Below are 115033 nucleotides of genomic sequence, written 5' to 3' on the forward strand. Positions count from 1 at the left end.
AACTTCCTCGCAGCCGTTCTGCTCGCCGCCACCCGTCTATGGGCTAGGTTTGAGTCCACTACCTAGCGCGGTCGAGCCGCCCTTCAGCCGAGATAGCGCACGTCACGGTCCCGACTTGCCAAACCACACCGGGACCGATCTCATCCAAGACCTGGTCAGGCGGCGGATCGCGTCGTCGTGATCCAGCCCGCCTCACCCAGCACCGGCGCCACCTCCCCGATCGTCGTCCTGGCCGCGGGCGCGACAGTGCCATACCCGTCCAGTTCACGGGCCAACACCTCACGGTCACAGGCATCCTCCCACAGCGAAACGGTGATGGCTGCGACACAGTTGCTGATCATGCTCGTCAGCGCCCGCGCCTCCGACATGAAGCGATCGATGCCGACGAGCAGCGCGACGCCGGTTACCGGCAGATCCGGCATGACGGAGAGGGTCGCAACGAGCGCGACGAAGCCGCTGCCGGTGACGCCGGCCGCTCCCTTGGACGTCAGCAGCATCAGGCCGAGCATCGCCGCGATCTGTCCCCATGACAGATGAATGTCGCAAGCCTGTGCAATGAAGATGGAAGCCAGGGTGAGATAGATGGCGCTGCCGTCGAGATTGAATGAGTAGCCCATCGGCAGCACGAGCCCCGACACGCCCTTCCGGCATCCGAGTTGCTCCAGCTTGCGTAGCGCGCCGGGCAGCGCGGGCTCCGACGACGACGTGCCGAGCACGATCAGCAATTCTTCCCTGAAGTAGCGGATGGTCTTCCACAGGCTGAAGCCGTTCAGCCGTGCCAGCGTACCAAGCACGACGACCACGAAGACGGAGCAGGCGATATAGAATGTCAGGATCAGCAGGCCGAGCGAGCCGATCGAACGGACGCCGTATCGGCCCACCGTGAACGCCATGGCGCCGAAGGCTCCGAGCGGCGCGAGCTTCATGATGAAACCGAACGACACAAACAGCACGTGCGAGAACGAGGCGACGGCCTTTGTCACCGCCGCACCGCCATCGCCGGCGCGGCTCAAGCCGAAGGCGATCAGGATCGAGATCAGCAGGACGGGCAACACCTCGCCGTCGGCGAACGCTCCAAAGAACGAATGCGGGATGATGTGCAGCATGAAGTCCGCAAATCCGGTCGCTGCGGCCTGCTTGCCGAATTTCGCGGCCACGGACGGATCCAGCGTATTGACGGACACATGCATGCCGGCGCCGGGCTGGATCAACGACACGGCGGTCAACCCCGCCAGGAGTGCGAGCACGGTGAGCAGATAGAACAGCGCCATGGATTTCACCAGGGTGCGACCGACCTCGCGGGAATCGCTGATGCTGTTGATGCCGCTCACGATGGTGCAGAACACGATCGGAGCGATCATCATCTTGACGAGCTTGACGAAGCCGTCTCCGAAGGGCTTCAGCGCGGCACCGAACTCGGGCCAGAAATGGCCCGTGACGACGCCCAGGATGAGCCCGATCAGCACTTGAACGTAGAGAATCCGGTAGAACGGCTTGCGTGGCTCACCGTTCGCGGACCTGGCCGGCGCGTGCATCTGCATTCTCGTTTCTCCCTTGGGTGTCATTTTCTTGGAGTTCAGGAGCGGTCCGGCTTCAGGCCGCCAGCACCGCCTGAGGAACGTGCGATCGACGGGCAAAGACGTGGCCCTCGAAGATGCGCCGGGCGGTGCGCTGCACGCGGGCGACCGGGCCGGGCTCCAGCCGAACCACGAGCTGGCCGGAGGGATGGGCGAGCGTGATCGGCACCGGCGGCGCCAGCGGTCCGACCATCCTTGCAGCGATCGTCCCAGGCGTGAGGCAGGCCGTCGCGATCGCGACGGCGCCAGTCACCGCCAATGCGCTGTGGCAGTCGTGCGGCATGAAGTATCGGGTGTTCAGCGCCGCCGCGCCCGCAGGCGCAATCAGAACCGGCTTCGGGATCACCATTGTCGCCGCATTTGGAAACCCCATCAGGCGCCCGGCCTCGATACGCAACCCTTCGAGACGCGCCCGGAAGCCGGCGTCGGCGAAATCCGACGGAGCCTCGCGGCCGGTGCATCCCAGGTCGGCCGCGTGGACCAGCATGACCGGCATCGCCGCGTCGATGCAGGTGACGTCGATCCCATCAATGCAATCGACCGCGCGTCCCGTCGGCAGCAGGCGACCGGTCCGCGCGCCGGCCGCGTTGGGGAAGGACAATTCGATCGGTGCGGCCGTTCCCGGCACGCCGTCGATCCGCGCTTCGCCCTCGTAAGTCACCCGTCCTCCCGGCGTGGCGACGGTGGCGTCGATCAGCTTGCCGGTGTTGACATTGTGGATACGGATATCGGTCCGATCGCAGCTCGCAGCGACCAGGCCGGCTTCGATTGCAAACGGCCCCACCGCCGCCAGCATGTTGCCGCAGTTCGGCGAGGTATCGACGATCCCTTCGCGAACACGCACCTGGGCAAACAGGTAATCGACATCGGCGCCGGGCACCGTGGCCGGTCCGACGATCGCGACCTTGTTGATGACGGCATTGCCGCCGCCGATGCCGTCGATGCCAAGATCGTGCCCGCCTCCCATCACCGACAACAGCACCGCGTCGCGTGACCTCGGGTCGGCCGGGAGATCGCGGGCCAGGAAGAACGGTCCGCGCGAGGTCCCTCCGCGCATGACTACACAGGGAATGGCAATCTGATCGTTCATGGGCTCTTCCGTTCGGCGGCGTGTTGGCCTGAACAGAGCATCCGCCTTCCCAACTCTTTTGTGAAATGCAAATATCTGAGGTATTATTTCATTTATCGAAATAAAGGAGCACGCCATGAACGCAGAATTGCTCGACCTCAAGGCGTTCATCACCGTTGCCGAGACCGGCAGCTTCGTCCGGACCGCCAAGGCGCTGAACCTGTCTCAACCCGCGCTCAGCCGACGCATTCAGAAGCTGGAGGAAAGCCTCGGGGCGCCCTTGCTCGAGCGGTCGACGCGCCACGTCAATCTCACCATGACCGGCCGCGACTTCCTGCCGAAGGTGCGCCGCCTCATCGACGAGTTCGAGACCTCGGTGCTCGCCATCCAGGACATCGGTGCGCGAAGCTCGGGCCTAGTCTCCGTGGCTGCAGTGCCGACGGCGGTGTTCTACTTCCTGCCGCGTGCGATCGGACGGTTTGCCGAGGCTTATCCGCGCATTCGCATCCGCATTCTGGACATTGGCGCCAACGAGGGATTGGAAGCGGTCGCGCGCGGAGAGGTCGATTTCGGCATCAACTTCATTGGCGCCTCCCATGCCGAGATCGAATTCGAGAGGCTCGTCGAGGATCCTTTCGTCCTGGCCTGCCGCCACGACCATCCGCTGGCGTCGCGCAAGCAGGTCAGCTGGCCGGAGATCGCGTCGCACCGGGTCATCACCGTCGGTCGCAACAGCGGCAATCGCGCGCTGATCGACAATGCTCTGGCGCGACACGGCCTGCAGCTGAACTGGTCCTATGAGGTCGCTCACCTCTCCGGCTCGCTGGGTCTGGTCGAAGCGGGCCTCGGCATCGCCGTGCTGCCGAAGCTGGCGACGCCCGCCGCCGGCCATCCGATCATTCACACCATTCGTCTGGTCGAACCGGAAGTGTCGCGGACGATCGGCATCGTGCGCAGGCGCGGGGCGACACTATCTCCTCATGCCAGCCAGTTTCTGAAAATGCTCCTCGAGGCCTGGCGCTCTCCTGCTCAGACCGGCGTGCATGGCAAGCCGCGGTCCCGAACGGCTGAGGCAAGCTCGAACACGCCATCGTCGCCTCCGAAGCGGAAACGCTGACGGCTCGCTCGGGCGGGGCGAGACCGCTCCCGCCAAGCCGGAGTTCCTCGGACATCGCGAATTGATTGCCGCAAATTGATGCGGCGATTGGATCGATGCCTGCATGATGCATCTCCTCGGACCCAGCGCCCTACGACCTGGGTCCGACAAGATGCGTTGATTGCGCTACCATCCTGCGCTAGTGTTTTATACGACCGGTTAAAAACACCGGCCGTTTGAGGGAGAAAAACGTGAAATCCAAGGTTATTGGCGCAGTATCACTGGCGGTCGCTGCGGCCGGGCTGTTTGCAGCCGCTGCACCCGCATTTGCGCAGCAGAAGACGATCACGGTCTGGTGGGGCAAGGGCTTCTATCGCTCCGAAGACGACGCACTGATCGAGACGATCAAGAAATTCGAGGCCAAGACCGGCATCAAGGTCGAATTGTCGCAATACGCGATCCAGGACATGATTCCGAAGACGGTAGCCGCGCTCGATGCCGGCACCGTGCCCGATGTCGCCTATTCCGATTCGTATGACGTGCAGGCGCAGGGCAAGTGGGCCTATGAGGGCAAGCTCGAGGATCTCTCCGACGTCATGGAGCCGATCAAGGGCCGCTTCGTGCAGAACACGCTCGATGCGTCGATCCTCTACAACGACGTTGCCAAGAAGAAGGCCTATTACGGCTTCCCGCTGAAGCAGCAGAGCATGCACGTCCAGATCTGGAACGACATGCTGGAGAAGGCCGGCTTCAAGCAGAGCGACATCCCGAACGACTGGACCGGCTACTGGACGTTCTGGTGCGACAAGGTGCAGCCGGGCATCCGCAAGGCGACCGGCCAGCGCATTTACGCCGTCGGCCAGCCGATGGGCGTGGAATCCACCGACGCCTTCCAGTCGTTCTACACCTTCATGGACGCCTACCACGTCAAGCTGGTCGACGATGACGGCAAGCTCACGGTCGACGATCCCACGGTTCGCGAGAACCTGATCAAGGCGATGAAGGACTACACCGACACCTACATCAAGGGTTGCACGCCGCCGTCCTCCACGACCTGGAAGGATCCCGACAACAACGTCGCCTTCCACAACAAGACCATCGTGATGACCCACAACTTCACGATCTCGATCGCGGCGAAGTGGTACGAAGACTCGCAGAACCAGGCTCTCACGCCCGAGCAGCGCGAAGCCGGCAAGAAGGCCTATGAGCAGGACATCATCACGGCGTCCTTCCCGAAGGCGCCGGACGGTTCGACCATCAAGTACCGCTCGGACGTCAAGACCGGGCTGATCTTCACCGCGGCCAAGAACAAGGCCGAGGCCAAGCAGTTCATCAGCTTCCTGCTCCAGGAAGAGAACGTCCGTCCCTATATCGAGGGCGCACTCGGCCGCTGGTTCCCGGTGACGAAGGAAAGCCAGGAAAGCCCGTTCTGGCAGGCTGACAAGCACCGCAAGGCCGTCTACACGCAGTTCAAGGGCGGCACCGCGGCGTTCGACTTCACCAAGAACTGGAAGTTCACGATCCTCAACAACGAGAACGTGTGGGCGAAGGCGATGAACCGCGTCGTCAGCGAGAAGGTTCCGGTCGACAAGGCCGTCGACGAGCTGATCGCGCGCATCAAGCAGGTCGCGGGTTAAGTCACCCTCACCTCTCCCCGCCCGTCGGGGAGAGGTGCTAAGAACAACACCGGCCGCGTTTCGCGGCCGGCTTCTCTTTGAAGAGTTCAAAAAGAATGGCGATCACGCTCTCTGGCGATCAGGCACTCCCCGGCCCGCCCCTGTCGTCGCGGTTCACGCCGGCACAGGTCTGGGGCATCGTGCTGCTCGCACCCTATCTGCTCGTTTTCCTGGCCTTCGTGGTCTATCCCGTCTGCTACGGACTGTGGCTGGCGCGGGCGCCGTCGAATTACGTCGCGCTCTACAACGACCCGATCTTCGCGCGCGCCGCGGTCAACACGCTGATCTTCCTGGTCATCGGCATCAACATCAAGATGCTGATCGCGCTGTTCCTGTCCGGCTTCTTCGCCGTGCAACGCCCCTGGATCAAATGGCTCTCGGTGATCTTCATCCTGCCCTGGGCGGTGCCGTCGATCCCGACCATCCTGTCGGTGCGCTTCATGCTCAATCCCGAATGGGGCATGATCAACCACTACATCTTCTCCTTGACCGGCGATGACGGCCCGAACTGGCTGAACGACCCCACCGTGGCGCTCAGCATGGCGATCGCCGTGCACATCTGGAAGTCGCTGCCGTTCTGGACGCTGATCCTGATCACCGGCCGCCTCGCAATCTCGCACGATCTGTTCGAGGCCGCCGAGGTCGATGGCGCGAGCTGGTGGCAGAAATTCCGCTACATCACCTGGCCGTCGATGCAGACGCTCTACGTCACCTGCACGCTGCTCTCGATGATCTGGACGCTCGGCGATTTCAACAGCGTCTATCTGCTCACCGGCGGCGGCCCGGCCGACCTCACGCACGTGCTGTCGACCCTCGGCATCCGCTATCTCCGGCTCGACCAGCTTTCGCTGGCAATGGCATCCATCGTCTGCGCGATGCCGTTCGTCCTGCCGCTCGTGTACTTCATGATGAAACGGTTGTCGCGATGAAGCTCCCCTCCTTGCGCGAAGTCGCGACCGAAGCGCGGCTGCTGCTGATCGGCATTCCCGTCTTCCTGTGGACGATGATCCCGATCTATCACATGTTCCTGTTCGCGATCTCCCCGAAGGAGGACGCGTTCTCGGGCAAGCTGTGGCCGGACCATCCGACGCTGCACAATTTCGAGATCGTGTTCAAGCAGCAGCACTACTTCCTGCGCGACTTCTACATCCAGTTCTGGAATTCGGTGGTGATCGCGGCATCCGTCGGCGTGCTGACGCTGTTCATCGCGACGGCAGCTGCGTTTTCGATCTCGCGGCTGAAGGTGCCGGGCGGGCGCCTGGTGCTCAACCTCGCGCTGTTCACCTACTTCATCCCCGCAGCGTTCCTCGCCGTGCCGATGTATCGGACCATGGGCAATTACGGCCTGCTCAACAATCACTGGTCGCTGATCCTCGCGATGGTGACGATCGCCTCGCCTTACGCGATCTGGGTGCTCAAACAGGCCTCCGACAAGCTGCCGGTCGAGCTCGATGAGGCCGCGGTCATGGACGGCGCCACGACGCTGCAGATCTTCCGCCTGGTCTATTTGCCGCTGATGATGCCCTCCCTGGTCGCGATCGGCACCTATGCGGTGCTGCTGGCCTGGAACGAATATCTCTACGCGTTCCTGCTGCTCTCGAACGACCGCGAGATCACCCTCCCCGTCGCGCTCGGCAACTTCCTCGCCGCCGACGACTCGCCATGGGAGCTGCTGATGACCACCGGCTTCATCTATGCGCTGCCGCCGGCCGCGGTCTACTACGCCTTCCGCCGCTACATGGTGGGCGGGCTCACGGCAGGCGCGGTGAAGTCCTGACGCGACAGGACGCATCGCGGCGCTGCAAGCAAAGCGCTTGAGCGGCGGCGTGGACAATTGAAGATTGTCCGCGCCTGCTCTAACGTCCGGGACCCAAGGCGGGGCCCGGCATCATGCGCAGCAACGACGCGATCCATCTCGGCCTGATGCTGCTGGCGCTCGCGGCGGCCTATCTGGTGCCGTTCGAGCTGTTGCTGCTGGCCTATGTCGTGCTCGGTCCGGCGCATTACTTCACCGAGATCTCGTGGCTGCATGATCGCAGCTACTATCTGCCCCATCGCGGGATCGCGGCGGCCCTCGCCGTCGTGGCCGTGGTCGCGGCGCTGATCGACAATGCCTCGTGGTTCGGCTTTGCTATGTGGGGCGCGCTGGTCGTCTGCGCGATGCTGGCGGCCACCGTCTCCGCGATCGAGAGCATGCTGCTGTTCATGGTCGCGATCGCCCTGTCGGCGATCATGTATTCGAGCGGATCCTCGCTCGCCGTCATCGGCATCCTGATTCCGACCCTGATCCACGTCTCTGTGTTCACGCTGATCTTCATGATATTGGGCGCGCACAGGTCCGGCAGCCGCGTGCAGGGCGCGCTGGTGGTGGCCTACATCGTCGCAATCGCCACGATCCTGCTGCTGCCGCCAGCTGCCGAAATCCGGATCGCGAGCTTTGCCCGGGTCGGCCAGGATTATTTCGGCAATGTCGGCCCGGCCCTGGGCCGGCTGTTCGGCGTTCCGGGCCTCGTGCTCGACACCAGGCTGACCAGCCTGCTCGCCTTCGTCTACACCTATCACTACCTCAACTGGTTCATCAAAGCCGACGTGATCCGCTGGACCGCAGTCCCAAGGGCCCGGCTGGCGGCGATGGCGGCCGCCAGCGCAGCTGCCACCGCGCTCTATTTCTATGACTATGCGTTCGGCTTCACCTTCCTGTTGGCGCTGAGCCTGATCCATATCCTGCTGGAGTTTCCGCTCAATGCGCTGGCGCTGCGCCAGCTTGGTGCAGCGGTGCGTGGCGCGGTGCAGGCGCGATATGCCAGCCCCGTCGCAGCTTCCGTCGCGCGGTCACGCTCTGCGAGCGCCAAGAGCTCGAAACGTCCGCCCCGGCCGCGCTGATCATCCGCGGGCCCGCTTGCGTCGATAGGCGATCAGCAGCGCAACGGTTGAGCCGATGAAGTAGCCAGCGGTCGCGCCCGAGATGGCGCGCCCGGCAATGATGGCCAGTGCGCGGTCGCCCGCATCGATCGCCGAGATCACGCCGACCGCATATTGCAGCGAGAAAACGACGAGGTTGCGGATCAGGGCGAACGCGCTGCCCGGACGGATGATCTCACCCGTCGCGTGATCGACATCGAAAGGACGTGGCGTCAGCACACCCAGCGGGAGCAGTGCCAGCGCGGCTGCGATCCACGCGATCAGCGGCCACGCACTGTTCTGGGGCCCGAAGCCGATCCGGGACATCCCCCAGACGATGAACACGACCGGCAGAATCAGCGCACGCCAGATCGGCGTCGTGCGCGGCTGCATCGCTTGAATGCCCTGCCAGACGAGGTAAGCGAGCAGCACGAAGACCCAAGGCGGCGTGTGGATCAGGATCTGGTAGGCCATCGCCATGATCTGCCCGCTCACAAGGGCGCCACGCTCTCGCCTTGCGAGCTCGACAGCTTCGAGGCGAGCGAGGCGATGACGATAACGACCGCGATCAGGGCGATCACCAGCGTGCAGATCGCGTTGATCTCGGGCTTCACTCCGAGCCGCACCTCGGAATAGATCCGGATCGGCAGGGTGGCCGAGCCGGGGCCGGTGGTGAAGCTCGCGATCACGAGGTCGTCGAGCGACAGCGTGAAAGCCAGCATCCAGCCGGCGACGATCGCGGGGGCAATCAGCGGCAGCGTCACCGAAAGAAAGGCGCGCACGGGGTCGCAGCCGAGATCCATCGCCGCCTCCTCCAGCGAACGGTCGAGCGAGCCGAGGCGGGATTGCACCACCACCGCGACGAAGCACATCGTCAGCGTCGTATGGGCGATCGTCACGGTCCAGAAGCCCCGTTCGGCGTTCAGCGCGACGAACAGCAGCAGCAGCGACAATCCAGTGATCACCTCCGGCATCACCAGCGGCGCATAGAGCATGCCTGAGAACAGCGTGCGGCCGCGGAAGCGTTCACCGCGCGACAGCGCGACGGCGGCAAGCGTGCCGAGCAGCGTGGCGATGGTCGCCGAGGAGACCGCGACCCGCAGGCTCATCCAGGCCGCCTCGATCATGGCGCGGTCGTTGAAGAACTCGTGATACCAGCGCAGCGACCAGCCGCCCCACACCGTCACAAGGCGCGAGGCGTTGAAAGAATAGATGACCAGGATCAGGATCGGCAGGTAAAGGAACGCCAAGCCCAGCGCGAGCGAGGCGACGTTAAAGCGGGACAGGCGGGCAATCTTGCGCATGGCCTACCTTCCCTGCTCCAGCTGCCGCTTCTGAAGCCGCTCGTACAGCAACAACGGCAGCAGCAGCACGACGAGCAGCACGATGGCTGCGGCGGAGGCGACCGGCCAATCCTTGTTGGTGAAGAATTCGAGCCACAAGGTCTGGCCGATCATCAGCGAATTGGAACCGGCCAGAAGATCTGGAATGACAAACTCGCCGACGATGGGGATGAAGCACAGCAGCACGCCGGCGCCGACGCCGGGCAGCGACAGCGGGAAGGTGACGAGCCAGAACACCTGCCAGGGCGGCGCGCCGAGATCGGAGGCCGCCTCCTCCAGTGCCGGCTCCATCTTGGCGAGCGTGGCGTAGAGCGGCAGGATCATGAACGGCAAATAGGAATAGACGATGCCGATATACATCGCGGTATCGGTGGAGAGCCACACCACGGGTTGGCCGACCAGGTGCAGCGCCAACAGGATCTGGTTGAGCAGGCCGTCGTGCTGGAGAATGTTGATCCAGGCATAGATCCGGATCAGGAACGAGGTCCAGAACGGCACGATCACCAGCACCATCGCCACCGCCTGCCAATTCTTCGGCAGCCGCGCCATGCCATAGGCGATCGGGTAGCCGATCAGGAGCAACAGGGCGGTGGCCGCGCTGGCGACGGTCAGGCTGCGTACATAGGCAAACACGTAGATGTCGTCGGAGCCGATCAGCCTGAAATTGTCGACCGACAGCGCGGCAAAGGCCGCTTTCAACGCGCCCCATCCCGCCGCCAGGTCGAATACCGGCTCGTAGGGCGGCTGCGCGATCGCCGTCTGCGACAGGCTGATCTTCAGCACGAAGGCGAACGGCACCAGGAAAAACAGCACCATCCAGACATAGGGCGCGATCGCGGCAAAGCGCGCCGGCCTCGCGAAGATGCGGCGGGCGCTCATGATTGCAGCACCATGCAATCGTCAGGCGTGAACCAGGCGACGACGTGCTGGTTCAGGCTGTAGGCGTCGACGTCGAGGCGGGCGCTGTTGGCGACGGACGCCTGCAGCGTTCCGCCGGTGTCGAGCTTCACCTTGTAGGTGGTGGTGCCGCCGAGATAGCAGATGTCGGCAATGACGCCGTCGAGCCGGTTGATCGCCGTCTCATGACCGGCCTCGCTCACCGGGCCGCGCCGCGACAGCTTGACCTTCTCGGGACGGATCGCGACCGCCAATTTCCCCGCACCGATCGGCTCACGCGGCTCGGCCACCACCAGCGCACCCGCATCGCGCGTGCCGATGACCAGACGATGACCGTCGCGCAATTTGGACTCGCCGTCGAACAGATTGACGTCGCCGACGAACTCCGCGATCCAACGCGAGCGCGGCGCCTCGTAGAGCTCGCGGGGGCTCGCGACCTGAGCGAGCTTGCCTGATTTCATCACGCCGATTCGATCAGCCATCGTCATCGCCTCCTCCTGGTCGTGGGTGACGACGATGAAGGTCATGCCGAGCCGGCGCTGCAGCTCCATGAGCTCGCCTTGCGTGCTCTCGCGCAGCTTCTTGTCGAGCGCAGCGAGCGGCTCGTCGAGCAGCAGGAGCTGCGGCCGCCGCGCCAGCGCGCGAGCGAGCGCCACGCGCTGGCGCTGGCCGCCGGACAATTGGTCGGGCTTGCGCTTTTCCAGTCCCTCGAGCTTCACCAGCGCGACCATCTCCGAAACGCGCGTGGCGATGTCCACGCGCGCCATGCCGGCGCGCTTCAGGCCGAAGGCGATGTTGTCGCGCACCGACAGATGCGGGAACAGCGCATAGTTCTGGAACATCATGTTGATCGGCCGCTCGTGCGGCAGCGCCTGCGCGATGTCCTTGTCCCCGAGCAAAATGCGTCCCTCGTCCGGCGCCTCGAACCCGGCGAGCATGCGCAGCAGCGTGGTCTTGCCGCAGCCGCTGGGTCCAAGCAGCGCAAAGAACTCGCCGGCCTTGATGTCGAGCGAGACGCCATCGACGGCCCGGAACGTCCCAAAGGTCTTGACCACGCTCTCGATGCGCAGCAGCGGCCGGCCGGCGGCGACAGCGTCTCCATCGGCCGCCTTTGTCGCGACGTGCGTGTTGGGCAATTCGTCCGCCATGGTCCCTGCCATCCCGATTCCGCCGCACGCTAGCGACCGATCGTCCCTAGCTCAACTGGTTCGGGATGAATCGTTCACACCCGCCATGAACGCCGCCAGCGCGTCACGGTCCGCAGCTGGCATGGTCAGGCCGAGTTTGGAGCGGCGCCACAGGATGTCCTCGGGGAATCTCGCCCATTCTTGGGCCATGAGATAGCGCACCTCGGCGCCGGTCAGCTCGGGACCGAAGGCGGGACCGAGCTCATCGCGGGTCTTCGCCTCGCCCAGCACCGCCGGCAGGCGCGAGCCATAGGCCGCGACCAGGCGCTGGGCCTCGGGCTCGCCGAGAAAACGCCAGCGGTCGCGGGCGAGATCGACCTCGGTGTCGAAACGGTCCCAGGCGAAATCGCCGCCGGGCAGCGCCGCCCCGGCCGTCCAGGGTCGCGACATCGGATAGAATGGCGTCAGCTTCGTCACCGCACGTTCCGCGCGCAGGCGCGAAGTGGTGACATCGCCGCCGAACATCGTGAGCAGCGGCGCCTTGCGCCGGCGCGCGTGGAACAGGGTCGTGCCGTCCCTTCGTGCGGACACCGGCGTCAAGTTGACGCCGGAGACCGCGCGCACCACGTCGGTCGGGGCGACGCGCTCGCGGAAATAGCGGCTGGCGGCGTCGCAGAGATAGCTGACGTCGGCGCCTCGCATCGCGACGATCGCGGGATCGCCGGTGAAGTCGTGCGTGACCGTGCCGATCAGCGTGAACTCCCGCTCGAAAGGGGATGCGAAAATCAGGCGCCCATCGCTGTTCTGGAAAACGTAGACGTTATCCGAATCGAACAGGCGCGGCACGATGATCTGACTCATCTGCATCGCCGCCATCGCGGATTGCGGCTGTCGCAGCACGGTGTCCGCGACCATCGAAGTCCAGCCGCCGGTGGCATTGGCCAGCGCGCGGGTGGTGACGGTGCGGCGATGGCCGCGATCGACCACCGCAAGGCGCCAGGTGTCGGTGCGATCGGCGCGCACGCATCGCGCACCGGTCCGGATCGCAGCACCATGTTCGGCCGCATCCAGCGCCGTGAGCACCACCAGGCGGGAATCGTCGACGACGCAGTCCGAATAATCGAACGCCGTACCGAACGGACGCTTCAGCGCGTTGCCGACCGGATGATGCGTGATGTCGAGGGTCGCCGATGGCGGCAGGCCGCCCCGGCCCGTGAGGCCGTCATAGACATACAGGCCGGCACGCAGCAGCCATGGCGGACGTTCGTCCGAATGCGCGGGGATCACGAAGCGCATCGGCCGGACCAGATGCGGTGCGATCCGGAGCCAGATCCGGCGCTCGGCCAGCGCCCGGCGCACCCGCCAGAACCCGCGGCGCTCCAGTATCGACAGATCGCCGTGGATCAGCCGCGGTGTTGCCGAGGAGGCCGCGCCGCCGAGATCGCCCTGCTCCAAAAGGATGACCCGCAGACCTCGCCCGGCCGCATCGCGCGCAAGGCTGACACCGTTCAGGCCGCCGCCGATGATCGCAAGGTCGTAATCCGCCATGAAGCCGTCGAGAAGGAGCGAAGCGCCCCGTCATCATTAGCCGGTCTTGAGCGCAAGCTCCATGACCTCGGCGCGGCCGACGAGGCCGGCATATTTCCCGATCGGCAGCGGCTTGCCGAGCAGATAGCCCTGTACGCCGTCGCAGCCCTCCTTGGCCAGGAAGGCAAGCTGCTCGACCGTCTCGACGCCCTCGGCGATGATCGACATTTCGAGGCCGTGGCCGAGATCGATCACCGCGCGGACGATCGCAGCCGATTGCGGGTTGCGGCCGAGATTGATGATGAAGGCGCGGTCGATCTTGATCTTGTCGAACGGGAACGCCTGCAGATAGCTCAGCGAGGAGTATCCGCTGCCGAAATCGTCCATGGAGATGCGCACGCCGAGCGCCTTCAGGCGGCGCAGCAGCGCAAGGCCGCGATCGAAATCCTCGATCAGCACGCCTTCGGTGATTTCGAGCTCGAGCCGGCCGGGTGCAAGGCCGGTCTCGATCAGGATCGAATGGACGAGGCCGACCACGTCGCCGTGCATGAACTGCGCGGGCGACAGATTGACCGCGACCTGGAGCGGTTTCGGCCAGGACGCCGCCTCGCGGCAGGTCTCGCGCAGGATCCACTCGCCCATCTCGACGATCAGGCCGCTTTCCTCGGCGATCGGGATGAACTCGGCCGGCGAAACCTGGCCGCGCACCGGATGCTGCCAGCGCGCCAAAGCCTCGAAGCCGATGATCTCGCTCTCGGCAACGCTGTGGCCGGCGACGCCTTGCGGCTGGAAGGCGAGCGAGAGCTCGCCGTTCTTGATCGCCATCGACAGATCCTGGTGCAGCACGCGGCGATCGCGGATCTGCTGGTCCATCTCCGGCTGGTAGAGGCTGATCGTGCCGCGGGACTTCTGCTTGGCGCGGAACAGCGCTGCACCGGCATTGGCGAGCAGCGAGGCGCCGTCGGTGCCGTTGTGCGGGAAGATCGCCATGCCGGTGGTGGCGCCGGCGCGGACGGCCCGGCCGTCGATCTGGAATTCCTGTGCGACGGCCTCGCCGAGGTGCTGCGCCAGCGCAAGGCCCGCGTCCGGCTGCTTGCCGTCGATGATGAGGCCGAATTCGTCACCGGACAGACGCGCGACCACGCCGCCGCGGGCGGAATCCTGAAGCCGCTGGGCCACTTCGATCAGCAGCTTGTCGCCGAGCGCATGGCCGAAGACGTCGTTGACCTCCTTGAGGCCGTCGAGGTCGACGCAGAGGACGGCGAACTCCTCACCGGTGCCTTCGCAGGCCTCGATCATCTGGGTCAGCGCCTGAAGGAAGGCGGCGCGGTTCGGCAGATCGGTGAGGCCGTCGTGATAGGCCATGTGCGCCATGCGCGACTCGGTCTGCCGGCGGTCGGTAACGTCCTCGTGGGTCTTGATCAGATATTGCGGCTCGCCGGTCTCCCCGAGCACGGTGGCGCGGCGGGTCAGGAACAGCCGCAAGCCGTCCTTGGTGGAGATCGGATGCTCCTCGGTGATCATCCCGCGTTTCTTGATCGCGGCCTCGTCGCGCGCGATGATCAGCTTGGCTTCCTTGGGATTGAAAATGTCGGACGCGGTCAGGCCGGTGGCTTCCTCGCGGCGGCGGTTGAGGATCGTCTCCGCGCTGCGATTGGCGAGCAGGTAGCGGCCGTCCTTGACCTGTTCGACGATCAGCGCCACCGGGATGTTGTCGACCACCAGCTCGAGGAACTTCTTGGCGCTTTCCAGCTCCTTCGACAGCGAGCGGCGGTCGGTGACGTCCTCGAACACCAGCATCAGGAATTCAGGCTTGTTGCTCTCGTTGCGGACCACGATCCGGATCGAGGCGACCATGCGCCGCTCGCCGCCACGGTCGACCTCGAATTCGTTGCGGAACTGGCCGTCCGGCGAATCGAGCGCCGCCCGGTCGGTCGCCTCGATGCTATCGGCCGAGGCAGATGCAAACAGCTCGCGCGCGTTCTTGCCGACGACATGATCGCGCGAGAACCCCCAGAACCGCTCATAGGCGCTGTTGGCGAAGATATAGCGGCCGTCCTCGATGTTCTTGGCGGCCACGCAGGCCGGGACATTGTCCAGCACCGTTTCCAGGAACTGCTTGGTCGAAGCGAGCTGTCGCGACAGCCGGCGCTGCTCGCTGACGTCGAGATGCGTCGCCACCGAGCCGCCGTTCGGCAGCACGAAATATTTCACCAGGATGGCCCGCCCGTCCGGCAGTTCCGTGATCAGGCCGTTGGTGCTGGCCGCCTTGTCGTAGAACTCGTCGTCGGAAACGCCGAGCACCCCGCGCTTGCGCCTGAGCTCGAGGAGCTCATAACCGTTCATGTTGGCCCAGACGTCCGCGCGCGTCAGGCCGTAGATCTCGAGATAGCGGTCGTTGCAGAAGATGATGCGGCGCTGCGCATCCGTCATCACCACGCCCTGATTGAGATTGTTCATGGCGGAGGAGACGAAGGCGTTGCGCCGCAGCTGCAAACGCCGGGTCCGACGCAGCGAGGAATGGATCCACAACGCGATCGCGGCCAGGAAGGCGCAGACGACGATGCCCCCGATCAGGACTTCCCAGACCACGTTGGGGTCGAGCTGGCCGAGATAGCTCGGCGCGGCGAAGCTGTCCGACAGCGCAAAGGCGCGCGCGGGCGCAACCGTGCCGGCCAGGCACACAACGGCCTGCACAGCAATCGGAAGCGTGCTGCCCTCGTGCCAGTTCTTCTCAGCCATCAGCCACCCGCGATTTCAACGTCGGATTGTCTGGCTTCACGGGTTTGGATCGGGTAAACGCCTGTACGCGCAACAGAAAAATGTGACGTGAAATACGGCAATTGCCCTGACATGATAAATTCTTCCTTAACGGAAACCGGCCCCGCACCGTTCTTTCCGGGACTGATGCCACCAAGGCTTCCAGCGGATACCCTGTACAACCATGGATAAGGTCGATTGCGTCGTCATCGGCGCGGGCGTGGTCGGGCTCGCGGTGGCCCGAAAGCTGGCACAGAGCGGGCGCGAGGTGATCGTGCTCGAGGAGGCCGAGGCGATCGGCACCATCACCTCCTCGCGCAACAGCGAGGTGATCCATGCCGGCATCTACTACCGCGCCGGGAGCTGGATGGCGCGCATGTGCGTCGACGGCAAGCACGCGCTCTACCGCTACTGCCGCGAGCGCGGCATCCCGCACAAGAATTGCGGCAAGCTGATCGTCGCGACCAATCCGAAAGAGACCGAGAAGCTGCAATCGATCAAGGCGCATGCCGAGGCCAATGGCGTGCTCGACATGCAGCTGCTCTCGGGCGAGGCGGCACACGCGCTGGAGCCGGCGCTCGCCTGCGACGCCGCGCTGCTGTCGCCGTCGACGGGCATCATCGACAGCCACGCCTACATGCTCTCGCTGCGCGGCGAAGCCGAGGACGCCGGCGCGGCCTTCGCATTTCACACCCCGCTGATCCGCGCCAAGGCGGCCGGCGGTGTCATCGAGATCGAGGCCGGCGGCGAAGCGCCCATGGCGCTGCAATGCGACCTTCTCGTCAACGCCGCGGGGCTCTCGGCAACGACGGTTGCGCGCAATATCGACGGCATGCCGCTGGACCGAATTCCACCGGCCTACCTCGCCAAGGGAAATTACTTCAGCTGCAACGCCAAGGCGCCGTTCTCGCGCCTGATCTACCCGGTGCCCGAACCCGGCGGCCTCGGGGTGCATCTGACGCTGGACATGGCGGGTCAGGCGCGCTTCGGGCCCGACGTCGAATGGATCGAGACGATCGACTACGAAGTCGATCCGTCACGCGCCGAGCGCTTCTATCCGGCGATCCGCAAATACTGGCCGACGCTGCCTGACGGCGCGTTGATGCCGAGCTATTCGGGGATCCGGCCGAAGATCGTGCCGCCCGCGGTGGCCACGCAGGACTTCCTGATGCAGGGTCCGCGCGATCACGGCGTCGCGGGGCTGGTCAATCTGTTCGGCATCGAATCGCCGGGATTGACGTCATCGCTCGCGATCGCCGATCACGTCGCCGAGCTCGCAGACATCTGACGCGTTTTCGAGCGAAGCGGATACCGGTTCGCGGCAAGACAACGCGTTCAGACGCAAGCTAAATGCCGCGCAAACTTCTTTGCACGGTGCGCAGCTTGCTGCAGGGATGAGCGCAAAGCTCTCATCCCTGCGGGACAAGGTACGATCAACTCTACACTGTTACGGGGGATACTAGTGGAGCGTGTCGCCGTGCCTCAAACGCTCGATCTGGTCCTTGACCATCAACTTCCGGCGCTTCAACTCAACAATTTGCAGGTCGTCTGTTGAAAGGTGCACGAGAGCTTCGTGCAATTCGTTTTCGAGAAGCTTGTGCTTCCGTTCCAATTCAACGAGATGTGCCTGAATTGTCATTCGAAACCTCCTCGGTAGGGTTGAACCTCAGGATTCGATCCGGACAAGGAAGTCTACATCACCGATTCGTTCTGTCGATGGGTATCCGTCGTCGCAGCGTCATTTTTGAAAGTTCATATGTAACGAAGCGTGAGTAAAGGAACCACGCGGGAAAAATCCATGATATCAATGCGCTTGCGCGACACCTCGGCGCCCCGCAGAAATATGTTGCGGGAGATCGGCGAGCGGGGCCTGCAGATCGCTTGCGATCACGCCGCGCAAGGACGATAATTTCCACAGGGCATCCACAGCCTCAAGTCTCACGCCTATCGGTTTTCGGCCACCGCAGACATGACCAATGAAGACGAGCGTGAGCTCGAAGCCGAGCTCACCCGGTTGCAGCAGGAACACCGAGATCTCGATGCGGCGATCGATGCATTGCATCAATCGCCCGCCCCCGACCTGTTGCGGCTGCAGCGGTTGAAGAAGCGCAAGCTGTTGTTGCGCGACCGCATTGCGTTCATCGAAGACCAGATCACGCCCGACATCATCGCCTGATCCACAGACCGCTCTCGGCGAGACCGTGCTTGATCGAATCCGCTTGACTCAAAAAGAACAAAATAGGAACATTCGATCACCCCAGGAACCGCCCGAGGACACGCAGATGTCGACGCCCGCCCTTCTCGACAACAGTCACTATGAACAGGCCTGCGACCAGGCCATCGCGATGTGCGACGGCAATCTGCGCAGCACCATCAAGGCGCTGATCATGGCCAACGAATATCTGGAAGCCGAACTCGAGGAATTGCAGGCGGCGATTTCCGCCGGCTGCATTCCGGACATCTCGCGCAGCAAGATGCGGAGCAAGAGCAGCGCAGCCTGATTTTCATTCCCGGAGCAACGCCATGTCGGATGTGACCTACTACGTTGCAATGCCCTTCTTGATCGATGCCGACGGCTCGCCTGTCGCCGGTGCCGCGGAAGAATGCCAGAGTTCCACGGCCGCGTTACGGCGCGCCGAAATCCTGGCGCATGGTGCCGGCCACATCGGCGCGGTCGCGTTCAGCCGCAGTGGCGATCCCATGACCGGCGAGTTCGGCGACGCCACCCTGCTGCGCAAGTTCGGTAACGTGCCGGACGATCTGGCTACGCTGTAGGAATTATTGTTTGAGCATGATTTCCGCACAAACGCGTTCCGCGTTTGTCGCGCTTGAAGTCCGTTGCACACCTCGCACCAGCGCGGCGCTTCAGATCCTGCTCAATTGCTGACCAGCCTGATGCGCGGCTCGTGCCGCCGGTGTGCCTTGCGCACATACATGGCGGCATCCGCCTCCTCCAGCACGCGGCCTGCGTCGGATTGCGCTCCCAGCAGCGCGACACCGGCAGAGGCGCCCGCAGTCACACGCTGGCCGCGAAAGGTGAAAGACAATTCGTCGATCACCTGCTCGAAGATGGCCGCCTTCGCCTTGGCGTCGGTCTCGCTGAGATTCCACAGCAGCAGCGCGAACTCGTCGCCGCCAAGACGCCCGACGACGTCGGAGGCACGGACCTGCCGCGTCAGCGTGGCCGCAATCGCCTTGAGCACCTCGTCGCCGGCGCCATGACCGAATGAATCATTGATCGGCTTCAGCCGATCGACGTCGAGCACGATCAGCGCTCCGCTGGCGCGGTAGCGCTTCATGTAGGCGATGGCGCGCGCGAGCTCACGCTCGAAGCCGCGCCGGTTGGGAATCTCCAGCAGGAAATCGGTGTCGGCCGCAGCTTCCAGTTCCGCGACCCGGCGCTGCACCTCCTTGAGCTTGGCCCGCAAGTCACGGATCGTCGCCCTGCCGGCTTCCCTGGCGCCATCAGCGCCCGATGCAGCCCGCCGCGACGCCTTCGCCGGACGCCCGGAGACGGCTTTGGATGGGCCGGCACTGGTCTTCCGGCCCTTTTTGGCCTTCGCAGCGCTCGCCCTTTTTGGTTTCTTCATGGGCATCCTGCTCAATGAAGGCTTGCGGGGATTCACCAAGACAGGATAGTGGATTCCCTTCTCCTTGCCACCGCCTTGCGAGCCGCCGGCCGGAACCGTTAATCTGGCCTATCTTTCTGTTTTTCGGGCACAATTAACGTCATGACCGCGCCGATCGCCATCATCATGGGAAGCCAGTCGGACTGGGACACGATGCGGCATGCCGCCGACACCCTCGCCGCGCTCGGCGTTGCCGCCGACACCCGCATCGTTTCGGCTCATCGCACCCCCGACCGCTTGTTTGCTTTCGCCAAGGGCGCCAAGGCCGCGGGCTACAAGGTCATCATCGCCGGCGCTGGAGGCGCTGCACATCTGCCCGGCATGGCCGCGGCGCTGACCGAACTCCCGGTGTTCGGCGTTCCCGTCGAATCCAAGACGCTCAAGGGCCTCGATTCGCTCTATTCGATCGTCCAGATGCCCGCCGGCATCCCGGTCGGCACCCTCGCCATCGGCAAGGCCGGCGCGACCAACGCCGCTCTGCTGGCGGCGTCCGTCCTGGCATTGTCCGATCCGGCCTTGTCCGATCGCCTCGCCGCCTGGCGCAAAGCGCAGACCGAGGCCGTTGCCGAGCGTCCGGAGGACAAGGCGTGAGTGATGCAAAGCAGGTGAAGCTGAAGCCCGGCGACACCATCGGAATCCTCGGCGGCGGACAATTGGGGCGGATGCTGGCGATGGCGGCGGCGCGGCTCGGCCTGCGCTGCCAGATCTTCTCGCCCGATCCGGACTCGCCGGCCTTCGACGTCGTCTTGAACGCGACCTGCGCCGAATATGCCGACGTCGAAGCGCTCGAACTGTTCGCGGGCGACGTCGACGTCATCACCTACGAATTCGAGAACGTCCCATCGGCCGCCGCGATGGTGCTGGACGCCCGACGCCCGGTGCTGCCCAATCGCAAGATCCTCGAGACCACCCAAGACCGCCTCGCCGAGAAGGATTTCGTCACGCGCCTCGGCATCGGCACCGCCGCCTATGCCGACGTCACCTCGGTGGCTTCGCTGCGCGAGGCGATCGTCAGGATCGGGCTGCCGGCCGTGCTGAAGACCCGGCGCTTCGGCTATGACGGCAAGGGCCAGGCCATCATCCGCGAGGGCGACGACATCGCCAAGGTGTGGACCAGCCTCGCCACCAAATCGGCGATCCTGGAAGCCTTCATCCCCTACGAGCGCGAGATCTCCGTGATTGCCGCGCGCTCGGCCACGGGCCAGGTCGAGTGTTTCGACGTCACCGAGAACGAGCACCGCGACCACATTCTGAAGACATCCCGCGCGCCCGCCCCGATCCCGGATGCGCTCGCCGAGGAGGCGCGCAGCATCGCCGGCAAGATCGCAAGCGCACTCGACTATGTCGGCGTGCTCGCCGTCGAGATGTTCGTGCTCGCAAACGGCACCGGTCCGAAGGTGCTGGTCAACGAGATCGCCCCGCGCGTGCACAATTCCGGGCACTGGACGCTCGACGGCGCGTCCGTCTCGCAATTCGAGCAGCACATCCGCGCCATCGCCGGCTGGCCGCTCGCCAAGCCCGTCCGCCACGGCGAAGTCGTCACCATGACCAATTTGATCGGCGACGAGATCAACGATTACGAGAAGTGGCTGAGCGTGCCGGGCGCGACCGTGCACATCTACGGCAAGGGCGCGCCGCGCCCGGGCCGCAAGATGGGCCACGTCACCGAAGTCAGGCCGCCCAAAGGCAAGTGAACCAAGGGCAAGTGAACCTGCGGCAAATGAGGGACCGCGGCAGAAGCCGCGATCCCTCACTTTGGATTACGCCGTCTTCACGCCCGCGACGACGCCGGCAGGCTCTTCGCTGAGCCAGCGATAGATCACCCCGCCCAGCGCGCCGCCGATCAGCGGTGCGACCCAGAACAGCCAGAGCTGCGCCGTCGCCCAGCCGCCGACGAACAGCGCGGGGCCCGTGCTGCGCGCCGGGTTCACCGACGTGTTGGTGACGGGGATGCTGACGAGATGGATCATCACCAGCGCAAGTCCGATCGCGAGCGGCGCGAAGCCCGCGGGCGCGCGGCCATGCGTGGAGCCCATGATGATGAACAGGAACATCATGGTCATCACCACTTCGGTCAGGAAGCACACGATCATGCTGTACTGGCCGGGCGAATGCGCATCGTAGCCGTTGGATGCGAAGCCCTTGCTGACGTCGAATCCGGGAGCCCCGCTCGCGATGACGTAGAGGAGCCACGCAGCCACGATCGCACCGGCCACCTGGGCGATCACATAGGGCAGGATCTGCCCGGCGGGAAAACGGCCGCCGGCGGCAAGACCGACGGTCACCGCCGGGTTGAGATGGCAACCCGAGATATGGCCGATCGCGTAGGCCATGGTGACCACGCTGAGCCCGAACGCGAGGGAAACACCGACCAGGCCGATCCCGACCTGAGGAAAGCCCGCGGCGATCACCGCGCTGCCGCAGCCTGCGAATGTGAGCCAAAAGGTGCCGATGGCTTCAGCGGCGTATTTCTTGATATCCATGTGAGGTCCCCTACTTTCCAAGTTTCCGGAACAAGGCTCCGGAAACGGCCCCACCTTTGGCGTCAAATCTCCCAAATCAGGGCCGTACGGAAGTATTTTGCCCCATTTAATGGCTGAACTTGGCCCGAATCTCCGCTTGGCCGGTGGACATCCCTGGTTTTGTCTGATACATCCGCGCCCTCAAGGTTAAGGGCTTGCGCGTTTCGCCATCCCCTTCGTCTTACCAGAATTCAAATCCGATCCACTGAAGAGGATGCCGCGTGCAGGTTCTCGTTCGCGATAACAATGTCGATCAAGCCCTCAAGGCGCTGAAGAAGAAGATGCAGCGCGAGGGTATTTTCCGCGAGATGAAGCTCCGCGGTCATTACGAGAAGCCCTCCGAGAAGAAGGCCCGCGAAAAGGCCGAAGCCGTGCGCCGCGCGCGCAAGCTGGCCCGCAAGAAGCTGCAGCGCGAAGGCCTGCTGCCGATGAAGCCGAAGCCGGTGTTCGGCGCCGGCCCCGGCGGTGACCGTGGCGGCCGCAGCGGCCCGGGCGCAGGTCCGCGCGGACCGCGCTGATCTATCGGATCTTGCAAGACTTCAGTTTACGATGACGCGGGCCCCTGGCCCGCGTTATTGTTTGTGAGCGGTGCCTTTCTGGGACGGGGCACTGCCGATGCGGCACCAGCGCGAGCGAACCGTAGATGGCCTCCCCTTTCCCCGAGCGCGGCTTGGCGCGGCAACGCCGGATCTGGCAACAGCCGTTCGCGCTGGCTTTGATGGGAATGGCGCTGTGCGGCTGCTCGTTCGATCTGGGATCGCTGACGCCGGAGAAGGACAAGCCGCAGGAGGCCCCCAAGGAAGCCGCGCCCGCTGAGAGCGCGGTGAGCGCCGCCAACGTCACTGAAGCGCAGGCCCACACTGCAAAGGCCCAGTCCCTGGCAAAATCAGGCGAGACCGCCGCCGCGCTGGACGAGTTCAATCGCGCCGTCGGGCTCGATCCCTACAACGCCCAGGCGCTCTATGGCCGCGCGCTGATCTATCAGAGCAAGAACCAGCACGACTTCGCGATCGCCGATTTCAGCACCGCAAACGGGCTCACCCCCCAGAAGGTCGAGCCGCTGCTCGGCCGTGCCACCAGCTATCTCGCGCTCGGCAAGGTCAAGGAAGCGGCAGCCGATCTGGATGAGGCCTCCGAGGCCGATCCGCACAACGCGCAGGTCTGGACCATCCGCGGACAGGCCTATGAGCGGCTGGGGGACAAGGCCAAGGCGGCGGCGTCCTACACCAGGGCCGTCTCGCTGCGTCCACGCGACGACACCGCGCGCAGCGGCCTCGCCCGCGTCGGCGGCTGACGGTCCGGGCCAGCGCAGGCGCTGGCTTAATCGGGGGTGGCGCCCTTCGGCAGAACCGAGTGGAACATCGACTTCATGCCCGACAGCACGTCGTCGGCGACATTGGTCTTCTTCGGCCGCGGCATGGAGGCGCCGGCGTCGGCGCGCAGGTCGAGCGGCGGCGCGATCACCGGCACGGGAATGTCAGCCGGGGGCGTCATCCGATTCGGGTCGTCGTTGCCGACCGAGGACGTGTAAGACGGCGACGAGCCACCATTGCCATAGCTCTCGGGCGAAGGCGTGGACACCGTGATCGGCGGCGGCAGCGGGCGGATCGCCGCGGGCTCCGTCGAGATGACGCGCGGGGCCTCAGGGACGCGGGCGGCTTCGCGCAATGCGGGGTCCGGGGTCCGCTCGGCCGGCTTGATCTCGGCAGCCTTGGTCTCAGCAGCCTTGGTCTCAGCAGCCTTGGCCTCAGCAGACTTGGCCTCGGCAGCCTTCTCAGCAGCTTTGCCTTCAGGCGACTTGCGAAGACGCTCGATGGCGGCACGTGCCAAATCGTTGGCGTCGGGGGTCACAGCCGGGGACGTTCCGGCCGGCGCGGAATTGGCCTCCACCACCGGAGCACTGGCTGCCGGGGTCGACTTCGCCGCGGCCTTCTCGCGCGCCGGGGAGCGGCCATGCGAGGCGTTCTCGGCGGGCGTTACGTCCGCAGCCTTGGTCTCGGGCTTGTCGGCAGCGGCCTTGTCCGTCCCGCCCTTGTCGGAAACGCTCTTCTCCGAGATACCCTTGGCCTTGACGCCGGGGGTGGGAAGGTTGGCGGTGTCCGTCGGCTTGGCGTCCTTGCCGGCCTCGGCGGGCGCAACGACGGCCGCGGGGGTGTCCGGCGCCGGCTTGGCGTTGATGTAGTGGTTAACGATGTAGGCCCCGATGATCGTCGCGAGCACCGAGGGGAAAATATCCATCGAGATTTTAGCGAGGTATTTCAGCATTTCTCGGCCACTCCCCGCGCGATCAGATGCGGGAACTTTGGGGCATTGTAAGGGATCAACTGCGACGGATCGATGGCAAAGGTAACCGCGGATTTACGGCTTCAGCTCGATCTCAAGGAACACGATCTCGGTTGAGGTTTCGTTAAGTACGTCGTGCTGGACGCCGGCCTTGCGGAAGTAAGATTTGCCGGCCGAAAGCTGCGCCTTGGACCGCTCGCCATTGGGCGCAACGATGGTCATTTCGCCGGCGACGACGGGAACAATCACGTAGTCCATGCCGTGGGTGTGGTGGCCGGTGGCGCTACCCGGACCGAGCCGCCATTCGGTCACCCGGACCTGCTCGTTATCGACCTGAACCTCGGACTTGGCGGCAAGCATCGGAAACTCTCCTGGAACGCGATCGGGCCCGAAGGGGCGCGTGAGGCGCAAATTGGGTTCAGGGCACGAAAACCATGAACACGTAGACGGCAAATACCACCATATGGACCAGCCCGAACAGGACGTTTGTTCTGCCCGTGCCGAAGGTCAGCATGCTCAGGAGGAAAGTCAGGAGCAAAAGCACGCTGCCCTGGGCATTGAGGCCGAGCTTGAGCTCCTTGTCGAGCGCGTAGGTGGCGACGCCGACGGCCGGAATGGTCAAGCCGATGGTCGCCAGGGACGAGCCAAGCGCGAGGTTGATGCTCTTCTGGAGATCGTTCCTGCGGGCCGCCGCGACCGCCGCGACGCCTTCCGGCATCAGAATCAGGAGCGCGACCAGGAGGCCGGCAAAGGCCGGCGGCGCACCGATTCGGACCGCGACGGCATCGACCACCAGCGAGAACTTCTTGGCGAGCAGCACGACCGCCAGCAGCGCAATCAGCAGCAGCACGACGCTGAGCGTGAGCATCCGGCCCGACAGGTGCGCCTCGCCGCCGCTCCCCCCGGGGCGCTCGTGGACGAAGTAATCCTTGTGCAGGACGGTCTGGGTGTACAGGAACACCCCGTACAGCGCGAGCGTGACCACGTCGACGAAGCCGAGCTGGACCGACGAATAGACCGGCCCCGGCGTCGTGGTGGTATAGTTCGGCATGATCAGCGTGATGGTCGCGAGCGCGAACAGGACGCTGAGATAGACGTTGGCGCCGGAGAGTTGGAAACCCTGCTCGCGATAGCGCAGGCCGCCGATGAAGATGCAGAGCCCGACGAGGCCGTTGCAGACGATCATGACCACGGCGAACACGGTGTCGCGCGCGAGTTCCGGAGCCGGCTTGTCGCCCAGCATGATCGTGGTGATCAGCGCCACCTCGATGATCGTCACCGAGAGCGTCAGCACCAGCGTGCCGTAGGGCTCACCGACCCGTTCGGCGATCACTTCGGCATGATGAACCGCAGCGAACACCGTGCCGAACAGGACGACCAGCAGCACCGTCGCGAAGACGAGCCCGCTCAGCGACAGCGTGAACGCGTAGTCCGTCGCACTGACGGCCGCGAACAGCAGCACCGCCAGCCCCGGAAAGAGCCAGGCCGACCGGGGCATCGGATTATGCGTGCTCATTCACCGCTTCCATTTGCTTGAATGAGCAGTAGCAAATCGGCAGGCAGATTCAATGCCAACGCAGGATCGGGGCGACCGGCAGGAACGTCAGCAGCAGGAACAGCGGGATCAGCACGGCACCGGCGCGCAAGAGATAGCCGAAGAAGCTCGGCATCTCGATGCCGTTCTCGCTGGCGATGCTGCTCACCATGAAGTTCGGCGCATTGCCGATATAGGTGAGCGCCCCCATGTAGACCGCGCCCATGGAGATGGAGGCGAGCGTGCCCGACATCTCGTGCATCAGCGTCTGCGGATCGCCGCCGGCGAGCTGGAAAAACAACAGATAAGTCGGCGCATTGTCGAGGAATGCCGACATCAGGCCGGTGAACCAGAAATAGGCGACCTCGCGCGGGGCTCCGTCCGGCCCCGTCACGGCCGACAACAGCCAGGCGAATGCGCCCTGATGGCCGGCATTGAGCATGGCGATGACCGGAATGATGGCGACGAAGACGCCCGCGAACAGCTTTGCGACCTCGCGGATCGGCTCCCAGGTGAAGCCGTTGGCCTGCCTGTGCTCCTCCGGCGTCAGCCAGACCGACAGCGCCGCAATCGCCAGCAGCACCACATTGCGGACGACGTCCTCCAGTTCCAGCTTGGTGCCGAGAATGTCGAACGCAATGCCGGGTTTCCACATCGCCGACGCCAGCAGGCTCGCGACGATGGCCGCGATCAGCACCAGATTGACGAGGCCGCGGATCCGTACCGGCTCCAAAGAGCCGGCCCCGCTCGGCGACGGCTCGCCGCGGAAGCGCCAGGTATCGACGGCGACGAAGATGGCGAGCAGCAGGCCGGCAACGATGGCGGTCTGCAGCCAGATGGTCCGCGTGGTCCAGAAGAAATCGACCCCATGCAGGAAGCCGACGAACAAGGGAGGATCGCCGAGCGGGCTCAACGCGCCGCCGACATTGGCGACCAGGATGATGAAGAAGACGACGACATGGGCGTTGTGGCGCCGCGGCCGGTTGGCGCGGATCAAGGGACGAATCAGGATCATCGCGGCACCCGTGGTGCCGACGAGGCTCGCCCCCAGCGTGCCGAGGGCGAGGATGCCGGCATTGGTCGCCGGCGTGGCCTTGATGTCGCCGGTGATGAGAATGCCGCCGGCCACGACATAGAGCGAGAACAGCAGCACGATGAAGCCGAGATATTCGGTGAGCATGGCATGGACGAGCGCCGCCAGCGTCGCCGCGCCGCCGGCAAAGACGACGAGCGAGGCAAGGGCCAGCAGCGACCAGGCTGCGGCGATCTTGCCGTAGTGATGATGCCAGAATTTTGCAAACAGCAGCGGTCCAAGGGCGATCGAGAGCAACAGACCGGTAAAGGGCAGCGCGTAGGGCCAGCGCATCGCCGCGCCGTCAAGCCCGGTCGCGGCGAACGCACTCTGCGGTAGAAGCACTAAGCAGCAGACCGCGAGCGCCGAACCGTAACGTGCGAACAGACTGTCAATCGCCAATGAAATCTCTCGCTGTTTCGATCGCACCATATCGATCGAGATCGTCGTGACCGCCGCCTGCCATGGGGACGAACCGCTTGGGATCATGGGCGAGCGCGAACAGACGCTCACCGAACGCGATCGGAATGGCAAGATCATCGGTGCCATGCATGACGAGGAGCGGCACAGTGACGCGCGCGATCCGCTGGTCGGAATGAAACGGATCGCGCATCAGAAGGCGGACCGGAACGAACCAGAACGATGAAGCCGCAATGTCGGCCGTCGACGTATAGGGAGCCTCCAGGATCAGCCTGCCAACGCGATGCTCCGAGGCGACGGCAACCGCCACACCCGTCCCGAGCGAAAAGCCCCAGGCAACGATCCGTTCCGCCGCATAGCGGGCGGTGGTGAAGGCGTAGGCGGCTGCGGCATCGCGCAACAGGCCCTGTTCGCTCGGCGCCCCGCTGGAGCCGGCATAGCCGCGATAGGACAGCGCAACGAGGCCGGTACCGTCAGCCGTCATCGCCTTGAAGCGGCTGACACGCCCGGCGAGAAAATCGCCATTGCCGGGAAAGTAGAGGATCACGGGGCGCCCCGGCCTCGCCGGCACGTGCCAGACGATCACCTTCTCGCCATCGGAACTGGTCAGAACATGCTCTTCCGCCTCGGGGAGGCCTGCGGCATCCGGAGCGGTGCGGTTGACCGTCGGAATCGGAAACAGCATCTCGCGCTGCCGGACGTAGAGCACGACGAGACCGGCGCAATAGACGGTCACCAGCAGAATGGTGATCCACTTGACGATGGTCATGATCACGCAGCCGGCCTCCGCTTCAGGGCTTGCGACGGCTCCGCAGCAATTTCATGACGTCGGGCCGGAGGCTCGCAGGGACGTCGCGACAGCCGCACGCCACCTTATGGGCGGCGTGCCATGCGACGCGCTGCTCGCGCGTCGCCCCTAGTGGCATGCGATGGGACCGGTGCCATTCCTTGTTGACGGCCACGGTCCGCTTCCTTCGCGCGCTACATCGCCTTGACGATGCTCTCGGTGACCTTCTTGGCGTCGCCGAGCAGCATCATGGTGTTGTCGCGGTAGAACAGCGGATTGTCGATGCCGGCATAGCCCGAGGCCAGCGAGCGCTTGATGAACATCACTGTGCCGGCCTTCCAGACCTGGAGCACGGGCATGCCGTAGATCGGCGAGGTCTTGTCCTCTTCCGCCGCCGGGTTGGTGACGTCGTTGGCGCCGATCACGAAGGCGATGTCGGCCTGCGCGAATTCGGAGTTGATGTCCTCGAGCTCGAACACTTCGTCATACGGCACGTTGGCTTCAGCCAGCAGCACGTTCATGTGGCCGGGCATGCGGCCGGCGACCGGGTGAATGGCGTATTTCACCTCGACGCCTTCCTTCTTCAGGATGTCGCCCATCTCGCGCAGGGCGTGCTGGGCCTGTGCCACCGCCATGCCGTAGCCGGGCACGATGATGACCTTCTGCGCGTTCTTCATGATGAAGGCGGCGTCATCGGCCGAGCCGAGCTTGGCCGGCTTCTGCTCACCGCCGCCGCCGCCCGCCGCGGCGGTCTCGCCGCCAAAGCCGCCGAGGATGACCGAGATGAAGGACCGGTTCATCGCGTGGCACATGATGTACGACAGGATCGCGCCCGACGAGCCGACCAGCGCGCCGGTGATGATCAGCGCGGAATTGCCGAGCGTGAAACCGATGCCGGCCGCGGCCCAGCCGGAATAGGAGTTCAGCATCGAGATCACGACCGGCATGTCGGCGCCGCCGATCGGGATGATCATGAGCACGCCGAGCGCCAGCGCCAGGATGACGATCAGCCAGAAGTCGAACGCGCCGCCGGTCAGGACCAGGCGGACGATGAAGAACACCAGCGCCACCGCAATCGCGATGTTGATGATGTGACGGGCGGGCAGGATGATCGGCGCACCGCTCATCCGTGCGGACAGCTTCAGGAACGCGATCACCGAGCCGGTGAAGGTCAGCGCGCCGATGGCGACGCCGAGCGACATCTCGACCAGGCTCTGCGGGTGGATGTTACCGGGGGTGCCGATGTCGAAGGCTTCGGGCGCGTAGAACGCGCCGGCGGCGACCAGCACCGCGGCCATGCCGACCAGCGAGTGGAAGGCGGCGACCAGCTCCGGCATCGAGGTCATCGGCACGCGGCGGGCGATCACCGCGCCGATGCCGCCGCCGATCGCGACCGCGAGGATGACCAGCACCCACGCCACGCCGTCAGCCGGCGGATGGCTTGCGAGCGTGGTGGCGACCGCGATCGCCATGCCGATCATGCCGAACAGATTGCCCTGACGCGACGAAGCCGGGCTCGACAGCCCGCGCAGCGACAGGATGAACAGCACTCCCGCCACGAGATACAAAAATGCAGAGAGGTTAGCGCTCATCTCAGGTCCCCATTAATCCTTCAGCCCGAGGTGGCCGCTTACTTCGACTTCTTCTTGTACATCGCCAGCATGCGCTGGGTGACAAGGAAGCCGCCAAAGATGTTGACGCAGGCAAAGATGAGCGCGACGAAGCCGAAGCCGCGTGCCCAGCCCGAGCCGCTCGAAACCATGCCGACGCCGACCGCGAGCAGCGCGCCGACCACGATCACCGAGGAGATCGCGTTGGTCACGCTCATCAGCGGCGTGTGAAGCGCGGGGGTCACCGACCATACCACGAAATAGCCGACGAAGACGGCGAGGACGAAGATCGACAGCCGGAAGATGAAGGGATCGACGACCTGTGCAGCATGCTCCATGGCGGGTCTCCTTAAACCTTCGGCTGGAAGTTCGGGTGGATGACGGCGCCGTCTTTCGTGAGCGCGGTGGCCTTGACCAGTTCGTCGTCCCAGTTGACGGCGAGCTTCTTCTCTTTCTTGTCGACCATGGTCTCGATGAAGGAGAACAGGTTGCGCGCGTAGAGGCTGGAAGCCGAGGCCGCGACGCGGCCGGCGACATTGGTGTAGCCGACGATCTTGATGCCATCGAGGTCGACGACCTCGCCGGCCTTGGCGCCCTCGACATTGCCGCCCCGCTCGACGGCGAGATCGACCAGCACCGAGCCCGGCTTCATCGACTTGACCATGTCGGCACTGACCAGCTTGGGCGCCGGACGGCCCGGAATCAGGGCGGTCGTGATCACGATGTCCTGCTTCTTGATGTGCTCGGCGGTGAGCGCAGCCTGCTTGGCCTGGTATTCCTTGGACATTTCCTTGGCATAGCCGCCGGCGGTCTGCGCGTTCTTGAACTCCTCGTCCTCGACGGCGAGGAATTTTGCGCCGAGCGATTCGACCTGCTCCTTGGTGGCGGGACGCACGTCGGTCGCGGTCACGACGGCGCCGAGACGGCGCGCGGTCGCGATCGCCTGGAGTCCGGCAACGCCGACGCCCATCACGAACACTTTTGCCGCGGGCACGGTGCCGGCCGCCGTCATCATCATCGGGAAGGCGCGGCCGAAGGCCTCGGCGCCCTCGATCACGGCGCGGTAGCCGGCAAGGTTCGCCTGCGAGGACAGCACGTCCATCACCTGCGCGCGCGTGATGCGCGGCATCAGCTCCATTGCGAAGGCGGAAACGCCGGCATCCGCGATCGTCTTCAGCGCGGCCTCGTTGCCATAGGGATCCATGATGGCGATGACGAGCGCGCCGCGCTTGTACTGCGACAGCTCCGACGCCTCGGGACGCTTCACCTTGATGATGATGTCGGCATCCTTCAGTGCATCTGCACTGACGGTGGCACCCACGGCAGTAAATTCGGAATCCGGCAGGCCCGATTTGAGGCCGGCGCCCGGCTCGACGGCGATCTCGGCGCCTAACGCCTTGAACTTCTTCACCGTATCAGGCGAAGCGGCGACACGCGGCTCCGACGGATCGATTTCCTTGGCAACGGCGATCTTCATAGGTCCTCCGGCGGCGCGGGACGGCGCGCGCACAAACTTGGGCGTAACTCCCGCGGCGTTCGATACCGGTTTTGGCACCGGCTTGAATGCAAATATTCTAGGCAGCAGCTGCCGCTGGCGTGTGCAGCTGCCGACAGATCAGGTCAGGAAGATCGCCATCAGGATCACGATGAGCGCGACCGACACCGTGCCGTACTTCACCAGCTTGATGAAGCCCTCGTAGGTCTGCTCGTGGGCAACGTAGTCGTTGCCGTCGGCGGTGCTGTACGCCACTTCGCTATGATCAGCCATGGTATGTCCCCAGTCGAAAGTTCAATTCTTAGGCTGGGATACCGCAAACTTTCGGGCAGGGCAACGGCAGGCGGGCGCGGTTTTCCCGCAAATCAGGCCATTTGGAATTCCAATGGTCGCGAATCGGGCTCTCGCACTGCTCAGCGCCGATCGATCATCGTGCCGGCTCGCGGTCTATCGCTGGAGTGCCGGCAGGCCGAGCGCCTCGCGCACCTCGTCGACAGCCTTCTCCCCGGCCCCGGTGAACCGCGCCATCCGCGGGGTCGTGCCGGGACCGACCGCCACGGAGTGCTCGCCGGCGAGGAAGCCATGGGCCATGTGAAACCCCAGCGCGCGATAGACCTCGAACTGCTCCTCCGAGAAGAACTGATCCCCGGTGGTCTCATGGGGAAAGGTGTCGTTCCGGCGCGCATAGTCGCGGATGTAGTCGTTCTCGTCGCTGGAGAGCGAGGACTTGATATAGACGAGATAGCCCCTGTCATCGCCGCCATAGTCGATGACGCCGATCGCGACGTGAACGTGGTCCTTCGCCGCTTCGTCCGAGGCGTCGGCGGTCTGCCCGGACTTGCTGTCGGCATTCTCCGCCATGATGGCGCGCGTGCGGTCGCGGATCGGCGTCCAGGGTAAATCGATGCGGACGCCGAGATCGATGCGGGCGTAGCGCTGGAGCTTCATCAGCGAGGCGAAATTCATCGTTGCGTCGGCTTCGGCGTCGACCGCAATGATCACCTTGCAGCGCCGGCGCAGCAGCTCGTAGACGCCGAGATTCTCGATGTGGCCGCCGTCGGTGAGATAGACGCCGTCGCTGTTCTCGTAGAGACGGCCCGAGATCTCGGACCACAGGAACAGCGGCGTGGAGCGGCGCTGCGGCCGGGCCGTGGCCTCCACATAGCGCGGATTGCTCAGCCAGTAGCCCAGCCGCACGTTGAGCAGCGCGAGCGTCGGGGTCAGCGCCTTGATCGAGTTCGAGCCCATGTTCGACGACGCCGCCGCCCCCGAGATCGCCATGGCGGTGGCGAGGTCGAGACTTTGCTCCAGGCGCTCGACCGCCGGCGTTTTGGCGTAGCGCGTCGCCTCGCTGCCGACATAGAGCGGCGAGAAGACGAAGAAGTCCGCGTTGCGACCGCGCCGGTTGGCGAAGTCGGAGCCCTGGATGTTCAGCGCCGTGTTGATGAGATGATACGGCGCCGCCAGCTTCGGCGCGGCAGGCCGGTCCTTCGTCGCCGTGCCGTCGTTGGTGGCCGCATAGAGCTCGCTCAGCTTCATGCGATCGAGCGGCTTGAAATCACGCCCCTGGTCGAGGCTCGCCTCGGCGCGCGCGATGTTGCCGTCCGCCGAACGACCGGGGTCGAACAGAAACGCCTTGCTCAACCGATCGCGATACAGGCGGTGCAGCGAATTCGCGTTGGGCGTCAACGACCAGGACATCGCAAACAGCAGCAGGCCGACGAGCGAATAGAGAATGACCAGCGGCAGGCTGTGCGAATAGCCGGAGCCCGCATCCATCCAGTGGAATTGTCGCGCGACGTTGCTCGCGGCGAATCTGAGCCAGACAGGCACGTGCGAGACCGGCGTCAGCCACTCCATCGTCGCCGTCGGCGCGGCAGGCTGTGGCGTGATCTCGGCCGAGAAGGTGCCCGCGCCCGCGTCGAACGCGATCTTGCCCGCCAGATTGCCTGATACCGCCGCGGTCGACTTGCTGGCGGCAAGGCAACTCCTCTGCCCGACGGCGACCAGAGGCGCCTGGCATTTCTCGATCGGGTCGTTGGCGATGCCCCAATAGGACAAATAGAGATAGGCGACCCAGATGATCAGCGGCAGCGCGAGGCCCGCGATCCACAGCGCGACCTTGGCGGCGATTGCGAGCACCAGCGAGCCCCATTGCGAGGAGACGCTGTTGCCCTTGAGGAATTCGGCGAATTGCTGCCTGAAGGCCGTGACGACCACGCCAATCGGGGCGGCAATCGCGGCGAGCGCCTTGATCCAGGTGACGGCGACGCCGCCGACAGGGCCGCCGATCGCGTTGCTGTCGACGACGTCGAACATCTCCGACAGCATGAATGGCTGGAACTCGAAGAACGCGATCAGCGCAAGCAGCACCAGGAAGGTCGCGCCGGCGGTCGGCCAATGCGAACGAAACTCCTGACGCTTTTCGGGACTCGCCAATGATTGCTTGAGCGCCCAGACGAAGAACAGGGCGACGCCGATGATCCCGGTCGCCAGCGTCAGCGCAAAATGCTTGATCTGCAGGATACGGGCGAAGTCGCAGGCAATGCCGAGCAGGAACGCGATGGCCGCTGCATAAGTGAAGAAGACGGTCAGACCGATGCCGCGCTCGGCGCGCGCGAACAGATAGGCGAATCCGGCGCAGGCGAGCAGCACCAGCGCGAAGATGGTGCCGATGGCCGCAAAGCCGAAGCGATCCGCGATCCAGCCGAAATGGTGCAGCTCGCATTGCGGCAACGCGCCGTCGGCGAGATCGACGCCGAAGAAGTTTGCGACCGTCAGGCAGCTCCGCAACGGGGTCGACCAGATCGTGACGGCAGCGAGCAGCAGCACGACCGGCAGCGTCAGCCCGATATTGGCGATCAGGCCCCGCGCCACGATCGCGATCCCGGTCAGGAGGTCGCGGAAGCCGGCCGGGACCAGATAGTTGGAGTAATTCCTGATGTGGCCGACCGACGGCGTATCGCTGATCTCGCTGGCGGTCACAGCTTCACCGGCCGGCCGCTGGCCGAACACGAAACGTCCCGTCACCGTCATGGTGGTGCTGAGCGAGGTGCCGATGTAACCGCCGCCCGATACGGTGGAGAGATAGTCGATCCGCCCGATCAGATCGTGGTGGTTCAAGGCCTGCAGCACGCCGAGACACATGGCCGAGGAACGGATGCCGCCGCCGGACAGAGCGAGCCCGACGACGTCGAGCATCTGGCAGGCCTCCATGCCGTCGGGATCAATCCGCCGCGCCGGCTCGCGGCGTGTGTTGATGGCTTCGATCTCGTCGCGCACGATCTGCTGGTGCTTCTCGCACCAGGGCGTTTCCTCATCGAAGGCTGCAGCGTTTCGTGCTCCGGGTTCCGGCGCTTGTCCCTGATCGGGCATCATGACCTCCCGGACGGCAATGGGCGATCAGCAATCGAGAGTTGAAGAAATAGATCAAGTATCTAAGGGGTTAGTCTTGCCGCGGGCCCGAACGTTCAATGCCGGCGAGCAGGATCTCGAGACCGGTCTCGAAGGTCGCGTCAAAATGAGCAGGCTGAAAATATGGAGCGGCCGCCGCGAGATGCTTGAAGTTCGCGGTGATCGTTTCGTTCGACACCGGTTCCGCCGATGAGGGACCGCGGGCGTAGCCTGCCGTTTCATCCAGCGCGGCACCTGTCAGGTAATAGCCGAGCTCGCGAAAATAGATCGCGGCCTCGCGATCGGAAAAGCCGGCCTCGCGCAGGATGCCGATGATGCCGTCGATATAGGCAACGCCGGCGGGCGTGTTGAGCCGGTGCACGGCGAAGAACGGAAAGAAAGCGGGATGCTCGAGCGCCATGGCACGGAAGCCGTGGGCGGCCCGGCGCAGGCGCTCGCGCCAGTCCCATTGCGGCTCCATTGCCACCCGCGCATTCGCGAGCATCAGGTCGACGAGCGCATCCATCAGATGCGCCTTGCTCGGGAAGTGATGATAGATGCTCATCGCCTCGCAGCCGAGCTCCTCGCCGAGCCGGCGGGTCGAAAGTTTGGCCAGTCCGTCGCGGTCGACCAGCGCCATCGCGGCGGCCGCAATCCGCTCGCGCGACAGCCCCCTGCCCCCGTCACGCATTGCCCGACTCTTGCGCGGGGCGGTCGGGGCTTTCCGGCCGGCTTTGGCTTTTCTGGTCATGACATCCGAATCGAAACCGCTTGCAACCTTACACCGCAAGGCGATATCGTGGAATAAACTTACACCGTAAGGCTGGAGGTGCGGCGATGTCGGCGATTGATCTGTTTGGCCTGCTGGTGCCCATAACCTATCTCGTGATGCTCGCCATCGAGCGCCTGATCCCGGCGCGCCAGTTTCCGGACATTCCCTATTGGCGGCTCAGGGGGTTTTGCTTCCTGACGGTGCAGGGCCTGCTGGCCACGCTGACCCCGCTGCTGATCCCGGAAGCCTGGCTGGAGCGGCACAGGCTGATGGACCTCACCGGCCTCGGCGTCGCCGCGGGTGCGGTGCTCGGTTATGTGGTGCTGTCCCTCGTCAATTACGGCTGGCACCGCAGCGCGCACACGTTTCCCCTGATGTGGCGGCTGTTTCACCAGATCCATCACAGCCCGCAACGCATGGACATGTCGGGCGCGGCGCTGTTCCATCCGCTGGAGACGGTCGCATTCTTTGCGATCGCGTCGGTGGTGACGACGCTGGTGCTCGGGCTCGATCCGGTCGCGGCGGCTGCGACCGGCTACATCGCGGCCTTCTACGGCTATTTCCAGCACATGAACGTGCGCACGCCGCAATGGCTCGGCTTCATCATCCAGCGGCCGGAGGCGCATTGCATCCATCATCAGCGTGACGTGCACGCCTACAATTACGGCGACCTGCCGATCTGGGACATGCTGCTCGGCACCTTCCGCAATCCGGCGAGCTTCGCGGGCGCGGTCGGCTTCGACAAACCGGCGACCGACCGGCTTGGTGCGATGCTCGGCTTCGCCGACGTGAACCAGCCCGCGGCCGGGCAGAACAACCTCGGCCGCAGACCCAACGCGATCGGCTAAATCGCGCAGTCCTTGCGGCTCAGCCCATCGCCTCGAGCTCGTCGATCATCCCGGCGATGACCGAAAGGCCGCCGTCCCAGAATTTGGGATCCTTGGCATCGAGCCCGAAGGGGCGCAGCAGCTCGGAATAATGCTTGGTGCCGCCGGCGGCGAGCATGTCGAGATAGCGCTCGGCAAAGCCCTCGGCCGCGTTCTCGTAGACCGCATAGAGCGAGTTCACGAGGCAATCGCCGAAGGCATAGGCGTAGACGTAGAACGGCGAATGGATGAAGTGCGGGATGTACATCCAGTAGTTCTCGTAGCCCGCCTTGATCTCGATCGCGGGCCCGAGACTCTCGCCCTGCACCGAAAGCCAGATCTCGCCAAGCCGCGTCGCGGTGAGCTCGCCGTTCTTGCGTTCGGTGTGGACCGCGCGCTCGAAGGAGTAGAACGCGATCTGCCGCACCACGGTGTTGATCATGTCCTCGACCTTGCCCGCCAGCAGCGCCTGGCGCTGCTTGGCGCTCTTGGTCTGCGCCAACAGCCGGCGGAAGGTCAGCATCTCGCCGAACACGCTTGCGGTCTCCGCCAGCGTCAGCGGCGTCGGCGCCATCAGCGCGCCGTTGCTCGCCGCCAGCACCTGGTGCACGCCATGGCCGAGCTCGTGCGCGAGCGTCATCACGTCGCGCGGCTTGCCCTGGTAGTTCATGAGCACGTAAGGGTGCGCCGACGGCGTCGTCGGATGCGAGAATGCGCCGGGCGCCTTGCCCGGCCGCACCGGCGCGTCGATCCAGCGATCGGTGAAGAAACGCTCGGCGATATCAGCCATCTTGGGCGAGAAGCCACGATAGGCCGTCAGCACCATGTTGCGCGCGTCCGGCCAGCCGATGGTGTCGGTCGCCGCAAAGGGCAGCGGCGCGTTGCGATCCCAATAGGCCAGCCGCTTCTTGCCGAACCACTTCGCCTTCAGCGCGTAATAGCGATGCGACAGCTTTGGATAGGCCGCGCGGACCGAGGCGACCAGCGCATCCACCACCTCGCGCTCGACGCGGTTGTTGAGGTGGCGGGAATCCGCGACGTCCTGAAACCCGCGCCAGCGGTCGGAGATGTCCTTGTCCTTGGCGAGCGTGTTGGTGATCAGCGCAAAGGTGCGCTCATTGGCCTTGAAGGTCTTTGCCAGGGCTTCCGCCGCGCTCTTGCGCTTTGAGCCGTCGCGGTCCTGCAACAGATTGAGCGTCGGCTCGATTGCGAGCTCCTTGGACCCGACCTTGAAACGCAGGCCGGAGATGGTCTGGTCGAACAGCCGGTTGAAGGCGGAATAGCCGGTCTGTGCCTTTTCCAGGAAAAGCTGCTCCAGCTTGTCGTCGAGCTGATACGGCTTCTCCTTGCGCAAATCCTCGATCCACGGGCGGTAGTGCGCGAGCTCGGCGGCTTGCATCGCACGGTTCAAAATATCGTCATCGACGCGATTGAGCTCGAGCGCGAAAAACAACAGATGCGTGGACGCGGCCGTCAACCGCTCGGAAACATCGCCGTAAAACTTTGAAATCGCAGGGTCCACGCTGTCACCGGCATGGACGAGGCCGGCATAGGAGCCGAGGCGGCCGGCGAGATCGTCGATCGCCTCATAGCGTCGCACGGCCTCCGCGAGCCATTTTCCGCCATCTTCGTTTGCTGTCCCTGTCGCGAGCTTGCCCTTGTAGTCGGTCTCGAACGCGACGCAGTCGGCATCCATCCTTTCGAGATCGCGTGCCACTTCCGGCGCATCGATCCCGGAATAGAGATCGGCGAGGTTCCACTCGGGAAGCTTGCCGGTCTTGCTCGCGGGCTTTGCGAGTGACGTTTTGGAGGACTTTGCCTTGGCTGCAGATTTCTTGGCGGCGGATTTCTTGACAGCGGACGTCTTGGCGGCAGGCTTGCGGAGAGCAGGCTTTTTCAGGGCGTTCTTGAAGCGCGAATTCATTGTGTGGGAAACCTGTGTTCAACAATCGCGACGGCGGGCGGGGGCATCAAGGTTTAAGAGTGCGTTAATCGGCTTCGGCCAGAGTGACCCGATTCGAGACAGATAGTAGTAGCGTGCGGGGAGCACCATGGCTGCCAGTATTTTGATCGCCGACGACGACGCCGTAGCCCGCCGGCTGGTCGAGAACATGGTGCAGAAATGCGGCTATGAGACGGTCGTCGTGGACTCCGGCGACGCTGCGATCGCCGCCCTCACCGCCCCGGACGCGCCGGCCATCGACGCCGTGATCCTCGATCTCGTGATGCCCGGCCTCGACGGTATGGGCGTGCTGGCGAAAATCCGCGAAGCGGGCCTCAGCGTACCCGTCATCGTGCAGACCGCCCATGGCGGCATCGACAATGTGATCTCGGCGATGCGCGCAGGCGCAGCCGATTTCGTGGTCAAGCCGGTCGGGGTGGAGCGGCTCCAGGTCTCGCTTCGCAATGCTCTCAACGCCTCCGCGCTCAAGGGCGAATTGCAGCGCATCCGCCACAGCCGCGAGGGGCGCCTCACCTTCTCCGATATCATCACCCGCGCCGAGGCCATGGCGGGCGTCATGCGCGCCGCACAGAAGGCCGCGAACTCCGCCATTCCCGTGCTGATCGAAGGCGATTCAGGCGTCGGCAAGGAGATGTTCGCGCGCGCCATCCATGGCAGCGGCGAGCGCAAGACCAAGCCCTTCGTCGCGGTCAATTGCGGCGCGATCCCCGACAACCTCGTCGAGTCCATTCTGTTCGGCCATGAAAAGGGTGCCTTCACCGGCGCCACCGAGCGGCACATGGGCAAGTTCGTCGAGGCCCATGGCGGCACGCTGTTTCTGGACGAGGTCAGCGAGCTGCCGCTGACCGCGCAGGTCAAGCTGCTGCGCGCGCTCCAGGAAGGCGCAGTGGAAGCCGTCGGCGGCCGTAAGCCCGTCAAGGTCGACGTCCGCATCGTCTCGGCAACCAACCGCAAGCTGCTGGAGCGGGTGAAACAGGGACACTTCCGCGAAGACCTGTTCTATCGCCTGCACGTGCTGCCGTTGACGATCCCCTCGCTCCGGGCCCGGCGCGAGGACATCCCGCATCTGCTCCGGCATTTCCTGGCGCGCTTTGCCGCCGAGGAGAACCGCCAGATTACCGGCATCAGTGGCGAGGCCATGGCGCATCTCGCTCAGCTCGACTGGCCCGGCAACATCCGCCAGCTCGAGAACGCGGTCTACCGCGCCGTGGTGATGAGCGACGGCGACCAGCTCGGCCTCAATGATTTCCCCCTGCTCGCCTCGCAGCCACACCCCATCAACGAGATTCCGACCGCACCCCTGATGCTCGAGCCGGCAGCGACCCCTTCGGTGGTGTCGGGTAATGACATACCGATCGCTCCGCTCCCCGCCGCGGGAACTCTGGCGATGCTGACCCCGACCGGCGATGTCCGTCCTCTCGACGACATGGAGAACGAGATCATCCGCTTTGCGATCTCGCATTATCGCGGCCAGATGTCCGAGGTGGCCCGCCGCCTCAAAATCGGCCGGTCCACCCTCTACCGCAAACTCGACGAGGCCGGGGTTCCCGGACATGGCGGGAAAAGCGGCGAAGAGACGCACTGAGCCTGATGCGAACGAAGGTTCGCGGGGCGATGCGAGAGTGGCTGTAAGCCGTTCGCATGACGACAGAATTCGACCGCGACTTGAACCGTGACTTGGAAGTGACAGACACAGGGAAAAGCGCGCAGGCCAAGCGCACAATCCGTTGCCAAGAGGCTTCCTTGAAGTCAGTTTGGCGTGAGTTGTCCCGGTTAGCGCTGGCTGCAAAATCGGGGCCTGTATATCGTCTGCGTCAGAATCGTTGCGTGCAGGCGTGCAACTTTCGAGAGGCCGGCGCGATTTAGCCGAAGCTCAATAGGCGATAACGAAGCTGTTCCATGAGGGACAGTTCACCCGAGGGGTGCGACACAATGCGGAACTGTTTGAACCACCGTGCAGGCTTCGACCGTGTCTTGATGACGGTCGCGGCAACCTTCCTCACGGTGTCGGCCAGCTCAGCCCTGGCGCAGGATCAGGCGCGCAGCAGCGCCGCCGAGCTCGCGATCGAAGCCGCGATCCCGCGTCCCGAGCCGGCCAACGTCCCGCCGCCGACCGCGTCCGACATCAAGCTCGACACCACCGCCACCGTTCAGGACGTCGCCAAGGAGCCGGCCAAGGAGCCCGTGAGGGCTGACGTCGCACCTGCCCCGGACAAGGTCGAGAGCAAGCCGTCCGACGTCGCCACGACGCCCGCCCCCGAGGCGCCGAAGAGCGAGACCGCCAAAACCGAACCTTCGAAGACTGAGCCCGCCAAGACTGAGACCGCCAAGACCGAGCCCGTAAAGGCCGACACCGCGACGGCTACGCCGGCCGCGCCTGCGGCACCCGCCAGCGCTGCGGCTCCGGCCGCCGAGCCGGTGAAGGCCGCGAGCAATGTCCCCGCCGCCGACCAGCCGGTCGCCGACAAGCTCAAGGACATCATCGGCAGCAAGACTTCGCGTCATTTCGACCGCAAGAACGAGCGCGCGGCGGTCGAGAAATTTTACGGCGCACGCGACTTCGCGCCGGTCTGGACCCAGGGCGGCAGCCTGACCCAAGCAGCCAAGGGCGTCATCGCCCGGCTGAAGGACGCGGCCTCCGACGGCCTCAATCCCGCCGACTATCCGCTGCCGGATTTCGCCAGCGCGACCACGCCCGATGCGCTCGCCGATGCCGAGCTCAAGCTCACCGCCAGCATGTTCGACTACGCGCGCCAGGCGCAGAGCGGCCGCATGCATTGGTCGCAGGTCTCTGGCGACATCCTCTATCCCGAGCATCCGGTCGACCCGAACGAGGTGCTCGCCAAAATCACCACCGCGACCGACGCATCGGCCGCGCTTGACAGCTACAACCCGCCGCACAAGCTCTACAAGGAGCTGAAGGCCAAGCTCGCGGAGCTGCGCGGTCAGGGCAATGGCCCGGTGATCGAGATCGCCGATGGTCCGGCGCTGAAATACATCCCGGCCACCAAGAAGCAGGCTGAGGTGGTCGTGGAAGATCCGCGCGTGCCGCAGCTCCGCGCCAAGCTCGGCCTCGCCGACAACGCGAACGACACCCGCTACGACGCGGCCGTCGCCGAAGCCGTGCGCAAATTCCAGAGCGGCGCCGAGATGAAGGCGACCGGCATCCTCGACGACAAGACGGTCAAGGCGCTCAACACCCCGAAGCGCGACAAGCAGATCGACGTCGTGCTGGTCAACATGGAGCGCTGGCGCTGGCTGCCGCGCGACCTCGGCGCGCCCGCGCTGGGCGATGCCTATGTGATCCTCAACATTCCCGACTACACGCTGAAGGTGATGCAGCGCGGCCAGCAGGTCTGGACCACCCGCGTCGTCACCGGCAAGCCGGGCACGCATGCGACCCCGCTGCTGACCGAGACGATGAAGTACATCACGGTCAACCCGACCTGGAACGTGCCGCCGTCGATCGTCTACAACGAGTACCTGCCGGCGCTTCAGCAGGACCCGACGGTGCTGCAGCGCATGGGCCTCAAGCTCGAACAGAACCGCGACGGCTCGGTGCACATCTCGCAGCCCCCCGGTGAAGCCAATGCGCTCGGCCGCATCCGCTTCAACTTCCCGAACAAGTTCCTGGTCTATCAGCACGACACGCCGGACAAGAACCTGTTCGCCCGGGACGATCGCGCCTTCAGCCATGGCTGCATGCGCGTGCAATATCCGGATCAATATGCGTCCGTGCTGCTCAACATCGCCATGCCGAACGAGAAGTACACGCCCGAGCGCGTGCGCAGCATGTACGGCAAGAGCGAGATCGACCTGAAATTCCCGACGCCGGTCCCGGTCAACATCACCTATCAGACCGCCTTCGTCGACGACGCCGGCAAGCTGCAATTCCGCAAGGACGTCTATGGCCGCGACGCGACCATGATCAACATCTTGAAGAACAACCGCGGCAAGGATCTCGAGGCTGTCGTTGCGCACTCGCAGCCGAGCTATTCGCGCCCGGCGACGACCCTGCCCTCCGGCGTGGCGGTGGCCAACAATGGCGGCGGCTTCGGCTCGTCCGGCCCGAACTTCTTCGAACGGCTGTTCGGGGCGCCGACCCCGCCGCCGGCGCCGGTCGGCCGCCGGCCGCAGCAGCAGCGGGTGTTCACCCGTTAAGCCTCAGCAGCCCCCATTTCTCGAATTCTACAACGAAATCAACGGCCTCGTCCCATGGATGGGGCCGTTTAACGTTAACCATTGTCCACCTGTCCCCGGGCAGAGGGCGTTTTTTTGCCACAGTGAACCGGTTAGGATTGTATTCTGACTTGGTTTGGGGGCGGGAAGGTCAACCTCGAATTAACCTTCTCGCTTTAAGAAAGCGTTCATCCTCTTTCGCGCGCTAACGGGGTTGGCGGGAGAGTCCATTTTGAACGCTCGTCGACTGGGTGGGCTCATACGTGCTGACTTGTCTCGCACGCCAATTCGCTGTGCTGTCGTTGTCCCATGCGGGAGTGAAGGTCGGATCCAGGATCGGCCTTGCTGCCGCATTGCTGCTGGCTGCCGCCGGCTCGGTTCATAACGCCGCCGCGCTGAACGAGACCAAGACGCTCTCCTTCCACCACACCCATTCCGGCGAAGACCTCACCGTCACCTTCAAGCGCGATGGCCGCTACGACGAGGGCGCGCTGAAGCAGCTGAACCACTTCCTGCGCGACTGGCGCACCCAGGACGAGACGGTCATGGACCGCCGCCTGTTCGACATCCTCTGGGAAGTCTACCGCGACGTCGACGGCAAGCAGCCGATCCAGATCATCTCCTCCTACCGCTCCCCCGCCACCAACGCCATGCTTCGCCGCCGCTCCTCCGGGGTGGCGCGCTTCAGCCAGCACATGCTGGGCCATGCGATGGACTTCTACATTCCGGGCGTGCCGCTGGAGCAGATCCGCTTCGCCGGCCTGCGCCTGCAGCGCGGCGGCGTCGGGTTCTATCCGACCTCCGGCTCGCCCTTCGTGCATCTGGACACCGGCAGCATCCGGCACTGGCCGCGCATGACGCATGACCAGCTCGCCCGCGTCTTCCCGGACGGCAAGACGGTGCATCTGCCGACCGACGGCACGCCGCTGAAGGGCTATGAGCTCGCCAAGGCCGAGATCGAGCGCCGCGGCAACGGCGACGACGCCGGCAGCAGCAAGCCCAACTTCTTCGCCGCGCTGTTCAAGGGCAAGTCGGCCGCGCCGGCGGCCAGCAGCGACGAGGATGACGAGGGCGCGCCTGCACCTGCCGCGAAGCCGGCGGCACCGACCGTCGTCGCAGCCGCCGCCAAGCCCGCCGAACCGGTGCCGACGCCGCGTGCCAAGCCGCAGATCGCCAATGCGATCCAGCTCGCCTCGGCCGATGCGCAGCTCGTTGCGCCGCCCAAGCCGAAGCCCGCGCCGGTGGCCGACAAGGCCGCTTCCGGCAAGCCGGAGACCCCCGCCGACATCATCAATGCCCGCGGCTTCTGGGATGACGTCCCGACCGCGCCGCAACAGGCAACGCCGGCGCAGGTCGCCGCGCTGAAGGCCCGCCAGGCCCTTGCCGCCGCCACCGATCCGCAACCGACCGCAAGCGTGTCCAACTCGGCCCTCCAGGCGCTGGCTTTCGCGCCGGCCGCCTCCCCGGTCGACCGCGCCAACGTCGTCGCGGCCTCGGCGCCGATCCCGCGTTCCGCCCGCCCCCGCAACGTCGCCCAGGCGACCGAGATCAATACGGTGGTCGGCAAGAGCAAAGACGGCATGGTGGCCACCGCAACCCGCCTCTCCGCCGCCAAGGGCGAGAGCGTCTGGCTCAAGATCGTGATGCTGTCGCCGAGCGCCAGCCGCGCGATGTCGGTGACGCTGATGGGCGAGCTCGATACGGCAGCGCTGCGCGGCTATTTCGTCAAGCCGCAAGCCGTGGTCGCGATGGGTTTTGCCGACGATCCGATGCAGGGCCTGTCCTGCGACAGTTTCTCGGGCAGCGCGACCGCAAAACTCCAGACGACGTCGTTCGTCATGCGGACTGCGGCGCTGCACTGACGCCTCCACAAACTCAGTCAGGTAACCCGGATGGAGCGCAAGCGTGATCCGGGATTCCGTCCGTGCGCTGAGTTCATCCCGGATTTCGCTTCGCTCCATCCGGGCTACGAGTGACCTACCGCGCCTTCCTGCCCCGCCGGTCGAGATGGTAGGTCAGCGCCAGCGACAGGCAGACCGATAGCGCCTGCTTCGGCAGCCTGCCCGTCACAGGCACCAGCAAAGCCCGCGTCTGCCGATATTCGAACTGGTCGGGAAAGCGGTCGCGAAAATTGTCGACCAGCGTCGTCTTGCAGTTGAACAGAACGGCGGCCCGGTCGGAATCCCCGAGGCGTCCGAGCCGGATCGTCGAGCCGCTACCGGACTCATCGGTCAGATAGGCCGGCTCGCCCCATTTCAGCGTCTCGGTCAGCTTGCCGACACCGTCATGCGCCGCGGCGGCCGCAAAAATCAGCTCGCGCACCTGAAGCAGCCGCTTGCCGATCGGCGCCGGAAGGGCATTGAAGGCACGGCTCACCTCGCGCGGCAGCGGTGGCGCGTTCATTGGCGTCTCCGTTCACGAGCGAAACACGCGCAATTTGTAGCCCGGATGGAGCGCAAGCGTAACCCGGGGACATGCCCCCACAGCAAGAACCCGGACTTCGCTTGCGCTCCATCCGGCTCGCGGCTGTCATGCTCGAGGCGAGACGCCTCAGAGCATCCCCAGCGCCTGCATGTAGGTCTCGAGAATCGTCTCGGCCTCGGCGCGCTCGTTGGGGTCCTGCTTGCGCAGGCGCACGATGGTGCGCAGCGCCTTGACGTCATAGCCGTTGCCCTTGCTCTCGGCATAGACGTCGCGAATGTCGTCGGAGATCGCCTTCTTCTCTTCCTCCAGCCGCTCGATGCGCTCGATGATGGACTTGAGCTGGTCCTTGGCAAATTTCGTCGCGGGCTCGTCGTCGCGGACGGCGGCGGTGGTGGCCATCTTGGTACTCCAAATGGAACTGGCAAAACGAGGTGACGCCGGCATCCTCACCGCGCGTGCTGGCTAGAACCCTTAGGGTTGGCGCCCCCCACGTTCAAGCAAGCATCACGCTCGTCCACAGCGCGCCCACACCTTCCTGAGGCGAGGCGAAAAAAGCTGTTGTGTGATGCGACTCAAGGGCTGGCGCGAGCTCAGTGCCCGTGGCCGTGGGGATGAACCTTCTTCATCGTGTCGATCTGCTCGGGCGTCGCCGTGCCCTGGTATTTCGATTTCCAGGTCTCATAGGGCATGCCGTAGACCGCCTCCCGGCTCTCGTCCTTGCTCAGCGGGGCGCCTTGCGCGTCGGCGGCTTCCTTGAGCCAGTTGGACAGGCAGTTGCGGCAGAAACCGGCCAGATTCATCAGATCGATGTTCTGGACGTCGGTCCGCGTCTTCAGATGTTCGACCAGACGCCGAAAAGCGGCCGCCTCGAGCTCGGTTCTGGTCTTGTCGTCGATTGCCATGGCTGTATCCCTTGAAGTCCCCTTGAAGTCCCCTTGAAGTCCCCTTGAAGTCTCCTTGGGCCTGCCCCGTCGGGGTCACCCTTACGGGATCAGGTGGGCTCTGTCACAGATTTTGCCATATCCCGGCGCAAACCGGCCCAAGCCGGCGTTGCCCCCTCCGGGGTGGTTCCCGGGCCTACGCCAAATCGTCAATGATCTGGTATAGCTACCGCGACAATGATTGCCGAATCTCCCCGCCCCCCGCTTCGCCTGCTCGCCCGGTTGGTCCCGGTGCTGGTGATCGCCTTGCTGTGCCTTTTCAGCAGCCCGGCCTCCGCCGATTTCCGGCTCTGCAACAACACCTCGAGCCGGGTCGGCATTGCGCTCGGCTACAAGGACGCCGAGGGCTGGACCACCGAAGGCTGGTGGAACATCTCCTCGCGGTCCTGCGAGACCCTGCTGCGGGGAACGCTGGTCGCGCGATATTATTACATCTACGCGATCGACTACGATCGCGGCGGCGAATGGTCGGGGCAGGCCTTCATGTGCTCGCGCGACAAGGAATTCACCATCCGCGGCACCGAGGATTGCCTCGCACGCGGCTACGACCGGACCGGCTATTTCGAGGTCGACACCGGCGAGCAGCGGGCGTGGACGGTGCAGCTGACCGACGCCAATGAGCAGCCGGCGCAGCAGCGCGTACCCGGCCTGCCCGGTCCGGTCGGTCCGGGCGGAGTTCCGGGTTTGCCCAATGGCCCGCCCGGTGGTACGCCCCCCGCCGCGCCTGGCCTCCCGCCAGCCGCCGCCCCGCCCCCGTCTGGAAATAAGCCATGAGGCGTCTTCGCCGTATCAAGATTCTCGCGACCCTGGGACCCGCCTCTTCAGATCTCGCGATGATCCGCCGCCTGTTCGAGGCCGGCGCCGACCTGTTTCGCATCAACATGAGCCACACCCCGCATGACAAGATGCGGGAGCTGGTGGCGACGATCCGCAATGTCGAGAGCAGCTACGGCCGGCCGATCGGCATCCTGGTCGACCTGCAGGGCCCCAAGCTCCGGCTCGGCGCCTTCGCCGAAGGCTCGGTCCAGCTCCAGAACGGCCAGACCTTCACGCTCGATTCCGACAAGACGCCCGGCGATGCCACGCGGGTCCAGCTTCCGCATCCGGAGATCCTGGCCGCGCTCAGGCCCGGCCACGCGCTGCTGCTCGACGACGGCAAGGTGCGCCTGATCGCCGAGGAGACCTCGAAGGAGCACGCGGTGACGCGTGTCGTGGTCGGCGGCAAGATGAGCGACCGCAAGGGCGTCAGCCTGCCCGACACCGACCTGCCGGTCTCCGCCATGACGCCGAAGGATCGGGCCGACCTCGAAGCCGCTCTCGTCACCGGCGTCGACTGGATCGCGCTGTCCTTCGTACAGCGCGCCGACGACGTGATCGAGGCCAAGAAGATGATCCGCGGCCGCGCCGCCGTGATGGCCAAGATCGAGAAGCCGCAGGCGATCGACCGCCTCGCCGACATCATCGAGGCCTCCGACGCGCTGATGGTGGCGCGCGGCGACCTCGGCGTCGAATTGCCGCTGGAGCGCGTGCCGAGCCTGCAGAAGCAGATGACGCGGATGGCGCGCCGTGCGGGCAAGCCGGTCGTGATCGCGACGCAGATGCTGGAATCGATGATCCAGTCGCCGGTGCCGACCCGCGCCGAAGTCTCCGACGTCGCCACCGCCGTCTACGAGGGCGCCGACGCCATCATGCTGTCGGCGGAATCGGCGGCCGGCAAATTCCCGGTCGAGGCGGTCTCGACCATGAATCGCATCGGCGAGGAGGTCGAGCGCGACCCGACCTACCGGTCGGTGATCACGGCCCAGCGGCCGGCGCCGGAAGCCACCGCGGGCGATGCCATCGCGGACGCCGCGCGGCAGATCGCCGAGACCCTGGACCTGCCCGCCTTGATCTGCTGGACGTCGTCAGGCTCGACCGCCGTGCGCGTGGCGCGCGAGCGGCCGAAGCCACCGATCGTGGCGATCACGCCCAACATCACGGCAGGGCGGCGGCTTGCCGTCGTCTGGGGCGTGCATTGCGTGGTGGCTGAAGATGCCCGCGACCAGGACGACATGGTGAGCCGGGCGGGCCAGATTGCGTTCCGCGACGGCTTCGTCCGCGCCGGCCAGCGCGTGCTCATCGTTGCCGGCGTTCCGCTCGGCATTCCCGGCACCACCAACATGGTGCGCATTGCGTCCGTCGGCCCCGAGGGCGACGCGAACATGTAGGCCCGCGGCCGCTGTGAAAATCAGAATCTCGAAAACAACCCCATGCACAGTAGCCGGCATGTTCGGCGAACGTGCGCGGCTTTTGTGAAAAGGCGTGCTCAGGCAACGCCCTGAGCGCGGGCAGGTCGCGACCGCGGTCGCGCGGCGATCTTACGCCCCCACCAGCGCCTTCGTCGTCGGCAGCAGCGTCTGCTGCACCACCAGACCACGGGCGCGGGCGTCCATGACGCCGACGGCGCGCAGCGCCAGCAGCGTCACGGTCTGCACCGCATCGCGCATCTTGACGGGATCATCGAGATTGTCGGGCGCGAGCGGCCCGACCAGGGCCTCGTGCAGCGCACCGAGCAGAGCCGTGGCGGCGAGCGCGGTGTCCTGCGCCGGCAGGTGGCCGGCACGCACCGCCGCATCTATTCGGCCAGCGATCTCACCCGCGATCTCGCGACGGCTGGCGAGGCGTGAGGCACTGACATCGACGTCGACCGGCTCGGCCAGGATGCCCCAGGCCAGCCGGCGCTGCGACAGGGTATGGACCGCCACGGTGGTGACGGCGGCCGCCAGCGCCGAGGACGGCCCCGGCGCGGCATCCGCCGCCCGCCGGATCGCCGCGAGCTCGTCGCGGGACACCTCGGCGATGAGTTCGGAGATCAGCTCGGCCTTGGAGGGGAAGTAGCGGTAGACCGTGCCGGCCGCGACATTGGCCCGGACCGCGACCGGGGCGATCTGCACCGCCGCCATCCCGCCTTCCGCCGCAGCCTCCCGCGCCGCCGCGAGAATCGCGCTGCGCCGCGCCGCAAGGCGCTTAACCACTTGATGCGTCCGCCGATAAACCATGGCGCGCTTCCTGTCCCACACGCCTGCCGCACGCCCCGCGGCCGAACGCGTCGTCACGTCAAAAGATACAAATCGTCCCGCAAGGACTGAACAACTATTCAGGGTAGATGACAAGACAGGAAATGCGTGGCGCGCCACGCGCCCGGACTGGAGCGTCGACCCTGATCGTGAAGGCCTCGTCCCGGAAGCCGCCCAAGCGGACCGAGCGGGAGACGGATGGCTATTGCGCGATATCCAGCTCGAAGGACCGCCGCGCGATCTCGGCGCCTTGCCGGCGCAGAACGAAAGTTGCCCGATAGCTGCCGGCCGGCCAAGTGGAGCCTGCGCGCTTTCGCCCAGCCGAGATGAAATACTGGGCGTGGTCCCGTGGCAGCTTCGGCGCGCGATACTGCGCGACGACCTGCCCCTCAGGTGACCTCAACTCGAGCGCTTGCTCGTCGTCCGCCTGAAGTCCGATCGCGCGAACATACGCAACGATGGCGGCCGATTGAGAGCTGGGCAAGGATCGCTTGACCTCGCCTGTCTCGATCTCGTCCATGGTCACCGCGCGATCGGCAAAACCGGCATTGATGATCTCGGTGGACGGAGGGTTCGAAACGGAATTTTGCGTCGGCTGCCACAGCGAACGGCCGGAATTGCATGCGCCCTGCGCGGCGCCCTCGGCGAATGGGTCTACAATTTTCCCCTCGTGCCTCACCGTGAAATGGAGATGTGGGAACTCGGTATTTCCGGACAGCCCCACCAGACCCAGTGCCTGCCCGGAGCTGACGCTGTCACCGGGTTTCACTTTGAGACTGCCCTTGGCCATGTGGCAGTATTGCGTGCTCCAGCCGTTTCCGTGTTCGACAACGGCGCCGTTGCCGCACTCCCTGCCGGTGATTGCGGCTTTGCCGATGACCTTGACCGAGACGTCATCCATGCCGTCGCGCGTGTGGGCAACGCGCCCCGACGCGGCAGCAACGACCTCGACCCCTTTTCGCTGAACGTCCAGATCGGGCAGCCGGATGTCGGTGCCGTCGTGACCGTCATAGGTTCGGTGCCCGCATCGATAGTCCAAGGTCTTGTCCGAGGGATCATGGTCGACGTAGTTCTGGATGAAGCAGGTCGTTCCCAACTCGCAGGCAACCGGCCAAGCGAACGGTTGTAGCTCGGCGCTGCAAGCCGCCGACGCACAAGTGATGGCCGCGCAGACCACCGATACAGACACAAGCGCTCTCATCCGATCTGTCTGTTCTGACGATGCGGCGTGCGACAAGTGTAGTCCGGAAGCGAGAGTTTCATTCGTGATGTCCCAAGAACCCTGGCCAACATCGGTACGCTGTCAAGCCACCAGCACCGGGGGAAGATCACCCACAAAGGCGACGATCCATCCCTATCTGCCGGATTTGTGCCGCCTAAGCCAAGCCCGAATCTCTCGTGCGATGAACACGAATCCCAAGCAGCCTATCAGGATGAACAGCAGATGAAGCCCAAACAAGCCGACGAAGTTGAATGGATGGTCGCCAAACGTGATCAGCTGATAATGACTGCGCTCGCCTCTGCCGCGAAAATTCGCCCAGAGCGTTCCGGCAGAGTACCACTGGCTCAGGCTGTAAACGCCATGTACCCCCATGATAATCGCTATTGCGGCACCGACGAACGGCATGGGGACGTGCAATCTGACCTTCACGGGTCTCACTTGATGTTTGGCTCCTGGGCCTCGAGGAGCAGGTCATCGCAGAAAATCGTCGGGAAGGGGACCTCTTTCGTCCGCGCCCCACGTTCGTGTCGGCGCCGCTGAAGATCGATATCATTGCGCGACGTTTGCGCGCCCGCCAAGCCGTCAAATTCATCGCATTCAGAATCGTTCTCGGTATCTCATCGCCTCCCCAATTTTGCCCAGAGGTTCGCGAAGGAACCGGCTTTAAAATGGTGGCAAATTGCCGCAAGCAAAACCAGCGCGATCTCATTCGCCGTCTCACTGCGGTCATTGGCAAACGAAACCGATCGCGATTGAACAGCGATCGAATGAGCATCTTCAAATGCTTGGACTTGCGGGTTCCAAATTTGATTTGAATCGTCTCTGCTTCACGTGTCAGCGCGCCAATCCTCGCAAAAGCGCGAGGTTGTGTGCCGCTTCTTTACATCTCGAAGTTCTTATGTAGTGTCCGCAACCGGACGTTGACGTCGGCCCGCGCGCAGTGCGCAGGCGGCATCGATGTTCGGGGGCCGTGGTTGTGACTGGCGTTTGGAATACGTTCAGAGACTGTTTGCGCGGCGCAGGTTCATTGCGCGCTCACCAAGGCCACGCAGCCAATTTATCACGGGCAATGTCGAGAGTTCCAACTGCAGCTTCGCTGCGGGCGCCGCTGTCATGCGCGAACGGAGCGGCCAACATGAAGCGGCTCGCAGGATTCCCTCGCGCTCTCATTCTGCTTCTCATGCTGGTGCCGGGTCGCGCGGCAGCCGCCGAGCCATTTTCAGTGCGGTGTGAGGGTGGCGTTCCCGTCCGCCCATACTTTGCGACGTTCGATGTCGATGCCAAAGCCGTCGTTTTTGAAACGCCGCCGATCAACGTCGAGACGGATTTTGGTATCAATGCACATTCGGGAGAGATCATTTCCACGAATGATGGAAAGATCGAATTCGTGCTGCGCGTCCGTCCCGGACGGCTCGACCTGGTCTTTGATCGCAATGAAAAGACGATGAGCTGGCCGGGACTTGAAGACCCCACCTTCCGGCCGACATTGACGCATCAGTGCACCGTCCTCCCGCCAAGGAGCATTTTGAGCTTCCGGGTTCGCGACCCAATTCAGCATCCGATCTCCGTCCGCTGTGAGGACGCAGGAGACATGTACTTCACGATGGATGCAGCTTCGAAACAAGCACTCTTCGAGCGCGGCAAGGAGGGAAGAGGGTTTCGCGGCGAGGTCACCGCTGCGGGCCAGGATGAGATCACGCTGTCGATGAATTTCGATGTCCCTCGCCGGGTCGTCTGGAGCAGAAGCCGCCAGACCATCACGATCGAAGGCATCGAGGGCGATGCGTCGAGACCCCGCACCGTCATGCAATGTCAGGAAATCCCGCCTCGAACAATGATGGAATTTCACAGAGACCCACAGCGGTAAGCGCCTCACCACGGCGGGAACGATCCGCTTCAATCAACCGAGAAGACGAGCAACTGGCCGAGCATGACTCGGCCAGCCGATGAATGCTGCCACCACAAGAGACCTGGGAGAGAACATCATGGAATACTACACCGTAACGCCGCCGGAGCCTTCGAAAGTCACCGCGGCACTTGGGGAATTCCTGGATGGTGCTCTCGATCCTCTCCTGCAAACCGACGCGGGCTCATTGCCGATCAAGTTTCTCTACAAATATTTCGGTCCGGGCAGCACCGCCAATGAGATCAACAAGGTGATCACCAGGGAGGACGGCTTCTTCTACCTGGACGGGGTCAAGATTATCGCGGACACCGGACCCAAAGCTGAAATCGCCGAAGCCTTGACGCTGGCGCTGAGAGCGGTGGCGCTCGGCATATTGGGCGGGGCGTCGCTTCCCATTGCCCTTGAAGTTGCGGTGGCAGGTGGTGCCGCGGCACTTGCATCATGGGTCTACGAGGCGTTTGCCGAGCCGGTAACCGATCGGATCTACGAAATATTCGGCGTCGCATCGACGAGGCTCGAAATCACGGACAGCTCCGGCCAGAGCGTGTCCGGCGTGGTCTACCGCAATGGTCTTGCAGCGGAAGGCAAGTCAGCCACCGACGCGGCTCTGAGCCTTCTCAATTTTTCGGCCGGCAAGTTCAACGTCAATTCTCATGTCGCGGTCTACATCAACGGCAACGAGAACATCGGATATGACGTCCTCGCTGGAGACTATCTTGCCCAAATCGCCGGCGCGATGGGAGACGCGGCGACCAAGATTTCAAACGGGACAGGTGTCGACGCCAATGGCACGCCGGCAAAAAATTCCGATCTTCTGACTCCGTATCTGTCAGGCGCGGACTTCACGATCATGCAGACCGGCGCAAAGCTTGGCTTGCAAATGTACAGCAAGGACAGCTTCGGCAATGGCGTGGTCGAGTATTTTCTGAAGCAGGAGATCTCCGTTGGCGGAGACTTGCACGGCCTGAACCTCCAAGCCGCGAAGATCGCGGTCTTCGGCAGCAACGGAGTTGACAATCTCGACCTGGGGGCCGCCACCGGAAAGGTTTACGCCTATGGCGGGATGGGATCGGACACCATTCGCGGCGGCAGCGGCGGCGACGTTCTGTGGGGCGACAGCCCGGCCGGTTCGAGCAATGGAGAAGTCGACTTCATCCACGGTGGCGGCGGCAACGATCAGATATTCGGCGGCGCTGGCGGCGATCAGCTCTTCGGCGACGATGGCGCGGATTACATCGAGGGCGGAGCCGGGGACGACACGATCGATGGCGGCACCGAGATGGACGAGATCTGGGGCGGCATCGGCGCCGACATCATCCACGGAGGCGATGGAAAGGACGTCATCAGGGGAGGATCCAGCGTCCCCGGCGAGAACGATGCCAACGTCGTCAACAAGGTATATGGCGACGGCGGGAACGACGAGATCTACGGTGCCGAGGGCAATGACCAGCTGTTCGGCGGTGCCGACGAAGACGAGCTCTCGGGCGGTGCTGGCAACGACAAGCTGTTCGGCGGGGCAGGCAACGATCGGTTGACCGGAGGCGCTGGCGGCGATCAGTTCTACGTCGGATGGGGCGACATCGTCCTCGACAGCGACGCCGCGGACAAACTCTTCTTCGGAGGGGACCCCTCCGAAGACGAAGCCGATTACGCCGAGGTCACTCAGCCCGAGCTAACCCATACCTTCGTTGAATATGCCGACCTGAAGGGCAATTATCTCGAAGGATACAACCATTTCTACTTCGGACAGGGAGGTGATGCCGGTACGTTCATCAACACCGGTCACAGCCTGGTCATCCTGAACGGATCGGACGCCAATCCGGACTACATCCTCGCCAAGAACTATCAGACCGGAGATTTCGGCCTGGACGTCTATGATCCCGCGAAGTTCGCCTCGAAGGCCAAGCAGCACTATGAGGAGAACAGGAATGGCTGGTCGTCGGAACGATTTATCCTGACGCCATATCTGGAGTCTCTGCGGATAGCGTTGGGCCTGGAAGCGCAAGCCAACCAGGCCAACAAGGCCGGACGCTCTGAACTCTTCCAGGTTCTGGAGACATCTACCGAGATCGCCGGTACGGCGGATATCGATTTCCTGCAGGGCACCGCCGGGAATGACGAGATCACCGGCGGTGGCGAGATGGATCTGCTGCTGGGTGGCGCGGGCTCCGACATCTACCGCTACGCACGCGGAGATGGGGACGATTACGTCATGGACTACGACGGCGCGTCCGACGATGTCGATGTTCTCGCATTCGCCGATCTCAATGTCTCGGATATCGAGATCAGCGGCGGCGGGTCCGATCTCTTTATCAGCGTGCTCGGAACGCAACCCTCGACCATCACGATCACCAATCAATTCGCGGAGGCCGGGCTTGAGGGGATCGAGGAGATCCAATTCGCTGACGGAACGACGTGGACCCGAGAGCACATCCTTGAAGCGATGCGAACCGTTCGTGGCACGGACGGCAACGACGAGCTCTACACCAAGGCCCAGCAGATCAATGGCGAGTGGCAGCCAACCGTCTTTGTCGGAGGGCACGGAAACGACCACCTTTACGGAGGCGAGTACGGGGACATCTACGTCTACGCCAAGGGCGATGGCAACGATACGATCGAGGATTTCGGAGACAACAGCGGCACCTTGCGCCTGTCCGACCTCAATCCGGCCGACATCGGCGTCAGCAGCCTGCCGGACCATTCGATTCTGATCACGGTTTACGAGACCGGCGAGACGATCACGGTGAAGCCCTTTTCGGACCAGAGCATTGGATTTGACCAGATCGTGTTCGCAAACGGAACGATCTGGGGACGCGACGACATCCTTGCCGCCGCCCATGCCCCAAAGGGTGCGATGCTATCGAGCGACCAGGTGGCGGAAAATGCGAACGACGGGACCGTCATCGGGACCGTCGCCGGTGTCGATCCGGATACGGACGCAGTACTGACCTACAGCCTGACGAATGACGCTGGCGGACGGTTTGCGATCGATTCAGCCACGGGGCAGATCACAGTGGCCAATGGCGCCCTGCTCGACTACGAGAGCGCGACGTCACACACCGTGATCGTACGCGTGACGGACCAGACCGGGTTGACGTTCGACAAGTCGTTCACCATCGAAGTCACCGACGTCAGCGAATCCGTCAATCACGCGCCGACCGACGCGACCCTGGCCGGCGACTCGGTGGCCGAGAATGCGGCGAGCGGCACCATCGTCGGAACCGTTGCCGGCGTCGATCCGGATGCCGGGGCCGTGCTGACCTACTCGCTGACCGACAACGCCGGCGGACGCTTCGCGATCGACGCAGCAACCGGCCAGATCACCGTGGCCGATGGTTCGCTACTCGACTATGAGGCAACGACGTCCCACGCCATTACTGTTCATGTCGTGGATCAGGGCGGGTTGTCCTTCGACAAGACATTCACGATTGCCGTGACCGACGTCAACGAAGCGGCTAACCAGGCTCCGAGCGATGCGACCTTGAGCGGCGGCACGATTGCCGAAAACTCCGGCAACGGCGCGGTGGTCGGAACCGTTGCCGGCGTCGATCCGGACAACGGCGCCGTCTTGACCTATTCCCTGACGGACGACGCCGGAGGACGCTTCGCCATCAATGCGGCCTCCGGCCAGATCACGGTCGCCGACGGTGCGCTGCTCGATTACGAAGCCGCAACGTCGCACAGCGTGACGGTCCGGGTCACGGACCAGGGCGGCCTGACCTACGACGAGGTGTTCGTACTCGCTGTCACCGACGTCGCGGGCGCAACCTTGAACGGCAACTCGGCAGCGAACACCCTGACCGGTACGGCCGAAGACGACGTCCTCAACGGACTTGACGGCAATGACGTTCTGAACGGCCTCGGCGGCAACGACACGCTCGACGGAGGTACGGGCACCGACACCATGACCGGCGGCGCCGGGAACGACGTCTACATCGTGGATGCGGCCGGCGACGTGGTGAACGAGACGGCCAACGAGGGGATCGACGAGGTTCGCACCTCGCTGTCGAGCTATACGCTCGGCGCGAACGTCGAGAATGTGACGGCCACGACGTCTGCGGCGCTGACGGCCAGCGGCAACGCCCTCGACAATGTCATCACGGGCAACAGCGGCAACGACGTCCTGTTCGGCGGTGACGGCAACGATACGTTGCTGGGCGGAGGCGGCGACGACGTTCTGCAGGGCGGCGCCGGCAACGACATCTTCGACGGCCAAGGCGGCCAGAACTGGATCACGACCGGCAGCGGCCAGGACACGCTGATCCTCAACGGCGCCAGCGGATATTTGCAGGTCGACGACTTCAGCGACGGTAACGACAAGATCAACATGCGCGGCACGGGGGTCACGGCGCAGAATGCCGCGCAGAACGTCACCCTGACCGAATATGCGGAAGGCGGGGTCCTCGTCGAATTCGGGACCTCGCAGATCTGGTTCGAGAACATCATGCCGGGCCAGATCACATTCGACGACTTCATCTTCGACACTGCCGGCGGCGGAGACAATCACGCTCCGACCAACGCGACCTTGAGCGGAGGTTCTTTTGCGGAAAATTCGACCAACGGGACCGTTGTCGGGACGGTAACGGGCGTAGATCCCGACGCCGGAGCCGTGCTGAGCTATTCGCTCACGGACAATGCCGGCGGCCGCTTTGCGATCAATGCCGCGACCGGCCAGATCGCGGTCGCGAACGGAGCGTTGCTCGATTACGAGACGGCCACCTCGCACGATGTGATGGTTCGTATCGTCGATCAGGGCGGGCTGAGCTTCGACAAGGTCTTCACGCTGACGGTGACGGACGTCGCCGGCGCCACGCAGAACGGAACGTCGGCGGCCGACACGCTGATCGGCACGAACGAGGGCGATGCGCTCAACGGGCTTGGCGGCAACGACACCCTGAACGGTCTGGGCGGCAACGACGTTCTGGACGGAGGGGCCGGCAACGACACCATGAACGGCGGCACCGGAAACGACATCTATATCGTCGATTCCAGCAATGACGTCGTCAACGAGAGCGCCAATGAAGGCATCGACGAGGTGCAGACCTCGCTCTCGTCCTATACGCTCGGTGACAATTTCGAGAATCTCACGGGAACGAACAGCGGCGGTTTTACCGCGGCCGGCAACGCGCTCGACAACATCATCACCGGGAACAGCGGCAACGACGTGCTGTTCGGCGAGGACGGCAACGATGTCCTGCGCGGCGGCGCCGGTGACGACGTCATGCAAGGTGGCGCGGGCAACGACACCTTCCAGGGACAGGGCGGCATCAAGTGGATCACAACCGGCGCCGGCGCCGACGTCCTGGTGTTCAACGCCGGCAGCGGCGCGTTCCAGGTCGATGATTTCGCCGACGGCAGCGACAGGATCGACATGCGCGGCACCGGCGTCACCGCAGAAAACGCGGCGGAGAACATCACCCTGACCGAATATGCGGAGGGCGGCGTGCTCGTCCAGTTCGGATCCTCCGAGATCTGGCTGGCGAACGTCATGCCCGGTCAGATCACGTTCGCGGACGACTTCATCCTGAGTTGACCGCCGCATCGGCCGTGCTCTGCATGTGGACGCCGTGGCCGGTGCGCGGCCTCTGCGGCATCTCGGCCGCGCTCAACCTGCTGATGATCGTGGCGACGCCGGTGATCGGCGCGCATGGCATCATCGACGTCGCTGCCGGTATCGCGCTCGCCGCAGCCTCGATCTGGGTCGCGACATTCCACCCCGGCCGGACGGGCAAGCATCACCCGAGACATTCGAAGGGTTGACCTGACAAGCCGGCAAAGAAAAGAGCCCCGTCGAGGACGGGGCTCCCGGAAATCTCTAGTTCGTCCGCTCTTACTTGAGGCTGGACGAGATCGACGTGAACTTGGTGTTCAGCGTGGTGCCGAGGTTGTTGACGACGGTGATGATCGCCAGCGCGATGCCGGCAGCGATCAGGCCGTATTCAATGGCGGTGGCGCCGGATTCATCCTTCACGAAACGCGCAACGAGGTTCTTCATAGAGTGCTCCAAATGAGTACACGAGGCTACAACTGATCTGGTCTTTTCGGCTTCCCAGCGCCGCCCGACCATGGAACCGAACGTAGAGGCAAAGGATTGCGCCGCAGTTAATTCGACTGCGTAAAGACCGAGCGGTTTGTGCGTATTCGGCGATGGTAAACCGAAATCTAAAACAATCCGTTAAATTGTCGGGACATGAAAGCGGCCCGACGCTGCTGGTTTACCCGAAGTTATGACCGCCGTGGTCCAATGCCGCCCGCTCGGACTGAAGCGCAACGGGACGGATCGCTCGTCGCGCTTCGGGTGATCTTCCGAGAACAACAGGATGACGAGGCGGCATGTCCCTTTCCTTTGCCAACAGCATTGCGGTGCAGAGTCGCGCGAGGGCTCTGGTGCCGCTGTGCGTCGGTGCCGGCGCCTACCTGTTCTACCTCTTTGTCGGCGACACGCTGCTGTCCGACTCCGACTCGTTCTGGCAGATCAAGATCGGGCAATGGATCCTCGATCACGGCGCCATGCCGACCACGGACTTCTATTCCTTCACGCGAACGGGCGCGCCCTGGATCTCGACGTCCTGGCTGTCACAGGTGCTGTTCGCCTATTCCCATGCGCAATGGGGCTGGGCGGGTCCGGTCATCATCACCGCGATCGGGATCGCGCTCACGGTCGCCATCTTCGTCTATCTGCTCGACGCGCAGATCGAAGCTCCCCGCGCCGTGCTGTTCGCGATGCTGGCGCTGCTGCTGTCGATCCACCACGTGCTGGCGCGGCCGCATATCCTGGCGCTGCCCGTCATGGTGGCGTGGGTGGGCCTCTTGATGGCAGCTGCGGACCGCAGGAGCGCGCCGTCCTGGTATTGGCTGCCGCTGATGGCGCTCTGGGCCAATCTGCATGGCGGTTTCGTGCTGGGGCTCGCGCTGATCGGCCCGATCTCGCTCGAAGCGGTCGAACATGCCGAGAAGGGACGACGGCTCCGGCTCTTCATGCGCTGGGTGCTGTTCGGCGTCGCCGCGCTGATCGCCAGCTGCTGTACGCCCTATGGCTGGCGCACACTTCAGGGCGCGACCAACATCCTCGGCCTCGGCGAATTGCTCTCGCTGATCTTCGAATGGATGCCGGCGAACTTCGCCACGTTCAACGCGTTCGAAGGCGCCCTGCTCGGCCTGATCGCATTCGGCTATTATCGCGGTCTCGTTCTGTCGGCGCCGCGGATCTTCCTGATCCTGTTCCTGACCTGGAGCGCGCTGACCCATGTCCGGAGCATCGAGGCCTTTGCATTCCTGGTGCCGCTGGTGCTGGCAAAGCCGCTCGGCCAGATGTTCCCGCGCCCGGCCGACGCCACCGGTGCGGACCGATGGCCGGCCCGCTATGTCACCATCACAGGCGCGCTGATGATCGTGGCGGCAAGCTGGACCTCGACGGTGCTCTACATGGGACACCACCGCTTCACCTTCACGATGAACCAGACGCCTGTTGCGGCGGTCGACCTGCTCGAGAAACTGAAGCCGCAACGCATCTTCAACGCCTATCAGTTCGGCGGCTATCTGATCTCGCGCGACATTCCCGTCTTCGTCGACGGCCGTGCCGAGCTCTATGGCGAGAAATTCGTCATGGACTTCTTCAAGGCGACCGAGGGCAAGAAGCCCGAAATGCTGCCGCGCCTGCTGGACGAGTACAAGATCGACGCGACGCTCCTGGTCGCCGATGCGCCGGGACCGCAGATCCTCGACCAGCTCAAGGGCTGGAAGCGGATCTACGCGGACGACATCGCCGTGATCCACGTGCGAGTCCCCGCAGACGGCGCGACCGCGGTACCGTCGAAGTGAGCTTCGCGGGCCCGGAAACGAGAGACATGCTTCGAGAGGTGACGCAGGCGCGAGCTGGCGCACCGCGCCGAGACCTCAGCGATCCCATGACATGGCTCCTTCCAGCAAGCCGCCTCTGACAATTCCGGCTCAAGCCGGCTCGGAGCGAACCGTCGCCATCATCGTTCTCGCGGTGCTGGCGGCGGTCTCGCTTCTGCCGGTGCTGCTGACCCCCATTCCGGCGATGGTCGATTATCCCAACCATCTCGCCCGCATGTACATTCTGAGCCAGAACGGCACCCCCGATGCCAATCCGCATTACGAGGTGGCGTGGGCATTCTACCCCAATCTCGGAATGGATCTGCTGGTCCCGCAGATGGCGCGGCTGACGGGCGTCGAGATTGCCACGCGGCTGTTTCTGCTGCTGAGCCAATTGCTGATCGTAGGCGGCGCGCTTCTGCTCGAATGGGCCCGGAAGGGACGGGTCCATCTCGCCGGCTTCGCTGCGCTGGCCTTTCTCTACTGTCTGCCGTTCAGCTGGGGCTTCGTGAATTTCGAGTTCGGGCTGGGCCTCGCGCTGTTCGGCATCGCGGTCTATCTGATGCTGGCCGACGGCCCCTGGCCGCTGCGCTTCGTCGCCAATCTGCTCTTCGTCGCCGCGCTGTATGTCGCGCACTTCTTTTCACTCGGCATTTACGGCGCGACGCTTGGCTTGTTCGAGCTGTCGCGCATCCGAGACCGGCCGATGTCGTACCCCGTCGCGGCCGCGCGGCTTGGCGCGCTCGCCCTTCCGGCGCTCGCGCTGTTTGCGATCATGCATGTCACGGCAGGGTCGATCGGAAGCGAGGGTACGAGCTGGTTCCTCGGGTTCAAGCCGGTCTGGCCGCTCCGCATCATGAACGGCTACAATCTGACGATCGCGGCCGCGACCGGGCTGGCGCTGATGATCGCGTTGCTGCTCGCCGCACGACGCGGCGTCCTCAGGCTCGAGCCGGCCGGGATCTGGCTCGCGATCGGTTTTGCGCTCCTCTATCTGGTCATTCCGTCAAAACTGTTCGGAACCTCGTTCGTCGATCTTCGCGTAATTCCCGCCGCGGCTCTGATCCTGCCGGCCTTCTGCGCGCTGTCGCTGCCGAGCCGGGCCTGGAGAATGGCCGCGCTCGCTGGGATCAGCGGCATCATACTGCTCAATATCGCCGTCGTGCTTTCGGTCTGGCTGCCCTACCGCGCCGACTATGCGGCGATCATCGCCTCGTTCCAGAAGATCGATCGCGGCTCGCGCGTTCTCGTCGGAAGCGTAGGCGACAATGGCGATCCGCCCTTCGCCGACCTCACCTCCTATCCGATGTATTATGCGCCGACGCTGGCCGTGCACTATGCCAACGCCTTCGTGCCCAACCTGTTCACGGAGACGGGCAAGCAGCCCGTGCGGCCACGTGAGGCCCTGCGCAATATTGCCATTCCCTATGGAGGCCCGGTGCCGTCGGACCTGCTTGCCGCGATCGCAATGGGCCAGCCGCCCGCAGACGTTCCGCCGTTTGTCCGCACCTGGTACCGGGATTTCGACTACCTCTATGTGCTTGGATCGCCAGCCGCAAATCCGCTGCCGGATCTGCTGGAGGTGCTAGAGAGGTCGGAGCGATTTGTGCTCTACAGGATCCACCGCAAGCCCTAGGCCGAAGCCGCGCCTGCCCGCGCGTGGTTAACCACCATCCGATCCGCCCTCCCGGCAATGCCCAGGGCCGTAGACACTTAATGGTTGCGGCAAGGCGACCTTAACCACCGGCTCCTAGACTTCCGCCCCTGCAACCCAGCCGGAATCCCTCGCATGGCGGCCAATTCCAGATCGATCCGCTACAGCCTCGTGATCCCCGTGTTCAACGAGGAAGCCGTGCTGCCGGTCCTCCTGCGGCGGCTCGACCAGGTGATGTCCAGGCTCGACGGGCCGGCAGAAGCGATCTTCGTCGACGACGGCAGCCGCGATTCCAGCGCGATCGTGCTGCGGGCGCTTGCCGCGCGCGACGCGCGCTTTCGCTACATCGGCCTGTCGCGAAATTTCGGCCATCAGATCGCCATCACCGCCGGCATGGACGCCACGCAAGGTGACGCGATCATCGTCATGGATGCCGATCTGCAGGACCCGCCGGAAGTGATCGAGCAATTGATCGCGAAGTGGAAGGAAGGCAACGACATCGTCCACGCCCGACGCCTGTCGCGTGAGGGCGAAAGCCGCTTCAAACGTGCGACTGCGCATCTGTTCTACCGGCTGCTCGGCAAAATATCCTCCGTCGGCATCCCCGCCGATGTCGGCGACTTCCGCCTGATCGATCGCAAGGTGCTCGACGCTCTCAGGCAGATGCCGGAGCAGGATCGCTTCGTGCGCGGCATGATCGCCTGGCTCGGCTTCCGGCAGGCCGAGGTCGCGTTCCACCGCCTCGAGCGCGCCGCGGGCGAAACCAAATACCCGCTGTTCAAGATGGTCCGCCTTGCGGTGAACGCCGCACTCGGCTTTTCCGACCTGCCCTTGCGGCTTGCGATCTGGTGCGGATTGACGGTCTCCGGTCTGGCGCTGCTCTATGGCGGCTGGGTGGTCCTGTTGTGGCTCGGCAAGGACAGCCATCTCGTGACCGGCTGGTCCTCCACGATCGTCGTCGTGTCGCTGCTGTGTGGCATCAACATGCTGATGACGGGCATCGTGGGGCTCTATGTCGGCCGCATCCATGCCGAGGTGAAACGCCGCCCGCTCTACGTGGTGCAGACGCGCGTCGGTTTCGGTCGCGACGAGGCGGCGGCGGCACCGGCGATCCACGCCGTCAACGAGTGACCCAGCGCATGACAGAACTCTTCGACGGCTACCACGACAACTACCGGGACGTGGTCCAATCCTCGATCGACTTCTCGGGCTTGCCGCATGATTTCTTCATGCGTGCAAAGGCCGATCTGCTGCGCGATCTGATCGCGCGGCGGCTGGGCACGGAACGGCCGGATATGCTCGACGTCGGCTGCGGCGTCGGCAGCCTTCACCCGCTGCTGCACGGCATGGTCGGCCGCTTGAGCGGCATCGACGTTTCCTCAGCCAGCCTGACGCAGGCGCGCGCTCGCAACCGCGGGGTCGATTACCGGGAGTTTGACGGCCGTACGTTTCCTTTTGCCGCTGGCAGCTTCGATCTGGTCACGGCCATCTGCGTGATGCACCATATCGTGCCGGCCGAATGGGCGCAGTTCGTCGCCGAGATGCGCCGTGTGACGCGCCCCGGCGGGCTTGTCTGCGTGATCGAGCACAATCCGTACAACCCGCTGACGCGGCTCGCCGTCGCGCGCTGTGAGTTCGACCGGGACGCGGTCTTGCTCGGTGCCGGCACCACGCGAAAGCTGATGGCTGCGGGCGGCCTGTGCGAGATCGGCGCGCGGCATTTCCTGCTGCTCCCCTGGGACAGCAAACCGGCGCGGCGGCTTGAGGGGGCCCTGGGCCGTATGTGGCTCGGCGGCCAATACGCCGCCTTCGGCACCGCCTAGACTATCTTTGCGGTGTATCTCGCCGCTTGTGCACGACCGCCACATCGTCGCTGTAGACGCGCTGCCACTCGGGCAGCCGGTCGAGCATCGCCACCGCCGGCGTGCGCGGTGAGAGCAGGGTCGCGCCGATGTTGTATTCGTCGAGCAGCTTGAGCAGATCTCCGAGGTCGATCAGCGCCAGCGCACGATTGTAGCGGTCGATGAACGGTCCCCCGTACAATTCGCCACGACCGTCGATGAAGGTGGGAATGCCGGCATAGATCAAATAGCCGCCGAACGAATAATCGTTGAGCACGCGCCCTGCCCTCGCGAGATCGGTTTGGGCGATGGCAGCCGTCGGGGTGACGTTGGACGCCGGCCGGATGTCGCGCGCCAGAGCAAGTCCGCTGATGGCGGCCAAGGCAGCGACCGCGGCCAGGCCCAAACCGCGCGAGGAGCCGTCGGTATCGGTACGGCCTGGCCCGCCGAACGTCCGGCCCAGGGGGGCCGCCAGATAGAGCGGCGCCAGCATGGCCAACAGATCCGCATTGCGGATCTGCGCCAGCGCGAAATGGAGCAAGCCGATCACCACGAGGGCTCGCACGACCGGCAGCGTCACGCCGCGCGAGAGCGCGAAGATGCCTCCCAGCAGCAGCAACTCGAAGCCGCCGACATGGCTGAAATCCTGCGGCCGCCATTCCCCGATCCAGGCGAGCGCAGAGCCGAGGCCGAGCGTCTTCAGCGGCATCAGCAGCGGCTCCGGCCCGTGCGGCGTCAGGCAGGACGCTGCAAGGGCAAGCGCAGAGAATGGCAGCCAGCGCAGCAGCACGCGCGGCCATTCACTTCGCGCTTCACGCAGCAGCGCCTCGAGCACCGCCGGGCCGATCAGCCCGAGCGCCAGCACCACGCTGCCGTGCAGATTGGTCCACAGCACCAGGAGCGGCAGCGCCCAATAGGGCGGAGGCCCGCCGCGGTCCATGCAACGAACCAGCGCCGCCGCCCAGGTCACCATCAGCGGCAGCACGAGGACGTGTGGCCGCGCCAGCATGTGCGGCGCGAGCAGGACGACCGCCGCGATCACCATGAGCAGCGTCAGGGTCGGCGAGAGTTCACGCAGCAGGAAGAACGTGAACAGGCCGAAGGCGAGCGCGATCGCCGCGGCCGCGATGGCGACGACGCCCGGCCAGCCGGCAAACGCGTGGACGGCGGCATAGATGACCTCTGACAGCCATTCGAAAGTGATCCAGGGCTCGCCGTGCATCGAAAAGGAAAACGGATCGCTCGTCGGCAGGGTGCCGTGCGCGATGATCCAGCGTCCGACCTCGATGTGAGAATAGCTGTCGGGATCGCCGAGCAGTCGCGGCCCGGCGACCAGCAGCAGGGCATAGATGCAGAGCCCCACGGCCCAAGGGAGCACCGCACGAGCCGAAAACGGTTGAACCGCGCTGTGGACGACCTGCTCAGTCATGGCGGGCCAAAATAGGACGCAAGCGTTAAGGTCGCCTTTAATGTTTCGCGCATTTGCCGCGAGGCGTGTCCAGAAGCCCGCGCCTGCCGCCCGCTTGAGGCGTCGCTCGCGCCGGACACCCTGCCCGCGAACCGCGGCCAACAAAAAACGCGGCGTTTCCGCCGCGTTTTTCAATCTCATCCGTTGCTGGCGATCACGCCTGCGGCTGCGGCTCCAGGCCGGGATCCGCATCGGGCCGCGGGCGCGGCGACTTGCCGGCCGGAGGCACCGCGGAGGCGCGCGGCGTGGTGGGCTCGAGCACGGACTCGCGGTTCGGCTTCTTGCCCTTCAGAAGGTCGACGATCTCGTCGCCCGAGAGCGTCTCGAACTCGAGCAGGCCCTTAGCCAGCGCTTCGAGGTCGGCATGCTTCTCGGTGAGGATGCGGGTCGCTTCCTTGTAGCCTTCCTCGACCAGACGGCGGATCTCGGAGTCGATCTTCTGCACGGTCGCCTCAGAGGCGTTCTGCGTGCGCGAGACCGACATGCCCAGGAACACCTCGTCCTGGTTCTCGCCGTACGAGACCGTGCCGAGCTCTTCCGACAGGCCCCAGCGCGTCACCATCATGCGGGCAAGGCGCGTGGCCTGCTCGATGTCGGAGGCCGCACCGGAGGTCACCTTCTCGCGGCCGAAGATCAGCTCTTCGGCGACGCGGCCACCCATCATGATGGCGAGGCGCGAGGTCATCTGCTCCAGAGACATCGACAGCTTGTCGCGCTCGGGGAGCTGCATGACCATGCCGAGCGCGCGGCCGCGCGGAATGATGGTCGCCTTGTGGATCGGATCGGTCGCGGGCACGTTGAGGCCGACGATGGCGTGGCCGCCCTCGTGATAGGCCGTCAAGAGCTTCTCTTCCTCGGTCATCACGAGCGACTTGCGCTCGGCGCCCATCATCACCTTGTCCTTGGCCTCTTCGAACTCGGCCTGCGTCACCATGCGCTTGTTGCGGCGGGCGGCGGTCAGGGCGGCTTCGTTGACGAGGTTCATCAGGTCGGCGCCGGAGAAACCGGGGGTGCCGCGCGCGATGGTCTTGAGGTTGATATCGGGCGCCAGCGGAACTTTACGGACATGCACCTTGAGGATCTGCTCGCGGCCGACAACGTCGGGGTTCGGCACCACGACCTGACGGTCGAAGCGGCCCGGACGCAGCAGCGCGGGATCGAGCACGTCGGGGCGGTTGGTGGCGGCGATCAGGATCACGCCCTCGTTCGCCTCGAAGCCGTCCATCTCGACCAGCAACTGGTTCAGCGTCTGCTCGCGCTCGTCATTGCCGCCGCCGAGACCGGCGCCGCGGTGACGACCGACCGCGTCGATTTCGTCGATGAAGATGATGCAGGGCGCGTTCTTCTTGGCCTGCTCGAACATGTCACGCACACGAGAGGCGCCGACGCCGACGAACATCTCGACGAAGTCCGAACCCGAAATCGTGAAGAACGGCACGTTGGCTTCGCCCGCGACCGCACGCGCGATCAGGGTCTTACCGGTGCCGGGAGGGCCGACCAGCAGCACGCCGCGCGGAATGCGGCCGCCGAGGCGCTGGAATTTGCCGGGGTCGCGCAAGAACTCCACGATCTCCTGCAGGTCCTGCTTGGCTTCGTCCACGCCGGCGACGTCCTCGAAGGTGACGCGGCCGTGCGCTTCGGTCAGCATCTTCGCACGCGACTTGCCGAAGCCCATCGCCTTGCCGGCGCCGCCCTGCATCTGCCGCGACAGGAAGATCCACACGCCGATCAGCGCGATGAAGGGCAGCCAGGAGACCAGCAGCGAGACGAACCACGGCACGTTGTCGCCCGGCGGCTTCGCGGTGATCTGGACCTTGCTGTCATAGAGGCGCTTCACCAGCGTCGGATCGTTCGGCGCATAGGTCTGGAAGCTGGAGCCGTTGGTGAAGGTGCCGTGGATGTCCGGCCCCTGGATCACGACGTCGCGCACATTGCCGCGGTCAACCTCGCTCAGCAGCTGCGAGAAGGCGATGTCCTGCGAGGAGGCCCGCTGACCCGGATTCTGGAAGAGCGTGAACAACGCCAACAGCAACAAGACAATGATGACCCAGAGGGCGAAGTTGCGCAGATTGGCGTTCATCGATCTTCCTTCGTGGTCGCGCGGATCGCGGCCTGGTCCTTCAGGAGTTACCTTCAGGTGCTACTTGGGCAAGTTAGAGAAAATCCCCAAGGAATCCTCTCGGTTAGACGCATACAATCTAGGTGCCGCCCGGGTCGCTGCCAAGGGAATGAGATGGGACTATTTAGCCCATCTTAGAGCGATTCCCGCTGAAATAATGGCGCCTGGGGCGGGGTTTTTCCTGCCTGGTTAAGGTGTCCTGACGGAGCCGGGGCGAAATGGCTGGTGTCATGATCCGCCCTCGTCCCGCGTCTGTCCGCCCTTGCGGCGCCTGGCCGGCGCCGGTGCGATGTGGATACGCCCGCCGGCCAAGCTGATCAAGGCTCCCGCAAGGGTCTGCTTCACGCCCGGCCGACGACCGGGGCGAGCGCGGAGGCCTGCCGCAATGGCCTGATCCAGCACGGACATCAGGGTTTCGACCTTGCCGAGTTCCGCAGGCCCTTCATGCCCGAGCGCGTTGATGGCGCGCAGCAGGAGCCGCAGCCGGACCTCCTCCGGCAGGGCGGCAAAGGCCGACGCCTCGAAGCTTCGCGCGCCCGCCTGCGACGCATCGCCGCGATCCCGCAAACGGAGGAAGCGCTCGGCGCCGTCGGCCAGCACCTCGACTGCCGCATTCGCCCGCGCCAGCCTCGTCGCGAGCCGCGCCAGATTTCTGGCATCGCCGCCCTCGGCCGCGAGCAGCGGCAGCAGCGCACGCAGCCGTGGCCGGGTGAAGGCGGTGTCGCGGTTGGTGGGGTCGTCGGCAAAGCCGATTTTCGCCCGCCTCAAGGTCGCAACCAGTTGCGCCTTCGCCACGTCAAGCAGCGGGCGCGCCAGCATGATCCCGTCGCGCGCGCTGAGCGGAGCCATGGCCGACAGGCCGGCAAGTCCGCTGCCGCGGACCAGGCGCATCAACAGCGTCTCGGCCTGGTCGTCGCGGGTGTGGGCGGTCAGCACGTGGCTGGCGCCGACGGCTCGCGCGGCCTCCGCGAGCAGACGGTAGCGGGCGTTGCGTGCGGCCGCCGGCAGCCCCGTCTTCGGCTTGGCGCCGCGCCAGCGCAGGGTCCGGTGCGGCAATCCGAGCTCAGTGGCCAGCCGCTTGACCTCGCGCGCCTCGCGCGCCGCCTCGGGCCGCAGGCCGTGATCGATCGTGACGACGGTGAGACGCGGCGCGCGCGCAAGGCTGCGCTGCCAGCGCGCCATCAGCCACATCAGCGCGACCGAGTCCGGTCCGCCGGAGACGGCGAGCACCAGCGCGGGCGCATTCTTCAGCCCGGCGAAGAGCCGGCTCGCCTCGCGTGTCGAGATCGGAGAATTGTCATCGTCTGACATGACGCTGCCCAGCAATCGCCAGCGGATGGCTGCAATGTTTAGCGCAGCACCATCCGTATTGTCAGGCCCCCGGACGTCAGCACTTCACCCGCTTCTGCTCGCGGTCGACCGCGGCTTTGACGCCGGCGGAGGCGCGCGGATATTTGCGGCCGACCTCGCCGAAAGCGGCGCAGGCGGCCTCCTTCTCCTTCAGCGCGGCGAGCGACTGTCCGAGCCGCAGCAGCGCATCCGGGGCCTTGGCCGATTTCTCGTATTTGGTGGTGACGGCGAGGAAGGCCTCCGCGGAATCGCGATATTGCTGGCGCTGGAAGTAGCTCTCGCCGAGCCAGTATTGCGCGTCCCCGAGCAGCGGGTCGCTGGGATATTTCTGCGTGAAGTTCTTCATGGTCTGCTCGGCGAGCGCATAGTCCTTGCGCTGCATGTAGCCGATGCCGAGGTCGAATTCGTCGCGCGGCGTTGCCGAGGGCGGCAACGTCGTCAGGCCTGTACCGCCACCCTGTGCCGGATAGCCCTGCTGCGCCGGCGGATAGCCGGGCTGGGCCGCCGGCGGCGCCGCCTGCGGCTGATAGCGAGGGCTGGTGTTGGCAAGATCGAGCGGCTCGCCGGCGCCGCGGCCGCCGGGCGAGCCAATTTGGCCGCCGGCCGACATGGGCTGCTGCCCGCCGCCGAGCGCGCGCGGCGCACCCGGCGCATTCGGATTCTGGTTCGGGTCGAACGCATCGCCGCGGCGGCTCTTGCCGGGGGCGCCGGGCACCGGCTGCTCCTGAATGATCGGCGCGGGAGAGGCGATCTGCGGCTGCTCGTAATTCGGCTGGGCCTGCTGTTGCGGCGGCTGCTGCTGGCGGTAGGCTGGCGCGACCTGGGCTGGCGGGGTCGCCGCGACATTGGGCTGCCCCTGTCCGGGCCCGCCTTGCGCGCCGCCCTCGAGCGCCCGCAGCCGCTCTTCGAGCTGGCGATTGCGGTATTGCAGCTCTTCGTTCTGGCCGGTGAGCTGGCGCAGCTGGTTCTCCAGCCGCTCGATCCGCATCTCGGGATCATCATCCGTCTGGGCGAAGACGGGCGTGAACAAGGGGAGCAGCGCGGCGATGGCCACGGTGCCGGTAAAGACCTTAAATCTGGATGACATCTTGCCCTGACGACGAAAGCGAAATGGCCTGCGACGGAACATGTGACGCGCCACACATTGAAGGGGAGTACGCCAAAAATGTGTCTGGTGCCACGGGGATTCTGTCACAGAATGCTGAAACGAAACCGGCGCCCGAAAGGGCGCCGGCATAATTGGTCTGTGAAGATGAACGGGGCCTGACTGAGCGTCAGGAGCTCGCGTTCAGCACGGTGACGGCGCGACGGTTCTGCGACCAGCAGGAGATGTCGTTACAGACGGCGACCGGCCGCTCCTTGCCGTAGGAGATCGTGCGCATGCGGTTCGCATCGATGCCGCGCGAGGCGAGGAACGAGCGGACCGACTGGGCGCGGCGGGCGCCGAGCGCGATGTTGTATTCGCGCGTGCCGCGCTCGTCGGCGTGACCTTCGATGGTGAAGGAGTAGCGCGGATAGGTCTGCAGCCACTGCGCCTGCTTCTCCAGGGTCACGATCGCCTGCGGCGTCAGATCGGTCTGGTCGCTTTCGAAGAACACGCGGTCACCCACGTTCACCACGAAGTCCTGCTGACTGCCCGGCGTCGCCGCATTGGCCATCGCATCCGTCGCAGCATTCTTGTTGGCGCAGGCACCCATCGACAGAGCGACGGCGAGCACCGCGGCCAGCTTCAATCCCTGGAGGATACGCATAGGATGTTTCATTCCGGAGCCTCCACGCTCACGTTCGTCCACTGCTGTCCGGTCTACAGGGGGTTGGTTAAGCGAACGTTCCGTCAACCTTGACGGAACCTTGCGTCGGCCGATCAAATGCCCCCAACCGGCGAAAAGCACCCATCATGGTTAATGGGTTGTAAATGTGGCGCGAGGGTGAAGGCAAGCCGCGGAGGCCGGGAAAAACGCCGTTTTCGGCCGGAATTTTGGGTTTCGACGCGCGAGGCCGGCCTGCGCGTGACCGCTGAAGGGCCGGGATCAGGCTCAAGCGTGGCGCCGCATCCGCGCCAGCGCGGACTTCAAGCGTGTGCGGCGTCAGCCACGAGCACCGGCCGCTGCGGCACCTGGCGCTGGCCGCCGCGCCCGAACAGCATCCGCCGTTCGAAGGCGGTCGACCGCATAATCGGATAGCGCTCGAACACCTTCTTGCGGAAAGCCGGGAAATCCGCCGCCATCAGCCCGAAGGGCTTGGTGAGGCCGGGAACCAGCCGCGGCTCGGCGATTGTCTCGTGCAGGAACACCCGCCGGTAGAACGCCTGATGCTCGGAACGCACGATGGCAAGGCCGAGGTCGGCATTGAAATGCTCGCAGGCCATATAAGCGAGACGGGTGGTCAGATAGGGCAGTTCAGGAACCCGCTTGATCTGGTCGGGATCGGCGACGAAGCGGGTCGGGTCGATCATGACCTCGCCGCGATCGAGCCGCGGCAGCAGGATGTCCGGGAAGACATCCGCCGAGGTGGATTCGCGCCACTCCGATGTCAGCACGCTGATGCGGACCGAGCTGCAGAGCTCGCCATGGAGATAGACGCCGAAGGTCCAGGCGTTGGGCAACTCGTCGTAGCGGTCGGTGACCCGCGCGTCCGCCGAGGGCTTGACGGCGCCTTCCCGCAAATAGGCGCGGTAGCGGAGATTGTAGATCTCCTCCTTCTCCGCGACCGTTTCGGCAAGATGATAATCGACGTCAGTCAGGAGGTCCGCTCCCCGTCCAACAGCCGAAATGACAGATCTGGCTGAGGACTGCATTCCAACTCCTTACACACACTCACGCCGCGGCATTCGAAAGTTATTCCTGCAAGACAACTTGCGCGGGCGTGGTAATTTATTAACACCTTCTTAACAAGTTTGCAAAGCAATCGAAGGGTTAGGGTTAACCTCCGTAGCACTACGGTGGGCCTGCAACAGCCTGAAATGACGGGACGTTTCGGGAAATGGAGTCAGGCGAAGGAGCGCGAGCCGACGACCTGGAGTTGGCCTTCGCCGCGCCGTCCATGCGAGGCATTGAGCAGCTGGCGCATCCGCACGGCGGGCACCGGACGGCTGAACAGATAGCCTTGCGCCTCGGAGACGGTGCCGTCGGCGCTGATCAGATCGAGCTGCTCGTTGGTCTCGATGCCCTCGACCACGACCGCCATGCCGAGATCGGCGGACAGCCGCGCCACGCCGCGCAGCAGCGTCAGCGGGCGGTCGGTGTCGATGCCCTCGAGGAAGGAGCGGTCGATCTTCACCTTCTGCATCGGGAAATTATGCAGATAGCTGAGGCTGGAATAGCCCGTGCCGAAATCGTCGAGCGAGATGCGTACGCCGAGCGCATGCAGCTGTGACAGGATGTCGTGGGTGAGCTGGGTGTTGCGCAGCAGCGAGGACTCGGTGATCTCGATCTCGAGCCGATCCGCCGGCAGGCCCGACACTTCGAGCGCGTAGCGGATTTCACTCAGCACGTCGCGCTGGTGGAATTGCTGCGGCGAGAAGTTGACGGCGACGCTGACGCTTTCCGGCCACTTCATGCATTCCATGCAGGCGCGGCGCAGGATCCAGCGGCCGAGATCGACGATCAGGCCCATGTCCTCGGCGACCGGGATGATGTCGACCGGCGAGACCGTGCCGCGCACCGGATGATTCCAGCGCAGCAGCGCCTCGCAGGTGGTGATCTTGCCGGACTTCAGGTTGACCAGCGGCTGATAGAACAGCTCGAACTCCTCGTTCGCCAGCGCCTTGCGCAGGTCGAGCTCGAGGATGCGGCGCGCCTCGACGGTGGCCGCCATCTCGTCGCGGAAGAAGCAGAAGGTGCCGCGGCCGTCGGCCTTGGCACGGTACAGCGCCATGTCGGCGTTCTTGAGCAGCGTATCGGCACTGGCGCCTTCGGGCGAAGTCAGCGCGATGCCGACGCTGGCGCCGATCTCGACCAGGTGATTGTCGATGCGGTAGCGCTCGCTCAGCCGCTCGACGATGCGGCGGGCCAGCGCGGCGGCGTCCTCGGGCGAGGAGATGTTCTGCTGGAACACCACGAATTCGTCGCCGCCGAAGCGGGCGACGAAATCCTCGGGGCGCAGCATCTCGCGCAGACGGTTGGCGACCGCGCACAACAGCTGGTCGCCGCAGGGATGACCGAGCGTGTCGTTGACCTGCTTGAACTGGTCGAGGTCGACGAACAGCAGCGCGGAGAGCCGCTCGGCATGGTGTGAATTCGCCAGCAGCCGTTCGATCTCGTCGTGGAAGCTGACCCGGTTCGGCAGCGCAGTGAGCTCGTCGTAGCGGGCCAGATGGCTGATGCGGGCTTCCGCATTGGTGCGTTCGGTGATGTCTTCCAGCAGCAGCACCGTGCCGCCGCCGGTCATCGGCTGAAAGGTCCAGGCCAGCGTGCGGCCGCGCGAGGCATTCGGATCGGCGGTGACGATCTCGCAGACCCGCGCATGCGCGATCTCGGCCAGGATCTGGTTGCCGCTCTCCGCCGAGATCGAGCCGGCGGACACGCAGGCGGACACGATATCGGCCGCCGTGGCGCCACGCTTGACGAGGTCGTCAGGCAGGGTCATCAGCTCGCTGAAGCGGTGGTTCATCACCGCAAGGCGGCCATCGGCGCGAAACATGCACAGGCCGTGCGGCATGTTGTTGAGCGCGGTGTCGAACTGATGCGCCAGCGCGGATTCGCGGAAGCTCGAGGTCAACGCCTTGACGAAGATCGCGTGCAGGCTGAGGTTGATGTTCTTGAGCCCGATGAAGAAGAACACGAGCAGGATGGCCAGACCGATGTGGTAGAATCCGCCGTGCAGCAGCAGGGCGAGCGACATCGGGCCGCAAGCCAGCGCGACGTGCCACTGGATCACCCGGGGCTGGCCGTAATTGCGGGCGGCACCGCCCGCGGTGTAGCCGATGCCGATGGCGACACAGAGCATGTCGGCGACGGGATCGTTGTTGTTGTAGATGACGACGAAGGCCCACAGACCGAGCACCGCAGCATAGCTCAGCGCGCCGATCCAGTAACGCGGCTCCAGATGCTTGGCTTCGTCGAAAGAGAGCGGCTGGGTGCGGTTTTCATACCCGCGCATCTGGAATGCACGCGCGGTGCCGATGGCGATCAGCAGGAACGCCAGCGGCCACAGCCAGACGTCGCCCGTCTTCAGCGCAGTCATCACCGCGGCCACGGCCGCGGAGGCCGAGCCCAGGAAAATCGCCCAGAAATTCTGCACCATCGAGTTGATGAGAGCGGCGTAGAGTATCGGCTCCAGCTCGTCTCGATCACTCTGCTTCTGGTCGGCCAGTTGCATTGGCTTGTTACGCGTCCTGTTTGGCGCGTACTTTTACCCAGCCCAGATGAAGCCTTTCTGAGGGAACATCGTTAAAGTCGAGTTGTTTTTCGGTATCTACGAACCGATTTCCGCTTAAATATCAAGCAACTAGGCAAGGCTTGCCGAGCGCAAGGTGAAGAAAGGATTGCTTTCCTCACCGAATGCGAAAAAATCCGCGCGCCTTTTCGACAACATCGCACGTTGCGAACGCGCGGGTCTATTGACCCGCGGTCGAGGACAACAGCGGCGACCATGCCGGGTCGGAGGCGAAGCCCGGCGTCGGCACCTTGAGCTCGTTGCGACCGGAGATGTCGACGCTGTAGAGCGACGGTCCGCCATTGCCGCCGGGATCGCGGAAGAACATCAGCACGCGGCCGTTCGGCGAGAAGGTCGGGCCTTCGTTGTGGAAGCCGGAAGTGAGCAGCCGCTCGCCGGAGCCGTCCGGCTTCATGACGCCGATCGAGAACTGCCCGCCGCCCTGCCTCGTGAAGGCGATGTAATCCCCCTTGGGTGACCACACCGGCGTCGAATAGCTGGCGTTGGTGTCGTCCTTGGAGAACGAGATGCGCTGCGCCTGTCCGCCGCCCGCCGCCATCACGTAGATCTGCGACCGGCCGCCGCGATCGGACTCGAAGCAGATGCGGGTGCCGTCGGGCGAATAGGACGGCGAGGTATCGATCGCCGGCGTGTCGGTGAGGCGCGTGGTCGAGCGCGAGCGCAGATCCATCACGAACAGGTTGGAGTTGCCGCCCTGCTGCAGGCTCATGATGACGCGCTGGCCGTCCGGCGAGAACCTTGGGGCAAAGGTCATGCCGGGGAAGTTGCCGACGATCTCGCGCTGGCCGGTCTCGATGTTGAAGAGATAGACCTTCGGATCGCCCTGGCCGAACTCCATGTAGGTGATCTCTTGCGAGTTCGGCGAGAAGCGCGGCGTCAGCACGAGGTCGGAGCCGCGAGTCAGATAACGCACATTGGCGCCGTCCTGGTCCATCATCGCGAGCCGCTTGACGCGGCGCTCCTTCGGACCGCTTTCGTCCACGAACACCACGCGGCTGTCGAAATAGCCCTTCTCGCCGGTCATGCGCTCGTAGATCTGGTCCGAGATGATGTGGGCGATGCGGCGCCAATATTCCGGCGAGGTGAAATATTGCTGTCCCGCGAGCTGCTGGCCGGAAACCACGTCCCACAGGCGGAATTCGGCCTTGAGCCGGCCGTCGGGCTGACGCGTCATGCGGCCGGTGACCAGGGCCTGCGCGTTGAGCGTCTTCCAGTTCTGGAATTGCGGCGCGACATCCATGTTGTTGATGCGCTCGATGAAGGCGGCCTGGTCGATCGGCGCGAACAGGCCCGAGCGCTTGAGATTGTTGGTGATGACCTGCGTGACGCCGTTGCCGACGTCGCCGTCGGACGGCGAGCCCGGCAGGAAGTTGGTGATCGCGATCGGGATCGGCTGGAATGCCGTGGGATCGATGCGGATGCGGCCGTCCTGCCCTTGAGCGAAGGCACGGCCGCTCCCGAGCATGGCGAGCGTCGATCCGGTCAGGGTCATGAAGCGGCGGCGGTTCATCGATCGGACGTCATTCATTGCAAAGTTCTTTTGTTCGGATGTCACAACATATCTTTCAGGCCGAAAGTCATGGGAATGAGCTTCCAGCTCTCGTACTGCTGCTTCGGCATGAACGAGTAGACCTGACACTGCACGATGGCGCGCTTGGCGCTCTCCGCCACCGCCTGGGCAATCGACCGCGACGGTCCCCTCACCGCGACGACGATGGGTTCGGATGCGAGCGATCCATCGATCTTCATGGGGATGTCGATATCGGCTTCGTATTGGTCGGCGTCCTGCCCGTTATAGGTCGGCGTGAAGCAGCGCTTGACCGCGCCCTGGAACGCACCGCGCCAGGTCGCGACGTTGTTCGCAGCGGTCCCGGTCGCCGCTCCCAGCGATGCCGACGCATTCAGCGCCGAGCCGGTCTGCTCGTGCCGGGTCGCGGCGCGCTTGTCGAGGTCGCGCTGGATCTGCGCGGGGTCGAAGCTGCGCTCCTTCGGCTTGGGCTGCTGCTGCGGCTGCACCGCGGCGACCTTCTGCTCGACCGGCTTAGGCGGCGGCTTCTTGGTCTCCTGTTTCTTCATGAGCTCGGCGAGCGGATCTTCCTTGGCCGGATCAGGCTTCTTTTCCGGCGGCTTCGGTTCTTCCTTCGGCTTCGCCTCGGCCACGGGCTTCGGCGGCTCGGGCTTCTTCTCCACCGGCTTCTCGACCGGCTTCGGCGGCGGCTCCGGCTGCGAATTGGTCTTGATCAGCTCTTTCTTCTCGGTGACCTTGCCGACGGCGTCTTCCTCGGGCTTGGCTTCCGCGATCTTCTCGACCTTGGGCTTCGGCTCTTCCTTCTTGCCGGTCTTCTGCCCCGCCATCATCTTGGCGAGCTGATCGGTGGAGATGATGTCGATCGGAAGCGACTCTTCCGGCGCGATGTAGGCCTTGCTGCTGAAGGTGACGAGCCCCCATCCCAGCACGAGGACGTGGAGGGCAATCGACGCAACGAGTGTCTTGTCGACGTTCACCTTCACTGCCTTAAGACCCCTGATCCGCTTCCGTGACGAGGGCGAGCTTCTTGAATCCGGCGCCGGACAACTGGCCCATCACCTTGGCCACCGTGCCGTAATCCGCCTTCTTGTCGGCGCGCAGATAGATGCGCTCCTCGAGCCCGCCGCGCGCATCGGTGATCGCCTTCAGCTTCGGGATCAGCTCGTTGATCGCAATCTCGGTGTCGTTGATGAACACCTTGCCCTTGATGTCGACCGACATCTGGATCGGCTTCTGGTCGTTGTTCTCGAGGCTCTTGGCGTTGGTCTGCGGCAGGTCGAGCGGCACGCCGACCGTCAGCATCGGCGCCGACACCATGAAGATGATGAGCAGCACCAGCATCACGTCGACCATCGGCGTGACGTTGATCTCGGCCACGACGGGCTTGCGCCGGCCGCGGCGCCCGCCGCCTCCGGACGAACTCGCAACGTTCATGGCCATGATCGCGTGCCCAAATTGTCCTTCACAGTAGAGCCAATTCCGTTCCGATGAAATCGGAACGGGGCTCTGGATTCCTGTCTTGACGCGTTTTCTTCACGCGAACCGGTATCCACTTCGCTTGAAAACGCTCGATACATGCCGTCCATCAGCCCCGCTCGTCGATCTGACGCGACAGAATGGCGGAAAATTCATCAGCGAAGCCTTCCAGCCGCTGGGCCTGCCGGTTCACCTCGGACGTGAACTTATTGTAGAAGATAGTGGCAGGAATGGCGGCGATAAGGCCGACCGCGGTCGCAAACAGCGCCTCCGCGATGCCCGGCGCGACCACTGCCAGAGAGGTATTTTTCGACGCCGCGATCGACTGGAAGCTCGACATGATGCCCCAGACCGTGCCGAACAGGCCGACGAAGGGGCCGGCGGAGCCGACGGTCGCGAGCACCAGCAGGCGGCGCTCCAGCCGCTCGACCTCGCGTGCGATCGAGACGTTCATGACCTTGTCGATGCGCATCTGCAGGCCCGCGACCGAGCGGGCGTGGCTCTCGAACGACCGCTTCCACTCGCGCATCGCCGCCACGAAACAGGCCGCCATCGAATGCGTCGGCTTGGCCGAGAGCGTGCGATAGAGCTCCTCGATCGATTCGCCGGACCAGAAGGCCTGCTCGAAACGGTCCATCGAGCGGCGGGTGCGGGCAAACAGGAAGATCTTGTCGATCGCGATCGCCCAGACCCAGACCGAGCAGGACAGAAGTCCCAGCATCACCGCTTTCACGATCCAGTGAGCCTGCCAGAACAGCGCGATCAGCGACACGTCCGCGGAAGCGGCAACCGGAAGGGCTGACTGAGCCACGTCGGCCGGATTCATAAGCAGTATCCTCTCAAGGCGATCGTTATCCGATGTGCCGGCCAGCAAATGGCTGCCGGTTCCCCAATGGCCGCGCTAGCACCGGCGCGGCCGGCAAGCCCGCTCAAAACCTTGTCTTTCGGGGTGCAGGGGCTCGTCCAAAGCCGGCCGTCTGCATTCCCTGCCAAGATGTCAAAACTATGGGCCTTTGGCCCCGGGCCTTGACGGGCTCGGCTTCGGGCTTTGGGCGCGATTGTCCGCCCTTACCAGAGCCCGGCGTTGGTTAATGCCGGGTTACCACAGGCGATTTTGGCTGCGGGAAAGGCAGGCCGTGCAGATAGATGGGAGGCCGCGGGCTGCGAGGCACGATGTCAGGTGGCGTTGCCGGGGTAGCGATCTTGTGGCTCCGACGGAGGTCGGTTCCCTCCCCCCTTGTGGGGGAGGGCTAGGGAGAGGGGTTCTCACGGGGATTCTCTCTGAAGCGAAGAATTGGCGCACACAACGAGCACCTTTTCCTTGGCTACCCCTCTCCCCCGCCCTCCCCACAGGGGGGAGGGAGCGCAGTTTGCGCTTTGGCTGGCATCCCGCTCGCCACACTCCCTCGGCACGCACGAGCTGATAAGCTCTATCCGCGGACAACAACGTGCCGGCATCACCGGCCCAGCCTGAGGAACGCCCCATGCCGAAACCACAGATCAATGTGCGGTGGATCGTCGCCGCCATCGTATCGGTCAGCCTCGTCACGTTCGGCCCTTTGCGCGCCGCATCGGTCGCGCCGGTCGCTGCGGAAAACGGCATGGTGGTTTCCGCGCAGCATCTGGCAACCCAGGTCGGCGTCGAAGTCCTCAAGCGCGGGGGCAACGCCGTCGATGCTGCGGTAGCCGTCGGCTATGCCCTCGCGGTGGTCTATCCGGCAGCCGGCAATCTCGGCGGCGGCGGCTTCATGACGATCCAGCTCGCCGACGGACGCAAGACCTTCCTCGATTTCCGCGAGACCGCCCCCAAGGCGGCGACCGCCAACATGTACCTCGACACGGACGGCAACGTCATCAAGGGCATCTCGACCAAGGGACATCTGGCCGTCGGCGTGCCGGGATCCGTCTCGGGCATGGAATATGCGCGCGAGAAATACGGCACCATGAAGCGCGCCGATCTGCTCGCACCCGCGATCCAGCTCGCCGAGCAGGGCTTTGTGCTCGACCAGGGTGACATCGACCTGCTGCGCACGGCAACCAATGATTTCAAGGAGGACCCCGCCTCGAGCGCCATCTTCCTCAACAACGGCCAGCCGTTCAACGTCGGCGAAAAGCTGGTGCAATCCGAGCTGGCGAAAACCCTGCGCGAGATCAGCGGCAAGGGCACGGACGGCTTCTACAAGGGCTGGGTCGGCAGCGCCATCGTGGCCTCGAGCCAGGCCGGCAAAGGTCTGCTGACGCAAGACGATCTCGACGGCTACAAGACGCGCGAGCTCGCCCCGGTCGAGTGCGACTACCGCGGCTATCACGTGGTGTCCGCGCCGCCGCCGAGCTCGGGCGGCGTCGTCATCTGCGAGATCCTGAATATCCTCGAAGGCTATCCGCTGAAGGAGCTGGGCTATCACTCCGCAGCGGCCACGCATGTGCAGATCGAAGCCATGCGCCACGCCTACGTCGACCGCAACAGCTACCTCGGCGATCCCGACTTCGTGAAAAATCCGCTCGATCGCCTGCTCGACAAGGCTTACGCCGCCAGGATCCGCGCCGTGATCGATCCGAACAAGGCGGGCGTGTCCAAGGACATCAAGCCGGGCGTTCCGCCGCACGAGGGCAGCAACACCACGCACTATTCGATCGCGGACAAGGACGGCAACGCCGTGTCCGTCACCTACACGCTGAACGACTGGTTCGGCGCCAAGGTGACGGCGGCAAAGACCGGCGTGCTGCTGAACGACGAAATGGACGACTTCACCGCCAAGGTCGGCGTGCCGAACCTGTACGGCCTGGTGCAGGGCGAGGCCAACGCCATCGCGCCCGGCAAGCGGCCGCTGTCGTCGATGAGCCCGACCATCGTCAGCAAGGACGGCAAGCCGGTGATGGTGGTGGGCACGCCGGGCGGCAGCCGCATCATCACGGCCGTGCTGCAGACCATGATCAACGCGATCGACTATGGCATGAACGCGCAGGAGGCCGTCGACATGCCGCGGATCCACCAGCAATGGCTGCCTGACATCACCAATGTCGAGAGCTATGCGCTGTCGCCGGACACGCAGAAGATTCTGGAGGGAATGGGCCACAAATTCGGCCCGCCACAACCGGCCAACCACCTGGCCGTCATCATCGTCGGCGCGCCGGCGCTGAACGGCAAGCCAGTCGGCAACAACCGCTATTACGGCGCCAACGACCCGCGCCGGAACAGTGGGCTGGCGGCCGGCTATTGATCACGCCGGCGACGCCAGTCCGCAGTGCACAGCGCGGATGAAGCGAGGCGCGCGTCAGGCTGCGGATGCAGGCGTGGGGCAATTGGTCAGCCGCGCGGGATTGCCAACGGCGGTGCAGCCGGCGGGGATGTCCGAGGTCACGACCGTGCCGGCGCCGATCTTGGCGAGATCGCCGATGCCGACGTCGCCGAGGATGCTCGCGCCGGCGCCGATATAGACGCCGCGTCCGATCCGCGGTGAGCGCGTCGGCAGCTCGTTGCCGCGGCCGATGCTGACATTCTGGAGGATGGTGACCTCGTCGCCGATCACGACATGGGCGCCGATCACGATGCCCGTGGCGTGGTCGAGATAGACTGACGAGCCGATGCTGGCCGCCGGATGAATGCTGACCTGCAAGACGTTCGAGGCCTCGTTCTGAAACAAGAGCGCGGCGTCGCGCTGGTCGTGACGCCACAGCCAGTTCGAGACGCGCCAGGCCTGCAGCGCGACGTAGCCCTTGAAGTGCAGCAACGGCGCCAACAGGCTGGCGATGGCGGGATCGCTGCGCACGATGGCCTGCAAGTCGCGGCCAGCCGCTTCAATCAATTCCGGCGAGCCGCGAAAGGCGCCGTGGGAAAAGGCGGTGAAACGCGACTGCTCCGCGGCGTTGCCGCCCAGCCTGCGCCCGATCAGGCCGGCGATGGCGGCCGCGAGATCGTCATGGGCGAGGACGGCCTCCGTCAGCGACGTGCCGAAGACGGGATCGGATGCAACCGCACGCTGCGCCTCGTCGCGGATTGCCTGCCAGAGACCATTGTCCGTCGTCGCCTTTGCAGCTGCCGTCATCGCCACCTCCGGTATCCAGAGACTTCCTCATATAGATCGTCGGCAACCGGCCCGCCACGCCCCAGGCGAATGCGCCCTCCCGAGCACCATGCCGCAGCCCCCCGTGAGGCTACGAGCTTGCGTGCCGGGCAGCGGCAACCATATAGTCCGTGGGATTTTCGGCCGACGCTGCTTGGGCCGGGATGTCCATGCAAAGCAGCTCGTTCAAGCCCCCGCGGTGGTCCGCCAGCCGCGGGTTTTTCGTACCCGGCCGCCTCCAATGCTGCCGCCACGACATCCCGGATTTCCGTCACTCGAGGTCACACCAACACATGTCGCCCAACGCGCCCGCCGACGACCACCACGACGACGTCATGTACCCCTCCGCCATTCCGTTCGTGCTGGTTCATCTCGGCTGCTTCGCGGCGATCTGGTCGGGCGTCACGTGGCAGGCCCTGGCGCTCTGCGGGTCGCTGTATGTCATGCGAATGTTCGGGGTCACGGCAGGCTACCACCGCTATTTCTCGCACAAGGCGTTTGCCACCGGCCGGGTGTTCCAGTTCGCCCTCGCCTGCCTTGCGCAAAGCACGGCGCAGAAAAGCGTGCTGTGGTGGGCGGCCAAGCATCGCCACCATCATCTGCATTCCGACACCGAGCACGACGTGCATTCGCCGCGCCAGCGCGGCTTCCTGTACAGCCATCTCGGCTGGATCTTCTACCGCGAGCACGACGCGACCGACCTCGTGAAGGTCGGCGATCTCACGGTCTATCCCGAGCTGATGTGGCTGCATCGGCTGGAGCTGCTGCCGGCCTTCGTGCTTGCAGGGCTCTGCTTCCTGGTGGCGGGATGGTCGGGCCTGATCGTCGGCTTCCTGTGGAGCACGGTGCTGGTCTATCACGCGACCTTCTGCATCAATTCGCTGGCCCATGTACGCGGCCGCAAGCGCTACGTGACGGGCGACGATTCCCGCAACAATTGGCTGCTGGCGCTGCTCACCATGGGCGAAGGCTGGCACAACAATCACCACGCCTATCAGAGCAGCGTGCGGCAGGGCTTCTACTGGTGGGAGATCGACGTCACCTATTACGTCCTCAAAGTGCTGTCCTGGTTCGGAATCGTCTGGAACATGAAGGCGCCGCCCGAACAGGTCCTGCGCAACGAACAGCCGCTCGGCGCCCGCGTCATCAACCGCGCCGCCCGCGAGCTTGCCGGGCGGTTCGATGCACACGCCCTGGCGCACGCCATCTCGTCGGCGCTGCACCGGGCCGATCCGGCCCAGTTGCAGCTGCCGACGCTGCACGACATTCTCAATCGCGCGCATGAGGGCGTCGACGCACTGACCCATCTGCATCTGCCGAAGATACCAACCCGCGACGAGTTTCTCGCCGAGGCCAAGGCGATCTTCGCGCGAACGCGATCCCTCAACGAGATCGTGGACCACGCCTACGACCACTTCCTGGCTTCGGTTCGCGCGCAGCTCGTGACGGTGCGCTGAACCGTTTCTCGTCGAAGCGGATCGGTGCCGGTCATGCTGCTGGGCGCGTGCGTCGCAGGCGCTGGCGGCGGATCAGGACCGCGCCGATCCCGAAGCGCGATGAGATCTGGATGAATCATCACCGCGCTTTCGGTTGTTGCTTGCGCATGACCTTTCCGGAAAACCGCGTCGCACTTTTCCGGATCATGCGTCAGAGTTCGATCTTCAACCGCTTTGCCGTTTGAGGCCCGACCTGGCCATCGACGATGAGTCCTTTGGTCGCCTGAAAAGCCGCGACCGCCGCCACCGTCAGGTCGTTGTATTCACCGTCGATCGGCCCCGGATTGAACCCCAGCTCCTTCAAGGCGCGCTGAATATCTCGAACGACGGACGCCTTCATGCCCGGCTGCCCGAGCGCATAGAGCTGGCTCGGCCCCGCCAGGTCGAGGTCTTCGCCCGCGTTCCCGTACGTGAATTTCGGCAGGAAGACGCCCGTATTCCAGTTCCGGCCCGATACCTTGCCGCGACGAACGCCATAGGCCGTGCCCATCGCCTCCACGGTGCCGCCCTTGCCGTCGCACACGACGATGTGCCCCATCATGCCGGGGCCCGGCGGATAGCGAAGCAGAATGCCTCCCACCGTTGCGGCTGCCTGCTGCCACGGAACGCGTTTTCCAAGCTTCTGTGAATCGGTTTTCCAGGCGCCCGTATAGGCCTCGACCGTCGCGGGATTGCCTTTGTCGTCGACGCAGCCGTACAGGAATCCGCCGACCTGATACACCAGCCAGGACATGAACTCCGCACAGTCCCATGGACCGTGCCAGTTCTTGTTGTTCTTGGGAACGCAGACGTTGACGTATTTCTCGCCAATACGGGTCTCGGCCAGCTTCAGCATCTTTTCGCCGTCGGTCATGCTCATTTCCTTTGCGTGATGAAACTCGTCCTTTGCGTGATGAGACTCGCTAAAATTCGGCCCTCGATCTCGAGACATTCATCTGCGAAGCTCCGACGGAGCTCGCGCGTCAATTGCGACAAGCGCATCAGGAGCGCTCTGAAGCGGTCCTTGCGTTCAGGCGGAGCTTCAACGCCGCCAGCGTGACCAGGCCGGCATTTCCATCGACCGGTATGTTGGCTTGGCGTTGAAACCACTCGACCGCCTGCGAGGTGGCGGGACCATATCGTCCGTCCACCACAAGCGCAGGCTCGGCCCCGAGATCGTTCAGGGCCTCCTGAAGCTCGCGCGTTTCGTCCGAAGCGGTCGCGGTTTTCCAGGCCACCTGGCTCGCGCCGTTCTTGCCGATCGCGCTCCACACGGTCTCGAACAGCTCCGTGCGGCCGCTCAGGCCGTTGTAGCCGCCGTTGATGATCCGCGTGATCGTACGGATGTCGTTCTGATCCGCATGAGCGTTCAGCCCGCCCTCATTCCATTCGTTGAGGGCGGGAAGGAGAGCCGCTTCGGGCGCAACAATCAGATCGGGGTTGTTGTAGAAGTCCACTCCCGCAAGCTTGCCCATGCAGGTGTAATTGGCGCCGCCCGTCGTCTGCAACAGGCCGCCGCCACGATATTTGTATCCGTCTCCGGGCTTGGTGTTGCCGAGGTCCTTCGCCTTCTTCGGATTACCCAGTCCGTAGACACGCTCGGCCAATGCGCGATCATTGTTGAGATATTGATCGACCTCATCGCGGCGAATGGCCGCGCTGTGATTGCCGACGCCGAAGATCTCGAGAAGGCGCGCCGCGGTCTTGTATTTGAGACTCTCGAACAGGACCGTACCGCGACCCGTCTCGTACAGGGCTTGGGCGAGGAAGTGCGCGATGCGCAGGGGAGTGTTGATCTTGAAGCGGTCGAAGATCTCGTCGCCGTCTTCAAAGGCCTTGAGATAATTGGGATAGCAGCGAGGGGCCACTTTCCGAACGATCGATACGATTCGCACGAAAATACTCCCGACCATTCAGTCAAATATCATCGCATGAAACGGCCCGAGAGTACGCATGGCACCCTGTGGTTGCAAGGGGAGATTGGATTTCGGAGCGGGTCGCATCGCCGCACGTCGGCGGCATCCGAGGCGACGTCCGGCCATCGGCGAGCGTTGCAGACGCGATCAATTGCACGTCCGCGCGCGGACGCTCGAAGCGGTTCCCAAAAACCGAACCGCCCGCCTGCGGGTTGCGCAGACGGGCGGCTCGGGGCCATCAGGACTTTGGGGGCATGCGCCTGAAGGCTTTGCGAGGTGCAGCCTCGAAGGTCAGGCTCGAAGGTCAGCCCTGCTGCTGGTCGGTCGGCGGCGGGGTCGGACGCGTCTTGTGCTGCGCCATGAACTGGTCGAACTCTTCCTTGTCCTTGGCGTGGCGCAGACGGTCGAGGAAGTTCCTGAACTCGACCTGCTCTTCCTCGAGCCGGCGCAGCGTCTCAGAACGGTACTCGTCGAAGGCACGGTTGCCGGAGGACGGCGGGCCGAAGCCAAAGCCGAAGCCGTGGCGCTCCATGCGACCGCGCATGCGGTCCATCTTGTACTGCATCCGCTCCATCTTGTTCTGCCAGCGATCCTGGTGGCTCCAGCACGACATTCTTCTGCTCCCGAGTGTGAAAAAGAGAAGGGCAAGTCCGATCGGCCACCAGATGATGAAGCCGAGAATGGTCACGGCGATCCAGCCGGGATGCCAGGGCGTATCGAGCATGCGGGGACGCTCGTACTGCTGGTATTGGTCCGAAGGGCCGCGCCAGCGATTGACGTCAGCGGTGTAGGCCATTTCCCATCTCCATCACGGCACCAGCGCCGTTGTGAATGTAAATAACATTTACATAGCTAGACGATCCCGCGATTTTGTCAAGCTGGCCGCCAGACACGCCCGCGTGATTATTTGCGCAATCTTATTTCGGCTTGCCCCAGGGACCGGCTGGAGCGCCGCCCGGGGGCACGCTCGAACCGGAGGAGGCCTCCGGTGGCACCGGCGGCGGCTCGGCGCCTTTCGCCGGCGGACGGCGATCCGTCGGGAAACCGAGCCCGCGCAGATAGATCAGCACCTCCGCCTCGAGCAGCTCATCGGGCGACATCGGCAGCTTTCGCCGCGCGGCATCGCCGCGCGAGAACAGCGAGGCCACGCCGTGCGCCATCGACCAGATGTGCAGCGCCATCATCATGGCCGGCGGGCGCGGCATGCCGGGCGGCGCCAGCGCCGCGAGCCGCTCGGCCGCGGCGCGAATGATGTTGAAAGCGCGCTCGCTGGCGGCCTGCAGCGCCGGATTGGCGTCCACGGGCAAGCCGGATTCAAACATCGCGTTATAAAAGGCGGGCTCTTCGCGGGCGAAAGCGAGATAGGCCCTGCCGACGCGCTCGAACGCAGTGACCGTGTCGGGCCGCCCGTCGTCCCAGGCCGCGGTCAGACGGGCCTCGAACTGCTCGAAGCCGCGCTGGGCGATCGAGGACAGCAGCTCGTCGCGGTCGCGAAAATGCCGGTAGGGCGCCGCCGCGCTGACGCCGGCCATGCGTGCGGCATCGGCAAAGGTGAAGCCGGCCGCGCCCTTCTCGGCGATCAGCCCGAGAGCGGCCTGCAACAAGGCTTCCTTCAGATTGCCGTGGTGATAGCCGCGCTCGGCGCGGCGCTGCTCCTTGCGCCAGCTCATGTGAACGGCTTTTACATGAGCCGGATGAGAAGGTCACTAGCGCGAGGCGGATTGGTTAACCCGTATTTTCGCCGTCATTCCGGGACGATGCGAGGGCTTCGAGCCCGGAATGACGATCACGGTGACTTACATCTGTGGAATCGGCAGCACCGGCATGACCTCGATCGCTTCGCCCGGGAAGATCGCAAAATGCGGATGGTTCTCGAACAGTTTTGCCGCCGCCTCCTGCGAAACGGCCCGCACCACCGTGAAGCCGGTCAGGGCATTGCTGATCTCGGTGATGCCGCTTCCGTCGATCCTGCGGGTCTTGCCGAGCGGGCCGCCCAGCTCGACAATGACATCCCGGTGCTTCTCGACCCAGCCGTGCCAGGCGGCCATGCCCTCCCGCTCCCTTGCCTTCCGCTCGGCCTCCGGCATCGCCTGCCAGGCCTTCATCTTTTCGCCGCTCGCGCTGCCGAGATAGACGGCGAGGAATTTGTGCTCGGTGCTCATCGGTTCTCTCCCCTTGTTGAAGCTTGATGACAGCCGCGATTTCCGTCGCGACCACTGTGGCTACGTCTTCAGGCCGTCAAAACCGGCGGCGGCCGCTTGCACGTCAGGCGGGAGATCGCTGATCTCCTGCACCTGCCGGATTTCGATGATTTCATTCGGCGAGGCCGGGCACTGTTTTGCCCAGGCAATCGCCTCGGCTCGCGAGGCGACCTCGATCATCCAGTAGCCGCCCAAGACTTCCTTGGACTCGGCGAAGGGACCGTCCGTCACGACGGGTGCGCCGGTCGCAAACGAGACCCGCGCGCCCATCGACGGCGGATGCAGGCCTTCCAGCGTGATGAGGACGCCGGCATCCTTCAGCGCCTCGTTGTAGCGCATCATCGCGGCGACGCGCTCGGGATCGAGCTGCACGTCCGGCGGCGCGGCCTCGTAGCCGAGCGGAATCATCAGCATCATGAATCGCATGAGGTGTCCTCGTTACTCTTCGTCACTCCGGAGAGCCGAAATCGCGCCCCGTCCCCTCGGACGACGACGGTGCCCCTGTAAGACGAACGCGGCTCGACACGACCGACAAGGGCGTGAAAATTATCTCGGGGGCATTCCAGATGAGGGGAGCTGCGGGAACGTCGGCGGCGAGGCCCGCCCGCTCCGCTTGCGGAACTTCGTCAGCTCGCCGCGAAAAATAATTCGCCGTCGTCCGTACAAATACGAACCCGCCATATGAATTCCGCCGTGCATATAGAGCCAGAACGCTCGGCGGTTGAAATAGATGGCTGACGCACGTGAAATTGCGGAACCGGCCGCAGCCCTTGTCTGGGTTTACAGACGTTCAACGAGAGCATGCAACTTATCGGCGCAGGGGAAACGGTACGGCGAGCCTGCCGATCCGCTCCCGGGGATTTGCGGGGTTCACGTGTTCAATTTCCAGAGCAAGAAGGTCAGGCACGCGATCGCGGAGGTCGAGGCGCTCGATCGGTCGCAGGCCGTGATCGAATTCGGTCTCGACGGCACCATCCTCGATGCCAATGAGAACCTGCTCAAGATGAGCGGCTACACGCTGGCCGAGATCAAGGGCAAGCACCACAGCATCTTCGTCAGCCCGGCCGAGCGAGAGAGCGCCCGCTATCGCGACTTCTGGGCCAGCCTGAACCGCGGGGAATTCCAGACCACGCAATACAAGCGTTTCGGCAAGGGCGGCAAGGAACTCTGGATCCACGCGTCCTACGCGCCGCTGCGCGACGAGAACGGCAGGGTGGTCAGCTTCATCAAGTTCGCCACCGACATCACGGCGTACAAGATCAAGACCATGGAGGATGCCGGCAAGATCGCCGCGGTGAACCGCGCGCAGGCCGTGATCGAGTTCGAGATGGACGGCACCATCATCAGCGCCAACGAGAACTTCCTGAATGCGATGGGCTACTCGCTCGACGAGATCAAGGGCAAGCATCACAGCATGTTCGTGACGCCCGAGGACCGCGCGAGTGCGGCCTATGCCGCGTTCTGGGCCAAGCTGAACCGCGGCGAGTTCGAGGCCGCCGAATACAAGCGGCTCGGCAAGGGGGCGAAGGAAATCTGGATCCTTGCGACCTATAATCCGATCCTCGACGAAAACGGCAAGCCGTTCAAGGTGGTGAAGTTCGCGACCGACGTCACCGCGCAGAAGATGAAGGCGGCCGACAATGACGGCCAGCTCGCCGCGATCCAGAAATCGCAGGCGGTGATCGAGTTCAACATGGACGGCACGATCCGAACCGCCAACGAGAATTTCTTGAAGGCGATGGGCTATTCGCTGGCGGAGATCAAGGGCCAGCACCATTCCATGTTCGTCGAGCCGAGCGAGAAGAACTCGCCGGCCTATCGCCAGTTCTGGGAGACCCTCAACCGCGGCGAATACCAGGCCGCCGAATACAGGCGCATCGCCAAGGGCGGCCGCGAGATCTGGATCCAGGCGTCCTACAACCCGATCTTCGATCTCAACGGCAAGCCCTACAAGGTGGTGAAATACGCCACCGACATCACCGCGCAGGCGATCGGCCGCAAGAAGGCCGACAACGCGCGCGGGCTGATCGAGGCGGTCGCAGCCGGCAGCGAGCAGATGAGCGCCTCGATCCGCGAAATCTCGGAGACCATGGCGAAGTCGCGCGAGAATTCCAAAGTCGCGACCAACCGGGTCGAATCCGCCGACGGCCAGGCCCAGAAGCTGACCGCGGCTGCGCAGGCCATGAGCGGCATCGTCGAGATGATCTCCGGCATCACCAGCCAGATTAACCTGCTTGCGCTCAACGCCACGATCGAATCCGCCCGCGCGGGCGAGGCCGGCCGCGGCTTTGCGGTGGTGGCGTCGGAGGTGAAGAGCCTCGCGAACCAGGCCAAGCAGGCGACCGACACCATCACGTCCGAGATCGACGCATTGAACACCATCTCGGTCGACGTCGCCAGCTCCCTGACCGCGATCAAGGTCGCGATCGCCGGCGTCAGCGAGTTCATTGCCTCCACCGCCGCCGCGGTCGAGGAGCAGAGCATCGTCACGGCCGACATGTCGGCCAATATGCAGCGCGCCTCGGCGGAACTGTCGTAAGGGCTCGCTCCGCTGTCCCCGTCGTCCCGGCGCTCGCCGTCTCTGCGGCGTCATGGCGAGCGCAGCGACACAATCCAGTGTCTCTCCACCGGGGGATTCTGGATTGCGTCGCTGCGCCCGCAATGACGGAGCAAGGGTCAGCATAGCTCTTCCTCACCAGCATCGATCCGCAGTAAAAGGAACGCCCTCACGCATTCCCTTTTTCGAGCCAGGACAGACCAGCCCATGCCGCAAGCCCCGCACAAAGTCGCCCTCGTCACCGGAGCCGCGCGCGGCATCGGACTTGCGACCGCGAAGAAGTTCCTGGCCGAGGGCTGGCGCGTCGCGCTGCTCGACATCGAGGGCGAGCTGCTCAACCGGGCGGTCGCCGACATTGGCCAGGACGAAGCGACGCTGGCACTGACCTGCGACGTCTCGGACGCAGCCGCAGTGAGCGATGCAATGGAGGCGGTCGAGGGCCGGTTCGGCCGCCTGGATGCGCTCGTCAACAATGCCGGCATCGCGGTGTTCGCGCCGCTGATGGAGACATCCGAGATCGACTGGCGCCGCGTGCTCGAAGTCAATCTCACCGGTCCCTTTCTTTGCACCAAGGCGGCGGTGCCCCTGATGCGCGAGGGCCATGGCGGCGCCATCGTCAACATCACCTCGATTTCGGCGGTGCGCGCCTCGACGCTGCGCTCGGCCTACGGCACCAGCAAGGCCGGGCTGGCGCACCTGACCAAGCAGCTCGCGGTCGAGCTCGCCTCGCTCAACATCCGCGTCAACGCGGTCGCGCCGGGCCCGGTCGACACGGCGATGGCGAAGCAGGTGCACAGCAAGGAGATCCGCGCCGACTATCACGATGCCATTCCGCTCAACCGCTACGGCCTCGAGGAAGAGCTTGCGGACGCGATCTACTTCCTGTGCTCGGGCCAGGCGAGCTACATCACCGGACAAATTTTGGCCGTTGATGGCGGCTTCGATGCGGCGGGTATCGGCCTGCCGACGCTGCGCGGGCAACGGCGGAACGGGTAGGCACGGAAATTGTAGGGTGGGCAAAGGCGCAAAGCCTCCTGCCCGCCACTCTTCCGACATGATGCGACAATGGTGGGCACGCTACGCTTTGCCCCCTACGGAACCGAGCTTGTGGAGTGCTCCATGCGACGTGCTTTCGTCAAAGCCCTGATGCTCGCATCGGCACTGCTCGCCGTCACACCCGCCGTCGCCGAAATCCGCATCATCCAATCTCCGGGTGGACAGGTCGGACCGTTCCTCGATCTGTTCGAGAAGGTGCGCGAGAGCGGCGAGCGCGTGGTGATCGACGGTCCATGCCTGTCCGCCTGCACACTGGTGCTGAGCATCGTGCCGGACGAGCGCATCTGCGTCACTAAGCGCGCCGTGCTCGGCTTCCATGCGGCACGTTCGGTGGACCGGCGCGGTCGCTTCTATGCCGAGCCGGAAGCATCGGTCGCGGTGCTTGCGGCCTATCCCGGCCCGGTGCGCGACTGGATCAGTCGCCGCGGCGGCCTCACCTCGCGTTTGCTCTTGCTGAAAGGGCGCGATCTCGCCGCGATCTATCCGCGCTGCCGCTGAAGCGTCCGACAGCTGCCACGAATGTGACGTCGATGCGTCCTGTATACCGCGTCACATGAAACACGCTTGACTTGAAGGCACTTGGCTGGCTCGAGGCCGTAAGGCAGGTTCCCTGGCGCCAGCGATATATTCGCACCGGGGCTCTACGCCATCACGCTGTGGCTGCCTTCAATAGAGAGTCTGAATCACCGGCACCAGCTTCATGCTGGCGCAGATAAGCATTCCCCATAGGGCAAAATTGATCTGCAGCGCCGCCGCCATCGGTCGCTCCCCTTCCAAGTGACGTCCACCCCAGTTTGTAGATTTTATGAATCACCAATAGCGATTCTAACGTGCAGATCACAGCCCAATATTGCGCCAATTGTTGTGCAATGCGAACCGCATTGTTTCACGAAGCGGCCTCACTGCTCGCGCAATGTCATGTGAACCGTTCGTTCATTCCTCGACCATGCCGGCCAACCGATTTGGGTTAAGTTCCATTTGACCGACGCGATGTGAGCTTCCTAGACGGCGCTTGCACGTCACGCACCGAAGTCTGGATCCGGCATGATGCGACATGGCATTGTCTTGCTCACTTTCTGCACAGCGCTGCTTGGATGTGCAGTCGCGCCGGCGCAGGAGCGTCGTCCGATCGCTTGGGACGGCCTCGGCCAGGACCCCAACAAGAGCTTGAATCGTCCCCATGTCGGCAAGCGGCGCGCAACGCCCCCTGCGCCCGCCGCAACCGATCCCAATCAGGAGCGGGAAAGAGTGCTCGGCACCTTGCGGCCATACTCGGAAGCGTGGTGGGCGGTGTATGACGAGATCGAAGCGGAGCGCGACAAGCAGCTCGGCACCAAGCTCGTGATCTGCCCGCGCTGCGTTCAGCCGCGACAGGACGAAGACGTGACCGGATCGATCCGCTGAGCGGCTCGCGGCCGTTCCGGGCGCGACGCGACAAATCCATTCATCCCCTCTCCCGCAACGATGGAGAGAGGGGACCGTTGCTCAATCAATCATGCGCGCAGTTTACGCGTCACATTCCTTCCGCCGGGCAGTTCACCATCCAGGGAATGCCGAACTTGTCGACGCACATGCCAAATCCCTTGGCCCAGAACGTCTTGCTGAAGGGCATGGTGACGGTGCCACCGTCGGCAAGCGCGTTGAACTTGCGCTCGCCGTCCGCGGGGTCCTTGACCGTGAACGAGATCGAAAAGCCCTGCGGCTTGTTGAAGTGCTCGGGCGGCACGTCGGACGCCATCAGCACGCTGCCGTCGGGCAGCGACATCCGCGCATGCATGATCATCTTCTCCCGGCCGGGTGCGGCAGGCATGTCCGGCGGCGCATCCGATGAGCGCATCATCGCGTCGATCTTGCCGCCCAAAATCTTGGCGTAGAAGTTGAACGCAGCTTCGCAAGTGTCCTGATAGAACAGATAGGCATTGAGCATCGTTTCTCTCCTCTTCGCTTGCAGCGAGGCTTATTGCTTCTCGGTCAGCTTCTTCAGGCTGCCGAGGCCGGCCTCGAAATCCTTGCCGATCATGCTGTCCATGTTGATGAACACCTGCATGACCTTGGACATGAACGGAGCCGGACCGTACATCGCCCATGTGACCAGAGTGGCATCGCCTTGCGGCACAAAGGTGAACTCGGCGGTGTTGTGGCCTTCGAACGGCCGCTCGAAATCGAGCTTGATGCGAAGTCTTGACGGCCCGCTCGCCTCGAGGATCTCCATGTGGCCGGCGCCGACATTGTTGTTGCCGTCCCAGGCATAGGTCGCGCCTTTTCCTTCAGGGATTCCGCCGAAGGTCCGCTTCATGGCGGGATCACGGGCTTCATAGGGCGACCAGCCGGTCCAGCGGTGGAAATCGGCCACCTGCGGATAGATCGCGTCGGCCGGCGCCTTCACGGCGAGCGAGCGTTCGACGCGGAATGTGTCGGGTTTCGTCAAGGCGAAGACGAGAACCCCGGCTACGCCGACGGCGAGCACGATGGCGATGATGGCAATGGCTTTCAGCATGGATGGCTCCGTGGATACGGGCTAAGGACGAACGGAGATCACCGGGGCCGACAAGGGCGGACGAATCTTTTCGTCATGGCCGGGCTTGTCCCGGCCATCCACGTTCTTGAACGCCGGCGGCAAGACGTGGATGCCCGGATCAAGCCCGGGCATGACGGCGGAGGGGGTCTCGCGCGTCACGTCGCCTTCGCACTCTGCCGGGCGACGCCCTCCTTCGGCTGGCTATCCCGTATCAGGCGATCGAGATGCATGCGGATGTGGGCGGCTTCCGCCGACGTGTTTGCGAGTGCGATGGCACGGTCGAAGGCGACGCGCGCTTCGTCGTTGCGGCCGAGCTGCATCAGGAAGGCGCCGCGCACGCCGTAGAAATGGAAGTAGTTGGCAAGCTTCGGCGCGAGCGGCTCGATCAGATCGAGGGCGGCTTGCGGCCCGCGGACCTTGGCGACCGCGACCGCGCGGTTGAGCGTCACCACGGGAGACGGCTGCACGACCTCGAGCGCGCCGTAGAGCAGGTCGATCTGCGCCCAGTCGGTCTGCTCCGGCGTCGCCGCGCGGGCATGCAGCGCGGCGATCGCGGCCTGGATCTGGTAGGGGCCGCTGCGGCGGTGGCGCATCGCCTTGTCGATCAGCGCCAGCCCTTCGGCGATCATGGTGCCGTTCCACAGCGCGCGGTCCTGATCGTCCAACAGGATCAGCGAGCCGTCAGCCGCAAAGCGCGCCGCGCTGCGCGCATGCTGCAGCAGGATGAGCGCCGTCAGCCCCATGATCTCGGGCTCGCTCTGGAACAGCCGCAGCAGCAGCCGGGCAAGCCGGATCGCCTCCTCGCAGAGCGGCTTGCGGATCTCGGCGGTGTCGCCGCTGGCCGAATAGCCCTCGTTGAAGATCAGATAGATCATCGCCGCGACACCGGCGAGCCGCTCGGAGCGCTCGACCGCGCCGGGCGCCTCGAACGGCGTCCCGGCTTCCGCAACCTTCGCCTTGGCGCGGGTGATCCGCTGCTCCATCGCCGCGTCCGAGACCAGGAAGGCGCGCGCGATCTGCTTCACGGTGAGACCCGAGACGATGCGCAGCGCCAGCGCGATCTGCTGCGTCGCCGGCAATTGCGGGTGGCAGCAGATGAACATCAGCCGCAGGATGTCGTCGCGGTAGTGCGAGCCGTCGAGCCGCTCGGCCAGCGCGCCTTCGGCGTCATCGAGATCGGAGATCGCCTGGTCGTCCTCCGGCAGCGGCTGCTGCCTGCGGGTGCGTCGCACCTCGTCGATGGCGGCATTGCGGCCGACCATGATCAGCCAGGCCGCGGGATCGCGCGGCGGCCCGTTCTGCGGCCAGCTCTTGAGCGCGCGCAAGGAGGCGTTCTGGAATGCCTCCTCGGCCGTGTCGAGATCGCGGAAATAACGCAGCAGCGCACCGACCGCCTGGGGGCGCGCCGAGGTCAGCGCGGTCTCGATCCAGCCGGTGTCGGCTTCGCTCACGTCAGGATCCCTCCGGGCCGAAACACGCCGACGGGACGCACCTCATAGGCGCCGCCGGGATTGGCCGCACCGAGATCGCGGGCGACGTCGAGCGCGTCGTCGAGATTCTTGCAGTCGACGATGTAGAAGCCGAGCAGTTGCTCCTTGGTCTCGGCATAGGGGCCGTCAAGCACCAGCGGCGGATCTTCCTTGCGCAAGGTGGCCGCCGCCGTGGTCGGCAGCAGCCGCGCGACCGGCCCGAGCCGGCCCTCCTTGGTGAGCCTCTCCTGCACCACGGCAAGCTTCTTCATCACGGCCTCGTCCTGCTCCTTGCTCCAGGAGCCGACGAAGTCCTCATCGTGGTAGCAAAGGATTGCATAGAGCATGGGCGACATTTTCCTCGGGGCTTGTTCTGAAGACGGTCCACTATGCCCGGGTCCGACAGGGCTGCGGAAAAAAATAGCAGGAAATATCGGGCAGGTCGTGCCAAGGAGGGCCTTTGCAAGCGGAACCCGACGAGGCAATTCGAATGAGCATGGGCACACTGGCCGTCCTGATCAACAGCACGCAGCAGAACTGGCTGCCGGAGCGCTGGAAGGCCCGGTTCGACGCGGTGTGCGGCGGCCGCCGCGTGGTGCTGCTGCCCGATGCCGCGCTCGATCCGGCCGAGGTGCACTATGCCACGGTGTGGAAGCCGGTGCCGGGCGACCTCGCCGCCTTCCCCAATCTGCGGGCGATCTTCAATCTCGGCGCCGGCGTCGATGCGCTGATGGCGGACAAGAGCCTGCCCGATGTGCCGCTGGTCCGCGTCGCCGTGCCCGATCTCACCAATCGCATGACCGAATATGTGGTGCTGCACGTGCTGATGCACCACCGCCAGGAGCTCTATCTGCGGGACTCGCAGCGCGAGAAGCGCTGGGAGCCGAAATATCAATGGCCGGCCAGCGCGGTGACGGTCGGCGTCATGGGATTGGGCACGCTCGGCGCGGACGCCGCCGACGTGCTGCGGCGGCTCGGCTTCCGGGTCGCCGGCTGGAGCCGCAGCCCCCGCACCATCGCGGGCATCGAATGCTTCCATGGCGCCGACCAGATCGATGCCTTCCTGCGCAGGACCGACATCCTGGTTTGCCTGCTGCCGCTGACGCCGGACACGCACGGCATCCTCAACCGCGACGTCTTCGCAAGACTCAACCGCAACAGCCCGCTCGGCGCGCCGGTGCTGATCAATGCCGGCCGCGGCGGCTTGCAGAACGAAGCCGACATCCTCGCCTGCCTCGACGACGGCACGCTGGGCGCCGCCTCCCTCGACGTCTTCGTGCAGGAGCCGCTCGCAGCGGACAGCCGGTTCTGGACCCACCCCAAGGTGGTGCTGACGCCGCACAACGCCGCCGACACCGACGCGGACGCGATCTCGATCTATGTCGCCGAGCAGATCACGCGGTTCGAGGCGGGCGGTGCGCTGGAGAACGTGGTGGACCGGGCAAGGGGGTATTAGGCCGCTCCCACAACCACCGCGCTCCGACGGTATCCCGTTCACGCTCTCTTAGCGAGAACTTGATAAGCGTTCTTAACCAACGGTCAAACAACGAGTCGGAAATGCGCACGAGCCTCGGCCTCAGGATGCGGATCACGGTTGCCCTCGCGGTGACGGCGGCGGCGACCGCCTTGTTTGCCGTGCTCGGGGCGATGTGGATCATCGCCGGCATCATCGACCGCGCCGATCAACGCGAGCTGCGCAGCCATTACGATGCCCTGCTGTCGCGGATTGCGGAGGAGTCGCACCGCGCCGCCGCCATGAGCACGGTGGTGGCCGCAATGCCCGCGACGCAGGATGCGATGGCCAGGCAGGACCGCAACGCGCTGATGGCCCTGTTCGGGCCGGTGTTTGCCGCCACCAAATCGGAATACGGGGTCGAGCAGTTCCAGTTCCATGTGGCGCCGGCGACCTCGTTCCTGCGCGTGCATCAGCCCGCGAAATTCGGCGATGATCTCTCCGGCTTCCGAAAGACGGTGCTGGTCGCCAATCAGGAGCACAAGATCGTGGTCGGGCTCGAAGGCGGCGTGGCCGGGCTCGGGATCCGTGGCGTGGTGCCCGTCGCGCAAGGGGGCAAGCAACTCGGCACGGTCGAATTCGGCCTGACCTTCGGCCAGTCCTTCCTCGACGATTTCAAGACCAACCGCCACGTCGACATCGCCTTCCATCTCGCCGACGGCTCGGGTTTCAAGCTGTTCGGCGGCACGCTGAAGGGCAAGAGCTTCTTCGACGCGGCCGATTATGGCCGCGCCAGCGCGGGCCACTTCGCCGTGAAGCAGGCCAAGCTCGACAATACGCCGGTCGCATCGCTGCTCGGACCGATCAAGGACTTCTCCGGAAAGCCGCTCGGCGCCGTCGAATTGGTGATGGACAATGCCGATTACGAAGCCTCGGCGGACCGCGCCTGGCTGCTGGCCATCGGCATCGCGGCGCTCGGCCTCGTCCTGGCCGCGATCGTCGGTTATCTCATTGCCCGCAGCATCTCGCGTCCGATCATCTCCATCACGTCCGTCATGCGCGAGCTCGCCGACGGGCGCATCGATGTCGCCGTTCCCGCCAGCAAGGCGAATGACGAGGTCGGCGCGATGGTGAAGGCGGTCACGGTGTTCCGCGACAATGCCGTGCGATTCAACGCGCTCCAGACCGAGCAGCTGGAGGCCAAGGCGCAGTCGGAAGCGGAGAAGCGCCGCGCCTTCGCCGCACTTGCCGACAATTTCGAGGCCAGCATCCGCGACGTCGTCACCACGGTATCATCGGCCGCGGTCGAGATGGAGCATACCGCGCGGTCGATGTCGGCCATCGTCGAGCAGTCCCGACAGCAAACGCGCGCGGTGTCCTCGGCCTCGACGCTGGCCTCGGAGAACGTGCAGACCGTCGCGGCAGCGGCGGAGCAGCTGTCCTCCTCGATGACCGAGATCAGCCGGCGCCTGGCGCACGCGACCGAGGTGGTCGGCCAGGCCGCCAGCGACGGTCGGCAGTCGAATGCGCGCGTGCAGAGCCTGGCGGAGGCCGCACAGAAGATCGGCGACGTCGTCTCCTTCATCAACGGCATCGCCGGCCAGACCAATCTGCTCGCGCTGAACGCGACCATCGAAGCGGCGCGCGCGGGCGAAGCCGGCCGCGGCTTTGCCGTGGTCGCTTCCGAGGTCAAGGCACTCGCGACCCAGACCGCGAAGGCGACCGAGGAGATCGGCGCGCAGGTCACGGCGGTGCAGGGCGAGACATCAGGCGCGGTGGACGGCATCCAGTCGATCTGCGCGACGATCCAGCAGGTCGACGAGATCTCCGCCGCGATTGCCGCCGCCGTCGGCCAGCAGGGCACTGCGACGCAGGAGATCGCGAAGAACGTCCAGCAGGCCGCCGCCCGCACCGGCGAGGTCTCGCAAAATATCTCGGGTGTCACGGCCGGCATCGCCGCGACGGGCACGGCGGCAGAGGAAGTGCTGGGTTCGGCGGTCGAGCTGTCGAAACAGTCGCAGCGGCTGCGGGACGAGGTGGATCGCTTCCTCGCGCAGATCCGCGCGGCGTAGCGGGACGCAACCAGCACGGCAAATTCGGTGTCGTCCCCGCGAAGGCGGGGACCCATCACCACAGGGAGAAGTTGCGGCGCGAGACTGGCAATTCCGAGTCTTCGCCAAATCACTCCCTGTGGCTATGGGTCCCGGGCTCGCGCTGCGCGCGCCCCGGGACGACAGCTTACGCTTTGGCCCCGACCATCACATCGATCGCGCCCTTGACGATCGCCTCCAGCTCCTTGCGCGACACGCGCGCGCGGGAGCGGATGGCGATGCTGTGCACGGTGGCTGAGGCGAGCTGGGCCAGCACGACCGGATCAGTGCTCTCCGGCAACTCGCCCTTCTCCCTGGCGCGGCGGAAGCAACTCGCAAAGGCCTTGTCGAGCTCGGTGAGACCGTCGAGCACCATGGCGCGAATATCGGGATCGCCAACGGCTTCCGACGCCGCGGTCACCACCGTGAAACAGCCGCGCGGACCGGTCTCACCCGACAGATAGATGTTCAGCGCGGAGGCGAAGATGCGCTCCAGCCGCTCGCGCACCGGCATCTCCTCGCGGAAGATCGCCGCCATCGAGGCCCGCGCCTCCTCGCGGTAGCGCTGATAGCTCTTGATGTAGAGCTCGCGCTTGTCACCGAAGGCGCCATAGAGGCTCGGGCGGTTCATGCCGGTCGCTTCGCTCAAATCATCGAGCGATGTCGCGGCAAAGCCCTGCTTGCGGAACAGGTCGAGCGCCTTGCCGAGCGCGACCTCCGGCTCGTAGGCGCGGGGGCGGCCGCGACGCTTCGGTTCGCCGCGGCGCTCGGGCTCACTGGCAGCAATTGGCGGCTTTGATTTTTGTACCATCTCGCAATTTAATCCTTGACCATCCCCATATTATGCAAGACAGTACAAAAATCAATCTGGCCAGGTTGAGCGAACACTCGAAGAGACGCTCCAAGCAATTGCCCAAGGAGGCTACAGATGGATCTCTATTTCTCGCCGCTCGCCTGTTCCATGGCGACCCGTGTCGCGCTGTATGAAGCCGGCGCCGAGGCGAACTATCTCGAGGTCGACCCGCCGACCAAGACCGTGCTGAACGACGGCTCCGACTTCCGCGCCGTCAACCCGATCGGCCTCGTGCCGACGCTGCGCACCGACGATGGCGTGATCCTGACCGAGAACGCCGCGATCCTGCAATACGTCGCCGACCGCTTCCCGCAATCGGGGCTCGGCGCCGCGGAGGGCATCGATCGCACGCGGCTGCATCAATGGCTCTGCTTCATCGGCACCGAACTGCACAAGGGCCTCTTCATCCCCGTGCTCGACCGCAAGGCGCCGCAGGAGACCAAGGCCTATGCGCTGGAGAAGAACCTGTCGCGGCTCGACTATCTCGACAATTACCTGAAAGGCCGCGACTTCCTGCTCGACCATTTCAGCGTGGCGGATGCTTACCTCGTCACCGTCATCAACTGGACCATGGCGACGCCGCCGATCGAGCTTGCGAAATGGCCAAACGTGAAGGCCTATTACGAGCGCCTGCGCCAGCGGCCGTCGGTGGCCAAGGCGATCGCGGAGGAGTTCGAGCTGTACAAGGCCGAGCTCGCCCGCAAGAAGGCGGCGGCGTAGGCCGGAGCTTTTGGCCACTGGACGTCTCTCGTGTCCCGGACGCGCTGCAGCGTTCTGACGCTGCTGCGCAGAGCCGGGACCCAGGGGCAGCACGTTCCGCTGCTACATGGGCCCCGGCTCTGCAGCGCACCACGCCGCGAAGACGCGGCGCGCTGCGCTGCGTCCGGGGCACGAGACCCTTGTTGGGTGATAAACATGGCTGCTCATTCTCGCGGCTCATTTCGCCCGAGCTTTGCTTGCGTCTCGCACCCTTATCTCAAGCAAGGGCGCAGGGAAGGCCGGGCGCCGGCTGGCACCCGAAGTCCCGCGTGTGCGAAAGACGCGCACGGGGTGGACGACAGGTGTGCCGGTCGCCCGGCCTTCCCTGCGCGATGGTTTTCACGGTGTCCTTCGTGCTCTCCTCGGGGAGCGCTGCACTATTGCCCCCGTCGCCTTGCGGTCTCAGATGCGCGCACCGGTTGGCTGCGACATCACCGCAGGACTTGACGCCAGAACCCCGGGCGTCAGGACCACACGACTTCTCCGTCCGCGCACATCTTCGCTGGGTTCTCCACGGCTGGCGTGCGCTCACCGTCGAGACCATTCGAAGACGCTGTCAGCGCCGTGTCGTATCGCGCCTGCCGCTGCTCACGGGTTTCCCCGCCCTGCAGCGCCATCCCGCGCCGACGCCGTCGCGGCCACCGCATCCCGGCCCGCGCTTCGTGACGATCGCGAAACGCCCCTCGTGGCGGGCGGGATGCGGAGGCTTGTACGGCAAAACCGAACTTCTGTAAATTCGAATATTTTTGGGCGGGGATCTCGACCCAGCGCTGGCGTGTTTTGCCCGTCGGGCACCACAACGGATGGTGGATGGGGCGAGCGGCCGCGCGGACGCCGTCTTGCCGGCGCGCGGGACCACCTTCCGAAAAGCCGGGGTTCTCAGGGAAATGGGAGCCCGCGCCAAAATTCTACACGCGAGAGTTGCGCGAAATACAAGCCGCGCGATAGGATGGCCGCAGCCGAGGAGCACCCGCCAAATTGCTGGCGGCGAAGTCTCCAGGGCTTTGTCGCGCCGTTCATATTCATTGTCAGGCAAGGGATTTTCGCCATGAACCGGGCTATCATTCATATTTGGTCCTGCGCAGCGGTCGGCGTTGCGCTGTTTTCCGTCGGCGAGGCGCAAGCCGCCTGCGATCCTCCGAGGGACATGAGGGACTGCGCGCGCATTCCGAAGGAAGTCTTTGCGCAGGAGAATCCCGCCCTCCCCGAGCCGCCATTCCTTGTCACCTATCCGGGCACGACGAACCAGCTGGCGCTAACAAATTTCGATCTCTTCCAATCCCCGGATCCCGTGCCGGGAGGCAACGGATGCCATCCGCTAAACCAGAGCGCATGCGCTGCCGTGTCGTCGGCTGATTTGACGAAGAGTAAGGTGGCGAAAAAGTCCACTCCCTTCGTGGTCAGATTCCAGAACGGCCGGTCCTTGCTCGCTGCCCCCGTAGCCGCCGCTCGCTGAGCATCGCCAACCCGGTCCGCGAGCGGAGACCCACGGTGCCGAGTCCCACCCGCGCAGCTACGACGCTGCGAGCCCTTCTGACTGCCGTGGCTCCGCTGCGGTATATTTTCTATGCCCTGCGGGATGTATTCGTCTGCCTCAGGGTCCTGCTCATCCCCGCCTGCCTGAGCGGCTTTGCATCGCTCGTTCTGTTCCTGCCGGATCAGACGCGCGACTATTATCGCCTGGTCGTCGAGAATCTCGCCGAGCAGATCGACGTCTCGCGGTGCGCGGCCGTCGCAGACGCAGTTTTTCCGATCGTGTTCCTGCTCGGCATGGCCGCGTGCCTGTTGTTCAGCACCATCGTGCTGCTGGTCGATCGAAACCGGCCAAGCCTGTACCGCACGGCCTGTGTCCGCTACGCCGTTCCGTTCCTGCCAATTCTGTTCGGCACACTGCCGCTCGTTGCCGCCATCGCGGGCTTTGCAGCCGGCGCAGACGCAATCAACCTCAAAGCCGAAACGACCTCGATCGACGAGATCGATGCATTCGGCGACCACGAATTCGCCAAGCAGCTGAAGACGCTTTTTGACTGGTCCAAGCGCGGCGACTGGTACTTCGAATTGGGACTGTGGGTTCTCGGCGCCGTCACCCTGTTATTCCTTCTGCGAAGCATATTTGTCGTGCACCTCAGCCGCCGGCTCGCGGCGCCTCAGAAGGCGTGGCTCCGGCAAATCGCAAATCGGACCTCCGCTGCCTCGCTCATCCTGTCCCTCGTCGCGGTGGTCGTGATCGCTGCATATCCAGTACCGATCGGTCAGACCCTGGGATCGATCTCCATATTTGCGATCTTCATCGGCTGTCTCACGCTGAATGCCACGGGCTTGAGCATATGGTCCCGGCGTCTCGACTTTCCCATCATTCCGGCGCTGCTCGCCGTGGCCGGCTTCCTGGCGTGGACCGACATCAACGACGATCACGAGCTGCGCCGCATTGACAAGAGCGGTCGGGAGGTCCGTTCGTCGGCAACGCCGACGGCTCGTCCTCCGGGCGACATCGAGGGCGAATTCGCGAAATGGTTTGATCTCCGGCCCGACAGGAAGAACCCCGAATTCAGTGCGGATCAAAGCTATCCGGTCTACATCGTCGCCGCGCAGGGCGGCGGTATTTACGCCGCCGCTCAGGCCGTGCAATTCCTGACCAAGCTGCAAACGACCTGCGAACGATTCGCCCAGCACCTGTTCGCGATCAGCGGCGTATCTGGAGGCAGCGTCGGCGCCGCGTTCTATGCCGCGATGACCGAAGAGTTCAAGCCGACGGAGCAACAATGCCGCAGCGTTGCCGAAATCGGCAGCAGCGGTCCCCGGAGTCCGGAAATGCGCGAAGCGCAGCAATCCGCATTTGAGCTCGTGCGCAACGATTACGACTTCCTCTCGCCGCTGGTCGCTTCGGCTCTCTTCCCCGATTTCGCACAACGCTTCTTCTGGCCAGCCAATCCAGCCTTGTCACGGGCCCGTGCGCTCGAACGGTCGATCGAGGCCGCGTGGGCGGATGTCGCAACCCGAAACTTCGGCGGAACCGGCCGGGATGCACTGAAGAGCGGGGTGCTGGCGTCCTGGAATCCAGCGGGCCTCAAGCCGGCGCTCTTCTTCAACACGACCGAAGTGGCATCCGGACGACGCCGCGTCATCGCACCGTTCGACATCGACAAGGAAAATCGAACCGATGCACAAATCCTGCCGCTGACCCAGGACTATGACATTCCCCTGAGCGTCGCGGCGGTCGCCAGCGCGCGCTTTCCCTGGCTAACGCCCGCGGCCTGGTTTTGGGACAGCGGGTCGACGGCAATCCCACCAGACAAGAGCGACATCACGAGATTTCATGTCGTCGACGGCGGATATTTCGAGAATTCCGGCGTGACCACCGCGGTCGATATCATCAATCGTCTTCAGCGCCGGGCGGATGCGTGCTGCAAGCAGGCCCGCTTCCATCTCATCGTTCTGACATCAGGCAAGTACAGCGAGGGCAGCTCCAGCGCGTTCAGCGAGGCCGTATCCCCGGTGGTCGCACTGTTCAACAGCCGAACGGCACGAACCTATTCGACCGTCGATCTGGCGACACGGGATCTCGGCGTCATCAAACGTGATGCCACGGACGTACGGGCACGGATCAGCCGGGTGCAAAGAGCCGATTTCGGGGACTACGTGATACCGCTGCCTCTCGGCTGGCGTCTGTCGAAAATGTCGGCGTCAGAGATATTCTTCCTGACGGGCCGCGCCGCACACTGTGTGCCCGACGAGGACTTCTTGCAGAAATCGAAGGTCACAGGGTTCGGCCCAGGCGATTGCGTGCAACGGCTGATCCTGCATCAGCTCCGCGGTGACGACCTCGATACGGCGCTCAGGGACGCGCAGGCAAGCCATCCGCAGGTCAAGCCATAGAGCAGGAGGTCTTGGTCGGAGGTCTTGGTCAGAGGTCTTTTGGTCGGAGGCCTGACAGCCCCCCGCCACCGATCCTCACCCGTACAGCACCCGCGGCAGGATCGTGACGATGCCGGGCCACAGCGTCAGCAGCAGCACGAAGCCGATCATGATGATCAGATACGGCATCGTGACGCGGGCGATGTAGCCGAGGCCGTCTTCCGTCAGGCCCTGGATCACGAACAGGTTGAAGCCGACCGGCGGGGTGATCTGCGCCATCTCGACCGCGAGCACGAGGAAGATGCCGAACCAGATCTCGTCGAAGCCGGCGCCCTTCACGATCGGCAGCACGATCGGCAGCGTCATCACGATCATCGAGAAGCCGTCGAGGAAGCAGCCCAGGATCAAATAGAAGATCACCAGCACGACGATCAGCATGAACGGCGACAGGCCGAGCCCCTTGACGAAGGCCGCGACCGCCTGAGGAATGCCGAGGAAGGCTGCGGCATTGCCGAGGATGGAGGCGCCGAGCACGATCAGCGCGATCATCGAGCAGGTCACGACCGAGCCGATCAGCACGTCGCGCATCACCTGCGTCGACATCGAGCCCTGCGCCCAGGCGACCAGCCCCGCGCCGAGCACGCCGACAGCGGCGGCCTCCGACGGCGTTGCGAGCCCGCCATACATCGAGCCGAGCACGCAGGCGATCAGGAACAGCGCGGGCGCGAGGTCCTTGAGCGCGGCAAAACGCTCGCCCCACGGCACCTGCGAGAGCTTGGCTTCCGTCTCCGGCACCATCGCGGGCTTGAGCGTGGCGTGCAGCATCACCCAGCCCATGAAGGTCGCGGCCAGCAGCAGGCCCGGCAGCACGCCCGCCGTGAACAGCTTCAGGATCGAGACGTCGCCGAGCACGCCGTAGATGATCATGATGTTGGACGGCGGGATCAGGAAGCCGAGCGTGCCGGCGCCGGCGAGCGAGCCGATCGCGATGTCGCGCGAATAGCCGCGGCGCAGCAGCTCGTTGAGCGACATGCGGCCGATCACCTGCGTGGTCGCCGCCGACGAGCCCGAGATCGCCGCGAAGATGGTGCAGCCGATCACGTTGACATGCAGCAGCCGGCCGGGCAGCAGCCCCGCCCACGGCGCGAGCCCCTGGAACAGCGAGCGCGACAGGCGGGTTCGAAACAGCAGCTCACCCATCAGGATGAATAGCGGCAGCGCCAGCAGCTCCTGCGTGGTCAGAATGTTCCAGGCGTATTGCGGCAGCAACTTGTCCAGCGGGATCGAGCGGAACATCGCAAGCAGCAGCGTCGCGGTGAGCGCAAGCGTGAGGCCGATCCAGACGCCGCACGCCAGCAGCGCAAACAGGATCGCGAACAGGGCGACGACTTCAATGGTCATGCGATCTTGAATCCCGATGCGAGCAAGGCGGTCATTCGACGGGCGAGGCCTTCATGCGGTGGTCCTCCAGCGGCAGGCCGAGCACGGCCTGGATCGCGCGCGCCAGGAACTGGAGCGTCAGCAGCAGCATGCCGAAGGTGACCACCGCTTCGGGAAACCACAGCGGCGTGTCGCTCGAGGTCGAGACCTGGCCGCGCGTGTACGCGGCAAAGGCGAACTTTGCCATCGCCGAGGTCAGGAACGCCATGAAGGCAAAGCCGGCCGCGGCCGAGAGGATCTCGAGCGCGCGCTGCACCGGCGCCGGCGTGTTCTTGAGCAGCAGCACGACGCGGATGTGGCCGCCGACGCGCAAGGTCATGGCGGCACCGAAGGTGAAGGATGCCGCCATCAGATAAGAAGAGTATTCCCACGCGATCGAGATCGTCGGCGGGAAGAACGGCAGGAAGTTGGAGAGGAAGCGGGTCGCGACCTCGCACAGCATCAGCAGCGTCAGCGTCAAGAGGCAGCCGCCGCCGATCCAGCCGTCGAGCCGGCCGAGCCGGTCGATGCCGTCGAGCAGGATGCGCAGCGGCGCGGGCGCCGCTGCGTTGAGGCTTTGCGGTGCTTCGGACGAAACGCTCACCACGGCTCCGTCCTCAACCACGCTTCATTTCGGCGAGATAGGACCGCACCGGCTTGTCGGCCGCCGGCACGCGCTTGAGGAAGGCGTCGAGCTGCGGCGCAGTCTTGGCGCGGATGTCCGTCATCATCGCGTCCGAGAGCGGCACCACCTCCATGCCGCCTTCCTTGAGACGGTTGAGGCTGTCGACGTCGGCCTTGAGCGAGTTGGCCCAGAAGCCCGGCTCCATCTTCGCCGCAATATCCGCGACGACCTTCTGCTGATCGGCAGAGAGTGCCTTCCAGGAGTCGAGATTGACGGTGAGCATCTGCGACGACCAGACGTGGTTGGTCGGATAGACGTATTTCAGGAACTCCCAGAACTTGCCGTCGACGCCCGACACCGAGGAGGTCGAGACGCCAGAGACGGCGCCCGAGGCCAGCGCCGGGATCGTCTCGCCCCAGGGGATCATCACCGCCGCCATGCCGATCGCATTCAGCATGTCGACCGCGTTCTTGTCGGGCACGCGGATCTTGATGTTCTTCAGACCCTCGACGTCGGCGACCTTCGCCTTGAGGTGCAGGTACTGCGTCGGCCACGGCACGATGTAGAGGATCTTCTGGTTGTTGCGCGCGGCGATCTTCTCGTATTCGGGCCGCACATATTTGTGCAGCACCTTCAACTCGTCCACGGAGCCGCACAGGAACGGGATGCTCTCGACGCCCATGAAGGGCTCGTCGCCGACCTGCTGGATGTTGAGGACGTCGGCGAGCGGCACCAGGCCGTCGCGCACGGCGCGCAAATGCTCGGGCCCCTTGAAGCCGAGCTGGCCGCCGGCCTTCACGGTGATCGCAACCGCGCCGCCCGTCTGCTTCTTCACTTCCTCGGCGAAGGCCATCGCATTCTGGGTGTGGAAATTGCCGTCGGGCCACACCGTCGACATGTCCCAGCTCGTCGTCGCCGCCCGGGCGCGGGTCGAGATATGGCCGGCGGCGAGCAGCGTCGCTGCGCCCGTGGTGAAGTTCCGTCGCGTGATCATCGAGCCCCTCCGTTTGTTACCACGTGCGCGGACGTGTCAGCGCGCGTACCCGTAAACTGCAACCGCATTGTCGGCGGAGACGAGCCCGCTCTCGACATCCTCCTTGACCGCCCTGCGCTCGCGCGTCGCGGGATCGCCGATGCCGGCGCCGCCGGGCGTCAGCACCACCAGCCGGTCGTCCGGCGGCACCTGCTGAAAGCCCTTGCCGCGCAGCTTCTTGCCCGACTTCAAGCCGACGTAACCGGCCTCGCCGTTCTGGCCGCCGTCGCGGCCGCGCGGCGGATGATCGATGCGATCGAACGCGGCCAGGATGTCGAACGGCGCGTCGACGCCGCTGCCGACCTCGATGATCTGGCCGAGCCCGCCGCGGGTGCGCCCTGCGCCGCCGGAGTCCGGACGCAGCTCCTTGCGCCAGAAGATCAACGGCGTCTGCGTCTCCGCGATCTCGACCGGCGTGCCGCGCACGCCGCTCGGGTAAGCCGTCGCCGACAGCCCGTCCTTGCCGAAGCGCGCGCCGGTGCCGCCATTGGAGGTCACCGCCATCGAGAACCCGTAATTGCCGCCGACGCCGGAGCGGGTCTGGCCGCGCACGTTGAGATTCCACAGGCACGAGGTGCCTTCGGCCGGGACGCGCTCGGGGATGATCTGGCGCAGGCAGCCGAACACGACGTCGGGCAGCATCTGGCCGATGATGTGGCGCGAGGCGACCGGCGCCGGCTTGGGCGCATTGAGGATCGCGCCCGCAGGCGCCGACACCGTCAGCGGCGACAGCGAACCGGCATTGTTCGGGATCTGCGAGGCGACGACGCAGCCGAGGCCGAACACGGTGTAGGCCGTAGTGTAGGACAAGGGCACGTTGATGCCGAACTTCGAGGCGGCCGAGGTGCCGTCGAAATCGACATGGATGCCTTCGTCCGAGATCGTCAGCGTCGCGGCCAGCGTCACCGGGGCGTCATAGCCGTCGACGACCATGGTGTTGCGCCAGCTGCCCTTCGGCAGCTTGGCGATCTCGGCGAGCACCGCCTCGCGCGAGCGCGCGCAGATGTAGTCGCCGAGCTCGTCGAGCGTATCGATGCCGAACTCGGTCATCATCTCGACCAGGCGCTCGCAGCCGACGTCGTTGCAGCCGGCGAGCGAATAGGTGTCGCCCTCGGTGTCGATCGGCAGCCGCGTGTTGGTGCGGATCATCGCCATCAGCGTCTCGTTGACGACGCCCTGGTCGATCAGCTTCAGCATGGGGATATAGAGCCCCTCCATGAAGACGTCGGTGGCATCAGGCCCGAAGCCGATGCCGCCGATGTCCATGAGGTGGCTGGTGCAGGAGAACAGCGCCACCGGCCTGCCGTCCTTGAAGCAGGGCGTGGTGACGACGAAATCGTTGAGATGGCCGGTGCCCATCCAGGGATCGTTGGTGATGTAGGCGTCGCCCTCTTTCATCGTCTCGATCGGAAAGCGGTCGATGAAGTGCTTGACCGATTCCGCCATCGAGTTGACGTGACCGGGCGTGCCCGTCACCGCCTGCGCCAGCATGCGCCCCTTGAGGTCGAACACGCCGGCCGAGAGGTCGCCGCACTCGCGCACGATCGGGCTGAAGGCGGTGCGCAAAAGCACCTGCGCCTGCTCCTCGACCACGGCGATCAGCCGGTGCCACATGATCTGGAGGTCGATCAGGCTCGCGCCATTTGCCTTGTTCATGATCAGGCCGCCTTCCGTTCCATGACGATGCTGCCGGCACCGTCGATATGGGCGTCAAAACTGGTGGAGACGAAGGTCGAGGTTTCGTCCTCGGCGATCACCGCGGGCCCGGCGATGGTCGCGCCCGGCGCCATGTCCTCGCGGCGATAGAGCGGGATCTCGATCACCTCGCCCGCACGCCCGTCGAAGAACCTGCGGCTGCCGCTCGCCTTTCCGGCGGGCGTGCGCGCGACGGCGGCGACGGTGGACGGATTGCGCGCTTCCGTCGTCGCGAGCACCGACCAGCTCAGCACCTCGATCGCAGCACCCGGGATCGGGCGCTCGAACATCGCCGAATAATCCGCCTCGAACTTCTGCCGCAGGCCGGCGAGATCGGCCGCCGTCAGCCGCCGGTTCGGCAGCTCGACGCTGATCTCGTGCCCCTGTCCGACATAGCGCATGAAGGCGGCCCGCCGCTCGCGCACCGGCGCGCCGGCAGCGCCGGGCTCGACCAGGGCGCGCGCCTCGGTCACCATCTCCTGCAGGAGATCGGAGACCGCCTCGGTGTCGAAATCGTCGAGGCGGACGTGACGGCTGCGTACCAACTCATAAGCGATGGGCGCGGCAAGGAAGCCGACCGCCGAGCCGACGCCGGCATTCGACGGCACGATCACCCGGGAGACGCCGATCTTCTCGGCCACACGCGCCGCATGCAGCGGCGCCGCACCGCCAAAGGCGATCAAGGTGTGCTGGCCGACGATCTCGCCGCGCTCGACCGCATGGACGCGCGCCGCGCTCGCCATGTTCTCGCAGACGACCTCGTGAACGGCATAGGCCGCGGTTTCCGCCGACAGGCCGAGCGGTTCGCCGACGTCACGCAGCAGCGCCTGCTTCGAAAGCTCGATGTCGAGCTTGATCGTACCGCCGGCAAACGCGTCGGGATCAATCATGCCGAGCGCAACGTCCGCATCCGTCACGGCAGGGCGCTGGCCGCCGCGACCGTAACAGGCCGGGCCCGGCTCCGAAGAAGCACTCTCGGGACCGACCGTGACGCGCTTCATCGCATCGACATGGGCGATCGAGCCGCCACCGGCGCCGATCTCGACCATCTCGATCACGGGGATTCGCACCGGCAGGCCGGAGCCTTTCAGGAAGCGCGCCGCACGATCGACCTCGAACACGCGCGAGGTCTCGGGCTGGTATTTCTCGATCAGGCAGATCTTTGCGGTGGTGCCGCCCATGTCGAAAGATAGCACCTTGCTCTCGCCGAGCCGTGCCGCGATCTGCGCCGCGAAGATCGCCCCGCCCGCAGGGCCGGATTCGACAAGACGCACCGGAAAGCGCCGCGCGGTCTCGATCGAAGTGACGCCGCCGCCCGAGGTGACGAGATAGATCGCGCCGCGGAACTGCTCGACCTGCAAGGCATCGGCCATGCGGGCGAGATAGCCGTCGATCAGGGGTTGCACATAGGCGTTGGCAACCGCAGTCGATGTGCGCTCGTACTCGCGGATCTCCGGACAGACCGCAGAGGACACGGTCACGGAGATGCCGGGCATCTCCTCAGCCAGGATCGCGGCTGCACGCCGCTCGTGCTCGGGATTGGCGTAGGAGTGCAGGAAGGCGATCGCGACGCTTTCGACCTTCAACTCACGCAATTTTGGCGCGAGTGCGCGCACTGAGGCCTCGTCGAGCGGGAGGCGGACGGCGCCGTGAGCGTCGACGCGCTCGGGCACGGTAAAGCGCAGGCTGCGCGGCGCCAGCGGCCTCGGCTTGTCGATGCCGAGATCGTACTGGTCGTAGCGGCTCTCGGTGCCGATATCGAGCACGTCGCGAAAGCCGTCGGTCGCAATCAGGGCCGTCCTGGCGCCGCGGCGCTCGATGATGGCGTTGGTCGCGAGCGTGGTGCCGTGAATGAAGACGTCGATGTCGCTGATATGGGCGCGGGCGTCGGCGAGGATGAGACGCATGCCGTCCAGCACCGCCTGTTCGGGACGCTGCGGCGTCGTCAGCAGCTTGCGCGTCTTGCGATCCTGTCCCACGTCCAGCACGATGTCGGTGAACGTGCCACCGATATCCACGGCAAGCCGCACCTCGGCTCCCTCAAGCATTCCAAATTCTCCGCGCTGATCGTCAAGACTGAGGTCGAAAGCGCAGCAATTTCCATGCCATGGACGGCAAGGACAACGTCGCGCCCGGCCATTCTGCTTGGCACCTATGCAATAGGCAAGGCGTGTTCGCGAGTCCCGCGATCAGAGCAGGAATGCAAGCGCCGCTTCGCAGCGCTCCTCGACCTTCAGAGTCAGGAGATCGTCGGCGCGAGTGCGGCCGAGATTGACGGCTGCAATCGGAATGTTGCGCTGCGCCGCAGCCTGCACGAAGCGGAAACCGGAATAGACCATCAGCGAGGAGCCGACGATCAGCATGGCGTCGGCCTGCGACAGATGGTCCTGCGCGGTGGCGACGACGTCGCGCGGCACGTTCTCGCCGAAGAACACGACGTCGGGCTTGAGGATGCCGCCGCACGCCTCGCAAGGAGGCACCTGGAAGGACGAAAAATCCTCGTGCTCGAGATCAGCATCGCCATCCGGTGCATCGGCGGCATCGAGCGTCAGCCACGTCGCATTGGCGCGACCAAGCGCGTGCTGAAATTCTTCGCGCGGCGTCTTCGCGCCGCAGCTCATGCAGCGCACCAGATCGAGCCGGCCGTGCAGGTCGATGACCTGGCGCTGGCCGGCGGACTGATGCAACCGGTCGACGTTCTGGGTCAGCAGCATCCCGCAGCGGCCCTTCGCCTCAAGCCGCGCCAGCGCATGATGCGCATCGTTCGGCTTCGCCTGACCAAACCGCCTCCAGCCGATCAGGCTGCGCGCCCAATAGCGCTGGCGGGTCTGTTGCTCCGACATGAAGGCCTGGAAGTTGACAGGCTGGGTCCGCTTCCAGTTGCCGTTTCCGTCGCGATAATCGGGAATGCCCGAATTGGTGCTGCAGCCGGCGCCGGTCAGCACGAACAGCTTTTCGTGCCGGTCGAGGAAGTCCTGCAGCGGTCGATTTGCCAGCGGAGCATTTGCCATGGCGCAGATGTAGTTCGCGCCGCGACATTTTGCCAGATCACTCCCGGACCGGCGCCCCGAAGCGGGCGGCGGATCGATCCGTGCCGGAGAAGTGCCGGCGGCGAATGCTCGCGCACCGGTTCGTTCTGCCCCGAACACGTCGCCCGTCAGATCTGGGCTGGATCGGTGTCATGCCTGTGCTTGTGAAGAAACCGGGCAATCTGCCCGCGGAGCGCCGCCGTGTCCAACAATGTTCCGACCGAACCGGCGGTGTCGAAAATCTCGCGCTGAAGCGTCGTCGGCAGGGAATTCCATTGCATGATGACGGCCGCGCCGAGACAGCGCAAAACGCGCTCTTCCTCCGCCGCGAGGGCTGCTCCACGCAGTCGCTCCGCCTCACCGGCGTTGACCGCATCCGCGTATTGGTCCGCGAGAACCTGCTCGTTGTCCGCGCGCCATGCAAGGCTATCCTGCAGTTTCTCGAATTTGCGGGTGTCATCCTTGCCGGGCGAAGTCCTGGCCAGTTCGCCGTACGCGGCCGCTTTTGCGCGATACTGTAGAAATTTGAACATGCTGCCTCCTTTCGTCGAAATTCGCCGCGCGCGGCGGACGACCGGCCCGAGGTCGGTGTTCGACCAGCCCGCGCGCAGAAGGCACGCCGAAACCGACTACCATTGGATCAACATCGAAACGGCGATCAACAGCACGAAGAAGACCGGGAGCAGGACCGGCGGCACGAGCCACTCGCGAAGACTGAATCCGGGGGAATCCGACATATTGACCGCCTCTTGGTCGCGGCGGGAGCGCAATGCTCTCAGTCACCGATAACGGCCGAGGGGCGAGCGGTGATCAAGCGGATATAGGCACCTCTCGCCAAATAGCGAGGCTTGCGACGGACTATTTGTCCCGAGCAGCACCGCACCGGGTTGTAACCCTGTCGCCAGATCATCATTTGAAAGAGGCGCGACCGGCTCGCTCTTGTCAGGCCTCGACGAAACGTCCGCGTTCCTGACGCACGCAAGCCCGGCGTCGGCCACCCAGGGGTGCCCCGGCTCAAACGGCGTGAAGGCGCACGGCACCTGCAACCTGATCGGCCCGAACCATGATTGATTTTCCAAATCACAGTCGCTCATATGACCAGACACGGCGTGCCGTGCGGTTCTGGGGACACGACAGCGCCATCGAGGCCTCGTTCTTCATCGACGAAGGCGCGTTGAAGCGGATTCAACCGGGCGCCGATGCGACCGAATCGGGATTCCTGAACGCGTTCGATCGCAACCGCGACTTGATATGTGCCGCCGCGGCCAGGAAGTATGTCCGCGGCAGCAGGGGCTCCTACGACCTGCTCGCAGGAGATTTCTGAAGCGGCCAATGAGATCGTGATTTCGTCCGTGGACCCACGTTTCTAGCTTGCCCAGTTCTCGCGGAATTCCGGGAACAGCGTCAGGCCTCCGCAGGCATAGAGGGTCTGCCCGGTGATGTAGCTCGCATCGTCCGAGGCGAGGAAGGCGAAGACGGCGGCGATTTCCTCCGGTGTGCCGACGCGTCCCATGGGAATGTGGCTGGTGACGGTTCCGCGCTTTTCGGGATCGCCGGTCCAGGCCGCGTTGATCGGGGTGTCGATCGCGCCCGGACCAACGGCATTCACACGAATGCCCCGGCCAGCGAACTCCAGCGCCAGCGTGCGCGTCAGGTTGGCCATGCCGCCCTTGCTGATCGAATAAGCGAGATAGCCGGGCTTCGGAATGATCTGGTGCACGCTGGAGCAGTTGATGATGCTGCCGCCTCCCCCGCGCGCCACGAAATGCGCGAGCGCCTTTTGCGCACAGAGCACCGCGCCGTTGAGATTGACGTCGATGATGCGGCGATAGGTTTCGACGTCGAGCGCCTCGCTCGGCGATTCCCGCTGGAAGCCGGCGTTGTTGACCAGACAATCGAGGCGCTTGAAGCGCGCCAGGACCGTCTCGAACATGGCCGCGACCTGCTGTTCATTGCTGACATCGGCCTTGACGATGACGTGATCGAGCCTGCCGTGACCACGATCGCTCGATGCGGTCCGCGCCATGGCGAGCGACTCTTCTGCTCGCTCGGCATGATCGACATAGTTGATCGCGACGGTCGCGCCTTCCCCGGCAAGCCTGATGGCGACGGCGCGGCCAATGCCTTGCGAGGCGCCGGTCACCAGCGCGTATTGGCCGACGAGGCGCGAAGGATATGAAGTCGGGCGATTGGGTTGTGGCATGGTCTCTCTCCGGAATGCCTCATCATCGGCGGAACGCGCCTTTTGTTCCATCCTGTCAGCGCATCGCTGGGATTCACTCCACGCGGCGCGCCAGTGGTGAGGTCAGGATCTGGTAAAGAATGATGGCGCCGAAGGTTGCGGTGCCGATCCCGCCGATCGTGAATGCGCCAAATTTGAGCGTGAGATCCCCCGCCCCCGCGGTCAACGCCACGGCGGCGGTGATCAGGTTTGCAGGATTGGCAAAGTCGACCTTGTTCTCGACCCAGATCCGGCCCGCCATCGCCGCGATCAATCCGAACAGCACGATCGAGAGGCCGCCGATGACGGGCCCGGGGATCGACAGGATCAGCGCGCCGAATTTCGGCGAGAAGCCGAGCAGGATCGACACGATCGCGGCGAAGGCAAACAGCAATGTCGAATAGACCTTGGTCGCGGCCATGACGCCGATGTTCTCGGCATAGGTGGTGACGCCGGTGCCGCCGCCGCTGGCTGCGACGATGGTCGCCAGGCTGTCGGCGAACAGGGCGCGCCCGAGATAGGCGTCGAGGCTCCGGCCTGTCATGGCGCCGACGGCCTTGATGTGACCGAGGTTCTCGGCGACGAGAATGATCGCAACCGGCGCAATCAGGAAGATGGCATCCGCCTGGAACGTCGGCGCAGTGAAGTTCGGCAGGCCGATCCACGGCGCGGCCGCCAATTGGGCAAAGTCGACCGGCTTGCCGAAGCCGAACCCGTTCGCAAACAACAGGTAGAGAAGGTAGCCGCCGATTGCCCCGAGGATGATCGGCAGCCGGCGCCACAGGCCGGGCGCAGCAACTGCAACCACGCCGATGATCAGAACGGTGGCGAGCCCGATTCCCGTGTCGAAGGTGTTGGCGCTCACCGCCTTGACCGCCACGGGCGCGAGGTTGAGACCGATCGCGGCGACCACCGCACCGGTGACGGCCGGCGGCAGCAGCCTCTCGACCCAGCCGACCCCCGACCACATCACCACCAGCGCGATCACCCCGTAGAGCACGCCCGCTCCGACGATGCCGCCGAGCGCGACCGAGATATTGGGATTCGCCCCATGCCCGGCATAGCCGGTGGCCGCGATGACGACGGCGATGAACGCGAAGCTCGAGCCGAGATAGCTCGGCACGCGCCCGGCGACGATGACGAAGAAGATCAGCGTGCCCACGCCGGAGAACAGCACTGCCACATTGGGATCGAACCCCATCAGCAGCGGCGCGATGATCGTCGAGCCTGACATCGCGACGCAATGCTGGAGACCCGAGACGACGGTCTGGCCCCAGGACAGCCGCTCCTCCGGCATGATCACGCCCGAGGTCTTCAGCGTCCAACGCGGAAAATAGCTCTGTGCTTGCTCGTCCGAGCCGGTTGCTGTCGACATGTTCCCCCCAGTTGCGGTGCAGCGATCGATCGTCGTGCGATCCGACAAAATTGTGATTGTCGCTTCTGCGGTGACCATCACATGATGCAAAGATTCAAATCTTTGCAAGATCAATGCGTTCCAGGGCCCACACTATGACACAAGTCGCGATCCAGCCAACCATCCGCCGACGGCATCAGCCCTGGTACAAGATCCTTTATGTGCAGGTCCTGATCGCCATCGCGTTCGGGGTGCTGATCGGCTATTTCTACCCGGATCTCGGCAAGGCCTTGAAGCCGCTCGGCGACGGCTTCATCGCGCTGATCAAGATGATGATCGCGCCTGTCATCTTCTGCACCGTGGTGCACGGCATCTCCTCGATGGGCGACCTCAAGCGCGTCGGCCGGGTCGGGCTGAAGTCGCTGATCTATTTCGAGACGGTCTCGACCGTTGCACTCGCGGTGGGCCTTTTGGTCGGCGAGATCCTCCAGCCGGGCCACGGCTTCAACATCGATCCCGCAACGATCGACCCGAAATCGGTGGCGACCTACGTCACCAAGGCCAAGGAGGAAGGCATCGTCGCCCATCTGATGGCGATCATCCCCGACAGCTATCTGGGCGCGATCGCGCGCGGCGACCTGTTGCAGGTGCTGTTGATCTCGATCCTCTCGG

At 64.7% G+C, this 115033-nt stretch carries 101 protein-coding genes (1 of these 101 cut by a window edge); 39 read left to right on the top strand and 62 right to left on the bottom strand.

Going from position 1 to position 115033, the window contains the following annotated elements:
• Positions 1–155 precede the first annotated feature (155 nt).
• Positions 156–1541 carry a C4-dicarboxylate transporter DctA gene (gene dctA / locus CO669_RS10765; RefSeq protein WP_097659793.1) on the bottom strand — a complete coding sequence of 462 codons (1386 nt, stop codon included), beginning with the start codon at positions 1539–1541 and terminating at the stop codon, positions 156–158.
• Between the two features lie 52 nt (positions 1542–1593).
• Positions 1594–2667 carry a 4-oxalomesaconate tautomerase gene (locus CO669_RS10770; RefSeq protein ID WP_097659794.1) on the bottom strand — a complete coding sequence of 358 codons (1074 nt, stop codon included), beginning with the start codon at positions 2665–2667 and terminating at the stop codon, positions 1594–1596.
• Between the two features lie 115 nt (positions 2668–2782).
• Between CO669_RS10770 and CO669_RS10775 the strand changes: the two genes are divergently transcribed.
• The 5 genes from CO669_RS10775 to CO669_RS10795 all read left to right on the top strand — a co-directional run bounded on the left by CO669_RS10775 (position 2783) and on the right by CO669_RS10795 (position 8301).
• Positions 2783–3763 carry a LysR family transcriptional regulator gene (locus tag CO669_RS10775; protein ID WP_097659795.1) on the top strand — a complete coding sequence of 327 codons (981 nt, stop codon included), beginning with the start codon at positions 2783–2785 and terminating at the stop codon, positions 3761–3763.
• Between the two features lie 230 nt (positions 3764–3993).
• On the top strand, positions 3994–5379 hold the full coding sequence (locus CO669_RS10780; RefSeq protein WP_097660079.1) for an ABC transporter substrate-binding protein: 1386 nt from the start codon (positions 3994–3996) through the stop codon (positions 5377–5379).
• A gap of 95 nt (positions 5380–5474) precedes the next feature.
• Positions 5475–6347 carry a carbohydrate ABC transporter permease gene (locus CO669_RS10785; RefSeq protein WP_097659796.1) on the top strand — a complete coding sequence of 291 codons (873 nt, stop codon included), beginning with the start codon at positions 5475–5477 and terminating at the stop codon, positions 6345–6347.
• A complete protein-coding gene (locus CO669_RS10790; protein ID WP_097659797.1) occupies positions 6344–7195 on the top strand; it encodes a carbohydrate ABC transporter permease in 852 nt (283 codons plus the stop codon). The genes CO669_RS10785 and CO669_RS10790 overlap by 4 nt, the downstream gene beginning before the upstream one ends.
• 113 nt (positions 7196–7308) lie before the next feature.
• Positions 7309–8301, top strand: coding sequence for a hypothetical protein (locus tag CO669_RS10795; RefSeq protein ID WP_097659798.1), 993 nt, complete (start codon positions 7309–7311; stop codon positions 8299–8301).
• On the opposite strand, the gene CO669_RS10800 is transcribed toward CO669_RS10795, so the two are convergent.
• The 6 genes from CO669_RS10800 to CO669_RS10825 are packed head-to-tail and all read right to left on the bottom strand — an operon-like array spanning position 8302 to position 15955.
• The gene (locus CO669_RS10800) at positions 8302–8799 is read right to left on the bottom strand and encodes a DUF6622 family protein (protein ID WP_097660080.1); all 498 of its coding nucleotides are present in this window, start codon (positions 8797–8799) and stop codon (positions 8302–8304) included.
• 11 nt (positions 8800–8810) lie between these two features.
• The gene (locus CO669_RS10805; protein WP_097659799.1) at positions 8811–9623 is read right to left on the bottom strand and encodes an ABC transporter permease; all 813 of its coding nucleotides are present in this window, start codon (positions 9621–9623) and stop codon (positions 8811–8813) included.
• A 3-nt stretch (positions 9624–9626) separates the two neighbouring features.
• Complete coding sequence (locus CO669_RS10810; protein WP_097659800.1) at positions 9627–10541, bottom strand: ABC transporter permease; 915 nt, start codon at positions 10539–10541, stop codon at positions 9627–9629.
• Positions 10538–11719, bottom strand: a complete 1182-nt coding sequence (locus tag CO669_RS10815) for an ABC transporter ATP-binding protein (RefSeq protein WP_502694465.1) — start codon at positions 11717–11719, stop codon at positions 10538–10540. The genes CO669_RS10810 and CO669_RS10815 overlap by 4 nt, the downstream gene beginning before the upstream one ends.
• Positions 11720–11758: 39 nt before the next feature.
• Positions 11759–13234: a glycerol-3-phosphate dehydrogenase gene (locus CO669_RS10820; protein ID WP_097659802.1), complete on the bottom strand. Its 1476-nt coding sequence runs from the start codon at positions 13232–13234 to the stop codon at positions 11759–11761.
• Between the two features lie 36 nt (positions 13235–13270).
• Entirely contained in the window at positions 13271–15955 is a 2685-nt protein-coding gene (locus CO669_RS10825) for a sensor domain-containing protein (protein ID WP_097659803.1), read from the bottom strand.
• 202 nt (positions 15956–16157) lie between these two features.
• Between CO669_RS10825 and CO669_RS10830 the strand changes: the two genes are divergently transcribed.
• The gene (locus CO669_RS10830; RefSeq protein WP_097659804.1) at positions 16158–17261 is read left to right on the top strand and encodes an NAD(P)/FAD-dependent oxidoreductase; all 1104 of its coding nucleotides are present in this window, start codon (positions 16158–16160) and stop codon (positions 17259–17261) included.
• Positions 17262–17432: 171 nt separating this feature from the next.
• Here the strand turns inward: CO669_RS10830 and CO669_RS10835 are convergent, their stop codons facing one another.
• Positions 17433–17612, bottom strand: a complete 180-nt coding sequence (locus CO669_RS10835; RefSeq protein ID WP_026201910.1) for a YdcH family protein — start codon at positions 17610–17612, stop codon at positions 17433–17435.
• Between the two features lie 330 nt (positions 17613–17942).
• Between CO669_RS10835 and CO669_RS10845 the strand changes: the two genes are divergently transcribed.
• The 3 genes from CO669_RS10845 (at position 17943) to CO669_RS10855 (ending at position 18748) form a co-directional block, all read left to right on the top strand.
• Positions 17943–18149 (top strand): YdcH family protein, encoded by a 207-nt coding sequence (locus CO669_RS10845; protein ID WP_008546179.1) that lies wholly within the window; start codon positions 17943–17945, stop codon positions 18147–18149.
• A gap of 106 nt (positions 18150–18255) precedes the next feature.
• A complete protein-coding gene (locus CO669_RS10850) occupies positions 18256–18474 on the top strand; it encodes a hypothetical protein (RefSeq protein ID WP_097659805.1) in 219 nt (72 codons plus the stop codon).
• A 22-nt stretch (positions 18475–18496) separates the two neighbouring features.
• Positions 18497–18748, top strand: coding sequence for a hypothetical protein (locus CO669_RS10855; protein WP_097659806.1), 252 nt, complete (start codon positions 18497–18499; stop codon positions 18746–18748).
• Between the two features lie 101 nt (positions 18749–18849).
• On the opposite strand, the gene CO669_RS10860 is transcribed toward CO669_RS10855, so the two are convergent.
• The gene (locus tag CO669_RS10860) at positions 18850–19563 is read right to left on the bottom strand and encodes a GGDEF domain-containing protein (protein ID WP_198963950.1); all 714 of its coding nucleotides are present in this window, start codon (positions 19561–19563) and stop codon (positions 18850–18852) included.
• 141 nt (positions 19564–19704) lie between these two features.
• On the opposite strand from CO669_RS10860, the gene purE reads away from it, so the two are divergent.
• Together purE and CO669_RS10870 are read left to right on the top strand one after the other, a co-directional pair.
• Positions 19705–20193, top strand: coding sequence for a 5-(carboxyamino)imidazole ribonucleotide mutase (purE, locus tag CO669_RS10865; protein ID WP_097659808.1), 489 nt, complete (start codon positions 19705–19707; stop codon positions 20191–20193).
• The gene (locus tag CO669_RS10870) at positions 20190–21296 is read left to right on the top strand and encodes a 5-(carboxyamino)imidazole ribonucleotide synthase (RefSeq protein WP_097659809.1); all 1107 of its coding nucleotides are present in this window, start codon (positions 20190–20192) and stop codon (positions 21294–21296) included. Before purE ends, CO669_RS10870 begins: the two co-directional genes overlap by 4 nt.
• A gap of 66 nt (positions 21297–21362) precedes the next feature.
• Here the strand turns inward: CO669_RS10870 and aqpZ are convergent, their stop codons facing one another.
• Positions 21363–22085: an aquaporin Z gene (gene aqpZ, locus CO669_RS10875; RefSeq protein WP_097659810.1), complete on the bottom strand. Its 723-nt coding sequence runs from the start codon at positions 22083–22085 to the stop codon at positions 21363–21365.
• Positions 22086–22345: 260 nt separating this feature from the next.
• On the opposite strand from aqpZ, the gene rpsU reads away from it, so the two are divergent.
• Positions 22346–22642, top strand: a complete 297-nt coding sequence (gene rpsU / locus CO669_RS10880; RefSeq protein WP_014492442.1) for a 30S ribosomal protein S21 — start codon at positions 22346–22348, stop codon at positions 22640–22642.
• Positions 22643–22767: 125 nt separating this feature from the next.
• The gene (locus CO669_RS10885; RefSeq protein ID WP_097659811.1) at positions 22768–23418 is read left to right on the top strand and encodes a tetratricopeptide repeat protein; all 651 of its coding nucleotides are present in this window, start codon (positions 22768–22770) and stop codon (positions 23416–23418) included.
• A gap of 26 nt (positions 23419–23444) precedes the next feature.
• Here the strand turns inward: CO669_RS10885 and CO669_RS10890 are convergent, their stop codons facing one another.
• The 11 genes from CO669_RS10890 to CO669_RS10940 form a co-directional block, all read right to left on the bottom strand.
• The gene (locus CO669_RS10890) at positions 23445–24389 is read right to left on the bottom strand and encodes a hypothetical protein (RefSeq protein ID WP_097659812.1); all 945 of its coding nucleotides are present in this window, start codon (positions 24387–24389) and stop codon (positions 23445–23447) included.
• 93 nt (positions 24390–24482) lie between these two features.
• Positions 24483–24767: a cupin domain-containing protein gene (locus CO669_RS10895; protein WP_097659813.1), complete on the bottom strand. Its 285-nt coding sequence runs from the start codon at positions 24765–24767 to the stop codon at positions 24483–24485.
• A 58-nt stretch (positions 24768–24825) separates the two neighbouring features.
• Positions 24826–25923 (bottom strand): calcium:cation antiporter, encoded by a 1098-nt coding sequence (locus CO669_RS10900; RefSeq protein WP_097659814.1) that lies wholly within the window; start codon positions 25921–25923, stop codon positions 24826–24828.
• A gap of 49 nt (positions 25924–25972) precedes the next feature.
• A complete protein-coding gene (locus tag CO669_RS10905; RefSeq protein WP_245444272.1) occupies positions 25973–27307 on the bottom strand; it encodes a sodium:proton antiporter in 1335 nt (444 codons plus the stop codon).
• Between the two features lie 97 nt (positions 27308–27404).
• Positions 27405–28202 (bottom strand): alpha/beta hydrolase, encoded by a 798-nt coding sequence (locus CO669_RS10910; protein ID WP_097660083.1) that lies wholly within the window; start codon positions 28200–28202, stop codon positions 27405–27407.
• A gap of 212 nt (positions 28203–28414) precedes the next feature.
• Positions 28415–29812: an NAD(P)(+) transhydrogenase (Re/Si-specific) subunit beta gene (locus CO669_RS10915; RefSeq protein ID WP_097659815.1), complete on the bottom strand. Its 1398-nt coding sequence runs from the start codon at positions 29810–29812 to the stop codon at positions 28415–28417.
• Positions 29813–29850: 38 nt separating this feature from the next.
• A complete protein-coding gene (locus tag CO669_RS10920; RefSeq protein ID WP_024337650.1) occupies positions 29851–30168 on the bottom strand; it encodes a proton-translocating transhydrogenase family protein in 318 nt (105 codons plus the stop codon).
• Between the two features lie 11 nt (positions 30169–30179).
• Positions 30180–31307, bottom strand: a complete 1128-nt coding sequence (locus tag CO669_RS10925) for a Re/Si-specific NAD(P)(+) transhydrogenase subunit alpha (RefSeq protein WP_097659816.1) — start codon at positions 31305–31307, stop codon at positions 30180–30182.
• Positions 31308–31445: 138 nt separating this feature from the next.
• Entirely contained in the window at positions 31446–31598 is a 153-nt protein-coding gene (locus CO669_RS10930) for an aa3-type cytochrome c oxidase subunit IV (RefSeq protein WP_007596280.1), read from the bottom strand.
• Positions 31599–31772: 174 nt separating this feature from the next.
• Complete coding sequence (locus CO669_RS10935; RefSeq protein WP_097660084.1) at positions 31773–34700, bottom strand: cell division protein; 2928 nt, start codon at positions 34698–34700, stop codon at positions 31773–31775.
• A 70-nt stretch (positions 34701–34770) separates the two neighbouring features.
• Positions 34771–35409, bottom strand: a complete 639-nt coding sequence (locus CO669_RS10940) for a TetR/AcrR family transcriptional regulator (protein WP_158228755.1) — start codon at positions 35407–35409, stop codon at positions 34771–34773.
• Positions 35410–35555: 146 nt separating this feature from the next.
• On the opposite strand from CO669_RS10940, the gene CO669_RS10945 reads away from it, so the two are divergent.
• On the top strand, positions 35556–36338 hold the full coding sequence (locus tag CO669_RS10945) for a sterol desaturase family protein (RefSeq protein WP_097659818.1): 783 nt from the start codon (positions 35556–35558) through the stop codon (positions 36336–36338).
• Positions 36339–36357: 19 nt separating this feature from the next.
• On the opposite strand, the gene CO669_RS10950 is transcribed toward CO669_RS10945, so the two are convergent.
• On the bottom strand, positions 36358–38280 hold the full coding sequence (locus tag CO669_RS10950) for a M3 family oligoendopeptidase (RefSeq protein WP_097659819.1): 1923 nt from the start codon (positions 38278–38280) through the stop codon (positions 36358–36360).
• Between the two features lie 127 nt (positions 38281–38407).
• Between CO669_RS10950 and CO669_RS10955 the strand changes: the two genes are divergently transcribed.
• From CO669_RS10955 to CO669_RS10965, 3 genes are all read left to right on the top strand, one after another.
• Positions 38408–39904, top strand: a complete 1497-nt coding sequence (locus CO669_RS10955) for a sigma-54-dependent transcriptional regulator (RefSeq protein ID WP_097659820.1) — start codon at positions 38408–38410, stop codon at positions 39902–39904.
• Between the two features lie 347 nt (positions 39905–40251).
• Entirely contained in the window at positions 40252–42480 is a 2229-nt protein-coding gene (locus tag CO669_RS10960) for a L,D-transpeptidase family protein (protein ID WP_097659821.1), read from the top strand.
• Between the two features lie 269 nt (positions 42481–42749).
• Positions 42750–44360 carry a peptidoglycan L,D-endopeptidase MepK gene (locus CO669_RS10965; protein ID WP_097659822.1) on the top strand — a complete coding sequence of 537 codons (1611 nt, stop codon included), beginning with the start codon at positions 42750–42752 and terminating at the stop codon, positions 44358–44360.
• Positions 44361–44475: 115 nt separating this feature from the next.
• Here the strand turns inward: CO669_RS10965 and CO669_RS10970 are convergent, their stop codons facing one another.
• The 3 genes from CO669_RS10970 to CO669_RS10980 form a co-directional block, all read right to left on the bottom strand.
• Positions 44476–44901, bottom strand: coding sequence for a DUF1801 domain-containing protein (locus CO669_RS10970; RefSeq protein WP_097659824.1), 426 nt, complete (start codon positions 44899–44901; stop codon positions 44476–44478).
• 147 nt (positions 44902–45048) lie between these two features.
• Positions 45049–45321: a DUF2312 domain-containing protein gene (locus tag CO669_RS10975; protein WP_097659825.1), complete on the bottom strand. Its 273-nt coding sequence runs from the start codon at positions 45319–45321 to the stop codon at positions 45049–45051.
• A gap of 191 nt (positions 45322–45512) precedes the next feature.
• On the bottom strand, positions 45513–45824 hold the full coding sequence (locus CO669_RS10980; protein ID WP_097659826.1) for a DUF1244 domain-containing protein: 312 nt from the start codon (positions 45822–45824) through the stop codon (positions 45513–45515).
• Between the two features lie 216 nt (positions 45825–46040).
• Between CO669_RS10980 and CO669_RS10985 the strand changes: the two genes are divergently transcribed.
• Both CO669_RS10985 and pyk read left to right on the top strand, forming a co-directional pair.
• Complete coding sequence (locus tag CO669_RS10985) at positions 46041–46637, top strand: DUF1036 domain-containing protein (RefSeq protein WP_097659827.1); 597 nt, start codon at positions 46041–46043, stop codon at positions 46635–46637.
• Positions 46634–48070, top strand: a complete 1437-nt coding sequence (gene pyk, locus CO669_RS10990; RefSeq protein WP_097659828.1) for a pyruvate kinase — start codon at positions 46634–46636, stop codon at positions 48068–48070. The genes CO669_RS10985 and pyk overlap by 4 nt, the downstream gene beginning before the upstream one ends.
• A 150-nt stretch (positions 48071–48220) precedes the next feature.
• Here the strand turns inward: pyk and CO669_RS10995 are convergent, their stop codons facing one another.
• The 3 genes from CO669_RS10995 to CO669_RS11005 form a co-directional block, all read right to left on the bottom strand.
• Positions 48221–48901: a TetR/AcrR family transcriptional regulator gene (locus CO669_RS10995; protein ID WP_025034128.1), complete on the bottom strand. Its 681-nt coding sequence runs from the start codon at positions 48899–48901 to the stop codon at positions 48221–48223.
• 220 nt (positions 48902–49121) lie between these two features.
• Positions 49122–50108 carry a M23 family metallopeptidase gene (locus tag CO669_RS11000; RefSeq protein WP_198963951.1) on the bottom strand — a complete coding sequence of 329 codons (987 nt, stop codon included), beginning with the start codon at positions 50106–50108 and terminating at the stop codon, positions 49122–49124.
• A 165-nt stretch (positions 50109–50273) separates the two neighbouring features.
• Entirely contained in the window at positions 50274–50570 is a 297-nt protein-coding gene (locus tag CO669_RS11005) for a hypothetical protein (RefSeq protein ID WP_143278653.1), read from the bottom strand.
• Positions 50571–51276: 706 nt separating this feature from the next.
• On the opposite strand from CO669_RS11005, the gene CO669_RS11010 reads away from it, so the two are divergent.
• From CO669_RS11010 to CO669_RS11020, 3 genes are all read left to right on the top strand, one after another.
• Positions 51277–52008: a hypothetical protein gene (locus CO669_RS11010; protein WP_143278654.1), complete on the top strand. Its 732-nt coding sequence runs from the start codon at positions 51277–51279 to the stop codon at positions 52006–52008.
• A 118-nt stretch (positions 52009–52126) separates the two neighbouring features.
• Positions 52127–57580, top strand: a complete 5454-nt coding sequence (locus tag CO669_RS11015; RefSeq protein ID WP_158228756.1) for a cadherin domain-containing protein — start codon at positions 52127–52129, stop codon at positions 57578–57580.
• Positions 57577–57807 carry a phosphatase PAP2 family protein gene (locus tag CO669_RS11020; RefSeq protein ID WP_245444274.1) on the top strand — a complete coding sequence of 77 codons (231 nt, stop codon included), beginning with the start codon at positions 57577–57579 and terminating at the stop codon, positions 57805–57807. Before CO669_RS11015 ends, CO669_RS11020 begins: the two co-directional genes overlap by 4 nt.
• 70 nt (positions 57808–57877) lie before the next feature.
• Here CO669_RS11020 and CO669_RS11025 read toward each other — a convergent pair whose 3' ends face one another.
• Positions 57878–58042 (bottom strand): Flp family type IVb pilin, encoded by a 165-nt coding sequence (locus CO669_RS11025; RefSeq protein WP_097659833.1) that lies wholly within the window; start codon positions 58040–58042, stop codon positions 57878–57880.
• 338 nt (positions 58043–58380) lie between these two features.
• Between CO669_RS11025 and CO669_RS11030 the strand changes: the two genes are divergently transcribed.
• From CO669_RS11030 to CO669_RS11045, 4 genes are all read left to right on the top strand, one after another.
• Positions 58381–59868, top strand: coding sequence for a hypothetical protein (locus CO669_RS11030; RefSeq protein WP_097659834.1), 1488 nt, complete (start codon positions 58381–58383; stop codon positions 59866–59868).
• A 91-nt stretch (positions 59869–59959) separates the two neighbouring features.
• Positions 59960–61522 (top strand): hypothetical protein, encoded by a 1563-nt coding sequence (locus tag CO669_RS11035; protein WP_097659835.1) that lies wholly within the window; start codon positions 59960–59962, stop codon positions 61520–61522.
• A 153-nt stretch (positions 61523–61675) separates the two neighbouring features.
• Positions 61676–62671, top strand: coding sequence for a glycosyltransferase family 2 protein (locus CO669_RS11040; protein WP_097659836.1), 996 nt, complete (start codon positions 61676–61678; stop codon positions 62669–62671).
• Between the two features lie 8 nt (positions 62672–62679).
• Complete coding sequence (locus CO669_RS11045) at positions 62680–63363, top strand: class I SAM-dependent methyltransferase (protein WP_198963952.1); 684 nt, start codon at positions 62680–62682, stop codon at positions 63361–63363.
• Between the two features lies 1 nt (position 63364).
• Here CO669_RS11045 and CO669_RS11050 read toward each other — a convergent pair whose 3' ends face one another.
• From CO669_RS11050 to tolQ, 11 genes are all read right to left on the bottom strand, one after another.
• On the bottom strand, positions 63365–64810 hold the full coding sequence (locus CO669_RS11050; protein WP_097659838.1) for a hypothetical protein: 1446 nt from the start codon (positions 64808–64810) through the stop codon (positions 63365–63367).
• 193 nt (positions 64811–65003) lie between these two features.
• On the bottom strand, positions 65004–66929 hold the full coding sequence (gene ftsH / locus CO669_RS11055) for an ATP-dependent zinc metalloprotease FtsH (protein ID WP_097659839.1): 1926 nt from the start codon (positions 66927–66929) through the stop codon (positions 65004–65006).
• 267 nt (positions 66930–67196) lie between these two features.
• Complete coding sequence (gene tilS, locus CO669_RS11060) at positions 67197–68279, bottom strand: tRNA lysidine(34) synthetase TilS (protein WP_097659840.1); 1083 nt, start codon at positions 68277–68279, stop codon at positions 67197–67199.
• 76 nt (positions 68280–68355) lie between these two features.
• On the bottom strand, positions 68356–69405 hold the full coding sequence (gene ybgF / locus CO669_RS11065; RefSeq protein ID WP_198963953.1) for a tol-pal system protein YbgF: 1050 nt from the start codon (positions 69403–69405) through the stop codon (positions 68356–68358).
• Positions 69406–69592: 187 nt separating this feature from the next.
• Positions 69593–70081, bottom strand: a complete 489-nt coding sequence (gene pal, locus CO669_RS11070; RefSeq protein ID WP_097659842.1) for a peptidoglycan-associated lipoprotein Pal — start codon at positions 70079–70081, stop codon at positions 69593–69595.
• Positions 70082–70389: 308 nt separating this feature from the next.
• Positions 70390–71115: an N-acyl amino acid synthase FeeM domain-containing protein gene (locus CO669_RS11075; RefSeq protein ID WP_097659843.1), complete on the bottom strand. Its 726-nt coding sequence runs from the start codon at positions 71113–71115 to the stop codon at positions 70390–70392.
• A 191-nt stretch (positions 71116–71306) separates the two neighbouring features.
• Positions 71307–73637 carry a putative bifunctional diguanylate cyclase/phosphodiesterase gene (locus CO669_RS11080; protein WP_097659844.1) on the bottom strand — a complete coding sequence of 777 codons (2331 nt, stop codon included), beginning with the start codon at positions 73635–73637 and terminating at the stop codon, positions 71307–71309.
• Between the two features lie 238 nt (positions 73638–73875).
• Entirely contained in the window at positions 73876–75225 is a 1350-nt protein-coding gene (tolB, locus tag CO669_RS11085) for a Tol-Pal system beta propeller repeat protein TolB (protein WP_198963974.1), read from the bottom strand.
• A 41-nt stretch (positions 75226–75266) separates the two neighbouring features.
• Positions 75267–76226: a cell envelope integrity protein TolA gene (gene tolA, locus CO669_RS11090; RefSeq protein ID WP_097659846.1), complete on the bottom strand. Its 960-nt coding sequence runs from the start codon at positions 76224–76226 to the stop codon at positions 75267–75269.
• A gap of 4 nt (positions 76227–76230) precedes the next feature.
• A complete protein-coding gene (tolR, locus tag CO669_RS11095; RefSeq protein ID WP_097659847.1) occupies positions 76231–76683 on the bottom strand; it encodes a protein TolR in 453 nt (150 codons plus the stop codon).
• 145 nt (positions 76684–76828) lie between these two features.
• Positions 76829–77545, bottom strand: a complete 717-nt coding sequence (gene tolQ, locus CO669_RS11100) for a protein TolQ (RefSeq protein WP_018641591.1) — start codon at positions 77543–77545, stop codon at positions 76829–76831.
• Between the two features lie 658 nt (positions 77546–78203).
• Here tolQ and ggt point away from each other — a divergent pair.
• Positions 78204–79940 (top strand): gamma-glutamyltransferase, encoded by a 1737-nt coding sequence (gene ggt, locus CO669_RS11105; protein ID WP_198963954.1) that lies wholly within the window; start codon positions 78204–78206, stop codon positions 79938–79940.
• A gap of 54 nt (positions 79941–79994) precedes the next feature.
• Here the strand turns inward: ggt and CO669_RS11110 are convergent, their stop codons facing one another.
• Positions 79995–80765 (bottom strand): serine acetyltransferase domain-containing protein, encoded by a 771-nt coding sequence (locus tag CO669_RS11110; RefSeq protein WP_097659848.1) that lies wholly within the window; start codon positions 80763–80765, stop codon positions 79995–79997.
• Positions 80766–81076: 311 nt separating this feature from the next.
• On the opposite strand from CO669_RS11110, the gene CO669_RS11115 reads away from it, so the two are divergent.
• A complete protein-coding gene (locus tag CO669_RS11115) occupies positions 81077–82240 on the top strand; it encodes an acyl-CoA desaturase (protein WP_097659849.1) in 1164 nt (387 codons plus the stop codon).
• Positions 82241–82430: 190 nt separating this feature from the next.
• Here the strand turns inward: CO669_RS11115 and CO669_RS11120 are convergent, their stop codons facing one another.
• The 6 genes from CO669_RS11120 to CO669_RS11145 all read right to left on the bottom strand — a co-directional run bounded on the left by CO669_RS11120 (position 82431) and on the right by CO669_RS11145 (position 86801).
• Entirely contained in the window at positions 82431–83132 is a 702-nt protein-coding gene (locus CO669_RS11120) for a peptidoglycan-binding domain-containing protein (protein WP_158228758.1), read from the bottom strand.
• 127 nt (positions 83133–83259) lie between these two features.
• Positions 83260–84153 (bottom strand): peptidoglycan-binding protein, encoded by an 894-nt coding sequence (locus CO669_RS11125; RefSeq protein WP_158228759.1) that lies wholly within the window; start codon positions 84151–84153, stop codon positions 83260–83262.
• 325 nt (positions 84154–84478) lie between these two features.
• Complete coding sequence (locus CO669_RS11130) at positions 84479–84970, bottom strand: DUF2852 domain-containing protein (protein ID WP_097659852.1); 492 nt, start codon at positions 84968–84970, stop codon at positions 84479–84481.
• A 121-nt stretch (positions 84971–85091) separates the two neighbouring features.
• Positions 85092–85844, bottom strand: a complete 753-nt coding sequence (locus CO669_RS11135) for a TetR/AcrR family transcriptional regulator (protein ID WP_097659853.1) — start codon at positions 85842–85844, stop codon at positions 85092–85094.
• 126 nt (positions 85845–85970) lie between these two features.
• Positions 85971–86336 (bottom strand): YciI family protein, encoded by a 366-nt coding sequence (locus CO669_RS11140; RefSeq protein WP_097659854.1) that lies wholly within the window; start codon positions 86334–86336, stop codon positions 85971–85973.
• Between the two features lie 60 nt (positions 86337–86396).
• On the bottom strand, positions 86397–86801 hold the full coding sequence (locus CO669_RS11145; protein ID WP_097659855.1) for a YciI family protein: 405 nt from the start codon (positions 86799–86801) through the stop codon (positions 86397–86399).
• A 448-nt stretch (positions 86802–87249) separates the two neighbouring features.
• Here CO669_RS11145 and CO669_RS11150 point away from each other — a divergent pair, with 448 nt between their 5' ends.
• The 4 genes from CO669_RS11150 to CO669_RS11165 all read left to right on the top strand — a co-directional run bounded on the left by CO669_RS11150 (position 87250) and on the right by CO669_RS11165 (position 91392).
• The gene (locus tag CO669_RS11150; RefSeq protein WP_097659856.1) at positions 87250–88914 is read left to right on the top strand and encodes a methyl-accepting chemotaxis protein; all 1665 of its coding nucleotides are present in this window, start codon (positions 87250–87252) and stop codon (positions 88912–88914) included.
• 225 nt (positions 88915–89139) lie between these two features.
• Positions 89140–89928 (top strand): SDR family NAD(P)-dependent oxidoreductase, encoded by a 789-nt coding sequence (locus tag CO669_RS11155; RefSeq protein ID WP_097659857.1) that lies wholly within the window; start codon positions 89140–89142, stop codon positions 89926–89928.
• Positions 89929–90051: 123 nt separating this feature from the next.
• On the top strand, positions 90052–90486 hold the full coding sequence (locus CO669_RS11160; protein ID WP_097659858.1) for a hypothetical protein: 435 nt from the start codon (positions 90052–90054) through the stop codon (positions 90484–90486).
• A 546-nt stretch (positions 90487–91032) separates the two neighbouring features.
• Positions 91033–91392, top strand: coding sequence for a hypothetical protein (locus tag CO669_RS11165; protein ID WP_097659859.1), 360 nt, complete (start codon positions 91033–91035; stop codon positions 91390–91392).
• 109 nt (positions 91393–91501) lie between these two features.
• On the opposite strand, the gene CO669_RS11170 is transcribed toward CO669_RS11165, so the two are convergent.
• From CO669_RS11170 to CO669_RS11185, 4 genes are all read right to left on the bottom strand, one after another.
• The gene (locus CO669_RS11170; RefSeq protein ID WP_097659860.1) at positions 91502–91915 is read right to left on the bottom strand and encodes a VOC family protein; all 414 of its coding nucleotides are present in this window, start codon (positions 91913–91915) and stop codon (positions 91502–91504) included.
• A gap of 30 nt (positions 91916–91945) precedes the next feature.
• Positions 91946–92485, bottom strand: a complete 540-nt coding sequence (locus CO669_RS11175) for an SRPBCC family protein (RefSeq protein ID WP_097659861.1) — start codon at positions 92483–92485, stop codon at positions 91946–91948.
• Positions 92486–92661: 176 nt separating this feature from the next.
• Complete coding sequence (locus CO669_RS11180) at positions 92662–93957, bottom strand: RNA polymerase sigma factor (RefSeq protein ID WP_097659862.1); 1296 nt, start codon at positions 93955–93957, stop codon at positions 92662–92664.
• Positions 93954–94322, bottom strand: coding sequence for a YciI family protein (locus CO669_RS11185; RefSeq protein WP_097659863.1), 369 nt, complete (start codon positions 94320–94322; stop codon positions 93954–93956). The genes CO669_RS11180 and CO669_RS11185 overlap by 4 nt, the downstream gene beginning before the upstream one ends.
• Positions 94323–94465: 143 nt before the next feature.
• On the opposite strand from CO669_RS11185, the gene CO669_RS11190 reads away from it, so the two are divergent.
• Together CO669_RS11190 and CO669_RS11195 are read left to right on the top strand one after the other, a co-directional pair.
• A complete protein-coding gene (locus CO669_RS11190; protein WP_097659864.1) occupies positions 94466–95431 on the top strand; it encodes a 2-hydroxyacid dehydrogenase in 966 nt (321 codons plus the stop codon).
• A gap of 101 nt (positions 95432–95532) precedes the next feature.
• Positions 95533–97500, top strand: coding sequence for a methyl-accepting chemotaxis protein (locus tag CO669_RS11195; RefSeq protein WP_158228760.1), 1968 nt, complete (start codon positions 95533–95535; stop codon positions 97498–97500).
• A 166-nt stretch (positions 97501–97666) separates the two neighbouring features.
• Here the strand turns inward: CO669_RS11195 and CO669_RS11200 are convergent, their stop codons facing one another.
• Positions 97667–98329, bottom strand: a complete 663-nt coding sequence (locus CO669_RS11200; protein WP_097659865.1) for a TetR/AcrR family transcriptional regulator — start codon at positions 98327–98329, stop codon at positions 97667–97669.
• Positions 98330–98446: 117 nt separating this feature from the next.
• Here CO669_RS11200 and CO669_RS11205 point away from each other — a divergent pair, with 117 nt between their 5' ends.
• From CO669_RS11205 to CO669_RS11215, 3 genes are all read left to right on the top strand, one after another.
• Entirely contained in the window at positions 98447–99091 is a 645-nt protein-coding gene (locus CO669_RS11205) for a glutathione binding-like protein (protein WP_097659866.1), read from the top strand.
• 1087 nt (positions 99092–100178) lie between these two features.
• Entirely contained in the window at positions 100179–100586 is a 408-nt protein-coding gene (locus CO669_RS11210; protein WP_097659867.1) for a hypothetical protein, read from the top strand.
• Positions 100587–100621: 35 nt separating this feature from the next.
• A complete protein-coding gene (locus CO669_RS11215) occupies positions 100622–103006 on the top strand; it encodes a patatin-like phospholipase family protein (RefSeq protein ID WP_143278655.1) in 2385 nt (794 codons plus the stop codon).
• A 75-nt stretch (positions 103007–103081) separates the two neighbouring features.
• Here the strand turns inward: CO669_RS11215 and CO669_RS11220 are convergent, their stop codons facing one another.
• The 7 genes from CO669_RS11220 to CO669_RS11250 all read right to left on the bottom strand — a co-directional run bounded on the left by CO669_RS11220 (position 103082) and on the right by CO669_RS11250 (position 111319).
• Complete coding sequence (locus tag CO669_RS11220) at positions 103082–104386, bottom strand: TRAP transporter large permease (protein ID WP_097659869.1); 1305 nt, start codon at positions 104384–104386, stop codon at positions 103082–103084.
• Positions 104387–104417: 31 nt separating this feature from the next.
• The gene (locus CO669_RS11225; protein WP_097660086.1) at positions 104418–105011 is read right to left on the bottom strand and encodes a TRAP transporter small permease subunit; all 594 of its coding nucleotides are present in this window, start codon (positions 105009–105011) and stop codon (positions 104418–104420) included.
• Between the two features lie 10 nt (positions 105012–105021).
• The gene (locus CO669_RS11230) at positions 105022–106023 is read right to left on the bottom strand and encodes a TRAP transporter substrate-binding protein (protein ID WP_097659870.1); all 1002 of its coding nucleotides are present in this window, start codon (positions 106021–106023) and stop codon (positions 105022–105024) included.
• A 36-nt stretch (positions 106024–106059) separates the two neighbouring features.
• Entirely contained in the window at positions 106060–107718 is a 1659-nt protein-coding gene (locus CO669_RS11235) for a hydantoinase B/oxoprolinase family protein (protein ID WP_097659871.1), read from the bottom strand.
• Positions 107719–107720: 2 nt separating this feature from the next.
• Positions 107721–109805, bottom strand: coding sequence for a hydantoinase/oxoprolinase family protein (locus CO669_RS11240; RefSeq protein ID WP_097659872.1), 2085 nt, complete (start codon positions 109803–109805; stop codon positions 107721–107723).
• Positions 109806–109946: 141 nt separating this feature from the next.
• A complete protein-coding gene (locus CO669_RS11245; protein ID WP_097659873.1) occupies positions 109947–110768 on the bottom strand; it encodes an NAD-dependent protein deacetylase in 822 nt (273 codons plus the stop codon).
• Positions 110769–110914: 146 nt separating this feature from the next.
• The gene (locus tag CO669_RS11250) at positions 110915–111319 is read right to left on the bottom strand and encodes a hypothetical protein (protein ID WP_097659874.1); all 405 of its coding nucleotides are present in this window, start codon (positions 111317–111319) and stop codon (positions 110915–110917) included.
• 530 nt (positions 111320–111849) lie between these two features.
• On the opposite strand from CO669_RS11250, the gene CO669_RS11255 reads away from it, so the two are divergent.
• Positions 111850–112110: a DUF1488 family protein gene (locus CO669_RS11255; protein WP_097659875.1), complete on the top strand. Its 261-nt coding sequence runs from the start codon at positions 111850–111852 to the stop codon at positions 112108–112110.
• A gap of 42 nt (positions 112111–112152) precedes the next feature.
• On the opposite strand, the gene CO669_RS11260 is transcribed toward CO669_RS11255, so the two are convergent.
• Positions 112153–112989, bottom strand: coding sequence for an SDR family oxidoreductase (locus tag CO669_RS11260; RefSeq protein ID WP_097659876.1), 837 nt, complete (start codon positions 112987–112989; stop codon positions 112153–112155).
• A gap of 73 nt (positions 112990–113062) precedes the next feature.
• Positions 113063–114382: a solute carrier family 23 protein gene (locus CO669_RS11265; RefSeq protein ID WP_097659877.1), complete on the bottom strand. Its 1320-nt coding sequence runs from the start codon at positions 114380–114382 to the stop codon at positions 113063–113065.
• A gap of 134 nt (positions 114383–114516) precedes the next feature.
• Here CO669_RS11265 and CO669_RS11270 point away from each other — a divergent pair, with 134 nt between their 5' ends.
• Positions 114517–115033: the beginning of a dicarboxylate/amino acid:cation symporter gene (locus CO669_RS11270; protein ID WP_097659878.1), read on the top strand. Its footprint extends 818 nt past the window's final position; the window shows 517 of its 1335 coding nt (coding positions 1–517); its start codon is at positions 114517–114519; the stop codon falls past the right edge of the window.

Source organism: Bradyrhizobium sp. Y36 (genome assembly GCF_002531575.1).
In the GTDB taxonomy this organism is placed as follows: domain Bacteria; phylum Pseudomonadota; class Alphaproteobacteria; order Rhizobiales; family Xanthobacteraceae; genus Bradyrhizobium.

Bases quoted from the DNA above. Each gene is read 5' to 3' on its own strand.
- dctA (WP_097659793.1), bottom strand. From the start codon at position 1,541: ATGCAGATGCACGCGCCGGCCAGGTCCGCGAACGGTGAGCCACGCAAG.
- CO669_RS10770 (WP_097659794.1), bottom strand. From the start codon at position 2,667: ATGAACGATCAGATTGCCATTCCCTGTGTAGTCATGCGCGGAGGGACC.
- CO669_RS10775 (WP_097659795.1), top strand. From the start codon at position 2,783: ATGAACGCAGAATTGCTCGACCTCAAGGCGTTCATCACCGTTGCCGAG.
- CO669_RS10785 (WP_097659796.1), top strand. From the start codon at position 5,475: ATGGCGATCACGCTCTCTGGCGATCAGGCACTCCCCGGCCCGCCCCTG.
- CO669_RS10790 (WP_097659797.1), top strand. From the start codon at position 6,344: ATGAAGCTCCCCTCCTTGCGCGAAGTCGCGACCGAAGCGCGGCTGCTG.
- CO669_RS10795 (WP_097659798.1), top strand. From the start codon at position 7,309: ATGCGCAGCAACGACGCGATCCATCTCGGCCTGATGCTGCTGGCGCTC.
- CO669_RS10800 (WP_097660080.1), bottom strand. From the start codon at position 8,799: ATGGCGATGGCCTACCAGATCCTGATCCACACGCCGCCTTGGGTCTTC.
- CO669_RS10805 (WP_097659799.1), bottom strand. From the start codon at position 9,623: ATGCGCAAGATTGCCCGCCTGTCCCGCTTTAACGTCGCCTCGCTCGCG.
- CO669_RS10810 (WP_097659800.1), bottom strand. From the start codon at position 10,541: ATGAGCGCCCGCCGCATCTTCGCGAGGCCGGCGCGCTTTGCCGCGATC.
- CO669_RS10815 (WP_502694465.1), bottom strand. From the start codon at position 11,719: ATGGCAGGGACCATGGCGGACGAATTGCCCAACACGCACGTCGCGACA.
- CO669_RS10820 (WP_097659802.1), bottom strand. From the start codon at position 13,234: ATGGCGGATTACGACCTTGCGATCATCGGCGGCGGCCTGAACGGTGTC.
- CO669_RS10825 (WP_097659803.1), bottom strand. From the start codon at position 15,955: ATGGCTGAGAAGAACTGGCACGAGGGCAGCACGCTTCCGATTGCTGTG.
- CO669_RS10830 (WP_097659804.1), top strand. From the start codon at position 16,158: ATGGATAAGGTCGATTGCGTCGTCATCGGCGCGGGCGTGGTCGGGCTC.
- CO669_RS10835 (WP_026201910.1), bottom strand. From the start codon at position 17,612: ATGACAATTCAGGCACATCTCGTTGAATTGGAACGGAAGCACAAGCTT.
- CO669_RS10845 (WP_008546179.1), top strand. From the start codon at position 17,943: ATGACCAATGAAGACGAGCGTGAGCTCGAAGCCGAGCTCACCCGGTTG.
- CO669_RS10850 (WP_097659805.1), top strand. From the start codon at position 18,256: ATGTCGACGCCCGCCCTTCTCGACAACAGTCACTATGAACAGGCCTGC.
- CO669_RS10855 (WP_097659806.1), top strand. From the start codon at position 18,497: ATGTCGGATGTGACCTACTACGTTGCAATGCCCTTCTTGATCGATGCC.
- CO669_RS10860 (WP_198963950.1), bottom strand. From the start codon at position 19,563: ATGAAGAAACCAAAAAGGGCGAGCGCTGCGAAGGCCAAAAAGGGCCGG.
- purE (WP_097659808.1), top strand. From the start codon at position 19,705: ATGACCGCGCCGATCGCCATCATCATGGGAAGCCAGTCGGACTGGGAC.
- aqpZ (WP_097659810.1), bottom strand. From the start codon at position 22,085: ATGGATATCAAGAAATACGCCGCTGAAGCCATCGGCACCTTTTGGCTC.
- CO669_RS10885 (WP_097659811.1), top strand. From the start codon at position 22,768: ATGGCCTCCCCTTTCCCCGAGCGCGGCTTGGCGCGGCAACGCCGGATC.
- CO669_RS10890 (WP_097659812.1), bottom strand. From the start codon at position 24,389: ATGCTGAAATACCTCGCTAAAATCTCGATGGATATTTTCCCCTCGGTG.
- CO669_RS10895 (WP_097659813.1), bottom strand. From the start codon at position 24,767: ATGCTTGCCGCCAAGTCCGAGGTTCAGGTCGATAACGAGCAGGTCCGG.
- CO669_RS10900 (WP_097659814.1), bottom strand. From the start codon at position 25,923: ATGAGCACGCATAATCCGATGCCCCGGTCGGCCTGGCTCTTTCCGGGG.
- CO669_RS10905 (WP_245444272.1), bottom strand. From the start codon at position 27,307: ATGCGCTGGCCCTACGCGCTGCCCTTTACCGGTCTGTTGCTCTCGATC.
- CO669_RS10910 (WP_097660083.1), bottom strand. From the start codon at position 28,202: ATGACCATCGTCAAGTGGATCACCATTCTGCTGGTGACCGTCTATTGC.
- CO669_RS10915 (WP_097659815.1), bottom strand. From the start codon at position 29,812: ATGAGCGCTAACCTCTCTGCATTTTTGTATCTCGTGGCGGGAGTGCTG.
- CO669_RS10920 (WP_024337650.1), bottom strand. From the start codon at position 30,168: ATGGAGCATGCTGCACAGGTCGTCGATCCCTTCATCTTCCGGCTGTCG.
- CO669_RS10925 (WP_097659816.1), bottom strand. From the start codon at position 31,307: ATGAAGATCGCCGTTGCCAAGGAAATCGATCCGTCGGAGCCGCGTGTC.
- CO669_RS10930 (WP_007596280.1), bottom strand. From the start codon at position 31,598: ATGGCTGATCATAGCGAAGTGGCGTACAGCACCGCCGACGGCAACGAC.
- CO669_RS10935 (WP_097660084.1), bottom strand. From the start codon at position 34,700: ATGCCCGATCAGGGACAAGCGCCGGAACCCGGAGCACGAAACGCTGCA.
- CO669_RS10940 (WP_158228755.1), bottom strand. From the start codon at position 35,409: ATGCGTGACGGGGGCAGGGGGCTGTCGCGCGAGCGGATTGCGGCCGCC.
- CO669_RS10945 (WP_097659818.1), top strand. From the start codon at position 35,556: ATGTCGGCGATTGATCTGTTTGGCCTGCTGGTGCCCATAACCTATCTC.
- CO669_RS10950 (WP_097659819.1), bottom strand. From the start codon at position 38,280: ATGAATTCGCGCTTCAAGAACGCCCTGAAAAAGCCTGCTCTCCGCAAG.
- CO669_RS10955 (WP_097659820.1), top strand. From the start codon at position 38,408: ATGGCTGCCAGTATTTTGATCGCCGACGACGACGCCGTAGCCCGCCGG.
- CO669_RS10960 (WP_097659821.1), top strand. From the start codon at position 40,252: ATGCGGAACTGTTTGAACCACCGTGCAGGCTTCGACCGTGTCTTGATG.
- CO669_RS10970 (WP_097659824.1), bottom strand. From the start codon at position 44,901: ATGAACGCGCCACCGCTGCCGCGCGAGGTGAGCCGTGCCTTCAATGCC.
- CO669_RS10975 (WP_097659825.1), bottom strand. From the start codon at position 45,321: ATGGCCACCACCGCCGCCGTCCGCGACGACGAGCCCGCGACGAAATTT.
- CO669_RS10980 (WP_097659826.1), bottom strand. From the start codon at position 45,824: ATGGCAATCGACGACAAGACCAGAACCGAGCTCGAGGCGGCCGCTTTT.
- CO669_RS10985 (WP_097659827.1), top strand. From the start codon at position 46,041: ATGATTGCCGAATCTCCCCGCCCCCCGCTTCGCCTGCTCGCCCGGTTG.
- pyk (WP_097659828.1), top strand. From the start codon at position 46,634: ATGAGGCGTCTTCGCCGTATCAAGATTCTCGCGACCCTGGGACCCGCC.
- CO669_RS10995 (WP_025034128.1), bottom strand. From the start codon at position 48,901: ATGGTTTATCGGCGGACGCATCAAGTGGTTAAGCGCCTTGCGGCGCGG.
- CO669_RS11010 (WP_143278654.1), top strand. From the start codon at position 51,277: ATGAAGCGGCTCGCAGGATTCCCTCGCGCTCTCATTCTGCTTCTCATG.
- CO669_RS11015 (WP_158228756.1), top strand. From the start codon at position 52,127: ATGGAATACTACACCGTAACGCCGCCGGAGCCTTCGAAAGTCACCGCG.
- CO669_RS11025 (WP_097659833.1), bottom strand. From the start codon at position 58,042: ATGAAGAACCTCGTTGCGCGTTTCGTGAAGGATGAATCCGGCGCCACC.
- CO669_RS11030 (WP_097659834.1), top strand. From the start codon at position 58,381: ATGTCCCTTTCCTTTGCCAACAGCATTGCGGTGCAGAGTCGCGCGAGG.
- CO669_RS11035 (WP_097659835.1), top strand. From the start codon at position 59,960: ATGGCTCCTTCCAGCAAGCCGCCTCTGACAATTCCGGCTCAAGCCGGC.
- CO669_RS11040 (WP_097659836.1), top strand. From the start codon at position 61,676: ATGGCGGCCAATTCCAGATCGATCCGCTACAGCCTCGTGATCCCCGTG.
- CO669_RS11045 (WP_198963952.1), top strand. From the start codon at position 62,680: ATGACAGAACTCTTCGACGGCTACCACGACAACTACCGGGACGTGGTC.
- CO669_RS11050 (WP_097659838.1), bottom strand. From the start codon at position 64,810: ATGACTGAGCAGGTCGTCCACAGCGCGGTTCAACCGTTTTCGGCTCGT.
- ftsH (WP_097659839.1), bottom strand. From the start codon at position 66,929: ATGAACGCCAATCTGCGCAACTTCGCCCTCTGGGTCATCATTGTCTTG.
- tilS (WP_097659840.1), bottom strand. From the start codon at position 68,279: ATGTCAGACGATGACAATTCTCCGATCTCGACACGCGAGGCGAGCCGG.
- ybgF (WP_198963953.1), bottom strand. From the start codon at position 69,405: ATGTCATCCAGATTTAAGGTCTTTACCGGCACCGTGGCCATCGCCGCG.
- pal (WP_097659842.1), bottom strand. From the start codon at position 70,081: ATGAAACATCCTATGCGTATCCTCCAGGGATTGAAGCTGGCCGCGGTG.
- CO669_RS11075 (WP_097659843.1), bottom strand. From the start codon at position 71,115: ATGCAGTCCTCAGCCAGATCTGTCATTTCGGCTGTTGGACGGGGAGCG.
- CO669_RS11080 (WP_097659844.1), bottom strand. From the start codon at position 73,637: ATGCAACTGGCCGACCAGAAGCAGAGTGATCGAGACGAGCTGGAGCCG.
- tolB (WP_198963974.1), bottom strand. From the start codon at position 75,225: ATGAACCGCCGCCGCTTCATGACCCTGACCGGATCGACGCTCGCCATG.
- tolR (WP_097659847.1), bottom strand. From the start codon at position 76,683: ATGGCCATGAACGTTGCGAGTTCGTCCGGAGGCGGCGGGCGCCGCGGC.
- tolQ (WP_018641591.1), bottom strand. From the start codon at position 77,545: ATGAATCCGGCCGACGTGGCTCAGTCAGCCCTTCCGGTTGCCGCTTCC.
- ggt (WP_198963954.1), top strand. From the start codon at position 78,204: ATGCCGAAACCACAGATCAATGTGCGGTGGATCGTCGCCGCCATCGTA.
- CO669_RS11110 (WP_097659848.1), bottom strand. From the start codon at position 80,765: ATGACGGCAGCTGCAAAGGCGACGACGGACAATGGTCTCTGGCAGGCA.
- CO669_RS11115 (WP_097659849.1), top strand. From the start codon at position 81,077: ATGTCGCCCAACGCGCCCGCCGACGACCACCACGACGACGTCATGTAC.
- CO669_RS11120 (WP_158228758.1), bottom strand. From the start codon at position 83,132: ATGACCGACGGCGAAAAGATGCTGAAGCTGGCCGAGACCCGTATTGGC.
- CO669_RS11130 (WP_097659852.1), bottom strand. From the start codon at position 84,970: ATGGCCTACACCGCTGACGTCAATCGCTGGCGCGGCCCTTCGGACCAA.
- CO669_RS11135 (WP_097659853.1), bottom strand. From the start codon at position 85,844: ATGAGCTGGCGCAAGGAGCAGCGCCGCGCCGAGCGCGGCTATCACCAC.
- CO669_RS11140 (WP_097659854.1), bottom strand. From the start codon at position 86,336: ATGAGCACCGAGCACAAATTCCTCGCCGTCTATCTCGGCAGCGCGAGC.
- CO669_RS11145 (WP_097659855.1), bottom strand. From the start codon at position 86,801: ATGCGATTCATGATGCTGATGATTCCGCTCGGCTACGAGGCCGCGCCG.
- CO669_RS11155 (WP_097659857.1), top strand. From the start codon at position 89,140: ATGCCGCAAGCCCCGCACAAAGTCGCCCTCGTCACCGGAGCCGCGCGC.
- CO669_RS11160 (WP_097659858.1), top strand. From the start codon at position 90,052: ATGCGACGTGCTTTCGTCAAAGCCCTGATGCTCGCATCGGCACTGCTC.
- CO669_RS11165 (WP_097659859.1), top strand. From the start codon at position 91,033: ATGATGCGACATGGCATTGTCTTGCTCACTTTCTGCACAGCGCTGCTT.
- CO669_RS11170 (WP_097659860.1), bottom strand. From the start codon at position 91,915: ATGCTCAATGCCTATCTGTTCTATCAGGACACTTGCGAAGCTGCGTTC.
- CO669_RS11175 (WP_097659861.1), bottom strand. From the start codon at position 92,485: ATGCTGAAAGCCATTGCCATCATCGCCATCGTGCTCGCCGTCGGCGTA.
- CO669_RS11185 (WP_097659863.1), bottom strand. From the start codon at position 94,322: ATGCTCTATGCAATCCTTTGCTACCACGATGAGGACTTCGTCGGCTCC.
- CO669_RS11190 (WP_097659864.1), top strand. From the start codon at position 94,466: ATGAGCATGGGCACACTGGCCGTCCTGATCAACAGCACGCAGCAGAAC.
- CO669_RS11195 (WP_158228760.1), top strand. From the start codon at position 95,533: ATGCGCACGAGCCTCGGCCTCAGGATGCGGATCACGGTTGCCCTCGCG.
- CO669_RS11200 (WP_097659865.1), bottom strand. From the start codon at position 98,329: ATGGTACAAAAATCAAAGCCGCCAATTGCTGCCAGTGAGCCCGAGCGC.
- CO669_RS11205 (WP_097659866.1), top strand. From the start codon at position 98,447: ATGGATCTCTATTTCTCGCCGCTCGCCTGTTCCATGGCGACCCGTGTC.
- CO669_RS11210 (WP_097659867.1), top strand. From the start codon at position 100,179: ATGAACCGGGCTATCATTCATATTTGGTCCTGCGCAGCGGTCGGCGTT.
- CO669_RS11220 (WP_097659869.1), bottom strand. From the start codon at position 104,386: ATGACCATTGAAGTCGTCGCCCTGTTCGCGATCCTGTTTGCGCTGCTG.
- CO669_RS11230 (WP_097659870.1), bottom strand. From the start codon at position 106,023: ATGATCACGCGACGGAACTTCACCACGGGCGCAGCGACGCTGCTCGCC.
- CO669_RS11235 (WP_097659871.1), bottom strand. From the start codon at position 107,718: ATGAACAAGGCAAATGGCGCGAGCCTGATCGACCTCCAGATCATGTGG.
- CO669_RS11240 (WP_097659872.1), bottom strand. From the start codon at position 109,805: ATGCTTGAGGGAGCCGAGGTGCGGCTTGCCGTGGATATCGGTGGCACG.
- CO669_RS11245 (WP_097659873.1), bottom strand. From the start codon at position 110,768: ATGGCAAATGCTCCGCTGGCAAATCGACCGCTGCAGGACTTCCTCGAC.
- CO669_RS11250 (WP_097659874.1), bottom strand. From the start codon at position 111,319: ATGTTCAAATTTCTACAGTATCGCGCAAAAGCGGCCGCGTACGGCGAA.
- CO669_RS11255 (WP_097659875.1), top strand. From the start codon at position 111,850: ATGATTGATTTTCCAAATCACAGTCGCTCATATGACCAGACACGGCGT.
- CO669_RS11260 (WP_097659876.1), bottom strand. From the start codon at position 112,989: ATGCCACAACCCAATCGCCCGACTTCATATCCTTCGCGCCTCGTCGGC.
- CO669_RS11265 (WP_097659877.1), bottom strand. From the start codon at position 114,382: ATGTCGACAGCAACCGGCTCGGACGAGCAAGCACAGAGCTATTTTCCG.